Source organism: Achromobacter sp. FW305-C-13 (assembly GCF_058783475.1).
Window position 1 is genome coordinate 1,713,755 of the sequence record NZ_JBYSYN010000001.1, and the last position, 112,323, is coordinate 1,826,077.

Sequence of the window (112,323 nt, forward strand, 5' to 3'; positions counted from 1 at the left end):
ATTGCATCCGGCTGCGACTTCCGACGCATGGAGGCTTCCTTCCTTGGGATCTTGACCGGAATGGCGAAGAGGCCAAGTACCCCGTCAGCGGCCAATGGGTGTTCAACAACAGTTCCTCAATTGTCCGGGCAGCCTTGGCGGGCTGCGGATTGGCCTACGTTCCGGAGGATATGGTGTTGGAGGACATCGCCGCGGGGCGGCTGATTCGTGTCCTGCGCAACTGGTGCAGCCCTTATCCGGGGTACCACCTGTACTATCCCAGCCGACGCCAATCCTCCGGCGCTTTGGCCGTCATTGTCGAAGCCTTGCGACATCGCGCATAGCGGTTGGCGGCTTCGCCCTCATTTATGAGTTCACCTCAGTAGTGAATGCGGAATCAGGGGCTTAATCGAAGCGTCCGCATCCCGTAGCATTTCAGCTCCCAGAAAGGAAAGGCAAACTCAAGCCCTCATCCGGCGTTTTGCCTTTCGCCGACACCATGCCGCCACCCCTGGCTGATATGCATGCCGGCCAATCCGAGCAACGGGATGGAGCTGTCACCGATGATTCAAAAAAAGCCTGCTTACAAGCCTGCGATCAGCAGGTTGGGTGTTGTGATGGCACTGACTTCCGGGCTAACGCTCGCACACGGTCATGCCACAGCAAAAACTGAGGCAACGCAAGCGATGCCCGCACAAGCCGCCTCGGATACCTTGTCTGCGAAACAGCAGGCCGTGCCCCTGATCGCCGCCTTCATGGCCGCAAGCGATATGCCCCAATTGAACACGGCCTTGAACCAAGGGCTTGACGCCGGCATGACCATCAGCGAGGCTAAGGAAATCCTGGTGCAGCTGTATGCATACGTCGGCTTTCCTAAAAGCCTTAACGCGCTTGGCGAACTCCTGAAGGTGGTCGAGGCACGCAAGCAACGCGGGATTCAAGACGCACCGGGACGTGAACCTGGCCGCGCCATTCCCACCGGGGACGAACTCATAGCGGTAGGCAAGGCCAATCAGACCCGCATCTCAGGCGCACCGGTCACCGGCCCCGTCATGGACTTTGCCCCCATCATCAATCAATTCCTGCAAGCCCATTTGTTCGGCGACATCTTCGAACGCGACAACCTCGACTGGCAGAGCCGCGAATTGGCCACTGTCGGGGCGCTGGCGGCTACGCCCGGCGTGGAAGCGCAGTTGCGTTCGCACATGCGGGCCAGCATGCGAGTAGGCTTGACGGCAGCGCAGTTGCGCCAGTTGACCCAGATTCTGGCTGAGCGCGGCGACAAACTGGCCGCGGAGCGTGCGGATGCGGCCTTGACTCAGGCCCTTGCCGCGACCTCGGGGCGCTGAACATGAACCTCACCAAGACCCTGCTCGCATGCATCGCACTGAGCTCGATGACGGCTTGCACAGCCCTTCCCGACAGTCCACGCAATGCCAGCGGTCCGCTTGTCATCCAGGAACAAGGCAGCTTCGCTGTCGGCGGACGCGTCGTGCAGAAGCCCGGGCTGTACGACAACAACAAGCCAACCGCCCAAGGGCAGACATTCCACGGCGACCACCTCTACGCCTTCTATCAGGTCCCGCAGAACGCCAGACCGCTGCCGCTGGTCATGCTGCATGGTGCTTACCAATCGGCGCGTAGCTGGGAAACGACGTCAGACGGCCGCGAAGGTTTTCAGACCCTCTTTCTGCGTCGTGGCTTTCCGGTTTATCTCGTCGATCAGCCTCGCCGCGGTCGCGCCGGCAATAGCACCGTGGCAACCACGATCGAGCCCACCCCCTTCGATCAACTGTTCTTCGATCAATTCCGGCTCGGCAAATGGCCAAGGTACTTCGACAACGTGCAGTTCGACCGCAAGCCTGAAACGCTGGATCAGTTCTTCCGTTCGGTCACGCCCAATACCGGTCCTTTCGATGCCGGGGTGATTTCGGACGCCATGGCCGCGCTGTTCGAAAAGACGGGGCCCAGCATCCTGATATCGCATTCTCAGGCAGGCGGGCCTGGGTGGTTGACCGCGATCAAAAGCAAGAACGTCAAGGGAATCGTCGCCTTGGAACCCGGTAGCGGGTTCATCTTCCCTGAAGGAGAGCTTCCCCCCGCGATGCCAAGCGCGGCAGGGACGCTTACGCCCGAGGCCGTGCCGCTGGCAGACTTCGAGAAGCTCACGCGCATCCCGATCATCATCTATTACGGCGACAACTTTCCGACCGAGCCGACCACGGAGCGCGGACAGGACAACTGGCGGGTGCGCCTGGCCATGGCCCGCCTTTGGGTCGCCGCCATCAACAAACATGGTGGCCACGCGCAGCTCGTGCACCTGCCGGAAGTCGGCATTCGGGGCAACACACATTTTCTGATGTCCGACCTGAACAACATCCAGATCGCCGATCTGGTGTCACGGTTTCTTGCCGCGAAAGGCCTGGATTGACAAGCGCGCAACTGCAGGCTGATGCATCGCCTAGGCATTGGGAAATCGGCCCAGCTATCGCAACACCAGCCGCCGCCATCAACAACAGTGGGAATTGAGATGAAAGATCCATTTATCAGCAGAACCCGACGCGATTTTCTCGGCGCATCCGCGTTCGCTGTCACCAGTGCAATCATAGGAGTTCCAATAATGAGCGCCACCGCCGCCGCAGCCGACTACAAGAAGAATCCCTTTACGCTGGTCTACGCCGGCGCCCTCTCGAAGAATGAACCGGGCAAGGTCAATATTCATCCGGTCAAGTACAAGCTCAACGACCTGGATATCGTTGCCAACGTCTACACCCCGTCGAACTACGATGCGCAGAGGAAATATCCCGCAATCGTAGTGGCCCATCCCAATGGCGGCGTGAAGGAGCAGGTCGCTGGCCTGTATGCCCAGCACCTGGCCGAACTTGGCTACATTACGATCGCGATGGATGCCGCCTATCAGGGCGGCAGTGGCGGCGAGCCCCGCAGCACGGACAAGCCGCAATTCCGCATAGAGGACATCCACGGCGCAGCGGACTTCATCACTCAGTACCCGGGTGTTGATGCCACGCGCCTGGGGTTACTCGGCATCTGCGGCGGAGGCGGCTACTCGTTGTCCGCGGCAAAGTCCGACAAGCGTTTCAAGTCGATCGCAACCCTCAGCATGTTCAACTCCGGCCGGGTTCGTCGGAATGGCTTCGCCGATTCTCAACTGAACACAATCCAACAGCGCCTGAAGCAAGCGTCCGAAGCACGCGCCCAGGAAAAGGCAGGAGGAAAGATCCCGTACTCCGGCGACGCCGACATGACAGATGCACAGATTGCCGCGCTGCCCTTCGAAATGTACCGGCAGGGCTACGAGTACTACTGGAGGACGCACCCCCACCCCGGCTCGACCTTCAAGTACACAACCAGCAGCCTGTTGGATCTGATGCGCTGGGATGCAACCGAACAGATCGAATTGATAGACCAGCCTTTGCTCATGATCGCCGGCAGCAAAGCGGACAGCCTGTATATGACCGAAGACGCCTTCCCGAAGGCCACGGGAACCAACGACAAGCAACTGTTCCTGATCGAAGGCGCGACCCACATCGAGACCTACTGGATTCCCAAGTATGTGGATGCCGCGCTCGGTCAACTCAAGCCGTTCTACGCTCGAACCCTGTGATCTGCAAGGGTAATTGGTGCTAGTCGCAATGGGCTGATTTATCCACTTGCAAGCGATCCGGAGAGATTTCTTCTCGCGTCGAATCGGAGACTCGTTCGCAGTTGCCGCAATCACTTTCACGGCGTAGCAGTCATTCGTAGACAGACAACGAACGGCCGCTCCGGGTCGGGAGCGGCTTGTCGTCATAGACGGCTCCCGGCAAGAAGCGGACGCTGGGCGCGTGCGGTCCATTAGGGTTATTTGAAGGAACTGGACCGCAGGGAGACTTAACGGGTTGCGTCATTTTCGGATCGGTCCGGTGCCTCACTGCTGAGAGGTTAGGCTTTACTCCTTCGGCTTGGCCGCACCCTGGCCGCTATGCCCCCCCCCGCGCCAACGGATAGGTTGCGTACCTGCAAAAGGACGCCGGCCGCGCTGGCGAAATTTGAGGGATCAACGTCTTTTACGCAGAACACCAGTAGGGTGAAACTTCGACATTGCCTATGCGAAGGCTGGCGTCTACGTCAAAAAGAGAGCGATGTATGCATGATCTTTCAGGAAAGCGGGCGATCGTCACCGGCGGGGCGCGGGGGATCGGCGCGGCGATTGCGCGGGAGCTATCTGCTCGCGGCGCGGACGTCGTGATCACCTACAAGAGTGCCGTCGCGAAAGCTGTGGCCTATCTTGCGGGCCCAGACGGACGCCACATCACAGGCACCGGCCTGGTCGTTGACGGCGGAATCAACGCCTGACGCGTTCAATCTTCATCGCTCATTCCAGGATAGTGCAGATGACACCCTGCCAGTCTCAGCAAATAGCGCAGCCCACATTGCTGCTAACCGGCGCGAGCCGTGGTATTGGGCATGCGACAGTGAAATTGTTTCACCATAGAGGGTGGCGTGTCTTGACGGTATCGCGGGCGAGCTTTTCGAGTGAATGCGCGTGGGTGGGCGGCGTGGACGACCACATTACCGCCGATCTGGCGAACCCGAGCTCGTATGAGCTGATCGCGGCTGAAGTTCGCCGGCGCCTGGGCGGCGCGAAACTGGCTGCGATTATCAACAATGCCGCGATTTCACCGAAACTGGCGAACGGCGGGCGCAAGGGCGTCAGCATGACGGCATATGAAGAGTGGCTTTCGCTTTTCAACGTCAATCTTTTCTCCGCAGCGATGATCGTCCGTCTACTCCTGCCGGAACTCCGCATAGCGCAAGGCGCGATCGTCAACGTGACGTCGATAGCGGGTTCTCGCGTTCATCCCTTCGCAGGAGCGGCTTATGCCTGCGCTAAGGCGGCCCTCGCAGCGCTCACGCGCGAACAGGCTTTCGAGTTCGGTCCGATGGGAATCCGGGCCAATGCGATCGCGCCCGGCGAGATCGACACCTCCATCTTGTCTCCAGGCACCGAGGCCATGGTTCAGGCGAACGTGCCGATGGGCCGGCTGGGCGATCCAACAGAAATCGCAGGAGTGATGTTCTTCCTTTGTTCGAACGGAGCCTCGTATGTGAATGGCGCGGAAATCGACGTGAACGGAGGCCAGCACGTTTAATCGCCTGGATGACCGGGGCCTTCCGCGGCAACAATCGCTGGGCACCTACTGGGCATGCCAGTCCGGACGGCCGCCGGATTAAAGGATTAGCTCCACTCCCGGGTGGGAACCATAGTCAGGCAAGCGGAGACGCTTCCCGGGATGCCATGCGCCGGATGCTCTGCGGCGGATGGCCAAGCACGCGAATGAATGCCCGGCGCATTCTTTCGGGATCGGTGAAACCAATTTTGTGGGCGATGATTTCGATAGGCTCCGCGCCACGCTCGACGCGCTGCCTGGCCACCTCGACTCTCAGGCGCTCGACGGCCTTGGCCGGTGTCTCCCCCGTTTCGGCAAGAAAGGCGCGGCCGAACTGCCGGGGGCTCAGGCAGGCCACGGAAGCCAGGAGCTCAGTCGACAATGATTCGTGCAAGTGTTCACGTATATAAGTCAGCACATTACGAATTCTGTCCGACTCGGGCTCCATATCGGCGATGGCCGAAAATTGGGATTGCCCGCCGGGCCGGCGATGGTAGACGACCAGCATCTGGGCGACCGCGTGAGACAAGTCGGCGCCATGATCCTCTTCGATCATTGCCAACGCCATGTCGATGCCAGTCGTGACGCCGGCTGACGTCCAGATGCCACCTTCTCGGGTGAAGATCCGATCGCCATCCACTTTCACCCGGGGGTACTCCCGTTGCAGACGGGCGGCGTATTTCCAGTGTGTCGTCGCGCACCGGCCGTCCAAGAGGCCGCTCGCAGCCAGAATGAAGGCCCCTGTGCATACGCTTGCGATGCGGCGAGCGCCCTTGGCGACGACGTGGTTCAAGTAGTCGCAGGTTTCCGGCAATGCGTCGTCGGGGTAGGCGCCAAGGCCGGCTCCCGCCACGATCACTGTGTCGTAGGCGGAAAATCCGGCCTTCCACGTGGTGACTTCCAGGCCCGCCGAACTTTGAACGGGTCCTCCAGCTAGCGATATGACCTGGCATCTGTAAGCATCGTCGCCCAGGAGCCTGCTGGCCACCTCGAACGCCGCCAGCGGCCCGGTCACGTCCTGGATCTGGAAGTCGCGGAATACAAGGAAAGCGACGTCCCGCGAAGCGGGACTCGCGCTTGATGATGTTGGATTCATAACACTCTTGCACAACGCTCGGAAGCAGGCTCCACCGCATCCTGGCTACCGGTCGGTGCGTGGACCAGATCTGATGGTACACAGCCAGCATGGTGGCGGGTAAGACATATATACCTCAAAAACCGCCACGCCGGCACGACAAGGCACAGTCTGCCAGACCTAAGCGCGCCATGGCTCTAAAGGAGGGAACTTAGTCCTTTTGCCATTGGCTCTCCGGCCGGAGAATCTGCACTCGTTGAAAGCCTGGGATAACCCGGATTCACATCGCTCGACGCGACTCCCTCACGCGCCGGGCGGATTGTCTCGGGCCAACGAAAGCGTCTGTGCCAACGGATAGGCCGTGGAAGCGTGGCCGACATACGCATGGCGCATTCGAGTCCTCTTACATAGCGATATCCAACATGAAGCATAGAGAGTTCAACCCTGCGTGGAGTGCAGCCGCATGACCCGTCCACGCCTTCCCTCCCGCACGGGAGCAAAACCGACCTTCCTGCGCGTGGCTCTGCTTGCCGCGGGGCTCACCACCGCAACGGCATGCGCCTTGTTTCTACTGCCCGGCAAGAAGTCGTTGTCGGCCGGTACCTTCGAGCCTCCCACGGTATCCGTCGCATTGCCGGTGCAGCGCACCGTTATCGAATGGGACGACTATGTCGGCCGTTTCGAAGCGAGCCGCCGCGTGGAAGTCCTTCCCAGGGTGTCGGGTCAAATCGTAGGGGTGCATTTCAAGGACGGCGAAATCGTCCAGCAGGGCCAATTGCTTTTCTCCATCGACCCGCGCCCCTACCAGGCCGCCTACGCCGAGGCGCAAGCCGGCCTCGCGAGCGCGACCAGCGAGCTCACGCTGGCACGCGCCGACCTCGCGCGAGCGCATCGACTGGCGGGCGACAGCGCGATTTCAAAGAGCGACATCGATCAGTTGCAGGCGCGTGTGCGGACGGGAACGGCAAACGTCGCCGGCGCTCAAGCCCGCGTCGCGCTGAAGTCACTTGAGCTGGAATTCACCCAGGTGCGCTCGCCCATTACGGGCAGAGTCTCTGACCGACGCGTCGACCCGGGCAACCTGGTCATGAGCGGAGAGGCCGGTAGCGGCACCCGCCTGACCACCATCAACGCGCTGGATCCGATCTATTTCACATTCGACGCGTCGGAAGCCCTGTACCTCAAAGCTATGCGCGCACAGGAACCAAGCGCAGCCCAAACCCAGGTCGAGATACGTCTTCAGGATGAGCCTGACTACGCCTGGCGCGGCAGGCTCGACTTCACGGATAACGGGATCGACCCCCGGTCGGGGACCATACGGATGCGTGCCGTGATCGAGAATCCGAGATTGTTCCTGACACCGGGATTGTTCGGAAACATGAGGCTAGCAAGCGGATCCGGCACGCCTGCCTTGCTGATCCCCGATTCCGCGGTCCAGATGGACCAGACGCGCAAGACGGTTCTTACCGTTTCCGCCGAAGGCACCGTGCTCGTCAGGGCCATCGAACTCGGCCCGCTCATTGATGGGCTCAGGATCGTACGTGGCGGCCTGACCGCCGACGACCGAGTGATCGTCGCCGGGCAACAACACGCCATTCCAGGCGCAAAAGTACAAACGAAGCCGGAATCGGCGGCCTCCCAAAGCGGGATGGGGAACTCGACCCCTCTCATTTCCGGCAGCAAGCCCGCGTCCGCGTCGTAACGATGCGCTGGCGGCTGTCCTAAAGGAAAAATCTCATGCGCCTGTCGCGCTTCTTCATTACGCGCCCGATATTCGCCGCGGTGCTGGCGATCGTCATCACGATTGTGGGTGCGATCTCCTATTTTGCACTTCCCGTTGCGCAGTATCCGGACATCATCCCTCCCACCGTGGTCGTTTCCGCGACCTACCCTGGCGCGTCGGCGGAAACCGTCGCGGAAACCGTTGCCGCTCCTATCGAGCAGGAAATCAATGGCGTAGAGAACATGCTCTACCAGTCCAGCCAGTCCACGGCGGACGGGAAGGTGTCCATATCGATTACGTTCAAGGTCGGGACCGATCTCGACGCGGCCCAGATGCTCGTTCAGAACCGGGTGGCAGCGGCCGTGCCTCGCCTGCCGCAAGAGGTTCAGCGCCTGGGCGTCACCACCCGCAAGACTTCGCCCAGTGCCCTGATGGCGATCAACCTGGTTTCTCCAGATGGCTCGCGGGATCAAACCTATCTTTCAAACTATGCCCTGACGCAGTTGCGCGACAAGCTGAGCCGTATCGACGGAGTCGGCGAGGCTCGAATTTTCGGCAGCCGTGAAGTGGCCATGCGCGTCTGGATTGACCCCCGGCGCGCCGCCGCGCGTGAGCTGACGGCCGGCGAGATCGTCGCCGCCATCCGTGCCCAAAATGTGCAGGTTGCCTCGGGAGCCCTAGGCCAACCGCCCTCCCCGAGTGCCGACGCCTTCCAGCTAAACGTTCGGACACAGGGCCGGTTGAGCGAGCCGGAGCAGTTCGCCGACATCGTCATCCGCACGGATCCCGCTGGCCGGCAGACTCGCGTTCGCGACGTCGCCCGCGTGGAGCTGGGTGCCGACGACTACGGAACCAATGCCTATTTGTCAGGCAAGCCATCCATCATGATCGGCATATTTCAACGGCCCGGGACCAACGCGCTTGAAACCGGCATCACTCTCGAACGCGAGATGCAGGCAGCGGCCAAGGCGTTTCCGCCAGGGCTTGAATACCGGATTATGTGGAACTCAACGCGTTTCATCGCGCAGTCTACCGAAGCCGTCCGGGATACGCTTTTCGAAGCCGCGGCACTCGTTGTGCTCGTCATCTTCATCTTCCTGCAGAACTGGCGCGCCGCCATCATCCCCGTCGTGGCGATTCCCATCTCGCTGGTCGGCACCTTCGCCTTGCTGGCGATGTTTGGCTACAGTCTGAACAGCCTGTCGCTGTTCGGGCTGGTCCTCGCCATCGGCATAGTGGTGGACGATGCCATCGTCGTGGTTGAAAACGTGGAAAGAAACCTCGCTCAGGGCCTGAACCCGCTAGAAGCGGCTCGCCTCTCGATGGACGAGGTTTCGGCGGCGCTGGTGGCCATAGTGCTGGTGCTTTGCGCGGTGTTCATTCCCACGTTCTTTCTGACCGGCCTTTCTGGGGCGTTCTACAAGCAGTTTGCGCTCACCATTTCTGGCGCCACCGTCATTTCGCTCGTCTTGTCGCTAACGCTCTCGCCGGCCTTGGCCACGGTACTTCTGCGGGCGCACACGAAGGAGAAAAGTCGGCATCAGATCATTCGGCGTATGCAGTTTGCCGGCGACTGGTTCAACGAACGATTCGACCGGTTCAGCGCTAGCTACGGCCGATTGACGCAATGGCTCGTGGTGCGCCCGAAGCGTGTCTTGATCAGCTACTGCGGACTTGTGCTCGCGACCATAGGCATTTTCTGGATAACGCCCACCGGCTTCGTGCCCTCACAAGACCAGAGCTATCTAATATCGATCACTCAACTTCCACCGGGAGCCTCGCTGGCGCGGACCGATGCCGTCGTGCAAGAGGTGTCCAAGCGCTTGTTGAAGATCGATGGGGTCCGAGGCACGATCATGCTGCCCGGCTACGACGCCGCGTCGAACACGAATTCCCCGAACACCGCCACCGCCTTCATCCCGCTCAAGCCATTTGAACAGCGGTCCCGCCCCGCCAGCGACATCCTCGATGAAGCACGCAAGGCCGTCTCGGACATCGATCAAGCACGGGTTCTCATCATTCCTCCTCCGCTGATCGACGGCATCGGTTCGGCGGGCGGCTACCGGATGATGGTGCAGGATCGCGGCGGCCACGGCTACAAACCGCTGGGGACGATTTCCGATCAACTCATGGCCAAGGCGAACGGCACCGAAGGTTTATCGCAGGTCTATTCATTCTTCAACACATCAACCCCCCGCATCTTCGCCGACATCGACCGGCGCAAAGCCGAGGTGCTGGGCGTCCCGCCAGATCGGGTCTTCGAAGCGCTGCAGGTCTATCTCGGCTCGGCCTATGTGAACGACTTCAACCTACTAGGGCGCACGTTCCGGGTGGTTGCCCAGGCCGAGCAAGGCCAGCGCAACAGCGAATCCGACATTGCCAATCTTAAGACGCGTTCCGATAGCGGCGCCATGGTGCCCATCGGCTCGGTCGCCACGTTCAAGAGCGAAACGGGGCCGTTTAGGGTCGTGCGCTACAACCTGTTCCCCGCGGTCGAGGTCGACGGAGACACGGCGCCGGGCTCTTCCACGGGCCAGTCGCTAGCCACGATGGAAAAGCTCGCCGACCAGATGTTGCCCCCGGGATACGGCTACGAATGGACGGGCATCGCGTTCCAGCAGAAGATCGCGGGCAACACGGCCGGCCTCGTCTTCGCGCTGGCTGTGGTGTTCGTGTTCCTGGTGCTGGCGGCGCAATACGAAAGCCTCACTTTGCCCCTGGCCATCATCCTCATCGTCCCCATGTGCCTCTTCGCGGCCATGGTCGGCGTGAATCTTCGCGGAATGGACAACAACGTCCTGACGCAGATCGGGCTCGTGGTGCTGATCGCCCTTGCCGCGAAGAACGCGATCCTGGTGGTCGAGTTCGCGAAACAGGCGGAAGAGGAACACGGCTTGATGCCGGCCGCCGCGGCGGTGCGCGCCGCGCAGACCCGCCTGCGCCCAATCCTGATGACGAGTTTCGCCTTCATTCTTGGCGCTGTGCCGATGCTCCTAGCCTCGGGCGCAGGCGCCGAGTTGAGGCAGGCCTTGGGCACCTCCGTTTTCTTCGGCATGGTCGGCGTCACCGTCTTCGGCCTGCTCTATACCCCGACGTTCTACGTCGTTTGCCGCAAGCTCGGAGATCGGCTGTCCCGGCAGACCGGCGCCCGTTCGCTGGAATCGCGGCACGAACAATCAGGAAGCATCAAGTGATTCGATTGCACACCCTATCGATGCTGGTTGCGCCGCTGCTCTTGAGCGCGTGCGCGGTCGGCCCGGACTATGAGACACCGCCGTTCCCGGCTTCCGCGGCGGGGCCGTTCCTGACCCAAAGCGATGCGACCGCGCCCGACGCCACGTCCGTTTCCGCCGACTGGTGGAAGCTCTACCACGACCCGGTGCTGGACAGGCTGGTACAAGATGCGCTCGCCTCGAATACCGACCTGCGCGTGGCGATCGCTCGGCTCGCCCGCGCGCGCGCCCAACTTCGCCAAACGTCCGCCGATCGGCTGCCCAGCACTGAGATCGCCGCAGGCGTGAACCGCCAGCGGCAATCCGCCATCCAGGCCTCGCCCGGCGTCGATCGCGAGAATACCGTTGTCGATGCGGGCCTGTCCGTCGCGTACGAGGTAGACCTTTTCGGCCGCGTACAGCGGAACATCGAAGCCTCGCGGGGCGACTACCAAGCGGCACAGGCCGAGCTGGACGCCGTGCGGGTATCGACCGTAGCGGCGACGACCCGCGCGTATCTGGGAGCCGCCAGCGCCGCGCACCGTCTGGCCGTGGCGCGGCAGATCGTCGAGTTGCTGGACCGCTCGGTCGGCGTGACGAGCAGCAGGGAGGACGCCGGACTGACAACTTCGCTCGACACCGCGCGTATCGCGGCGCTTCGGGAGCAGCGGCGATCCGACATTCCCAGGATCGTTGCCGAGCGCCAGGCCGAGCTGTTCCGGCTCTCCCTGCTCACCGGCCGAGCGCCCAAGGACCTCCCCTCTGAGGCCAGCGCCCTCGCGGCACCGCCCACGATCCTGCAGCCCATCCCTATCGGCGACGGGATGGCCCTCCTCACCCGGCGTCCGGACGTGCGCGCTGCGGAACGACGGCTCGCGGCGGAAACGGCCAGGATAGGCGTGGTGACGGCGGATCTGTATCCGCGCGTCTCCATCGGCGCGTCGGTCGGCTCTACCGGGTTACGCCTAGACGACTTCTTCGGAAGTGGCCCGCTACGCTGGCTGGCTGGATCGCTCCTCTCCTGGTCGTTTCCGAATCAGGAAGCGATCCGCGCCCGCATCGACGGCGCGACCGCCGACGCCCAGGCCGCGCTGGCGGCGTTTGATGGGACGATATTACAGGCCTTGAGCGAAACGGAAACTGCGCTCTCGAACTACGCCCAAAGCCTGGACCGGCGCTGGTCGTTGGCCGCGGCCAGGGACCAAGCGGAGAACGTGGCGCGCATCGTTCGGGCACAAGCGCGGGAGGGACGCGCCGACAGTCTGGCTCTGCTCGACGCCGAGCGCACCTATGCTGACGCGCAGGCACAGCTTGCCGAAAGCGAAGCGCGGGTCGTGAATGCTCAAGTGGACCTGTTCAAGGCGCTCGGCGGTGGCTGGGAGTCGGCCCGCGCTGACCGCGTGGTTGCCAAGTAGTTCCCCGTCTTCTGGATGGGCTCAAGGCGGATTATCCGTGGATGGAGGGCGTGGCGCATGAAGGCAGATATCCCGACGGCGATTCTTGGCCCGGCCCGCTCGTCATCCAACGCGCTCCGCGCGAACATACAGCTGAACGACATTGCCATGTTTATCGAAGTTGCGAGGCGGGGCAATTTCAGCCTGTCCGCCGCGGCGCTGGGAGTTCCTCCGTCGACGCTCTCCCGCCGAGTGAGCGGATTGGAACGCGATCTGGGAGTGCAGTTGCTCAGGCGCAGCACTCGGAAAATCGGCCTGACCGAGGCCGGCGCGCTCTACTTCGAGCGTTGCCGGGACCTCATCGATGAAGCTCGTGTTGCGCATGAGCAGCTGCATACAAGCATCGCCTGCGCCAGCGGGCAACTGAGCGTGTCGCTACCCGCCTCACTGGCACAGGCACTCGTACCTAAAGTGATCGACGCTTTCCACCGCCGGTATCCCGATATCCATTGTCATTTCGAGTTGGGCAATCAGCACGTCGACCCGATCAGCAGCACCTGCGACGTCGCGTTGCGCTTCGGCCATCAACCGAGCTCCAGCCTGATTGCCCACGTAATCAGCGCGATGACGCCGCACCTTTACGCATCCGTTGACTATCTTGATAGGCATCGCGCGCCCCGGTCACCGGCCGACTTGGCCAGGCACCAATGCCTTGCCGGCGCGCGCAGGGGCGAGTTCGAATGGGTGTTGCGCTCCGGGGCGAGAGTGTATCGAGTGCGGGTATCGGGCAAAGTCGCGGCTAACGATTCCAGCATGATCCGATCATTGGTCCGCGCAGGAATCGGCATTGGGCCCCTCATGAAGTTCGAGGCAGCAAAGGCCGGCGGCGACGACAAGATTTCCCAGGTTCTGCGGCAATGGTCTTTGCTGCCTGTGCCGCTCGTCGCCTTGCTCCCTAGCCGGAAGGTGCCGGCGCGAGTCAAGGCGTTCCTGGATTTCATTCATCCTTATCTGCAGGATTGCTGATGTCTTCAATTGGCATCTATAGCCATTGCCACGCTGATCAGCACGACTGCAGCGATGGAAGTCGCGAACACCCGCCGCGCCCAGCGCACATCGTCCCCGGCCGTAAACCCGTCCACGGCAATTTTCAGCCAGTACAGTCCGCTTAATAGAACTATAGAGATATAGAGATTTCCCACGTATCCAAGCGCCGCCAGGGAAAGCGCGGCCACAAGAAATGCGGCAATGTACAAAACGATGCGCTTCTTCGCTTGATGCCGCCCCTTCACCAGGGGCAGTATGGGGATACACGCCGCTTCATAGTCCTTCCATCTAAACATGGCGATGGCGTACGAATGAGGCATTTGCCATATTCCGAAGATCACGAAGAGCGCGACAGCGGCCGTGTCGATGGTTCCGCGTACCGAACAATAGCCCACGACAGGCGGGATCGCGCCCGATATGCTGCCGACCAACGTGGCGTGGACCGATCTGCGTTTCAGGAAAAGCGAGTACAGGCCTACATAGACAATGTATCCGATGAGCATCAGGACCAGCGGCTCAATTCGACGCGTGGCGGCATACAAAAGCCAGAACCCGACGAAACCCAGAATACAGGCAAAGGTCAGAGCCGACCTTATCGAAATGCTGCCGGCGGCCATCGGGCGCGTACAGGTGCGTTCCATGAGCCGGTCGATGTCACGGTCAATCACGTTGTTGGCGGCGCATCCGGATCCGATTACGAGCGCGACTCCAGACATCACCAGTGCAATATGAATGGCATCTACGACGCCTCGCGATGCGAGCAGGTAGCCCCCGACGAGAGATACCAGGTTACCGGCCACGATGCCTGGCTTGACCAATTCGAAATAAGTGCGATGCATAAAATTTTGTCGGGTCGAACAGACCGCAGACAAGGAACAGCGGAACAGGCTTGGATGACAGGAAGAACCGTGATCACGCGATCGGTGGGCCAAAGCCTGGGCCTGTCGGATCAACCGGAAGTCACTGCGATACGGTCGAATGTGGCGGAGGGGTCCCTGAATTACGGAACGCTTCGTTGCAACTGAAGCTTTATACCTTCTGGACGAGAGAGCACGAAAGTGAAATGCCGGACAAAGATCCCGCAGATACCGACGCCACGAATGACCGATGACGACGGCCGTCTTGGGACGATTTTGTTGCTACCTCGCTGTTCGGCATCATCGCTCCGAGACAGGCTTAGCCCGGCCCGGCCACAGCAGCCCCCCGGGCCGGCCCACGAGCCCACCACCATGTCATCAGACCGGCAGCCAGCACCACCGGCAACATGGCCGCGTTCAGCGCTTCCCACCCGAAGGCGTCCAGCGCCGGTCCGGCCGCCAGCGTGGCGAGCGCGGTAGCGGCATAACGCAGTATCTCGGCCGCGCCTTGCGCGCGGGCGCGTTCCGAGGGACGGTAGGACTGCGCCAGCAGCGTGGTTCCGCCGACGAACATGAAATTCCATCCCACGCCCAGGCAGAACAGCGCCGCATAGAACGCGGGCAACGACGCCGAGGCCATCGCGATCAGCGAGCAGGCGACGTTCAGCAGCATGCCGGCGCCCAGCACCCGCGGCAGGCCGAGGCGCTGGATCAGCGCGCCCGCAAAGAAAGCCGGCGCGTACATGCCGACCAAGTGCCATTGCATGATGTTGGCGCCGTCACCGATGCTGTGGCTGCACGCCACCGCAGCCAGCGGCGCGGCAGTCATGATGAACATCATCGAGACCGATCCGACTACGTTGTTGGCGAGCGCGGCCACGAACACGGGCTGGCGCGCTACCTCGCGCAGCGGTCGCGCCGGCAGACCGGCCTGGGCCAGGCCGCCCGTAGCCGGCACTTCGGCGTCGCGATAGCCGCCCCAGAGCAGTGCGGCGGACAGCAGTGCCAGCAAGGTCACCATTAGATAGGCGCCGGCGAAGGTCACTGGTGCGAACAGATCACGGCTCCAGGTGGCCAGCGCGGGGCCGACAACCGCGGCGATGACACCGCCGGCCATTACCACCGAGATCGCGCGGCTTTTGGCTGCGGGTTCGACGGCGTCGGCCGCCGCTAGGCGGTAGTACTGGGCAAAGGCCTGGAACACGCCGACCAGTGCGGTGCCGACACAGAACACCCAGAAATCGGCGTGGAACACGGCCCAAACCGATAGGCCGCCGCCCGCCGCGCCGGCCAGGGCGCCCAGCGCGAAGCCATTTCGCCGGCCGATGCGCTGCATCAGCAACGAAGCGAACCAGGTGACCACAGCGCCCGCTACCGTTATCAATGCAAATGGCAGCGTCGACAACGTTCTGTTGGGCGCGAGCATATGGCCGGTCAATGCCGTCAGCGTCAAGTCGATGGAAATGGCGGCGACGAATAGGCCCTGGCAGATAGCCAAGATACGGGCGTTGCGACGGCCTTTAGTGTGGGAGGCTGATAGGGGCATAGCGCGATCGGTGGGAATGAACGGAATGGGGAGGCCGGTTCGGCAAGCGCGGCCTGGTGGGGTTGACGGGTTCGACAGGCCCGACTTTACCGAAGCACACACCAGCGCAAATGACGTAATTCCCTTAAAAACAGCCGTGCCAAACAGCGTCATATGTCCAGCGCCTCTAAGTCGGAGTCACTGAACTGTGTCGTTGATGCGTCGCTATCGGGCTTGAAGTCCAGCCAATCGAAGAACCACAACTTGCGCGAAGCCGCCGTCAAGCTTTCGCTTTGAACTTCCGCTTTGGGTCGGGTGCGGTCTGTCGTCAAGAACAGCTCCCGGCCAGGAACGGTCGCAGGAGATGGGGTCTGTATGGTGTGTAAAGCGCACTCAAGAGCTATTCGTGCCAGAGGCATCCAAGAGCGACGCGTCGCCCGCAATGCGTTGAAATGCGGTGTGATGGGAAGGTCTGGGCAGCGTCCATGCTCCCGTGCTAATGTGAGCCCCAGTGCACGGGAAAAGCGCCCGTTGCACCGTAAGCGTTCACGTCAACCAACGCACCTGGGACCGCCTTCGCCGCGGACCGGTGCGGCTGCGTGCTCGCGTGGGCCAAGCCTCTCGGCGTGGGCGTTTCCTTCTCGGAACCGTTATTCATGGCTCACGATTCTGCCCCCGCAGCCCCTGCTGCGCCTTTGGCCGCTGACGCGAACAAACGGCGAAATACCTGCACCGCTCTATTGGTCGCCACGGCGTTCTTCATGGAAAACCTGGACGGCACGGTGATCACGACCGCCCTGCCGGCGATGGCACGAGATTTTGGCGTCAATCCCACGGACCTCAGCCTGGGCGTCAGCGCCTATCTGTTGACACTGGGCGTGTTCATTCCCATCAGCGGTTGGATGGCCGATCGGTTCGGCAGTCGCCGCGTTTTTTCTTCGGCATTGATCCTATTCACCCTTGCTTCTCTGGCTTGCGCACTGGTCAGCAACCTTTGGGGCTTTGTGGCGCTGCGGGTCCTGCAAGGGATCGGAGGGGCGATGATGGTGCCCGTGGGGCGCCTGGTGCTACTCAAGAACACACCCAAGAGCGACTTGATGCGCGTGATGTCCATGCTGATCTGGCCGGGCCTGTTTGCACCGGTGCTGGGCCCTCCGTTGGGGGGCTTCATCACGGAATACGCGTCGTGGCAGTGGATCTTCTATCTCAATATTCCGATCGGCATCGCGGCGCTGACGGCGGCATGGGTCTTGATCCCCGCCGAAGACGGTAATGAACGGCGCCCTTTCGACTGGACGGGGTTCTTCTGGATAGGCGGCGGGCTGACCAGCCTGCTGTGGGCCCTGGAACTATTCGGCCGGCCCGTTCTGCCATGGGGGCAGATCTACCCTTGCCTGGCCATGGGGCTAGCCTTTCTCTACAAGGGGATCAGGCACCTGAATTGCCATCCCCATCCTATGCTGTCACTGGCGCCCATCAAAAAGCACACCTATGCCGTCAATATCTGGGGCGGATCGTTGTTCCGCATGTCGGTCGGCGCGGTGCCGTTCATGCTGCCTCTGATGTTTCAAGTGGGGTATGGCATGGATGCGTTCCGTGCTGGGCAACTGGTGCTGGTGGTGTTCGCGGGCAACCTGACGATGAAGCTGTTCACCACGCCGGTGATGAAGCGGTTTGGCTTTCGTCGGATTCTGTTGTGCAACGGCGTATTCAACAGTCTGGCCCTGGCCGCATGCGCGTGCATCGGACCGGAAATGGGTTTTGTGCCCACTGCGATCATTCTTTTTATCGGCGGCCTGTCGCGGTCGATGCAGTTCACCGCTTTGAATACCTTGGCGTTTGCCGATATGCCCAAGGAAGACCTCAGCGCGGCGAGTTCGCTGTTCTCGACCATGTCGCAGTTGGCGCTCGGTATGGGCATTGCGCTGGGAGCCATTGCCATTCGCCTGGGCGACTGGGCCGTGCCGCTGCTTGGCCTGCGGGAGGCCGCGGGGGCCGCTTATCGATTGGCGTTCCTGTTCGTGGCGCTGGTGTCTCTGCTGGGCATGCTGGATCTGCTCGGCTTGAAACACGACGCGGGGAGCGCGTTAAATGCGCCTGAAGAAAAGAAGGAGGCTTAGGGAATTGTCCTTGCCGCGGCTTGCGCCGTGGTAAGGACGGATCGCTTCGCACGAATACCGGGCTACCACGAAGCCACCAAGTGGGCGCTGGCCGTGAAGATTTCGGGCGCGTGCATCGACTGAACCCGGCCCGGCGTCAGCGCAGCACCAGCGCGCGGACGTCGGCCAGTATGCGGGCCGCGATGGCCTCCTCGCCCACGCCCGGGCCAGGCTGACCGCGCCCACGATGGCCGTGAAAATGGCGGTGGCGCGGTCGGTTGCCTGCGCCCCGCCGCCCAGCGCGGCGGCAAACGTGGTCGATCGCAAGCTTGTATACAATCGCGCCCCCGGGAAACCACCACGCTTTATCGGGGTATTCCCCTATGCGGAACGAGAATCGTCTAGTCTCTGGCCAGCCTGCCCTTATTCCAAGCTGCAGCGACACTCCACGCCGACCCGGTCGGCATTTGATCCACTTTTGCCCGATTGCCTGATCCCGGCGCATGTTTCCAGACGCCCGGGCGGCCTTTCGCGTGCTTGACCGCCACGGAGGTGCCCACCCCTGTCTACCTGTAAGTCCCCATAAGAAAAAAATAATGCTTTGAACCAAAAGGTCTCTAACCCATGAGAAAGTTCCTCAAAATCGTGGGCAGCCTGGCTGCATTGCTGGTCATTGCGGCGGCGCTGTTTCTTTATTGGCCGTTGCACCAGCGGTCAGTCCCGGCAGCCGAGAACGACAAGCCGGTCGACGCCGTGCTCGTCGGCGGCGGCATCATGAGCGTGACGCTGGCCACCTATCTGCAGGAATTGCAGCCGGACTGGCACGTCGAGCTCTTCGAACGTCTGGACGGCGTGGCACTGGAAAGCTCCAATGGCTGGAACAATGCGGGTACCGGCCACTCGGGCTTTGCCGAACTGAACTACACCCCCGAAATGCCCGATGGCTCGGTCGACATCAAACGCGCCATCAACATTGCCGAGCAGTTCGAGATCTCGCGCCAGTTCTGGGCGCATCAGGTCAAGGCCGGCCGCCTGGGCCAGCCCTCAGACTTCATCAATCCCACGGGCCACATGAGTTTCGTGTGGGGCGATGACCGCATCGAATACCTGCGCAAGCGCCGCGACGCGCTGGTCAAGAGCCCGCTGTTCTACGGCATGCAATATTCCACCGACACCGCCCAGATCAAGCAATGGGCGCCGCTGTTGATGGAAGGCCGCGACCCCAATCAGAAGGTTGCCGCTACCTACATGCCGCTGGGCACCGACGTGAACTTCGGCGTCATCACCAATCAGCTCACCCAGGGCCTGCAGCGCAACCCCAACTTCAAGCTGCGGCTGCAGCATGAAGTCACCGCCCTGCGCCAGAACGACGACAAGACCTGGAACGTCACCGTCAAGGACCTGAAGACCAACCAGGAACGCACCACCAAGGCGCGCTTCGTCTTCATCGGCGCCGGCGGCGCATCGCTGAAGGTGCTGCAGATGTCGGGCATTCCCGAATCGAAGAACTACGCCGGCTTCCCGGTGGGCGGCCAGTTCCTGGCCTTTGACGCGTCGTCCATCGCCGGACGCCACGACGTCAAGGCTTACGGCATGGCCGACACGGATTCCCCGCCGATGTCGGTGCCCCACCTGGACGCGCGCAAGCTCGACGGCAAGCCGGTGGTGCTGTTCGGACCGTTCGCGCTGGCCACGACCAAGTTCCTGAAGGAAGGCTCGGCGTTCGACCTGTTCTCGTCGGTGAACCACAACAACGTCACCAGCATGGTCGACGTCGGGCTGGAAAACCTGGACCTGGTGAAGTACCTGGTCAACCAGGCCCGCCTGACCGACGAAGACCGCCACGCCCAGCTGCAGAAGTACTTCCCGCAAGCCAAACGTGAAGACTGGCGCCTGGTGACGGCCGGCGAACGCGTGCAGGTCATCAAGCGCGATCCGGAAAAGGGCCCGATCCTGCAGTTCGGCACCGAAGTGGTGACCGACAAGGACAACACCATCGCCGCGCTGCTGGGAGCTTCGCCGGGCGCATCGACCTCGCCCCCTATCATGCTGAACCTGTTGGCCAAAGCCTTCCCGCAGCAGATGGAAGCCGGCTGGAAGGAGCGCCTGAAGGAGATCATCCCGTCGTATGGCCAGAAGCTCAATGACAGCCCCGCGCTGACCAACCAGATTCGCGCCATGACCAGCCAGACGCTGCACCTGCCGTACGTGGAAGTGCCGGTGACGGACAACGCCACGGCCAATACGGGCGTGCCGGCGGTGAACCCACCCGCTGCGCCCAACCCGGCCGCAGCGCAACCGGCCCGCAACGCCAACACCGAGATGCAGGCCCTGTAAGCCAACGGGCACTGCCATCACGAAAAGCCTCGGGGGGAAGCCGGCATGCGTCGGCTTCCCCCCGATTTCTTTGCGGCGGCGGCGCCAGTCAGGTGTCGTTCGGCTTGAACCCCAAGGCCTTCATGGCGGGCACCTCGCCCAATTCATCGTCCCAGGCCAACCGCGCCGAAGGCGCGCAATCGCGCGGACTTCTACAATCGAACTTAGACGCAGGCTTTGAAAGCTACCCGCCAGCCCTTGCGGCGATGCCATAATCCCCTCCGCGGCGCAACGATTCTGGACGAATCGCTCGCCCGCCGTTGAGTAAACCTCTAATAGCTAGCATAGGAAACATCGACTTTGTCGCGCGCCCTTCGATATCTCTCGTCGCCGGCCTTGCGTTGGGCATTGCCGACGCTGGTCCTTCTGGCCGCCGCCGGGTGCGGGTCTAATTTCGCCGCCAGTCCGGCCAAGGCTGACACCGCATCCAACGCGCACACGCCGCTGCGCAAGCTGAACCCCGCTCCGACGCAGGCCTATGAGATACGGCTCACACTTGCTAATGCGTCCGATCTCTCAAGCGCAGCCGACGGCAAATCGCCGTTTACGGTAGTAGAAGGCACTGTGCAGTTCGACGCCAGCAACGGCGCCCGCTGTGGAAAATCCAACGCCCTGTCCGGCCACGTGCCGACATTGTCCAGCCACGAACCGTTCCGACTTTCCCGTATATCCGCCACCGAGTACGTGGGCACCGTGTATGCCGACATGTTGCTCGATGAGGACTATTACGGGCGCGGGGTATGCCATTGGGCATTGACAGAGACCCGCGTCGCTTTGCGAGCGCGGGCCGACAGCGCCGATACGCGATTCGTAGCCGGGCTGCCTGCGAAAGAAGTGCTCGCGGGCGCTACACAGGCGCGCTATTTCTGGAAAGGGTATTACCCTCGATTCGAGAACGGGCAACATTCTGATTATGGAAGGAGCCAGTTGGATGCCGTTCCGGCCGATAAGGTGAACGAGTTTTTCACCGTGACACTGAAGGCCAGGAAGATCGGTGACGACGTGCAAGGCAAGTAAATAACAGGCCGGAGAATGCTGGAGCCGCCCCCGAGTGGCCCGGCGAACGGCAGCGGCAGCGGCAGCGGAATGAACGTCTGCATTACGCCCCTGACAATCGGCGACTGGCCGACCTGGACGCCGGCCGCCTCGTCACGTTGCGGATCGAACACTTCCAGGCGCGCACGGCACCGCCGTGAGCGTTGCGGCCCTGTCGCCGCGGTGCTATAAAGCCGTGTCGGAAAAGGCAGACTTGGTCTGGTAAGCCCAAGTCCTTTCGGTAACGAAAGCTCTGGTCTTTGGCCTCGTGCATGAGATCCCCACGACGAACATCGGGCGCTATCCCAGCGTCCAGTCGTTCGTCGGCGCGGGTGTCTGCTTGAGAAACGCTCCGGTCGAACCTCGACACAGGAGTCTTTCATGCACGATCTTCCCTCCCCCATCCATGACGCCATCATCGTCGGCGCCGGCCCCGTTGGCCTGCTGCTTGCTTGCGAACTACGCCTGTCGAAGCTGTCTGTCCTGGTGCTGGAACAGGCCCACGATCCCCACTCTGCGTTGAAACGCCTGCCGTTCGGCCTGCGCGGCCTGTCGGTGCCCACCCTTGAAGCCCTGCACCGCCGCGGCTTGCTGGACGCGCTGACCGCGGCGCAACACGCGAATCAGGGCGCCAACAAGATTGCGGCCGCCGCCCATTGGACCCGCCAGCCACGCCAGCCGGCCGGCCATTTCGCGGGCATCCAGTTCTTTCACGACGACATCGACACGTCGACGTGGCCGTACCGCCTGCCCAGCCCGGCCGGCACGGGCAGGGCCGTCGACATGGAGACGCTTGAATCCGTCCTAGCGCAGCGCGCCGGCGACCTGGGCGCCGAGATTCGGCGTAGTGTCCATGTCGATGGCTTCCTTGCCAGGGATAACGACGTGACGGTTCAGTCAGGCCCGGAAACCTTTCGCGGCCGCTGGCTCGTGGGCTGCGATGGCGGGCGCAGCGCCGTGCGCAAGTCAGGCGGCATCGCATTCACCGGCACCGAGCCCGAATTCACGGGCTATTCCGCAGAGGTAGAACTGGACGACCCGAGCGCGCTGCGTGCCGGCCGCCACTACACGCCTAACGGCATGTACACCTTTGCGCCGCCCGGCACCCTTGCCATGGTCGACTTCGATGGCGCCGCCTGCCATCGCGCCCAGCCCATCACCTTGGCGCACGTGCAGGCAGTGCTGCGCCGCGTCACGGGAACGGCCGCCACGCTTACCGCGCTGCGACTGGCTGCCACCTGGACGGACCGGGCCTATCAAGCGGCCGCGTATCGCAAAGGGCGGGTGCTGCTGGCCGGCGACGCCGCCCACATCCACTCCCCTTTGGGCGGCCAGGGGCTCAATCTTGGACTGGGCGACGCGATGAACCTGGGTTGGAAACTGGCGTCCACGATCCGCGGCGACGCGCCTGCCGGCCTGCTGGATACCTATCACACGGAACGGCACCCGGTGGGCGCACGCATTCTGGACTGGTCGCGCGCGCAAGTCGCGCTGATGCGCCCTACCCCAAGCACGCGCGCCCTCGAAGCCATCGTCCGGGACCTGGTCGGCACCCGCGACGGCGCGACGTATTTCGCCGAACGTGTCTGGGGCGTATCCCAGCGCTACGACTTGGGCAGCCGCCATCCGCTGGTCGGCCGCAGCATGCCCGATTTCGAACTGGCCGACGGCACAAGAGCGGGCACCCTGCTGCGCCAGGGCAAAGGCCTCTTCCTGAACTTCGCGCCTGACGCCTCGGCGGATGCGTCTTGGGATGTGCTGACCCGCAGGTGGCGCGAGCAAGTCAATTATGTCGCGGGTGACGCCCGTGAACGGCTGGGTTTGCGGGCAGTGTTGGTGCGGCCTGACGGCATCGTCGCGTGGGCCACCGATTCCCACCCGGACGAAACGGGGGCAGCGCAAGCGCTATCGCGTTGGTTCGGCGGCGCGTAGGAAGCTCGGTCTTATGCCACGCGTTCCAGCAAGCGCGGAACGGAAGACGCCAGCAAGGCAAGCCCGGACGCGGTCAGCAAACCCAACACGATCTGCCGGAAGCGCGCCTCGCTGATGCCGATGTACAGCTTGGCGCCCAGCAGCGTGGGCACCAGCATGGCTGGCGCCACGATGGCGAACATCGGCAGCATGTCGCGCGTCACGATGCCTGTTGCCAGGTACGTGCCCATCGTCACCGCCAACATCGACAGGTTGAAGTTCTGGATGATGGCGCGTTGCTTGTCCTTTTCGAAGCCGCGCAGCGTGCACCAGAGCGTGGGCAATGTGCCGGAAAAGCCACCGATGCCGCCCAGCACGCCGCCGGCGAAGCCCGCGGTTCCGTCAGCCAGACGACCGCCAGCCGTGATCTTCGGCATGTTCTTGGCCAGCAGCATGGCCGGGCACCAGACGATCAACAAGGCGCCCAGCAGCGCCTTGAACCAATCCATGTCCAGCGTCGGCAACACCGCCACGCCGATCGGAATGCCGGCCAGTCCGCCCAGCACGAACGGCAGCAGCTGCTTGAAATCGAACCCGCGTCGAACCGTGATGGCCGCCAGCACTTGTCCCACCAGCGCACCGAACACCGCCAGCGTGGCCGCCAAACGCGGCTCCAGCGCCCAGGCCCAGAACGACATCGCCACTAACCCGAAGGCAAAACCCGACAAACCCTGCACGAAACCCGCGACCACCGCGCCCAGCGCCACCACCAGATACACCGATTCCATCGTCATCCTCTTATGTTCTATTTTTAGCCCCGCCCAGGGTTTGGGGCGGACGGTATGCATTGTGGTTCATAGCCATAAGAGAAAAATTCCCTTTCTTGATGGCCAAATAAGGGTTTGCTTATGGTGCGCCCGGGCCCGCGTCGCCAGAACCCGGACGCGGGGTGATAACGTTCACCGCAAGCACCTGAAAACTCCGCCACATCCGCAATCAGCAAGACACACCATGACAGCAGCCCCGATCGCATTGCCCAGCGCCCTCGCGGCCTCCCTCCACCCGCTTCAGCTCCATGACGCGGTGGCGTGGTCGGCATATCTGAACCGCCCCGGCGTCATAGAACACACAAGCTGGGGCGATATCAGTCCGGCCGCGATCGCAGCCCTCATCGGCAGCTACGCCGAAAACCGCGACGCGCTCCGCTGGGCCATCGTGGACACAAGCGGCCGCCTGTTGGGCACGGTGGGTTTGAACGAAATAGCTCGCGCGCATGGACGCGCTGAACTAGCCTATGACCTTGACCCGCTTCACCAAGGCCGTGGCTTGGCGACGCACGCTGCGCTTGCCGTCATGAATTGGGCGCACGATGCCCTGGGCCTGCAACGCATCCAGGCCACCGTCCTGGATAGCAATGCATCCTCCATTGCCGTCCTGGAGCGCATCGGCATGCAGCGCGAAGGAATCCTGCGGCAGTACCGCAAGGTGCGCGGCCAGGCGCGCGACTACTGGATGTACGCGGCGGTTCGGACGGGCCAAGGAACAGCCGTTCCCCGCCCGTCGCCGCATCAGAGCACTTGAATATCCCTTGGCCGCAAGGTCGGTCACGCCACTGGAGTTCCGTATGGCACTGAAGCACGCGAATCCGCTGGAAGTCATCGACCTGTTTCATCGTCCCAGCCTGGAGCCCGCCCCGCCGGTCAGCGTCAGTCTGCTGCGCACGGCAGAATTGCAGATTATCCGGCTCGTGCTGCCCGCAGGGCACCGGATGCCCTCGCATCAAGTCCAGGGTGTGGTGACCCTCCAGTGCCTTCAGGGACGGGTCGACATCGATGCCTCAGAGGGCCGATGCACGCTGACAGAAGGTCAACTGGTGACGCTTCCCGGAGATGAACCCCACAGCCTGTATGCCGACGTTCCGGCCATTGTGCTCCTGACCTTGATACACCCGCTTCCCGGAAAATGGCGTCCCCGAGACGAATAGGGCCGCCACGCCGTGCCTTGGCGCACGGCGGTACTCAGGCTTGCCCTACTTGTCCAAGCCCGCCATCAGCACATATTTGACCTCGACGTATTCTTCGATCCCGTAATAGCTGCCCTCGCGGCCGTAGCCTGAGTGCTTGATGCCGCCAAACGGAATCGATGCGGTGCCGACGGAGCCGGAGTTCAGGATCACCATACCGGCCTCGATGTTCCTGGATAACCGGAAGGACCGCGCCAGATCACGCGTGAAGACGTACGCCACCAATCCATATTCGGAATGGTTCGCGCGCGTGACGACCTCGTCTTCGGTGTGGAACCGATACACGGCAAACACCGGCCCGAAGATCTCGGTGTGCGCCATGCGCATGTCGTCGGTCAGGCCGGCCAGTACCGTGGGCTCGTAGAACAGCCCGCCCTTCGCATGGGGTTTACCACCCAGCACCACCTGCGCGCCGGCGCTTTTGGCGTCATCGACCAATTCGGCCACCTTGTCGATGCCCGTCTGGTTGATCAGCGGCCCCACTACGAACGCTTCCTGCATGCCTTGGTCCACCCGGATCCGGGCGACTTTCTCGGCTACCGCCGCCACAAAGCGGTCGTGGATCGCATCCTGCACGTAGATGCGGTTGGGCGAAATGCACACTTGGCCCGAATTGCGCAGCTTCGCGGAAACCAGGCTTGTGGCCGCATCGTCGATGCTGGCGTCGTCGAAGACGATAAAGGGCGCATTGCCGCCCAGTTCCAACGTCATCTTCTTCAGGTCGTTGCCGCAGGCGGCAGCCAGCATTTTGCCGACAGCCGTGGAACCGGTGAACGAGATCTTGCGGATGCGCGAGTCGCCGGTAAACAGTTCCCCGATCTCTTTCGGATTGCCGGTGACCATCTCGAACACGCCTTCCGGGATGCCGGCCTTGCGGGCGTACTCAAGCATCTTGTACGCGGTCAAGGGGGTCAGTTCGGACGGCTTGATGATCATGGTGCACCCCGCCGCCAACGCGGTGGCGATCTTGCGGGCGATCATCATGAACGGGAAGTTCCACGGCGTGATGGCTGCGGTGGGGCCGGCGGGCTCCTTGAACACGAGGATTTCGGCGCCGGCGGCGTGCGACGGAATGGTGTCGCCATAGACGCGCTTGGCTTCTTCGGCATACCACTCGATGAAACCCAGTCCGTAATCGATTTCGCCCAAGGCTTCGGACAGGCATTTGCCGTTTTCCTTGACCATGATCTCGGCGAACACGCGCTTGTCCGCGCGGATCAGTTCAAACCAGCGGCGCAGCAGGTCACCGCGCTCCTTGGCGAGTTTTCGGGACCACTGCGGGAAGGCGCTGCAGGTCCGATCGATGGCGGACTGGATGTCGGCTGCGCCCAGTTCGGGCGCTTCGCCGACGATCGAGCCGTCGGCGGGATTGAATACGTTGATCATGATCGTGTTCCTGTCGGGTTGAGGAATGCCTGAGGCACGGATGTAATGCTAGAATTTCCCACACGATCGTTCGATGGCCTATGGTCTTTGTTTATTGCCTAAAACTATTGGACTGGATATTTTTGGCACTTCCATGGCAAGCTGTTAACCCACCGCCCGATCCTGTCCCGAACCATGCCCGGTAACCCCCAACCCGACGACTTGCTGGCCCCCGTGCGCCAGCGGATGGCCCGCCTGCTAGACGTGCTGGCGCCCACCGAGGGCTACAACCTGACGGTCCTGGAAGACGTGCGGCTACTGCGTTCCAACCGCCCGCTGAAGTCCGTTCCCGTGCTATACGACCCCGGCATCGTGATCGTGTGCCAGGGCAAGAAGCGAGGCTTTTTCGGTGGCCAGACCTACCTGTACGACGCGCATCAATGCCTGGTCGTCTCGGTGCCGGTGCCCTTCACGATGGAGACGGACGCCAGCGAAGCCGAACCCTTGCTAGCCCTCTACATGCATCTGGACTTCAAGCTGGCGGCCGACCTGATGTTGCAGATCGACCAGTTGGGCGGTTTTGTGGCGGCCGAGCCGAAAGGCATGCTGTCCAGCCCCATGGATCCGCCGCTGACGGATTCCGTGCTGCGTCTGCTGCAAGCGCTGGGCGACCCCATGGAGGCGCAGGTCCTGGGGCCCGCGCTTGTGCGCGAAATCTACTTCCGCATCCTGACCGGTGCGCAGGGGCCGGCCATGCGGGCGGCACTAGCCATGCAGGGCCAGTTCGGCAAAGTCGTCCGGGCATTGCGCAGGATCCACGCCGCTTTCAAGGACGACCTGACCGTAGACCAACTGGCGCGGGAAGCGGGCATGAGCGTGCCAGCGTTCCACGTGCATTTCAAGGCGGTGACCAGCACCTCGCCAATGCAGTACCTGAAATCCACGCGCCTGCACCACGCGCGGCTGCTGATGGTGCGCAATTCGATCACGGCGGCCGCGGCCAGCGCCGCAGTCGGCTATGAAAGCCCGTCGCAGTTCAGTCGGGAGTTCAAGCGCCTGTTCGGACGCAGCCCGGTCGAAGAGGTGAACCGGATGCGGGCGGATTTTGCCGTGCCGCCGGCCTTTGCCGCGTCGGCTTACGTCTCGTCCCATTGAAGGGGCAAGGGAATCCAGGGCGCGATAGGCTACAGTGCGAAGGGTCGAGCGACATTTCGCGCTCCCAGGCAGCACCCTGCCCGCTGAATGATTGCATCGGCCTGATGGGCCATCGCAACCGTCGAGGTCAGCCGCAGCGCCGCGCGCACACGAATCCAGGAGAAGTACAGCAGTGAACGACACCCGCACAACGGATACTGATACATCGGAAGACCGCAAGGAACAAGAGCCCCGGCTTTGGCGTGATGACGGCTGGACCGCCCGGATCATCAAGAACGAGGACGACGACGGCTGGGCCGTTGAAATGACCCTGGACGGCCAGGCCGAGCCGGCCCTGGTAGGCCCGTGGACCATGGGCCGCGACAAGAAGAACCCCAAACCACTCGACTCCCCCGCCTTCTTCACCCTGGTCAAGACGGCCAACGAAGTCCTGCGCCGTCACGAACAGCAATTGCATGCGACGCTGCACAAGAGCGTGAAGATCGACGCCGCCGCCGGCCGCCTGACCGTCAAGCTGGACATCGTTCCCGACGAAGACGAACCCTACGCCGTGCTGAGCGCCTACGACGAACTGGGCGAACAACTGGCCCAGGTCAACGTTGCGCCGACGTACAAGCTGAACGTGCAACGCGCATCAGAGTGGGTCAGCAACGGCTTTCCCAAGCACGGCTGACCCCGCCCGCGGTCATTGCGCCAGCGGCCCCACCGCAATCGCGATTTTTCCTTGAACGCCGTGGTTGGGGCTTTCAAGCCGGGCATGCGCCAGCGGAATATCGGCAAGCGAATAAACAGCGCCTACGTGTGGCCGCAGCTGACCGCGCGTGACCAAGGCGCTCAGCTCATCAAGCTTGCCGCGGTGCTGTCTGGTGAACACGAAGTGGTAGCTCGCGTTCTTGCCCCAGGCCTGAACCAGGTTTTGGGGCTGCGCAATATCCACGATCGTGACCACGCGGCCAAGTTGCGCAAGCGCGTCGGGGCTGCGCGACAACGTGTTGCCGCCGATGGTGTCGAACACGACATCGACGCCGCGCCCGCCCGTTTCCCGCATGATGGCGTCGACGTAGTCTTCCTTTTCATAGTCGATCACCACATCGGCGCCCATACGCCGGGCGAACTCGAAGCTTGTTTCACGCACGGTCGTGAACACCCGCGCACCGATCGCTTTTGCCAGCTGGATCGCCACGTGCCCCACGCCCCCTGCTCCGCCGTGCACCAAAATGCTCTCGCCCACCCTGAGCCCCGCACGCACGGTCAGCGCTTCCCATGCCGTCCCGCCCACCAAGGTCAGGCTTGCCGCCTCAAGATGGCTTAGCGACGCCGGCTTCTTTCCGACGATGCTTTCCGCGGCAACGTGGTATTCGGCATAACTTCCCGGCCCGTCAAATATTTGCGGGGTGTACCAGACTTCGTCCCCGGGCGAGAACGCCGTCACACCTGGCCCGACGGCTTCGACAACGCCTGATACGTCGTGGCCGGTGATGGCCGGCAACGGCACCAGGTCGGGATAGTCGCCACGCCGAACCTGGTAATCCAGGGGATTGATCGAGGTCGCCTGCACTCGAACCAGGACCTGCCCCGTGTGCGGCACGGGCGTGGGCAGGTCGCGAAGTTCGAAAGCGTCCGGGCCGCCAAAAGAGTTGAGTGTTATCGCTTTCATTGCAATCCTTCGTTTCGGTAAAAAGGGATATCGAGAATTTTCGATATCATGGAGTAAAAAATTACAGCTCTTTCCCGATCACCTGGGCCAGAGCACGGATGGTTGCTTCGTTTCGCTTGTAGTAGGTCCACTGCCCGATGCGCCTGGCTTCGACCAGGCCAGCACGTTGCAGCGTCGCAAGATAATCAGACACGGTGGATTGCGACAGCCCAACGCCTTCTTGAATACTGCTGACGCAGACGCCGACCGTATGCACGTCACCTTCATCCTGCGGAGGAAAGTTCTTGGCCGGATCCTTCAGCCCTTTCACGATGTCCAGGCGGGTGCGGTTCGAGAGCGCTTTGAATATTTCGAGCAAATCCATAACCGGATTGTATCGGTATTTCCCGATATGTCAATACGATAGTCAAAGCAGGCGCAACTCATCGGCTTTTGGCAATCACCCCACTCATGTACTGATTCAGATCACGGAAATCCTGAACCGTCCAGGTGTGCGACGCCAGCTTCACGCCGTTCTCCCGCAAGGTGCGGGGAATCAGGTCTCCATTGGGCCGAAGGATTACCGAGGAAACAATGACGCCCGGATAATCATGGAGACGCTTCTTGAAAGCGGCGGTGGTCAGATCAGGGGTGGGAGGATTGCTTTTCTTGGCCAACGGCCCGGTCCCCTTGATATCCGCGCCATGGCACATGGCGCATCTTTGGGTAAAGAGATTCTTTCCATTGACATTTTGCGCGAAGGACACTGATGCTTGAGTCAGCAGCACAGCCCCTAGCGAAGCAATGCAGAATGCGCGTACTTTCATTTGGCCTTGTTGTATAAACCTGAGCACTATCAAGAGCAAACTCCGGGGTGTACATTCCGGAGTGCCTGGCACGGCCGGCGAGCCGTGGCTCATTATCGGCCGCCGCGCGGGCCGCATTATCGCAGACGGCAGGAGCGTACACGAACAAAATAGGCATACCCCGCCTATTGCCGTCCTATGCGCTGACTTCGCGATGGCCTCCCTATCAACATGACACCGCCGGCCAGCACAAACTGCCTGCTGGCGGCGAGCAGACTCCGCATGCAACGACATTTTTCAAGTGCCCTGTTCTTTGCCCTCATTGCCAGCGTCGGTGTTTTTAGTCCTCCGACGCACGCCCAGCCTCCATCGACGCCAAAGGTGCAAGCCGGCGAGGGGCGCCCATACGAAGTCGCGGACAGCGAGGTCTGGGACGTGCCCGATCCGGTGTCGGGGCGCGGCTACCAGGTCTTCGTTGCCCTGCCGCCGTCCTATGCAAAGCAGCCGCAGCGGCGCTACCCGGTGCTGTATGTGACCGACGCCGATTACGCTTTTCCGATCATCCGGCAATTGGGACGCCGCCTGAACGTCGAAGGGCCCAAGATAGAGGAATTCATCCTGGTCGGCTTGTCTTATGGCAAGGGTGAAGATGGCGGGCCGAGCCGCCAACGTGACTACACGCCGACGCCCAATGGCCCAAGCTCGGCCCCCGCCAACGCCGTCCATGGCCAGTCGCGCGCCTATCAAGCGTATCTGCGCGATCAGGTCAAACCATTTATCGCGGCTCGCTATCGGGCCGACACTGCCCGCGCAATCTTTTTGGGGCACTCTTACGGCGCCCTGCTTGGAACCCAGATCCTTTTCACCGAGCCCGGCCTGTTCAGCGGCTATATCCTGGGCAGCCCGTCTCTCTGGTATGACAAGCGGTATGCTTTCACGCTCGAAGCGCAATACGCCAAGCAGAATCAGGACCTCGCGGCAAATGTCTATCTGTATGTCGGCGCCTTTGAGGCCCTGCGCAAAGGGGATCGCCGCTACAACCAGACGGTGGACATGGTCGCCGACAACCGGGCGCTGGAAACGGCCTTGCAGGGCCGCAAGTACCCGGGCTTGAAACTGAAATCAGCGGTCCTGAACGACGAAGACCATCTCAGCGTCGCCCCGCGTGGATTCACGCAGGGCCTGAAATATCTGTTGCCTGTCCGCTGAAACCAATGCGGTCCCCACGCGGCCATCAGCGCTGGGGACCGGCTTCCCGCATGAATGTTTCCTACCGGACAGCAGTGTTTCTGATACATTGACGCCCAAAATCAATACAAGCGCGGCCATTTTGCGGCCCCGCTCGCGCCGGGCATGACGGCGGCGCGCAGATGGTCTTTCCAGGGCATGCCGCGCTGAAGGGCTCAACTCTCAACAGTAGAACTTTGGGGTAACGGTCAAAATGAGAAAATTGGCACTGCTTGTTGTCTTGCCATCGCTGCTTGTGGGATGCACTTCTGGGCAGATGAACATGCTGATGGGCACGCGCAATAAAACCTACAACGACGTCAACTCAATTTGGGTCGGCAGCTCGGAAGAACAACTGATCTCGAAGTGGGGTCCCCCAAAAAAGAGCTATACGCTTGAAAACGGTGCAAAAATCGTTTCATACGAAGAAATCTGGGGCCCTATGTCCGCGTATCACGTATGCATCGAAAAGTTCATGATCGACAAAGGCGTAGTGACCAAGTGGGGGATTTCGGATTGCCCATCGCGCATTTCGGGCACCCTGCCGAAAGACAGCCCTATTCCGCAACCCACCATGTAGGAAAAAGCGTCCTTGCGCGACACGCGCAAGGATTAGCCTGGTTACGTCGGGCCTGCAAATAGATTCACACCCCTGCCCACCCTTGGGCTGTTTGCTGCGCCCGCCGCGCCTGTTTGTCCGCATACATAAGCCGGTCAGCTTCCTTGAGCGCGGCTTGTAGCGAACTAACAGCGGGATCCACGCTGACAATGCCAAAGCTCGCGCCTCGATAGTCGAAACTGCACTCATCTGAGGTATAGGTACCGATCAGGGGCAGCGCCAGCCGGCTGCGCATCTCGTCGACGACCCTTTGCGGATCGTCGGACGCGGACTGGGTCACGAGTCCAACCACAACGAACTCATCGCCACCCCATCGACCCAGCATGTCGCTCGCCCGCAGAGCGGCCGACATCCGCCGGCCAACCTCGATCAAAAATCTGTCGCCGGCCTCATGCCCATAGGTGTCGTTGATGGGTTTGAATCCATCCAGATCGATAAAGGCCACCAGCACCCATTGCTGCGTGCGCTTTGCCAGAGCGAACAACCGCTCCAACTCGGCCAATACTGCGCGTCGATTCGGCAGGCCGGTCAGCGCGTCATAGTTGGCCGCATACCGTTCATCCTGTCGGCGCATCACGATTTGGCGGGCTACATGGCCAGATAGCAGGATCACGATCAAGCCAAACACCGCAACCAGCCCCGCCATCCAGACATGCTGTCTGCGCATGGGAGCAAGCTGCTCCAAACTCGCCAACGTGAGCAACTGATATTGGGTACCCGACAACGGCTGTTGCCGCAGCAGATAGGGCCTGCCATCGATGAGCCACTGGTCGGCATTGTCTGCCCCGTCTGCCGCGCGCATATCCATGGGCTCGCCAGGCTCTTCTTCGCCGTCCGGCGGAAGAACCATGCCTGGCGGCAGAAGCGCCGCGACGTTGCGCAGCATGAACGGCTCAGAGGAGGCCGTGATCACGCGCCCCTGGCGGTTCACGATCAGCGCAACATGGCGCCCTGTCAGATAAAGCGCCACCTCTGGCGCGTCAAACTTAACCGTGACTGAGCCCAACGGCACGTCGTTCGAGTCTTCGATACGACTGGCCACGAAATAGGATGGCGATTTATTCAGACGAGCAATACCGAACGAATGGCCATTGCCGGTGCGCAACGCATCAATGAGGTAGGGCCGGCCCGAGTAGATCATGCCCACAATACTGTCCGGCTCGGCCCAATTGCTGGCCGTCACCGTATCGTCCGACATATTGTTCATGTAAATGCGTGCATAACGCAGATCACTGGCCAGAGCGTTCATGACGTCGCCCACCCTGCGCACCAAGGGGTCGCGCGCAAACTGCGCAGCGCGCTCTTGCCGTGTCAGTTCGGCAGCGCCCGGCGGATCTATGCGATAACGAATTGCGAGTTCAATCACCAGACTCTGCCGCGCCACCATATTGGCCACGCTCACCATCTCGGTAAACAAGCGGTCCATCACGCGCACGGTCGTTTTAGACTCGTATTCGGCGCTGGCCGCCAGTCTAGCCAGCTGCGCAGTCACGATCCTCTGTGAAACCCACCACCCCAGGCCAGCCACCAGCATTAACCAGGCGACGGCCAACGCCAGTGTGACTCGGCGTACGGTAGGCCGCATCTGTTGTTCACCGCTGCCTTGCTGCAGCAACACGTCGTTCCCCTCACGAAACAGGCGCCCAATATCCTCCAGGCCTAAATAACCTTCAACTAGCCGCGATACCCGGCAACACAATATAGCGAGAAACTCTCCCCGGCTATTTTGTTGACAATCCTTGACGGTGAAATTGCGGCGATACGCACCCAACGCGGCCCGTATGGGGAGGACAGGGTAAACACTTATAAAGATGTGCCCCCCAAGTGCCGTATTCACCGAGTGGTTTGCATCTACTGACAGAGGAACGGTCGTGTCCAATAAGAATAGCAATCGGCCGGGATGGTCAAAATGGATAGTCCTGGCCGCATCCGCGGCCAACTTCGCGCACCCGGCGTACGCGCAATCAGTCGTCGGTACCGGCGAGGTATTGCCCGGCCCGGTCCAGACGCCGGATTGGGCTGTCGGAGGCGACCTGATTGTTGGCGATGCCCTCACCGGGACGTTGACCATCACCGATGGCGGTTCCGTAACCAATGACGGGGCGTACATTGGAAACCTGAATGGCGCCGTGGGAGCGCTGACGGTGTCGGGCCGCGGCACCGGTGGCACAGCGTCCACATGGACCAGCCTCGGCTCCGTGTTCGTCGGGGGGGATGCTGGCAGCAGCGGCACACTGACGATCCTGGATGCAGGCATGGCCCAAAGCGACTCGGGCACCATCGGCAGCAGTAACGGCAGCGTCGGGAGCGTTCTCGTTTCCGGGCCGGGGTCAACGTGGAATCTCTCGGCGGGCAGAGCATTCATGATCGGCGAAAGCGGCCGGGGCACGCTGCGGATCGACGACGGCGGCGCCGTGCACAGCGGCCAGGGCATTATCGGCTGGCTCGCCGGCAGCGATGGCAGCGCTATCGTGTCGGGCCGAACAACAATCTGGGATCCCTTCAACAACATCTACGTAGGCTTCGAGGGGCTTGGCGACCTGCGCGTCCTGGAAGGCGCCACCGTGCGCACCGTCGGATCATCCGCGCCGGGCGCCGCCGCAACAATTTACATCGGCAACCACGCGGGCGGCGTGGGCACGGTGACCGTTTCGAGCACAACGGCCGATATCTCGACGCTTGCCGCGAGCGACCGAATCGAAATCGGCTCGGCCGGCACGGGAACATTGACTATCGACAAGGGCGGGCTCGCGGTCGCCGCTAGCGATACGTGGCTGACCATCGCCAGCACCGCCACCGGTACGCTGAACCTCATCGGCGACGCCAGCGGCCGCGGCGTGCTGGAGACCGGCTCGGTCATCAAGGGCGACGGCAACGCCACCTTCAACCTGGATGGGGGCGTCCTGCGCGCCAACCGTGACGAGGCTGACTTCTTAAATGGCTTCTCGACGCAGGCGATTGGAAGCGAAGGTGCTTGGTTCGATACCAACGACTACGAGGTGGGCGTGACGACCGCATTCTCGGGAACCTCCAACCTCAACAAGCTGGGCGCCGGCAGGCTGACATTGTCGGGCAACAGCGCCGCCTTTACGGGTACTACCGCTATTCAGGCTGGCACGCTCCAGGTCGATGGCGTTCTCGGCGGTCCGGTGAACGTCCTGGCGGGAGCACGTCTGACTGGAACGGGACGCGTCGGCACAACGGTCAACCGGGGCACCATCGCCCCAGGGCCGCGCAATGGCTTTGGCATCCTGACGGTCGCCGGGGACTACACCGCGCAGGGCGGGAAGCTAGAGATCCGCAGCCAGCTTGGCGCCGATAACTCGCCAACCGATAAGTTGGTCGTCACGGGCGACACCGCGGGCACGACACCGGTCAGCGTGAAGAACATGGGAGGCGCGGGCGCGCAGACCCAGCGAGGCATTCAGATCGTGCAGGTCAACGGTATCTCGGCAGGCCAGTTCAACCTGGCCAATGGCGACTACGTCATTCAGGGGCGCCCTGCCCTGGTGGCCGGTGCTTACGGCTACGTCCTGCAGCAGGACTTGGCAGACGGCGGCTGGTATTTGCGATCGTCCCTAACCGATCCGGGCACACCGCCAACCGATCCAGGCACGCCCCCAATCGGCCCCGGCACACCTCCGACCGGTGGCGTATCTCCGGGCGTCGAACCGCCCTTGCTGTATCAGCCAGGTGTGCCGGTCTATGAAGCCTACGCCAACACGCTCCTAAACTTGAGCCGGCTACCCACCTTGCGCCAGCGGGTAGGCAATCGCCTCTATGATTCGGCGGATGTCGGTCGCAACGGCGTATGGAGCCGGATGGAGGGCACGACAAGCAGACTCGAACCTTCCATGTCCACAACGGGCGCACGCCAGGACGTCGACAGCTGGAAGGCGCAGTTTGGTGTTGACCGTATCCTGGCGGGTCAAGAACAAGGGTCCCGCTTAGTGGGCGGCATAGCCTTTCAGTACGGCAAGGCCGACACGCACGTGTTTTCGGCGTATGGCAACGGCACGATCGACACTACCGCCTATGGCCTGACACCGACGCTGACCTGGTACGGCAAGAATGGGCTCTATATCGACACCCAGGCCCAAGCAACCTGGTTCGAGAGCGACCTGAATTCCCGGCTGGCTGGCAAGTTGAAGGGCGGCAGCCGAGCTAACAGCTACGGGCTGGGTATCGAAGCGGGCAAGGCGTTCGAGTTGAGCGAGCGACTGGCGCTGATCCCGCAGGCGCAGTTGACCTACGCATCCACCCGCTTTAACAGCTTCAACGACAAATTCGGCGCGCATGTTGAAAGCGACAAGGGGGACAGCCTGCTGGCCCGCGTCGGTATCGCGCTGGACTACAAAAGCAATTGGCAAACGGGTGGCGTGAATCGGGAATCCAGCGTCTATGGCGTCGTCAACGTGAAACATGAATTCCTGGACGGAACCCGAGTGCGCGTGGCCGACGTGCCGGCGGCCAGTCGCATGGCGCGAACCTGGGGCAGCGTGGGCGCGGGAGCAAACTACGGTTGGGCGGAGCGTTATGCGATCTACGGCCAGGTCGACGCCGACGTGGATTTCTCCGGCAGCTATATCGTCACGGCGACGGCGGGTTTCAGAATGACGTTTTAAAGCTGGAGCTGATGGCAGATAGCGCCTTTACTCAGAGGCGCTATTTGCAATGAAGTACGTGCCAAAGCATGCTGGCTGTGAGTTGCCCACGGCCGGTGTCCGCCGTGGCAAAAACCGCTGTACCCCTGCTATGCTTGGCTCACTGGCCGCCCCGCCGCAGCGCCGGGCCATGGCGACAGCCTAACCGCACCCCAGGAGCATCGACATGAAGCTATCCAAACGCGCGTTATTGGCAGGGCTGGCGCTATCCGCGCTGTCGGCAGTGGCCCCCGCGGCCATGGCGCATCACGGGTGGTCGTGGGCGGAATCCGAACAGATGACCTTGCAAGGCACGGTTGAGGAGGTTCAGCTCGCGCCGCCTCATCCCACGTTGAGGGTGCGAGCCAACGACGGTGTCTGGGTGGTCGAACTCGGCAATCCCGCCCAGACGAAGGAAGCCGGATTCGTCGAGGGGTCGGCCAAGCCGGGCGACCCCGTCACCGCTATCGGCAACCGCGACCAGGACGCCGGCAACAAGCGCATGAAGGCCGTCCAGGTCACGGTGGGCGGCAAGACCTACGACATCTATCCCAGCCGCATCAAGAAACCCTGAGCCCCACGGCCTTCAGCCATGCCCGAACTGCTTCGGTTGGCGCTGGAACAGCTTACGGCCCTGCCGCCGGCGCTGTGGCTGCGACGGTCCGCAACGCTCTACCTTTTGGTCAACGCCGCTCATATCGGCGCCATCGGCTTGTTGATCGGTTCGATCGTTCCGCTGGACTTGCGCCTGCTCGGCGTCCTCAAGCCCACCCTCTTGGCGCTCCTGGCGCCCGTGCTGTCCCGGACAGCCTCGCTCGGCCTTGCTCTGGCCGTGCTGACCGGCGCCACGCTGTTCACCGTGCGGCCGCAGGAATATCTGCAGAATCCGGCATTCGTGGTGAAGATGGGCCTGCTGGGCGCGGGCGCGATCAACGCCTGGCTCGTGCGCCGGGGTGGAGCATGGGGGCAGGTTTTACAGGGAGGCCGCCCATCCAGCGCGCTGCGCTGCCAGGCCGCCGTCTCGCTGCTGCTATGGACTGGCTGCCTGGTCGCGGGCAGATGGATCGGGTTCCTGTAGCCTGCTGTTCGCTTGAATCGGCCGGGTCAGGGGCTGGCGGCGCACTTGCTACGCCCAGTCCGCTTTGGGTCGAACGCAGACAACTGTCATCTCGGAAGAAGAGGTATTGGCCGCAGAGGCCGCACCGTTTGGCGGGGTAAAGGAATCCGGTTACGGCCGCGAAGGCTCCCGGCATGGCCTGCAGGAGTACACGCACATCAAGTATCTCTGCCAAGGCGGCCTGGGGTGACGGGGTTCAAGCCAGCGACCCAATGCAGGGGGTGATGCGTGCACGCTCTCGTCCATGACCAACCCAGATGGGGCAAGCGCCCCAACCTCGGGGCGCTTGCCTGGCATTCAAACAGACTGACTTATTCAATGGGATTCGAGAGCGTCGCGACCCCGGTAATTTCCACTTCCACTCGGTCTCCACGGCGCATGAAAACCGGAGGGTCCCGCTTGACCCCGACACCGCCCGGGGTGCCGGTGACGATGACGTCACCGGGCTCCAGGGTCGTGAACGTCGAAATATAGCGAAGCAGGCGCGGAATGCCGAATATCATTTGCTCGGTGGTTGCCTGCTGCATGACCTCACCATTGAGCCGGGTGATCAACGTCAATTCCTGCCCGTCGGCAATTTCGTCTCGCGTCGTCAGATAAGGACCGAACCCGCCCGTCTTATCGAAATTCTTGCCGGCGGTGAACTGACTGGTGTGACGCTGCCAGTCCCGAATGGAGCCGTCGTTGTAGGGCGCGTAGCCGGCGATATGATTCCACGCGTCGTCTTGCGCGATGCGGCGCCCTCCTTTGCCGATGACAATCGCGATCTCGCCTTCGTAATCGAATTCGATCGATTCCGACGGACAAATCAGCGCTTGCCCATGGCCTGCCTGGGAGGTGGCGGTACGCAGGAACAGCGTAGGCTCGCTGGTCGGTTCACGCTTTGACTCGATGCGATGCTCTTCATAGTTCAGGCCGACACAGATGATTTTCCCGGGGTCGGGGATGACCGGCAGCAAGTTAAGCTCAGTGAGCTTCAGATGCCCTGCCCGCTCAGCGGCCTGGCGCGCAATCTCGTTCAGTGCATCGGCCTTCAGTACCGCCTTCAACGTGGGAAACGTTCCCTTGGTGAGCGCCACGCCGTCCAAGACGTGGTCTCCCTTCAGGATTCCCCAGCTTGTTCCTGATGCATTCTCGTAGCTGACTAGCTTCATGTCGTCCTTCCTCTTGGTGTGTCAATCAATCTTCACGTTGCGTTCTTTCACGAGCGACGCCCATTTGTCCCGCTCCGCGACGATGAGGTCGCGCAGTTCGGCCGGAGAGCTGCTTACGACCACTGCGCCGCGCTCCTTCACCACCGACGAGACTTCGGGCGACGCTACAGCCTTGACCAATTGATCGTGGAGTTTCTCGGTTGCGGCGGCCGGCAGGCCCTTGGGGCCGACGAAGGCGAACCAGATGTTGTCCTCAAAGCCTGGCAGCGTGTCGGCAAGCGGCGGGATATCGGGAAGCGCCGGCGAGCGGCTCGTGCTGGTGACGCCGATCGCCCGCAGCTTGCCCGCCTGTATGTAAGGCAGCGCCACCGGCAGGTTTTCGAACGCCATCTGGATCTGCCCGGCGATCAAATCCTGCATCGCAGGCGCGCTGCCCTTATAGGGAACATGAGTGAGTTCCAGCCCCGTGTCGCGCTGCAGCAGCTCGCCGTTCAAGTGCCCGCTGGAGCCCGTGCCCATGGACCCATAAGAAATCTTCGCCTGGTTGGCTTTCAGGTAGGCCAGGAAATCCGGCAGGTTCCGTGCCGGCACCGACGGATTGACGACCAGGACGTTCGGCAGAGACAGGGCCAGCGTCAAGGGAGAAATATCCTTGGCCGTGTCGACTTTCATGTCCTTGTAGATTGACGGATTGACCGTGAGGACGCTGGCCGGCACCAGCCCTATCGTGGCCCCGTCCGGGCTGGCGCGAGAGATTGCCTGCAGCCCGATCATGCCATTGGCGCCGGGGCGGTTTTCGACGATGACCGTGCGCCCGCCTTCTTTGGTCATCGCCTGGGCGGTCAGCCGGGCCACCGTGTCTCCCATCCCGCCTGGCGCGTACGGCACGATGATCGTCAGGGGGGGCTCGGCCGCATGGGCAAAAGCCAGCGTACAGGCGCACAGCACCGCGCCCGCGATCCGTTTCAGTGTGGTCGTCATTCCCTTGTCTCCTAGGCCTGCTGTTCTTTGTGCATTGTTTTTCAGGGGCTAGGCAGCCTGTTGCACAGTCTGCCGGTACAACTCCGTCTGCGAGATGGCCAAGCTCCTTTCCCAGGGCCACCGGATGCTTTCCTTCGCGGGCGTCAGGTCCACCGGTGCGCCGCCCAGGTACACCGCGCGGATGCGGGATTTGTCCTGCAAAACCTTGATATCGGCGCAGGGATCTCCGTCGATCAGCAAGATGTCGGCGAGCTTTCCCGCTTCCAGGGTGCCGACGTTCTCCGGGTCGACGGCGATGGCGGCGTTGCGGGTGGCGCACGTGATCGCCTGCAGATTGGACATGCCCAGCATCGTGACGAATAGCTCCGGTTCGCGTGCGTGCCACTCGCCGTATGGCGTGACGGCAAAGCCCGTGTCTGTGCCGCACATCATCGTCACGCCCTGTTCGTGAGCATATGAAAGGATTTTCTGGGCGTTGTCGACGTAGGCTTTGAAGCGGTCGATGCGCGCTTGCGTGCAACCGGCCAAGTGCCCCCAGTCGGCGATGTTTGCCATGAATGTCAGCGCGGGGCAGCAGGGTATGCCGCTGGCGGCCAGCTTGTCGGCTTCTTGCCGATTCATGCAGTCGGCATGCATGATCCAGTCCATGCCGGCCTCGATGCAGTCAACCACTGACTGTCCGCTGCGGGCGTGAGCCGTGACCCGCCGCCCAAGGCGGTGGGCTTCTTCCACGATCACGCGCAACTCTTCCGCGCGGAACGACGGCACCGACGCGATACTGCCACCGGCGGGCGTGAGGATGGGGTTCTCTCCGCTGGCTGCCACTTTGATGAAGTCGACGCCGTTCTTGACCTGTTCCCGCACCACGTTGACCATCTCTTCCCGGGTTCGCGCCATGACGCCGACGCCGGAGTCCGGCGCGCCGATCCACGACGGAAAGTAGTCGGTCAGGGCCACGTTGTTGCTCAGATAGCGCCCCGCCGCGGAAATTCGGGGCCCGGGAAACAAGCCCGCCTTGATGGCGTCCCGCACGGCGACGGCCACATACCAGCTGCCACCTGGATCGCTGAACGAGGTAACGCCCGCCTGCAGGACCGAGCGCGCGTGATAGACCCCGCGGATGGCGCGGTATTCCGCAGAGCCGTACAAGTCCTGTTCCTCGATCGCGCGGGCGACGCCGTAGCTGATATGGCAATGTGCATCGATGAGGCCGGGCATGACGGTCAGGCCTGAAGCATCAACGATGTCCGCCGCGCCCGCTGGAAGCGGCTCTTCGTCCCGCGACCGGGCCACGATGCGCGTAATTCGGTTGTTGTCGATTTCAAGCCAGGCCAAGGGCGTCGGGACCGCCCCCGTACCGTCGATCAGCGTTCCGTTGGTGATGTAGTGCGGCATGAGTGCTTACCTCCACGTGACGCCAGCGGATTGGTATTGCCCCGTCTTGCCTTCAAGGAACCCGATCAGGATCGCGTTGAAGTCATCGGGCCGCTCGTAGTAGGCCGTATGCGCCGCGCGGGCCAGCAGCGCCAGTCGGCTGCGCGGCAGCAAATCGCGCGCGGCGATACCGATGGCAGGAGGCACCACCTTGTCCTCTTCTCCCCAGATCAGTAACACGGGCCAGTCGTGCGCATTGAGCTTTGCGCCCACCACGTCCTGGTCCAGGTCTTGCGCGATGTAATCCCCCAGCGTGGCAAAGGATTCGGCTGCGCCCGGCGAGTTGTTGACCCGGAACTCCTCTTCCAGCATGGCAGGCGTGACCAGCACCGAGTCGAAGATGACGCGCTGCATTTTGGTGGCGATCCCGTCGCGGGTCTGGTTATTGGCCCCCGCCCGGATCCGCCCGCGGGCTTCGTCGCCGATGGGCACGAGTCCCATGCTCCCCACCAGCACGATCCCATCGACCTTGTCCGGATGCGCACAGGCGAACGCCGACACCGCATGCCCCCCGAGCGACGTGCCGACAATGACCGCACGCTGCACGTCGATAGCCTGCAGCACGTCATGCAAGAACGCTGCATAGGCGGGAACGGAACAGGCGACGCCCTGCCCCTTCGCCGCAAAGCCATGGCCGGGCAGGTCGACGGCGAATGCGTGATAGCCGGCTTGGGCCAGGGCATCCAGGTTACGGACCCAGCGGTCGGCGCGTCCCCCGGTTCCATGGACAAACAACACGACTGGACCGGAAGTCCCGGATTCGAGTACCCGTGTGCGGGTGGTGCCGGCATTGATGGGATAACTGATCATGGCAAGTTGTCTCCTTGATATTTAATTCACTGAATGAATTGACTATTCACAAATAGAACGCAAGAGCGGGCACAAATCTGGCTCGACCTATCCCGCCGGAGGAGCCGGCGGTTGGGGCCGACAGTGAAGCCGGACTTTGACAAATAGGTATCCTGAAGTAGAATAATTCACTAAATGAATTATCAATTCATAAAATACTACTGATCCGAATACGGCGGCGATATAAGGGATTTCACCATGACTACAAACTCTCAACCGCTTGTGGTTGGTTTATTGCGCGGGTTGTCGGTGTTGCGATGCTTCGACCACGGAAGGGAAATCCTGGGCAGCAGCGAAATCGCACGTATCACCGGCTTGCCACAACCCACCGTATGGCGTCTTTGCAAGACGCTCGAGCATGCCGGTTATCTCGTCACGACCGACGGTGGCACGCGGTTCCGGCCTGGCCTGTCGATCCTGACGCTGGGCTATGCCGCGCTGGACTCCCTGGAAATCGCGGAACTGGCACGACCCTTCCTTAGCGAAATTGCCGCCCGCTTCAATGGTGCCGCAAGCTTGTCCACGCGTGAAGGTGTCTCGATGTTGTATGTGGAACGATGTGAAGCCAAGGGCACCGTGCTGCACATCAATTTGCGGGTTGGATCAGAGGTTCCCATCATTCGGACGGGCACGGGATGGGGCTATCTGGCCGGACGCAAACCCGCCGAAAGGCAGGCCATCCTGGCTCAATGCAAAAGCGCGGATCCTGAGGCCTACCAACGATTCAGTGATCCCATGCAGGCAGCGCTTGAACAGTACCCAGCCGTAGGCTATGTCGAGAACGTCGGTGTGTTTTTCCCCGGCCTGACCACCGTGGCCGTGCCGCTCGTTTCCGAAACGGTTCAAACCGACTACGTGCTTAATTGCACGTCGCCGGCGGACGCCCTGAGTACCCCTGCCCTACGTGCCAAAGCGGGGGAAGCATTGAAGATGCTTGCGGAACGTCTTCGCCCCGCCATCCTGCGCAGGAACTGACGCTACGCGGCGCATTGCTGGCCTGCTGCTGCACACACACGGACCAAGCCCCTTTTACCGGCACTGCGCCTCTTCCAAATGCCGCGCCGTGGTGGCCGCTTCACCCGCGTTGCAACGTTGCTGCGAAGGCCTGCAATGGCGTATTGAAGCGCGCGTCAAATGCCGTCTTCACGTCGACCTTTTTCGGGATATAGCCCGACTCGGCAAATACGTCGGCGATGCATTGCAGCTCTTCGAAGACGGGCCCCGCGATCAACGAGGGCTCGCCGCCGCCGGGCGTACGGCGCGCGACCAGTCGGGAGACTTCGGCGTCCAGCCCTGCGCCGACCTGCGCCGCGGCCCATTGATCCGGATGCGCCTTGACCCAGGCATGCGAGCGCAGATCGCGCTTGATGAATTCCAGGATGGAGGCCTCGCGTGCCGGATCATCCAGGCTGTCCCGATTGGCATAGTGGAAGTTGTAGGCCGGGCGCGCGGGCACCGCCAATTGGCGCCCGCCGTGGCGGATTTCGGCGACGGCGGCGCTAGGATCCCAGATTGCCCACGCGTCTACCGATCCGTTGATAAAGGCGGACATGCCATCCGGCGGCGACAGGTAGACGGGCTTGATGTCTTCCCATTTCAGGCCGCTTTCTTCCAGCATGTAGCGCAGCTTGTATTCAAAGCCCGCGCCCTTCACCAGTGATACCCGCTTGCCCTTCAGGCCCGCGACGTTCTGGATATCCGATCCCTTCGGCACCACGATTTCATGGAACAGGATATTGGCGTAGGCGCTGCAGGCCACGGCTTTGCGCGGACGCGTAGCCAGGGCGATGACGTTGCCATCGCCGCCCGCCGTCATGTCGATCGCGCCTGAGGCCAGGGCCTCCAGCGCGGCCGGCGACGTGGGAAAACGCGACCATTCGATCTCGAAAGGCAGGTCCTGCAACTGGCCGGCCAGCTTCATGCGGAGGTCCGCGGCCAGCGCGCTGGGCACGCCGAAGCGCAGCTTGGCGTATTTGACGGCGGGCCGAGGTTGAGCGAACGCCCGCGGGGCGATCGCGCCCAACGCCAGCGCAGCGGAAGTCTTGAACAAATTACGTCGATTCATCATGACAGAAAGGCAGCCAGGGCCGGTTAACACTAAAGAAATCCTCGCGCGGACCTAGGCCGCGGCAGAGAGTGTGGGAACGCCCAATGCCGCCAGCAACTGCTGCTTGAGCGGCAACATGCGCGCATCGTCGCGCTGGCGCGGGCGCGGCGTCGAAACCGTGTGGTCCTGCACGATGGCACCGTCCTGCAGCACCAAGACGCGATCGGCCAGCATCACGGCCTCGTCCACATCGTGCGTGACGAGCAACACGGCGGGACGGTGGTCTTCGAACAGCTTTTGCACCAGCACATGCATGCGGGCGCGGGTCAGGGCATCCAGCGCGGCGAACGGCTCATCCAACAACAGCAACTGGGGCGATCGCACCAGCGCGCGCGCCAGGGCCACGCGTTGCGCCTCGCCGCCAGACAGCGTCAATGGCCAGGCGTCCAGGCGATGGGCCAACCCGACCTCCTGCAGCGCACGCTCGGCCAGCGCACCCGAATCCGCCGCGCGCAGGGCGAAAGTGACGTTGTCACGAGCACGCATCCAGGGGATCAGGCGGGGTTCCTGGAACACCACCGTGCGTACGTCGGGCACCTCGGCCCGGCCACTATCGGCGCTGTCCAGCCCGGCCAGGATGCGCAGCAAGGTGGACTTGCCCGAGCCGCTATGACCCAGCAGGGCAACGAACTGGCCGGCCGGAATCTCAAGGTCTAGCGCGTCCAACACCGGTTTGCCGCCGAATGACTTGCTCAACTGTGTGATGCGCACCGGACGAGCGCCCGGCTTGTCGCGTGCGTCTGCCATCAGTGCCTCACAAACGACGGACGCCAGGCGAAAACGCGCCGGTCCAGATAGCGGATCAACATATCGGTGCTCAGGCCCAAAAGCGCATAAACGATGAGGCCGACGAAGATGACGTCGGTTTGCATGAATTCGCGGGCATCCATGATCAGGTATCCGATACCGCTGGTGGCGTTGATCTGCTCGCCCACGACCAGGCTCAGCCAAGCCGTGCCCACCGCCAGGCGCAGGCCGACCAGGGCCGACGGCAGCGCGCCGGGCAGGATGATGTGGCGGATCATCTCGCGCCGTGTCGCGCCCAGTGTCCGGGCCGCTTCCACGATCTTGGCGTCGACGTGCCGGATGCCCGAAAACAAATTGATGTAGATGGCGAACGTGACGCCCAGCGCAACCAGCGCGATCTTGGGCGTTTCACCAATGCCGAACCACAGGATGAACAGCGGCACGATGGCCAGGTGCGGCAAGGTACGCAGCATCTGCACCGTGGCGTCGACGATGTCCTCACCCTGGGTGCTAAGCCCGGCCATCAGCGCCAGCGAGCCGCCAACCGCGATACCAATCAGGAGGCCCGACGCGGCACGCGCCAGCGAGACCACCAGATGATGCGGCAGTTCGCCGCTGGCCGTCAGCCTCCAGAACGTGTGCGCAATCGCCAGCGGCGACGGCAAGACCTCGGGCGATATCAACCCGGCCCAGGCCAGGCCCTGCCAGACCAGTACCAGCAACAAGGGGGTTGCCGCCTTGCGCCAGCGCGACGATGCAAATGCCCGGCTCATGCGCGTCCCGCCGCGTGGCGGGAACGCGGATGCGGCACTCCCAGGTTTTCGCGGAACGTCTTGCCCTCGTAGGCCGTGCGATACAGGCCGCGGCGCTGCAATTCAGGCACCACCAGTTCCACGAAATCGTCCAGCGCGTCGGGCAGGTACGGCGGGATGATGTTGAAGCCATCCGCCCCCTCGTTCTTGAACCATTGCTCCATCTCGTCCACGATCGTTTGCGGCGTGCCGATCAATGTGTGGTGGCCGCGCGCGCCGGCTGCCTTCAGGTACAGCTGGCGGATGGTCAAATTGCCCTCGCGCGCCGTTTGCAGCAGCAGCGCCTGCCGGCTCTGCCCGGCATTGGAGTTGCCCAGGTCAGGCACGGGACCATCCAGCGGATAACCGGACAAATCCAGGCCACCCAGCAATTCACGCAACAGGGCCAGCCCCACGGACGGATGGATGCGATCCTGCAGCAGGTCGAACTTGGCTTGCGCCGCTTCTTGCGTGGCGCCGACGAAAGGGACGATGCCGGGCAAGACCTTCACATGGTCCGGGTCGCGCCCCTGGCCGGCCACGGCATCCTTGATGCCGCGATAGAACGCCTGCGCCGCACCCAGGCTGCGCTGCGCGGTGAAGATGACGTCGGCATGGCGCGCGCCCAGCCGCTGCCCGGTGTCGGATGACCCGGCTTGCAGGCGCACCGGATAGCCTTGAGGCGGGCGCGGCACATTCAGCGGGCCGCTGACGCGAAAGAGTTCGCCCTCGTGGCCCAGCGTATGCAGCCGGGTCGGATCGAAGTACACCCCGCTGTCGCGGTCATACAAGAAGGCGTCGTCGTCCCAGCTGTCCCACAGGCCTTCGACAATTTCGACGGCCTCATGCGCCCGGGCATACCGCTGCGCATGCGCCACATGCTCGTCGCGGCTGAAGTTGCCGGCTTCGGCCTGATTGGCCGAGGTGATGATGTTCCACCCCGCGCGGCCCTTGCTCAGGTGGTCCAGCGACGCGAACTTGCGCGCCAGATGAAAGGGTTCGTTGTATGTGGTCGTGGCGCTGGCAACCAGGCCGACGTTTCGGGTAAGCGCCGCCAACGCGGACAGCAACGTGACCGGTTCCAGGTGGCTGACCAATGCAATGCGGCTCATGGCCTCGCGGTCTTGCCCGTACATGATGGCAGAGCTGTCGGCCAGGAAAAGAAAGTCGAACAAGCCGCGCTCGGCGCTGCGCGCCAATCGCGCGTAATAGTCGATATCCGTGGCGTCGGCCAGCGGTGCGTTCGGATGCAGCCACGCCGCAATATGGAATCCGGTGGCGTTGATGAGGGCGCCGAGCTTGAGTTGTCTGGACATGGAAAACGCCGTGCTTGATAGCGGTACGAGTCTTGAGGTCTGGGCATGATACGTATACCTATGCGCATTCTTTAAATTGATTCGAGCAATTAGCAAACGCCAAAAAAGCCATGTTCTTTCAAGCCCTTTGTGCTTCAGAATGACGCCTCATCCAAACAATGCAACCACGTATTCCTATTTGAAAAGGCGTCCTCATGACCGCACTCGTTACGCCCCTGCCCTCCGACATCCTGCGCTCGATCGACGCCAATGCGGCCGATGGCTTCCAGGCGTTGCGCGTCGCCGTGCGCGACGCTGGCCCCATCGACGAAGCCACGCGTGAGCTTGTTCTGATCGCCGCCTTCGCCACCGCTGGCAACGAAATCGCCGTGCGCGCACACACCGAACGCGCACTGGGCCTGGGCGTGACGGAAGACGCCTTGCGCCACGCCGTGCTGCTGACGCTGGGCGCCACCACCACGCTGATCCAGACCGTCAATGGCCTGAAGTGGATTCAGGAAGCTGCGCAGGCCGTCCAGGGCCAGCAGCATGGCTGACGCGCTGACGGTGGTATCCGCGGACGGCACTGCGCTGCACGTCGAAGTCCATGGCGACGCCGGCCCTGCGCTGCTGCTGGTGCACGGGTCCACGGCCACGGCCGCACGTTGGCGGCCCGTGTTGGCCGCACTGTCGGCACGGCACCGGGTGTATGCGCTGAACCGCCGTGGCCGTGCCGGCAGCGGCGACGGCCCGCAATATGCGATTGATCAGGAAGTGCAGGACGTGCAGGCGGTCATCGCCGCCCTGCCCGGCGAACGGCTGGTCCTGGTGGGCCATTCCTATGGCGCCATCTGCGCACTCGAGGCCGCCCTGCGCGAACCCCGGGTGCAGGCGTTGTCGCTGTACGAACCCCCGCTGCGCGACGCTGCCTCGGACGAAGACATAACCGCGATTGCCCAGGCCCGAGACGCCTTGGCCGCTGGACGCCTCGAAGACGCCCTGCTGCTGTTCTATCGGCAGGTGCTGAAGCTGCCCGAAGTCGCCATCGACGGTCTGCGTGCCCAAGCCAACTGGACGCAACGCGTGCAGATCGCCCACACGGTGGTGCGCGAAATCGCAGCGGTGCAACACTACCGCGCTCCTTGGCCGGCGCTCAGCCGCTTGAACATTCCCGTCCAGCTGTTCGTGGGCGAACTCAGCCTGCCACGCTTTGCCCAAGCGACGCGCCAATTGGCCGACGCGCTGCCCGATGTGCAGACCGAGGTACTGACAGGCCAGGCGCACAACGGCATTGATGGCGACCCCGCCGCCTATGCCAATGCTTTGCTGGCCTTCATCGACACCCCGCAAGACGGCGCGCGCAAACCCGACCTGACCGACCCGCGTTTCGCGGCGCTGTATGACCGGCCCGGATTCCTGATCCGGCGCCTGCACCAGGTATGCAATGAGATGTTCGGCAGCGCATGTCGCAGCCTCGACCTGACCCCCAACCAATACAGCGTGCTTTTCCTGCTTGATCGTTGCGAGGTGCTGGACATCGCCGGTATCGGCCGGCTGGCTGACCTGGATCGCACCACCACGGCCCTGGTGGTCAAGATCCTGGCGGAACGGCGCTTGATTGAAAAGCGCCGCAGCAAAATCGATCAGCGCAAATACGACGTCAAGCTGACCGTGGCCGGACGGCGGCATCTGGAAGAAGCCGCCGCGCTCTCGCAAGCCTCGGTGGAACAACTGCTGGATGCCTACACCGAGCAAGAGCGCGAGTCCCTGATGATGCTGCTGCGCAAGGGGGTACGACACTTCAGCAGAATGCTTTGACGGGTCTCGATCGAGAATATCCCCAAGCCGTTCAAAGCCGCAGTGGCGGTGCCCGGACTACAGGCAATCCAGCTTCAACCGTGATGCCAGAAAATCGACGAAAGCACGCACCTTGGCGGGTGGGAGCCTGTTCTCTTGCCAGAGCGCATGGATCGGCACCGGTTTGGGCTCGAAATCCTCAAGTATGGTTTCCACCTGTCCCGTGTCCAACAGGTGCCTGATCTGCCACATCGGCGAATAGCCGATGCCGAGTCCGGCGCTTGCTGCGGAATAGATCGCCGCCATCGTATTCGTGCGGAATGGCCCGCGGACCCCGACGTTGCGCGGCTTTCCGGCAATCTGAAAGGCCCACTGCCCTGGCCGCTGGTCAACCGTCCTGACGATACAGGCATGCTGGCGCAATTCCGAAGGGTGCGCGGGACGGCCGTGCGCTTCGAAATACGAGGGCGCGCCAAATACGACTCTGCGCAACGCCCCTAGCCGTTTGCCTTGCAAGCCGGAATCGGGCAGGTCCGCGATACGCACAACCAGGTCGAGGCCAGCACCCGAAAGATCGACAAAAGAATCCGTCAATTGCAGGTCGACCTCGACCTGCGGATACGCCCGCATGTATTCCGCGATGATCGGAACCAGGAAGTCGGGGCCGAACAGTATCGGCGCCCCCACGCGCAACGTGCCGGAGGGCGCCTTCCGGCGATCAGCCACTTCCAGCCTGGCCTCCCCTATTTCCTCTAACGCCGGCTTCACCCGGCGAAAGAAAGTCTCGCCCGCTTCGCTCAACGCCGAATGCCGCGTCGTGCGGTGGACGAGCTGAACGCCGACGTCCTCTTCCAGCGTCGCCAGGGATCGGCTGACGGCCTGCAACGTGCGATTCAGGCGGCGAGCCGCCTTCGTGAGGCTTCCCACTTCGGCAATATGGATGAATGCTTCAAGGTCTTCGAGGCGGCTCATTTTTCTCTCGGATATCGTGATTCTCTTTCAATACTGGAGCGTATTGTTCCACCAAACTTGAGAAAATACACTGGCTTCACTCATTCATCGATATCGAGGAGAAGCCCAGTGGAAAGCAATCAACCCGTCGTTCTGGTCGTAGGAGCCACCGGCAAATTCGCACGTATGGTCGTTCCTGAATTGGCGCGGCGCAACGTTGCGGTCCGCGCGCTCGTCCGCGACGAGGCACGCGCGGCTGTCGCGCGCTCGATGGGCGCAACAGAGATCGCCATCGGAGACCTGCGCGATGCTGGCAGCCTTGCCAGCGCGGTCCGGGGCGTCGTTGGCATTTTCCATATTGGCCCCGCCTTTGCTTCCGACGAAGCGGCAATGGGTATCGCCCTGGTCGAAGCCGCGCAGCAAAGCACGGTACGAAAGTTCGTATTCTCGTCGGTGATTCAGCCGACAAACACGCGTCTGGCAAATCACGCCAGCAAGATACCGGTAGAGGACGCGCTTTACTCGTCCGGGCTGGAATATACGATCCTGCATCCCGCCAACTTCATGCAGAACATTGGGTTGGCCTGGCCGTCGATCCGCGACCATTCCTGCTTCGGAGAACCCTTTCCCAAGGACACTCGGATCGCTCGTGTGGACTACCGGGATGTGGCGGAGATAGCCGCCATCGCCTTGACCGAGGACAGGCTGGCGTTCGCCACGTTGGAGCTATGCGCCGGCATGTACAGCCGCATGGACATCGTGGCGGCCCTGTCCGAAGCGCTGGGGTATCCGGTCGCCGCGCTGCAGCCCGGTTTCAGCGAATGGGCAGCGAATGCGCGTCTTCCTTATAGCGAGGACCAACTGCTTCTGCTGTCAAAGGTCCTCGACCACTATCAAGCCTATGGACTGGGCGGAAATAGCCTTGCGCTGCGGGCTGCGCTTGGACGGGAACCGCGTTCGCTAAATGTATATATCAACGACCTGATCGCCGATAAAAAACCGGCCATTGGGAATAAGGAGCATTGATATGCGTACAAATCCGCCCAGATCAATCCTGCGGAAACTCCCGCAGGGCTATACCCGCTTCTTGATGCCGCTGTTTCTTTCAGTTTTCATGTCGGCCATCGTTTCGGCGGTGGCCACCGCCACGAGCGTCGGTTTTGGCCCCGGCTTCATCACCAATTGGCCCAACGCCTGGGCCGCCTCCTGGATCGTGGCGTTTCCCAGCCTCTTGCTTTTACTGCCGCTCGTGCGCCGGATTGTCGCTTGGATGGTTGTCCAGCCGTAACCACGTTAAGTGCTCTGTGGCGCATGGCCAGGGCTTTCCCATACTACGAGGGCGCAGGCGCTCAGAAAACTTCCTTACTCGACGGCTCCAGGCTAAAGTGGCCCGTTGCCATGGATCGAGTAAGGATCGGTATGCCCAACGTAAGCCCGGATTTGAACGACAACGCGTTGTACAGAACCTTGCTGGAGTCAACCAAGGCGATTCCTTGGAAGATCGATTGGGCGACGATGAAATTCGCCTATATCGGCCCTCAGATCGAGACGCTGCTGGGTTGGAGCGCTGAAAGTTGGGCAAACGTGGAAGACTGGGCCATGCGCATGCATCCCGAAGATCGCGAATACGTGGTGAATTTCTGCGTCACTCAATCCCAGGCCGGCGTAGACCACGAGGCGGACTACCGAGCGCTGACCAAGGACAATGGCTACGTGTGGATTCGCGACGTTGTGCACGTCGTGCGCAACGATAAGGGCGAAACCGAAGCGCTGATCGGCTTCATGTTTGACATCACCGAACGCAAGAAAACAGAAGAAAACCTGCTGAGCCTGCAAAAGGAGTTGGAAGTCCTGTCCTTCAAGGATGGCTTGACGAACATTGCCAACCGGCGCCGATTCGACAGCAGCTTCGAATTGGAATGGGAGCGGGCGCGCAGCGAGCGCCAGCCGCTGTCCGTGTTGCTGCTCGACGTGGATTTTTTCAAACAATACAACGACTTATATGGCCACACGCAGGGTGACAAATGCCTGGTGGATATCGCCCAGACGCTGAGTCTGGCTCTGGATGGCCCTCGAGATCTTGTTGCGCGCTACGGTGGCGAAGAGTTTGTCGTGTTGCTGCCCGACGCCGATGCCGGGGTCGCGTTGAAGGTCGCTGAACGTTGTCAACGACTTCTTCAGAAGAAGAATATCCTGCATGCGCTGTCGCCGCATGGCAGGCAGGTCACTGTCAGCATAGGAGCGGGCACGGTGGTGCCAGAGGGAGAAGCGGAGCGCGCTGGCTTCATCAAAACCGTGGATCAACAGCTATATACGGCCAAGAACAACGGGCGGCACCGCATTGAGCATGTGCAGTGTGAGGCCTAGGCGGGTCAGCCTTCGAATTAACCAATGCCTGCAGCCTGAATGGACACGGCCCCTAACGGACACCGTCCAGCTCTGCGTGCACCTGAGCCGCAGTCGTGACTTGCCGGAAATGATGCTTCCACAAATCGGTGCCAAGCCGCCCTGTCCTATCCAATGACGAGCCGACCGTCAGGTCTGTCAGCAAGGTGGGCGTGAGCCCGGCATCGAACAATGCAAAGCCCGCAGCAAGCACGCAGGTTTCCGTTTGAATGCCGCATACCAACACCCGGTCGACCTGAAGGCGCTTGATGTAGTCGATGGTTTCGGGCGTCTGCGCATAGCCATGCTTGACGAAAACCCTCTCCGCATCCACCAGGCTCTGGTCTTCGATCGCCGGGTACCAACCCAGTTGCCGTTCAAAGGGAGTGACCTGCTCGTCATGCAGCTCGATCGACGCGATCGTCGGCACCCTCGCGGCAAGCGCGCGAATACCGTCTACCAGCCACTGCGGAGGGTTGAAGGTGGATTGGACGTCGACGACAAGTAATAACTGTCGCATGGGGGCTCCCTGCCTGATACCAAGGGGCACTATACCGCTCGAAGACGACAAGATCAGTGGGCAACGAAACGGTGTGCCAGCCGGGCCGCCGGCAGTGACGCCCCCGGCATCGCACACGACATCAAAGCCGGTACGTCTAGTTCGCCTTTTCCCCCGCGACAACCTCTGCGGCAAGATCAAACAGCGATTTCGCGCCCAAGTGGTACAGCAAGGCATGCTCCCCCGCGCGCAGGGAATCCGCCACCAGTTGGTTCGCCGCCCGTTCGACGGGGCACGCCGGATTGTCGTCAGCGGGCCCGATGGCGAAGACGGTGCCAGGGGCAATGGCTTCGTGGACATCCCGCGCGGTGATGGTCTCCAGCCCCCTGGCCAATACCCATCCGCCGTTGCGCCCGCCGGTCGACGTCACCATGCCGGCGCTGCGCAGTGCCGCCATGGTTCGGCGCACCACAACCTCGTTCGTATGCAGCATCTGGGCCAGCGTCCCAGACGTTGTCGTGCCGCCGCGCAAATGCATGTGGATCAAGACATGCAGCAATCGGGCAAGGCGAGTGTCATTGGCCATGGATTTGAATTACCGTAACTTTAACTGTTACGGTATTATAGCTGCACCGGATACTTCCCTGTGAGCTTCCCAGATGATCGACCTTGAAACGCGCGATGTCACCGTCAACGGCATCACGCTCCATGTCGCCACCCAGGGCGAAGGCCCTCTCGTCCTGCTGTGCCATGGTTTTCCCGAGACCTCCTATGCCTGGCGCCATCAACTCCCTGCCCTGGCCCAGGCCGGGTTCCGCGCGGTAGCCCCGGATTTGCGCGGTTACGGCGCCAGCGACAGTCCGGCGGATGTGGCGGCGTTCACGACGCTGGATGTCATCGGCGACCTGATCGCGCTTATTGACAACGAGGGGGCCGATAGCGCCGTAATCGTTGGAGGCGATTGGGGCGCCAATATTGCGTGGCAGGCGGCCCAACTGCGGCCGGACCGTTTTCGGGCCGTCGTCGCCCTGGGCGTTCCGATGATGCGCAGAGCGCCGATCGCGCCCAGCCGCCTGTTCCCGAAAACCGAGTCCGCCGCGTTCTACACGCACTACTTCAACGAGCCGGGCATCGCCGAACAGGAATTCGAGCGCGACGTCGGCGCGACATTGCGCGCCCTCTACTTCGCGGCTTCAGGCGACGCCGGACCGCGTGACGACCCCGGCACACCCAATCCTTTTGGCATGGTGGCCAACGGGCAAGGCCTGCTGGATGCGCTGCCCGCTCCCCGGACGTTGCCGGCCTGGCTCACACCGTCGGATCTGGATGTCTTTGTCCGAAGTTTCACAACCAGCGGCTTTCGTGGCGGACTCAACTATTACCGGAATCTGGACCGCAATTGGGCGCTGCAAGCGGCTCTGGACGGAAAGCAAGTAGAAGTGCCCGCCCTTTTTCTGGTCGGGGAACGGGACACCGGCCTGGCGATTCCCGGCATGGATCAGATCATCAAAGCCATGCCCGCCCTGGTTCCGCAATTGCGCGCCGCTGAAGTCATTCCCGGAGCGGGGCATTGGCTGCAACAAGAGGCGCCCGAGGCCGTCAACCGCGCGCTCGTCGATTTCCTGAAGAGCCTGCAACATGGGACAGCCGCTGGCGCGTGAACGGTAGACTTGACGTCCCGCCAGGCTACTATGCCGCGCTTGTGCCGGAGCCCCCCGGCAACAATCGGCGCTGCATTCAGGAGAAAAAGACCAATGGGAATGGAATACAAGATCAAGTTCACCGTTCCGACCAACTACGATCCCTCGCTGTTTGCCAAGAAACTGCCAAGCCCGATCGACCTGCCTTCAAGGGCGGAAATCTACAGTTATTCGCTTGAGCAGGACGGGTTCTACTTCGTGGACCACCTCGTTGACCGGCCGATTGCCTCAATGGCGCTTCGGATAGTCATTGATGAAGCGCTGAGCCACGCTGGGCATATTGAAGTCTTCGAACCCGGAGAACCCCCGCGCCAGTTGTTCGCCGAAGACCGTCTCGACGCCTGGTTCGACGGTTCCACCATATGTGTCGTTGCAACGGGCACGCACGGCGACCCGCTGGATTTGGGCGACGCCGAGGTCCGGGCGCTTATCGCCAAGCTTCAGCATTGCCTCGCGCAATCCCAAGCCGCAGATCAATAGAACGTTCGTCGTGCAGTCGCGACTTGCCCCGCAGCAGGCCTGCGGGCAGTTGGCGGCATGCCACTTGCTGCTGGACAGCGCGGCGCGTGAGGTCCCAGTGCGCCGCGGGTCACCTCCAAGGGACCAACAACCAGGAGCAACCATGGCGACACTAAAAGATCTGAACGTGGCGATTCTTGCAACCGACGGCTTCGAACAGGTGGAGTTGACCGGGCCGCGCCACAGCCTTCAGGCGGAAGGCGCGCGCACCGTGCTGATTTCCGCGCGTACCGATCCCATTTTGGGGATGCACCACGACAAGCCGGGCGATCGCTTCCCGGTGGATCTGACGTTTCTGCAAGCGGCGACAGAGCCGGGCGTGTTCGACGCGCTGCTGCTGCCGGGCGGCGTGGTCAATGCGGACGAGATCCGCATGCAACCCAAGGCGCAGGAGTTCGTGCGGGCGATGTTCGATGCGGGCAAGCCCGTGGCCGTCATCTGCCACGGCGCGTGGCTACTGATCTCAGCCGGCGTGGTGAAGGGGCGAAAGATGACTAGCTGGCCGTCACTGCAGGACGACCTGCGCAACGCCGGGGCGGAATGGGTCGACGAGGAGGTCGTCGTTGACGGCAGGCTGGTCTCCAGTCGAAAACCGGACGATATTCCGGCCTTCAATCGGGCATTCATCGAAGTTCTGCAGGCAGCGCGTCGCTGACGCCTGCCCAGAGCCGGGCGGCGGGACCGGCCCCGTATACGAACGGCGCTACAATCCTCGGCGGTTTTTGCCCTTGGGCCTCCGCTCAGGAGAGACACCGCAGCCCGCGTCGCGCCTGCCCTGCCTCCCTCTGATTCTTCATGGCAGTAATCCGGCCAGGCCGGATGCATTCCGCTTTTCGCGATCGAGGATTTCATGTCTCGGCAGTTGTTGGCCCTTGTCCTGGGGCCGCTTCTTGGCTTGTTCGTTGTCTGCATCGGCAACGCTTTCATTTCTTCCCTGACCACCCTTCGACTGGACGCCGCCGGCGAGTCCGCCACCGTCATTGGCTGGATTTCGTCGTCGTATTTCATCGGCCTGACGCTGGGCGCGATCTTCAACGACCGGCTGATCGTGCGCATCGGCCATATCCGCGCCTACAGCAGTTTTGCGTCGCTGATCGCGGTGACGGTGCTGCTGCAGGGCCTGATCTTCGGTGCCGGGCCGTGGTTCGTGTTGCGGCTGATCAACGGCTGGGCAAGCGTCGGCGTCTTCCTGGTGGTGGAAAGCTGGCTGTTGCTGGCCGGCGATCCGAAAATGCGCGGGCGCCTGCTGGCGTTCTACATGATCTCTCTGTACGGCTCCGGCATGCTGGGCCAGGTCCAGCTTGGCGCCCTCACCCAGCTGGGCGATATGGCGCCCTTCATGGTGGCGGGGCTGCTGGCCTCGCTGTCGGTCATGCCGATGGTGATCATTCCGCGCATCTCGCCCCTGGTGGAACGCGTCGAACCATTGATGCCGCAGCATCTGATCCGCATGACGCCCACCGGAGTCATGGGCTGCTTCGGCTCGGGGGTGGCCATTGCGGCGGTCTACACCTTGCTGCCGCTGTACCTGCAGCGCATCGGCCTGGACGTGGCCGAAGTGGGCAAGATGATGGGCGCCGTGATCCTGGGCGCCATGGTGCTGCAGTATCCCGTTGGCCGCTGGTCCGACCTGCGCGACCGCCAGGTCGTGCTGATTGCGCTGGCGGTGTTCTGCACGGTGTTGAGTCTGTTGATCCTGCTGCTGCCCGCCGGCTCGCCGCTGCTGATCGTCTTGCTGTTCCTGTTGGGCGGCGGCGTATTCGCCATCTATCCCGTGGCAGTCAGCCACGCCGCGGACCGTGCGCCCGCGGATGCCCTAGTGCGCATGATCCAGGGCTTGCTGCTGATCAATTCGCTGGGGTCGGCGCTCAGCCCGCTGGCGATTTCGCAGGTGATGGCGAAGTACGGCGCAGCCGGGCTGTTCTGGTGTTTCGCCGTGCTGAACGTGAGCCTGATGGCCTTCTTCATGTGGCGCCGCCGCGAACGCCCTGCCCCGTCACCCGTCGCGCCCTTTGCCGCGGCCGCCCAGATGTCGCCGGCTGGCGTCGAGCTGCGCGTCACCGAGGATCTGGTCCAGGGCGCCCTGGACCATGAGATGACCGAAGACCTGACCAATGTGGTTCCTGGCATGGATGCGGCCGAACCCGTGCTGTCGGCCGCACAGGAAACGCCGCCCGTATCGGGCGGCGGCTGACCCGTCCATCCGGCGGGGACGCCGATCCCCGCCGTGGCCTTACGCGATTTCTGGCGGATCCAGATAGATCGGCTGGGCGGACGCCAGGCTGCCCTTCACTTGGCGCGTGAAATCATCGACCAGCACTTCTTCCTGGCCGGCTTCGATTCCCGCCAGGGCCGCCTCGGCCACCACGGCGGGGCCGGTCTTTTTCATGTCGAAGCCATGCGTCATGTCGGTATCCATGAAACTGACATGTAGCCCCAACACGGCGGTTTGCTGGCTGCGCAGTTCAATGCGCAGCGCGTTCGTAAAGCTCCATGCCGCGGACTTCGATGCCGAATACGCGGCAAGCATCGGCCGCGCAAACCAGGTGGCATCGGACAGCACATTGATGATCGCGCCGCCGCCATGGCGGGCCAGCACCGGGGCGAAGGCCTGGCTGACCCGGATCGTTCCGTAATAGTTGGTGTCGAAGATCTCGCGGCTAAGGTCCACCATCGACGCGTCCAGCACGCTGCTGTTCAGGCGGGCGATGCCGGCGTTGTTCACCAGCAGCGTCGTGTCGCCACATTGCGCTGCCGCTTGCGCGATCGATGCCGGGTCGGTCACATCCAGCTTGACCTGAACGATGCCCGGTGTCTGGCTCTTGCCCGGCGCCCTGACGCCGGCATACACCTTTCGGGCGCCACGTTTGAGTGCCGCCTGCGCAAACGCCAGGCCCAGACCGCGGTTCGCACCGGTGACGAATACCACCGAATCCTTGATGTCCATGCTCAGGCCCCCTGATAGCGCGTGGCGGCGGTCTGCTTGGACAGGTTCGGGATGAGCTTCTGGCGCGCCGCCTCGTAGGCATCCCAATCCGCCACGTCCGGCAGCGCAGGAATGGTGACCAGTTCGCCTTGGTCGAAGCCGGCCAAGGCCGCATCCACCATGTCTTCGGCCCGCATCACGATGCCGGCGGGCAGATGCTCCAGGGGCACGCCCGCGGTCTCCCAGAATTCGGTGGCGGTGGCGCCCGGGGCAACGGCCTGGATGCGGATGTTCTTGTCCGCCAATTCATGCTTGAGTGATTGGCTGAACGCCAGCACGAATGCCTTGCTGCCCCCGTACACGCCGTTGAGCACTTCGGGGTTGATCGCGACGATGGACGCGATGTTGATGACCGCGCCACCGCCGCGCGCCACCATGCCGGGCACCGCGGCATACGTCAGCCGCGTCAACGCCGTCACGTTCAGGTGGATCATGTCGGTCATCTTGCCGACGTCTGCCGTCAACAGCGGGGCGCTGGCGCCCAGCCCCGCGTTGTTTACCAGCAGGGTGATGCTGGCGTCGGTTCGCAGTACCTCTTCTACCCGCGCCAGGTCCGCCCAGTCGCTCAGGTCGGCAGCGACGACTTCGATGCTGCGGCCAGTCTCATCGGCCAGACGGCTTGCCAATGTATCCAGGCGCTGCCGGTTGCGCGCCACCAGGATCAGGTTGTAGCCACGATGGGCAAGACGCTGCGCATAAACGGCGCCGATGCCGGAAGACGCGCCCGTGACCAACGCGGTGCCGGGGGAAGATTGGAGGGACATGGTTTGCTCCTTGGGACTCTTGAAACGCCGGAAGTGGCGTCGATGCAGGAAGAATAGGGAATTCCTGATTTGTCCTAAAGGTCATATATGCCACTTTTTAGGACAGCGCTATGATGGCGGGAGTCCATTTGCGCGGAGACCGCCATGCAACGCATCGGTTTTGTCGTATTCCCCGATTTCCAGGTAATGGGCTTTGCCGCCCTGACCGCCTTCGAGATCGCCAACGTGATTTCGGGCCAAGCCTATTACCGCATTCAACTGCTGTCCGAGCACGGCGGCCCCATCCGGGCGTCGGCCGGCTTTACCGTCGATACGACCGCCATTGGCAGGAAGTCCTTCGACACCGTGGTCATCGGCGCCGGCATGGAGCCCTATCCGACCTCAGCGGGCATCCTGGATTTCGTGCGCCGCTCCGTGCGCACGGCCCGCCGTGTGGCCGCGCCCTGCATCGGCGCCTTCACGCTGGCTGAGGCCGGCGTGCTGGATGGCCGCCGGGCCACCACGCACTGGGCCTTTGCGCGCGAGCTGCAATCCCGCTTTCCCCAGCTGAAGGTCGAAGAAGATCGCATCTTCATCATCGACGGCCCCGTGTGGACGTCGGCCGGGATGAGCGCCGGCATTGATCTGGCGCTGGCGATGGTGGAGAAAGACCTGGGTCCGGAGATCGCGCGCGACACGGCGCGCAAGCTGGTCGTTTATCACCGCCGCGCAGGCGGCCAGTCACAGTTTTCCGCTTTGCTGGAGCTGGAACCGAAATCAGACCGCATTCAAAAGGCGCTGGACTTCGCCAAGCAGAATCTGCGCCGCGACCTGACCGTGGAAGACATGGCCCGCGCAGCCAGTCTCAGTGCCCGCCAGTTCAGCCGCGCCTTCCGCGCCGAGACCGGGCAGTCTCCCGCCAAAGCCGTCGAGAACCTGCGTGTGGAAGCGGCCCGGGTATTGATGGAGCAAGGCCGCCTGTCGATGGATACGATCGCCGACGAAACCGGGTTTGCGGATCGCGAACGCATGCGCCGCGCCTTTCTGCGTTCGTTCGGCCAGCCGCCTCAAGCCATGCGACGCCAGGCGCGGATGACGGGCTGATTAACCGCAGATGTAACAGGGTAGAAATACCTGCAATATCGTGAAGCCTGGACAATAAACAGGCCTCGTATACTCGCCTCCGCACCGAATATCTTGCCGGCCTTCAACGTCAGTTAATGGCGGCCTGCGCCAGAAGATCGATCGTTCTATACAGAAATAAACAATCAAAACGCTTTTATAGAAATTCGACAGGACGTTTCCTAATCCATGAGAACCCTTCTGAAGGTCAGCCCGAATATGCGCCAACGGTGCGTCCGCACCGCCATGGCCGGTCTGCTTGCCTCCACCTTCGCGGTATTCGCCGCGCCTGCACTGGCCGCCGACGACAGCGCGCCCGTCATACCGCGATCCACGGCTGCCGCCGTGACGCCTCCCGACGCGGCCACGGTGATGTATTTCATCTACCAGATCGACGGCAAGGGCGAGACGACGTATGAAGTGGCGAACGGCAGCGTGGCCACCTACTGGTTTGGCCATGCCTTCGAATCCGAAGGCAAGCACTACTACACCGGGTTTGTTTGGGAAACGGCGGAACGTTACGGCAAGCCGGGCGAAGACCAGGTCGGCCCCGAAACGCAGGTCAATCTTGCGGAATCCACCTTCGTGCTGAACGATCCCGCCTCGGAACGCCCCTGGAAATTCCGCGGCTTGGAGCACACCATTGGCGAATTCGGCGCGTATGAAAGAGCGCCTGACGTCGACACCCGGCGCAAGCCGATCGAGCACCGCACGCCCGCAGGCAAGCTGTTGCTGGCCGTGCCGGACACCAGCTTCGAAAACGGCATCACGAGCGACGGCTATTCCCTTCTGGTATTCGATCCGGAACGGTTGAAGCAAGACTCCGACAACAAGGTCTGGACTTACGTGGGCAACGTCCTGACAGGCGAAGACAACAGCGCCGCCTGCGCGGACGGCGAAGTCATGCCGTGTACCAGCAGCACCGGCGAATTGGTGTTCTCCGCGGACGGCACCAACGACATGCCGCGCGTGACTGTCAAACCCAGTGGAACCACCATCTCGGGGCCGAACAAGACCCGCCAGTTGGGCGCCGCCGACGTCACGAATTACGCGTACGACACCAAGACCAAACAGTACGTCAGCCGCTGACACGCAGCCGTAACACACAGCCGCTACGCACGTAGCGGCCTCACTGCCCCCACGCCATGAACCAGCTCCTGCTTGCCTTGATCGTGCTGCTTGCGGCGGCAAGCGTCGTCTATCGATACGTACGCCGTCGCCCTCAGGACACAGGCCGCGCCATTGCCCGGGACGTGCTTGCCGGCGTCGCGGTCTATGGGCTGATCGGCCCGCTGATCGGCTTGCTGGTCGTGACGTTCACGATTTCGCTGCCGGCCACCCTGTTCAGCCTGGACGGCGTGCGTACGGCCTATCTGTTCGGCGCGATGCCCGCCGTGCTGTGCGGCGTGACGGCCGGCGCTTTCAAAGCGGCGCGCACGTCGTGGCACACGCCGGCATGGATATGCGTCGCCGGCGCGTTGTACGGGTTTCTTTTCATCCTGTCGGTCTTCGGCGCGCATCGCCTGGGATACGTCATCGACGCCGCGAAGGCGGGCGCCCTGCCCGGTCTGGCTGCGGCAATCGTGTGCACGCTACTGTTCTACGGCAGGCCGCCGCAGGTGATCGGACCTGCCGCGCAAGGACAATGACAATCCGCTGAAACCCTGCTGGGACAGCGCTTTCACGCCATCCGCTTAAAGGTGTTATTAAGCCTGCATGACTACAATTTCCGAATCGCATTCCCGATTCACCCGTCATGCCGTTGCAGCAGTTTTCATCGATACATCCCGACCGCGGCGGCATCCGTATTGCACCGCCCGATCCGCGCCAGGCCCCCTTGGCGTTGCAAGCCATCCAGCGCTTTCTGTCGGAATTGGGGCTTGGCGATACGGCAAACTGTTCAGGCGTAGCCGGCGCCGCGTCGGGCGCGCAAGCGTGGCTTAACGCCGCCTTCGCCGCGGCCTGCATGCCGGACCACGACACGACGGGCGTCGCGCAGGCATTGAACCTGTGCACGCATGCAAACGACATCGACCTGGACCGCGAGATCGTGTTGGCGATGCTGGCCAGCCCGGTGGCGTTTTCGTTTCCCACCATCGCGGAACTGGAATCGGCGGTACGCATCCGCCGCTATATCGTTCAGGCTGCCCGCAAGACCGCATTGGCCTTCGATACCGAACACGCCGAACGGCCGTCCGACTACTGGACTTATGACGAGGCGCGCGGTTTTACCGTGTTGCCGGGAAAGTCGCTGATAGAAGGCCTGCGCAAGGCCACGCAGCCCGAGGCCTCGGGCCAGTTGTATGCCTTCTCTTGCTACCGGGCCACGGAGTACGTGACGGTGCTTGGCATTGCGCAGGAACTGCAGCAGGCCAATCCCGAACTGGGCCGTCGCCTGCAACGCCAATGGGAAACCCGGGCCGTCATGTCCGGCCGCTTTCACGAAGCCTTCCTGCACGAATACGGTTCGCTTGCGGATCCCCTGCCCCATCGCTTTTACGTGCCGGGCGACCGGCTGTGGTTCCGCAACCCAGATGCCGCCTCGTCGGATGTCGAGGGATACGAGGGGTCATGGGTGTTCTATCTGGGCAATGGCGAGTTCAATAATTTTTGGGAACGCGGCAAGCCGTTCACGCTAACGACCAAATGCGTGGAGATCTTCCATTGGCGTCACGGATTGAGCACGGACGCGGCGGGCAAGCCCTGCATCGACGAGGGCATCGTCAAGGAACGCGTAAGGCAGACCCTGGCCGATCCCGAAGCCACGGCAGACGTCCTGGCGCGCATGACGCGGATCCGCGATCCGCAAGGCGTCTATGAACAAGGCGGCTGCATCGACGCGACGCGCGAACGGGTACGCTGGGTGCGCCCGGGCCATGCCGATATCGCTCTGCCCGAGTACCCGACGCCGCTGCCGTTGTGGTCCATCGCGGCCTGATCCCACCCGGCCCCTTCAGGCACCGGGGCAATAGGCGACCCATCCCTTGAACGTGAAGCCGGCGTAGAACAGCTCTACGGATTCGAAGCCGGCTTCGTGCAGCAACGCAACGTCTTCTTCCGGTGTCAACAGGGGGAGCCGGGTGCTGATGGCTTCACTGGCGTTCCTGGCGTTGGCCGCCGGAATGCCCGAGGCCGCCCCGAATGCCGCATACCGATCCAGCCAGCGCTTTTTCTCGCGCGCCGTCTGCGGAAAGCTATGGTGCGCCACCACCAGCGGCGCCCCCGGTTTCAAGCGGCGGCGCAATTCCTTGAGCGTGTGCAGCCGTTCGTCCGCGGCCAGGAAATGCAGCGTCAACAGGCACGTCGCGGCATCGAACGGGCCCGCGGGCGCCGCATCGACATATCCCTCAAGCAGCTCGACACGCCCGGCCTGCGGTCCCAGCGTCGCCTGCGCCAGCGCCAGCATCTGCGCGGAAGGATCCACGCCGACAAAACGCCATCCCGCATGGGCGTCAGCGAATACCTTCAGCTCCAGGCCGCCTCCGGCGCCCAGCACCAGGACGCGGCCATCATCCGGGACGGCTTCTGCCAGCAGCAGCGCCGCCATCTGCTGAAGCGCAAGAAAGCCCGGGACCTGCTTGACGGGGCCTTCGGCGTAACGGGCGACCGCCTGGGGATCGGAGAATGAGGTCATCGACGCGGCTATCCAGAAGCGAAACCGTCGATGCTATCGCATGCGGATGGATGGCAGGATGAATTCGAATTTCAGGCGGCGGGTGGCAAGCATCACCGCCGCCAGCACGGCGATGCCGGAAAGAATGCCCGACAGCCGTAGCAGCGCGGGCATCGGATCGTTTGCCCACTGGTGGTCCTGCACGAACACCATGATGAACGCGATGGTGAACTGGCGGCCGACATAGCTGGCGCCCTGCGGGCCGGACTGCACATGGCATCCCGTCCAGACGCCCAACGACAGCACCAGCATGGACAGTACGGCCTGCCCCTGCGTCACCGGCAGCAACGCCACCCCCAGGGCGCCGGCCAACAGGCAGCCGATCACGCGTTGCACCATTTTTTCGATAATGGGCTGGCGCGTCCCATCCACCAGTTTGCCGGCCGGCAGCATCAGCACGGCAATCGCCGTCACCAGTGATTGCGCGAAGCCAGGCATATCCAAAAAGTACGTGGCCGCAGCCAGCAAGAAAATGGCCAGGGCGGCCTGCATGCCCAGCACCAGCCGGTTGCGCCGCAACGATTCGGCCGACGGTGCCGGGATTGCCGCGGGCGGCGTCGCGCCCTCGCCCCCGCCGAATGCCGTTGCCGATGCGGCGGGCGGACGGATCCTCCGATACCAGCGCGGCCCGAAATGGAACACGCTGGCCACCACCACGCACGCCAGCGTGCCGATCACGACTTCGGCCGCCCGCAAGGCGGCGAACACGGCCGTCGATTCCAGGGAATTCAGTACGTGCGCTTCGTAGGTCACCATCAGCGCCGTCACCCCGCCCAGCATCCAGGCGTAAGGCGCCTTGGACCCGTTGGCGTGGTACGCCGCCACGCCGCCGATCACGCCGAGCGCCGGCACGAACAGCCAGGGGCGATCGCCGATCAACGGACCCGCGATGGCGCCCAGCGCCGCACCCATCAAAGTGCCGATCACGCGATGCGCGGCGCGCTCCACCGATCCTGCGAAACTGGTCTGCATCACGGCAAAGCCGCTGATGGCGGCCCACCAGGTATAGGAAAGATGCAAGGCGTTCGCCAAGGCGACGGCAAGCGCGACCGACAGCACCGCTTCGGCACTGAAAATCGCGCGGTCCCGTGACGGCTTCCAGGCGGCCAGTTCACGCATCAACGCGGTAACGGCCGCCCGGCAGGTGCGTAGCAGCGTGCTGGCCAGGTTCATCGTATTCATCCTAGCGCCCGGCCATCCCGCCGGGCAAGCGCGGCGTCAATCGGCCAACCCGACTACGTTCGCAGGCTACTTCGCCAACCCAGCCGCCAACGCCAACGCGTGCTGCAGGAACGCAGACTGGTCATCCTTGCGGTAGCTGGCGATGACTGGCGACACGAAGGCGTCGCCTTCTATCCGCACGTGGGCCACATCCTGTCGTTGCAAGCGCTGCACCGAAGCCGGCACCACCGACACACCCAGGCCCGCCGCCACCAGCCCAATCGCGGTCTGCAATTCGTTTGCCTCCTGCACGACCTGCAACGCGTAGCCCGCGGCGCGGAAGAGCCCCAGCACATGGTCCGCGAAGTTCGGCCGTGGCCGCGCGGGGTACAGCACGAACGGCTCTTGCGCCAAGCGCTCCACCGATACGCTGCCCATCGCCGCCAACGGATGATGCAGCGGCACGGCGGCCATCAGCGGTTCGGTCATCAACACCCGGCGTTCGATCGCCGGATCATCCAGCAGGATCCGGCCGATGCCCAGATCAATGCGCCCTGCTTTCAACGCCTCCAGTTGCGGCAGCGTCGTCATCTCCGTCAGGCCCACTTCCACTTGGGGATCGGCGCTGCGCAGTTGGCGGATCAGTTCCGGCACGAAGCCATACAGGGTCGACGGCACAAAGCCGATGCCGAACCAGCGCCGCTGCGTTTGGCCCAGGCGTCGCGTGCCTTCCAGCACTTCCTCCAGGCGGGCGGTCAACAGCCGCGATTGCTCCAGCAGAAAGCGGCCGGCTTCGGTCAGCCGCAAGGCACGGGTGGTGCGTTCGAACAGTTGCACGCCCAATTCTTCCTCGAACTGGCGGATCTGACGGCTGAGTGGCGGCTGGGCGATGTGCAGCCGCGCGGCGGCACGCGTGAAGCTGCCCTCTTCCGCCACGGCCTGGAAGTAGCGCAGGTGTCTGAGCTGCATGGCTATTTAGACGATATAGGTATGAATCGGAACCCATATAGTCTTGGACTCAAGGCGAAAGCGCAAGCCATACTGGGACCATCGCTTAATTTCTGGCAATAAAAGTATGAATCCGGCAAGCATTCTCTCGGTTGAAGCCATTCTGGTGGATCTGCCCACCATCCGCGCCCATCAACTGGCCATGGCGGTCATGCAGCGGCAAACGCTCGTGATCGTGCGCCTGACGTGCAGCGACGGTATCGAAGGCATCGGCGAAGCCACTACCATTGGCGGCCTGTCTTACGGCGAAGAAAGCCCCGAGGGCATCAAGCTGGCCATCGATACCTATCTGGCCCCGGCTTTGGCCGGCCTGGACGCCACCAACATCCACGCGGCCATGCAGCGCCTGGAAAAAGTGGCCCGCGGCAACCGCTTCGCCAAGTCCGCGCTGGAAACCGCGCTGTTGGACGCCCAGGGCAAGCGGCTGAACGTGCCGGTGTCGACTTTATTGGGCGGCGCCGTGCGCACCCGCATGTCGGTGCTGTGGACCCTGGCCAGCGGCGACACCGCCCGCGACATCGAGGAAGCCGAATCGCTGCTGCAAAGCCGCCGCCACAACACGTTCAAGCTGAAAGTGGGCCGCCGCGCCGTGTCGGAAGACGTGGCGCACGTGTCGCGCATCAAGCAGGCGCTGGGCGACCGCGCCCGCGTGACGGTGGACGTGAACCAGGCCTGGAATGAGGCCGATGCCGCCGGCGCCATCGCGCGTCTGGAAGCGGCCGGGGTGGACCTGATCGAACAGCCCATTCCGCGTGCCAACCTGGCGGGCATGGCCCGCCTGGCCGCCCGCTTCGTCGTGCCGATCATGGCGGACGAAGCCGTGAATGGCCCCGAAGACGCGCTGGACATCGCGCGCCACGGCGCGGCCGACGTGCTGGCGCTGAAGATCGCCAAGTCGGGGGGCCTGTATGAGATGCTGCGCACCGCCGCGGTGGGCGATGCCGCCGGCATGTCGCTGTATGGCGGCACGATGCTGGAAGGCTCGGTGGGGTCGATCGCGTCGGCGCACGGCTTTGCCTGCCTGCCGCGCCTGTCCTGGGGCACCGAGCTATTCGGCCCGCTGCTGCTGAAGGACGACATCGTCGCCAACCCGCCGCGCTATGCCGATTTTGAACTGGAACTACCCGCCGGCCCCGGCCTGGGGCTGACGCTGGACGAAGACAAACTGAATTTCTACCGGCGGGACCGCTGACGGCCCGCAGGAACGCAAACCACGACACCCGGCCGCGCCCGCCTTGAAGGGCGCACCCACAATAATTCAAGCATCACGGAGACAACCATGCGCATGCGCCATGTATTCAAACCCTTTGCCCGCGCCATGCTGGCCCTGTCGCTCTTGGGCGGCGCATCCGCCGCGCTGGCCGACAGCTACCCTGACCGCCCGGTCAAATGGGTCGTGCCCTTCCCGCCCGGAGGCGCCATGGATAGCATCGCCCGCACGCTGGGCGAATCCATGGGCAAGCAGCTGAACACGTCCTTCATCGTCGAGAACCGCGCTGGCGCGGGTGGCAACATCGGCGCGGCCACCGTCGCACGCTCCAAACCCGACGGCTACACGATCCTGATCGTGGCCAACGGCATGGCCGTCAACCCCGCGCTGTACGCCGACCTGAACTACGACCCCATCAAGGACTTCACGCCGATCTCGCTGCTGGCCGTTGTGCCCAATGTGCTCGTCACCAATCCGGCCCGCACCGGCGCGACCAGCGTGCAAGACGTGATCGCCAAGGCAAAAGCACAGCCCAACCACTACACCTACGCCTCGGCCGGCGTGGGTACGTCGATCCACCTGGCGGGCGAACTCTTCGTATCAATGACGGGCGTCGACATGCTGCACGTGCCCTACAAGGGCAGCGGCCCGGCCGTGGCCGACCTGCTGGGCGGCCAGGTGGACTACATGTTCGACAGCATCACGTCGGCCAAGCCGCATGTGGCCAGCGGCAAGCTGCGCGCGTTGGCCGTCACCACGACCAAGCGCTCCGCCGCCCTGCCTGACGTGCCCACCCTGCAGGAAGCCGGCGTGCCGGGCTATGAGTTGATGCCCTGGTTCGCGGCGTTCGCCCCCGCCGGCACGCCGCCGGAAGTGGTTGCCAAGCTGAACGAAGCCATGCGCAATGCGCTGGCTGAACCGAAGGTGAAGGCAACGCTGGATTCGATCGGCGCCGAGTCGATCGGAAACAGCCCGGACGCGCTGCGCGACCATCTGGCCAAAGAAACCCAACAGTGGAAGACCTTGGTCAAGGAACGCAACATCAAGATCAACTGAGGCACCGGGGCGGGCAAGTCCACCCCGACTCCTCAGGCCGGCGCAAGCGTTGCCGACGCATCCAGCAGATGATCGACAATGGCCAGTATCTGTTCGGCCGCTTGCCCGATGTGCCGCTCCAGCGCGGCCTCGGCCTTGTCCGCCTGGCCTTGGCGGCTTAGCGCGATCAATTCCTTGTGCTCGTCGTGGGCCTGCTGGCGGATGGGCGCATTGACGATCTGGAAGCGGAAGTAGCGTTCGGATTTCTCGTGCAGCGCGCGGACCATGCCTAGCGCCGCCGGCCGTTGCGCGGAACGGTACAGCAGTTCGTGCAGCTGCCAGTTCAGGCGCCCCCACTGCTCGGGCGCCGCTGAATCCATCTGGGTCACCACTTGCTCGGCGCGGTCCAGATCGCTGTCGTCATGCTGATGCACGGCCAGGCGGAACAACCAGGGCTCCAGCCGCATGCGGATATCGAAAAATTCCTGGACTTCCGTGCGCGACAGCATCGATACATAGGCCCCGCGGTGCGGAATCATGTCGATCAGCCCTTCGGCGCTGAGCTGGCGGATGGCCTCGCGCACCGGCAGCCGGCTCACGCCCAGCTCTTCCGCGAACAGCTCCTGGCGCAGCGCCGAACCGGGCGGGATGAGGCCGGAGAGGATGCGGTCGCGCAATTCATCCACGACCAGATCGACGGCGGTCTTGCGGACAAGCCGGCCGGCGGGTGCAGCCTGGGGACGGGGCGAAGAAACGGAAAGCGGCGAATTCTGAGACACGTAAAACCTGCCTGGTTGGGCCGCTCGACAGACGCCAAGCGGCATGGAAATACCGGCACCGGCCCCGCTGTGCCCAGGAAAACCCCGAGAGACAGCCGGTACCCGCAGCCCTTTTAATATGAGTATATTGGATCCATGATCCAGTTGGTACCGCCCGTCCTCGAGGGTGGCGGTTCGAGGCCAGTCGCCTCGTTTTTTTGGCCTTTTATTTTTGGATCCAATATCCAATAACCAATATCCGCCTGAGCACCCACAGGTGGCCACGTATCAGGAGCCGCAGCATGAGCATTCAATGGAAAGGCGTTTTTCCCGCCGTCACCACCAAACTGAACCCCGATTTCTCGTTGGATCTGGACGCGTTGCGCCAAGGCCTGGAGCGGCTGATCGCCAATGGCGTGGGTGGGGTCGTGATGATGGGCATGGTGGGTGAGAACGCCCAGTTGTCGCCGGACGAGAAACTGACGGTCTTGCGTACGGCCGTGGAAACCGTGCGCGGACGCGTGCCGGTCATCTCGGGCGTGGCCGAAACCGGCACGGCGCGTGCCGCGGCGTTCGCCCAGGAAGCCGCGAAGATCGGCGTGAATGGCTTGATGGTGTTCCCCGGCCTGACCTACAAGTCGGACAACCGCGAAACGGTCGCCTTCTACCGCACGGTGGCAGAGGCCACTCCCCTACCCATCCTGCTGTACAACAACCCGCGCGGCTACGGCGTCGACCTGACGCCGGACGTGGTGGCCGAATTGCTGGAAGCGCCGACCATCGTCGCCATCAAGGAAGAGTCCTACGACACGACCCGCGTAACCGATCTGATCACCCGTTTCGGCGATCGCCTGGCGGTAGTGTGCGGAGTGGACGACCTGATTCTGGAAAGCGCTGCGCTGGGCGTGACCGCCTGGGTGTCGGGCATGGCCAACGCCGTTCCCAAGGCCTCGGTCGATTTGCTGCGCCTAGCGGCCGAGGGCGATTTTGTGCGCGCCCGCAAGCTGTACGCGGCGCTCACCCCGCTGTTCCACCTGGATACGGTGGTCAAGCTGGTGCAGCACATCAAGCTGGCCGAGCACCTGATTACCGGTAGCGCCGAAACCGTCAAGCCGCCGCGCCTGGACCTGGCCGGCGCCGAACGCGAACGCACCATCGCCATCACCAAACAGACGCTTGCGGACCTGTCCGCCCTGGGTTACTGATCACTGATTCCGGAACCGCCACCATGCGACTCATCCGCCTGCCCGCGCTGATCGTCAGCGCCCTGATTACCCAGTCCGCCGCCCACGCCGCGGACTATCCCACCCGCTCCATGGAACTGGTGGTCGCCTACCAGCCTGGCGGCGGCAGCGACAACACCGCCCGCGCCATCGCCGAAGCGGTGCGCCCCCCGCTGCTGGCGCAGCCCACGGTGGTGATCAACAAGCCCGGCGCAAGCGGCTCCATCGGCTGGGCGTACGTGGCCAACGCGCAGCCCGACGGCTACAAGCTGGTCCTGATGACCCCGGAAATGCTGGTGGTTCCGCTGATGGGCATCGGCAAAACGACGGTCAACGACTTCCAGCCGATCGCGCGCTTCACCGACGACCCGTCTTCGGTGACGGTGCGCGCCGATGCTCCGTGGAAGACGGTGGAAGAGTTCCTGGAATACGCGAAGAAGAATCCGGAACGGGTGGCGGTGTCCAACGCCGGCATCGGCACCGTGCCGCACATGGCGGCCGCCGCGCTGGGCGAACAGACCGGCGTGAAGTTCGTGCACGTGCCCTATCAAGGGTCGGCGCCCGCCATCATGGGCCTGCTGTCGGGCGACGTGCAGGCCACCACGGTCGCCTACGCCGAATTGCAGCAGCACGTCGACACCGGCAAGCTGCGCACGCTTGCCGTGATGGCGCCGCAGCGGCTGGAAAACCTGCCCGCCGTGCCCACCATGAAGGAACGCGGCGCCGACCTGCAATTCAGCGTATGGCGCGGCATTGGCCTGCCCAAGTCCGCCCCGGCGGACGCGGTGGCAAAATGGCGCGCCGCCGCCAGCCAGGTGGCGCAATCCAAGGAGTTCCAGACGCTGATGCGCAAGCAGAACCTGACGCCGTCCTATGCCGACCAGCCGCAGTTCGCGGCCGACGTGGCGCGCCAGGAGCAGGCCTTCAATACGCTGGTGCCCAAGCTGAACCTGAAACCGTAAGTCCAGCCGGGCCCCAAGCGCGTCACTCCACCGTTGCGCCGGACGTCTTCACGACTTCGGCCCAACGGGGGATCTCGGTGGCCATCAAGGCGCGCAACTCGTCCGGCGTGCTGCCCACGAGTTCCATGCCCATGGTCTTGCCCAGCTTCTCCTGCACGTCGGGTTCCTTCAGGATGACCGCGATTTCCTGCGCCAGCTTGTCCAGGATCGGCTTGGGCGTGCTCTTGGGCGCGTAGACGGCCTGCCAGGACGCCATCTGGAAGCCCGGCACGCCGGCCTCCTGCATGGTCGGAACCTCGGGCGCCAGCGAAATACGGTCTTTGGTGGTGACGGCCAACAGCTTGAGCTTGCCCGTCTGCAGCAGCGGCAAGGCGGCCGTCATCTGATCGAACATGAACGTCACGGCGCCAGACGACACGTCCACCATCGCTGGCGGCGTGCCCTTGTACGGCACGTGCGTCAGCGGCACGCCGATCATGCTGGAAAAGAGTTCACCCGCCAGGTGCGTCGAGGTGCCCGCGCCCGAGGACGCAAACGTGCGCTTGTTCGGGTCGCGCTTGAGCAAGGCGATCAGGTCGGCAACCGAGTTCACGCCCAGATTGGGATCCACCAGCAGCACGTTGGGCAGATAGGCGATCAGCGACACCGGCTCAAAGTCCTTCACCGGGTCGTATTTCAGGTTCTTGTACAGGCTGGCATTGATGGCGTGCGTGCTGATGGTGCCGCCGAACAGCGTGTAGCCGTCGGGCGGCGCCTTGGCCACATAGGTCGCGCCGATGCCGCCGGCCGCGCCAGGCTTGTTTTCGACGATGACGTTCTGGTGCAGGCGGTCGCCCAGCTTCTGGGCCAGCACGCGCCCCACCACGTCGGTCGAACCGCCGACCGTGAACGGCACCACGTAGGAAATCGGCTTCTGGGCGGGCCAGTCGGCGGCGCTGGCCGACATGGCCAGCGTGCTTAGGACGGCGCCAGCCAGCAGCGCGCCCAACGCGCTGCGTCGTTGAGGTTTCATGTTGTCTCCTGCCTTGATTTATAGGTATGGTTCGCCGGCCGGGCGGCCGGCGGCAAGGCTCAGCGGCCCTGTTCTTTGCGCCAGGCGGCGAATTTGTCTTTGGTGCCCGGGTCGGTGGGCGGATACAGGCCCAGGATCGACGCCCCTTCTCGCACCTGGCTGGTCACAAAGTCTTCGAACGCGGTCATCTCCACGGCCTCGATCGAGATCTCGTCGGCCAGGTGCGCGGGGATCACCACGACGCCCTCGCGGTCGCCCACCACGATATCGCCGGGCCACACGGCCACGTCGCCGCAGCCGATGGGCGCGTTGATGTCCAGCGCCTGGTGCAGCGTCAGGTTGGTGGGCGCCGAGGGCCGCTGGTGATAAGCGGCAAAACCCAGTTCGGCGATTTCAGGCGAATCGCGAAAACCGCCATCGGTGACCACACCCGCCACGCCGCGCTTCATCAGGCGCGTGACCAGGATGGAACCCGCGGACGCGGCACGCGCGTCCTTGCGGCTGTCCATGACCAGCACTGCGCCTTCCGGGCAGGTCTCGACGGCAACGCGCTGCGGGTGCGAGCGGTCTTCGAACACCTTAATGGTGTTCAGATCTTCACGCGCGGGGATGTAGCGCAGGGTGAACGCCGGGCCAACCATATTGGGCAGATTGGCGTTCAGCGGGCGCACGTCCTGGATGAACTGGTTGCGCAAACCGCGCTTGAACAGGGCCGTGCACAGCGTGGCCGTGCTGATGCCGGCCAGACGGGCGCGGGTTTCGGGATTCATTTGGGACACGATGACTCCGGGGTCGATAGGCGATGAATAAGGGGGGCACGCGGCGGGCGCAGCCCGCCTGGCGTCTTCAGAAGATTTCGGGTTCCGGCACGGGCGCGCCGAATTCGGTTTCCAGGAAGTCGAAATCGCAACCGTCGTTGGCTTGCAGGATGTGCTTGGAATACATCCAGCCGTAGCCGCGTTCATAGCGCTTGGGCGGCGGCGTCCAGGCGGCGCGGCGCGCGGCCAGCTCTTCGTCGCTGATATTCAGGTGAATGCTGCGGGCGGGCACGTCCACCGTGATCGTGTCGCCCGTCTTGACCAGCGCCAGCGGGCCGCCGATGTAGGCTTCAGGCGCCGCATGCAGGATGCAGGCGCCGTAGCTGGTGCCGCTCATGCGCGCGTCGGACAGGCGCAGCATGTCGCGCACGCCCTGCTTCACCAGCTTGGTCGGGATCGGCAGCATGCCCCACTCCGGCATGCCGGGGCCGCCTTGCGGGCCGGCGTTGCGCAGGATCATGATGTGCTCGGGCGTGACGTCCAGGTTCTCGTCATCCACCGCGGCCTTCATGCTGGGATAGTCGTCAAACACCAGCGCCGGGCCGGTGTGCTGCAGGAACTGCGGCGCGCAGGCGCTGGGCTTGATCACGCAGCCGTCGGGCGCGATATTGCCGCGCAGCACGGCCAGGGCGCCTTCGTCGTAGATGGCCGTGTCCAGCTTGCGGATCACGTCGTCGTTGTAGACCTCGGCGCCGGCGATGTTCTCGCCCAGCGATTTACCCGTGACGGTCATGGCTGACAGGTCCAGGTGGTCGTGCAGGCGCGACATGAGCGCGGGCAAACCGCCCGCGTAATAGAAGTCTTCCATCAGGTAGGTGTCGCCGCTGGGCCGGATGTTGGCGATGACCGGCACCTTGCGGCTGGCGGCGTCGAAGTCGTCCAGGCTGACGGCGTGGCCCGCGCGGCGCGACATGGCGACCAGGTGCACGATGGCGTTGGTGGAACAGCCCATCGCCATGGCGACGTTGATGGCGTTCTTGAACGACGCCAGGCTCAGGATGCGTTTGGGCGTCAGGTCGTCCCACACCATGTCGACCACACGGCGGCCGCACTCGGCGGACATGCGCATGTGGTTGACGTCCGCCGCCGGAATTGACGAGGCGCCCGGCAGGGTCATGCCGATGGCTTCGGCGATGGCCGTCATGGTGCTGGCCGTGCCCATCGTCATGCAGGTGCCGTAGCTGCGGGCGATGCCCCCTTCCACTTCGGTCCATTGCTCTTGCGTGATCTTGCCCGCGCGGCGCTCGTCCCACAGCTTCCAGGCATCCGAGCCCGAGCCCAGGATCTTGCCCTTCCAGTTGCCGCGCAGCATCGGGCCCGCCGGCACGTACACGCACGGCAGCCCGGCGCTGATGGCGCCCATGAGCAGCCCCGGCGTCGTCTTGTCGCACCCGCCCATCAATACGGCGCCGTCGACCGGGTGGCTGCGCAGCAGCTCTTCGGTTTCCATGGCCAGGAAGTTGCGGTACAGCATGGTCGTCGGCTTGACGAAGGATTCCGACACCGAAATCGCCGGCAATTCCACCGGAAAGCCGCCCGCCTGGAACACGCCGCGCTTGACGTCTTCGACGCGCTGCTTGAAATGGCTGTGACAGGGGTTCAGGTCCGACCACGTGTTGATGATGGCGATGATGGGCCGACCGACCCAGTCATCCGGCGCATAGCCCATCTGCATCATGCGGGAACGGTGGCCGAACGAACGCAGGTCATCCTTGGCCATCCAGGCGGCGCTGCGCAGACTTTCGTAGGTACGTTTCATAGGGGAATGGGAGTGAGGCGTGGTGGGTATGGGATCATTTAAACACTAATACATTAGTGCGTCAGCTAGGTAAAAACCCGCTACACTGCGGGCTTCGACCACCGTACTCCCGACACGCCTTCGGATGCAAAGCCAAAAGCTCAGACTGGACCGGTCGCGCCACGCCGCACCCCAGGTCTTTGAACACTTACGCGAACAAATCGTGTCGCTGGAACTCGCCCCGGGCACCGCGTTATCGCGCATCACGCTGGCGGAAACCTACGGACTGAGCCAGACGCCCATCCGCGACGCCCTCATGCGCCTGGCCGAAGAAGCGCTGGTCGAGATCTATCCGCAGCACACCACCGTCGTCAGCCGCATCGATATCCCCGCCGCCCGGCAGGCCCATTTCCTGCGCCAATCCCTGGAACTGGAGATCGTGCACCTGTTGGCGCAACGGCCCGACCCGGTGCTGCACAAGCGCCTGCAAGCCAGCATCGACCTGCAACGCGTCAGCCATGCCAATGGCGAATACCAGCAGTTCATCGACGCCGACCAGGCCTTCCATCGCGACATGCATGCGGCCGCCGGCGTGACCAGCCTTTGGGAACTGGAGCAACGCTACAGCGGCCACCTGGACCGCTTGCGCCGACTGCATCTGCCCGAGGCCGGCAAGGCCGAACGCATCATGGACGACCACCAGCGCCTGCTGGATGCCATCGTGGCGCAGGAGCCTGGGCGGGCGCAGCACGTGCTGCGGGAACACCTGTCCGGCACGCTCAGCCAGGTCGCAGAGATCTGCAAGCGCTATCCGGAATACGTGCTGGCGGAGTGATGCGTCGCGGCGCGGGTTACCGCGTGCCGTCGTCGGCCGATTTCTTGAATGCCGCGGTCAGCGCTTCGGACGTGTACGCCACCAGGATGGACGCCCCCTGCTCCTTCATTTCCCTGCCGAGCTCATCCCACACGCGCGTCAGCTTGGGCACGACCGAAGACGACTTCCCCTCGCGCCGCAACGAATTCAATTCGTCCGCGCTAAAGAATTTTGAATATGAGGCGGCAAGCGTCTCGTTCCACCTGGGCTGATATTTGGGCAGCGCCCCCGCCAGTTCCGTTTCGACGTAACGGTCGGCCTTGCTTTGCCCCAGTTTCGATACCATCCCGCGATACGTGACGGTACTGGAGATGGTTTTCCGGGCCATCATCGGCAGGTTTCTGCCGACCTGCTGTTCCTCGACAAACCTCAGGGCCGCCGCGTAGGCTGATTCGTCTGCAGCGGAGGCTGGCGTTGACCAAAACAGGCTGGACGCGAGCGTCAAAAAGGTGGCCGCCGTTACCCGGCGAAGCGGGCGAGAAAACGTGTCGTCAATCTTAGCGAACAAGCATTCCATTGCATCACCCGAGGTAATGTGAAGAGAGTTGTCTATTGCCTTGAATTCCAACGAGAAAAACGTCCTGCCACCTCAATCCAGCGGATACCGCCGGATCACCGTCTTCCCATCCCGCTCCGCCAGCGACAGTAAGGCTTCGCCCGACGCGTCCATGCCCAACAAGCCCGTTTCCACGTCCTGCGGAACCTGGAACGGACGCCAGGTCTTGCCCTGGTCTCGCGTCGTGAAATAGGTTTTGGTGTATTCGTTGAATGAAAACAAATGGTCCGCGTAGGTCTTGATCACCCAGGCCTTGTGGCCGAACCAGGCATCGCCGATCCAGCTGGGTTTGCCCTGCACCGTGGGCGACGCCGAACGCTCGTTCCAGACGCGTTCGGCCTGATCCAGTTCGTAGATGGCGTTGCCCGAGGTCTCGAACACGGCTTCCCCTCGGGTATAGCGCGCATCGGGTGCCGGCGCGGGGACCGGTGGCACGTGCGGCGTGATGCGGAAGGCGGGTGAGGCGCCGTCCTGGAACTCCACTTCGAACCGCCGGGTTTCCAGCACTTCATTCTTTTCCGACGCATTCAGGCTGATTCGCGTGCGCCAGCTCCAGCCCACGGCGCGTCTCTCGTCCAGGGGGTACAGCGACCAGTCATAGGCCAATTGGCCGCCGTCCATGCCGGCTTTTTCCTGGAAGGCGCGGTCGAAGGCTTGCGCGTCGGGCCAGACCTGCTCGTCCAGCAAGGTGGCCGACCAGCGCCTGGCGCCGTCTTCGCTGACCAAGAGGCGTTGGCCGGCGTCGTGCCGCTCCAGGGCGATGACGCGATCCTGGGTCAGGAATACGGTGAACTGCAGCGGTGGCCCCAGCGTCACGTCCGGGTCGTAAGTCCAGGTCTTGCCCAAGTCATCAGAACGCAGCGTTTCCCACGCGGCTGGGGGCTCGCCCCCGGTCGGTGCGGCGGCGCTGCGCGGCGTGCCCGTGATCAGGTACAGCGTACGGCCTTGGGGCGAACCGATCAGGCTGACGCCCGTGTCGCCGCTGATCGAACCCAGCAGTTCAAACACGCCCGTGCCCTGCCCGCCATAGATCAGATTGCGCGTGTCGGCCAGCTGCCACGGATTCTGAGGGCGCGTGTTCAGGGCAGGCACCAGCGTGTCCAGCAGCGGCGCCTTTTCCAGTGCGGCCATCTCTTTGCCCGAGACCAGCCGTTGGCCGATCAGCAATTGGCGTTCGCCGAACCGTTGCAGGGACACCCGGGACGACAAAGCAAATGGCGGGCCGTTGAGTTCGCCGATCACCTCGCTGCGCGCAAGCGGCTGGCCCAGGGGCACCAGTTGATAGATGCCATAGCCGATGATCCCCGCGACCGCGATCGCGGCGCCGCTGGCAAGCAGTCTAAGGTTCATGGCTGCAAAGCATCCTGATGCGTGGGCGCCCGCCATCTGGCCGGCGACTTTTAGGAAATTGACGAAACTATAGCGTGTCGCACATCGTTCTCTATACTGGCGTGACATACTCTCACGCCGCACCCGGCTGCACACGGAAACCCGACATGATCGCAAGGCACGCACGCTTCGCCCTGGCCCTGGCTATGCTGGGGACGGCCGGTTGGATGCAAACGGCAACTGCCGCGCCGCCCGACGTCTGCCAGGCCGTGACCGTGCGTGAAGGGGACCCGATTCCGCCCGATGCCTGCGCCGTCAATATCGTGCCTCGGAACCTGGACGTGTCGAACATCATCTTCGGCGACGGCCCGGCATGGACGCCACTGGATCCGCAGGCGATGCCCGGCGTCTTCTACGACACGGCGTCGATTGCGCCGATGACCGACCGGCCGGTCGTAATGGCGGTGACGGTCGCGTGGTTCTATGCGCAGCCGCGCGTGTCGGAGACGACCGGCCAGTCGTATGGTTCGGTGTCGCAGCCCGTTCTGCTGAACTGCAGCGCCAACACCTATACCGTCACGGAAACCCGGCATTACGCCGGCAGCAATGCCACGGGCGCGCTGGTGGAATCGATTCCGGTGGCGGGCATCCACAACGCGCCGGTGGCGCGCGACCCCGTCCAGCGCAAACTGCGCGCGATGGTCTGCCCGCCCCCGGGCAAGACCGTGCGCAAGTAGGCTTGACGCCCTATCCGCGCCAATAGCGGTACAGCGCCCGCGCCGCCGCATCCAGCAGGAAGCCCAGCACCCCGATCATCAGCACCATGGCCATCAGCTCGGAATAGGCCAGCCGATCACGCGTGTCCAGGATGAAATATCCCATTCCCGCAGACACGCCCAGCATTTCGCAAGGCACCAGCACGATCCAAAGGATGCCGATGGCCAGGCGCACCCCGGTCAGGATATGGCCCAGCACGCCGGGCAGGATCACGCTGCGCAAGGTCTCCCAGCGCGTGGCGGCCACGCTTTGGGCCAGTTGCAGCCAACGGGGATCCAGCTGCTGCACGCCAGCCGCGGTGTTCAGCACGATGGGCCAGACCGCCGCGAAGGTCAGCAGGAAATAGACGGGGTCGTCGCCCACGCCGAACACCATCACCGCAATCGGCATCCAGGAAAGCGGCGAGATCATGCGCAGGAACTGCATGGCGGGCGACACCGCGGCCTCCAGCCGCCGCCAACTGCCGATTGCCAGCCCGAGCGGCACGCCGATCAATAGCGCAAAGCCCAGCCCCACGGCGATGCGCCGCAGGCTGACCAGGATATGCATGGGCAAGTCCGATGCGGTCAGCAGTTCGCCCAGGCTGACGAACGTGGCGCCGGGCGAAAAGCGCCGCGCCATGCCGCCTGCGGGCGAGAAGACGTCGGTGCCTAGCCACCACAGCGCCAGCAAGGCCGCCAAGCCGGCCAGCCCCAGCGCGCACCGCCCGCCCAGGCACAGGCCGGCGTTACCGGCACGACTGGCCGGTTTGGCGGATGATCCGGCCGGAGCAACGGCGGCGTGCCCTTGCGAGCCAGCGACGGACTCGCGAGCCGTCACGCCTGCACCATTTCGGTCCGCGTATAGGCGTCCGGGAAGCCGAAGCGGTTCAACCCGCCCACGGATTCGATCGCGCGTTTGACGTAACGGTCGTCAACCAGCTCACGCGCGGCGCGTGCCGGGTCCAGGTCGGCCAGGAAACCCCGATCGGCCTCGATCAGCGTGTCGCGCAGGCGGCGCACCAGTTCCTCGGTATAGCTGGGGAACGGATAGGGTTGGAAGTCGATGCGCCGTTCGTCCCAGTCAGCGTGGCGGATGGCGCCAGTGCCCAGGTACCCCTCGCGGTCGGACGCGGGCGGCGCCAGCACCTTGGTCAGCGCCGGCAGGCCGTGCGGCGTATAGCGGTTAATGCCTTCCTTGGACAGCAGCTGGGCGGTTTCGGCGCGGTTGTCGCGTATCCACAGTTGCGCCTGCACGATGGCGTCCACCACCTTTTGCGACCACTCCGGGCGTTGCTCCAGGTCGCGCTCGTGCATGAAGACCACGCAGCACGCATGATTGCGCCAGACGTCGCCGGTAAAACGCAGCACCTTGCCCACGCCCAGGGTCTCAGCGACCGCGTTGAAGGGTTCGGCCACGATGTAACCGGCGATGCGGTTCTGCGCCAGCGCGGGCGGCATGTCGGCCGGCGCCATGACGATCAGGTTGACTTCGTTTGCGCCGACCGACCCGTCTTTCCGCGCCACGGGCGTCAGGCCGTTCTCGCGCAGCAGATACTGCAGCATGACGTTGTGGATGGAATACCAGAACGGAATGGCGACCGTCTTGCCGCCCAGTTCCTTGACGTTGTTGATGGCGGGCGCCACCGTCAGGCCCGATCCGCCCACGTGGTTCCAGGCCACGACCTTGGCCGGGACCTTGCTGCCGAAGCGCGCCCAGACCGTCATCGGCGACAGCAGGTGCACCACATTCACCTGGCCCGAGATGAAGGCCTCGATCACCTGCGCCCAGCTGCGCAGCAGCGTGGGCTTTTCCGCCTTGACGCCGGCCTTGTCGAACAGGCCGTTGTTATGCGCCACCAGCAGCGGCGCGGCGTCGGTGATGGGCAAATAGCCGATGCGCACTGGCGCGTCGGGCTCGCTTTGTGCACGGGCGTTGAACGCCGACAGCAATGAGGTTGCGCCGCCTGCCGTCAGCAGGGCCGAGAGTTTCAACCAGTCGCGACGCGACATGTGTTCCAGGCACATCAATGAGCTCCTAGCAAGGGGTCAAACGTCAGTTCAAACGTGCACGGCATCGCCGCGCACGGCCCGCAGCGCAGCACGCAAGCGGGTCAGGATTTCCAGGCGCAGCGCGCCCATTTCGGGCAACAGGTCGGCGCGCGGGTGCGGCAGATCGACCTGCCATACGCCCAGGATGCGGCCAGGCACGCCGCCCAGCAGCACGATCCGGTCGGCAAGCACCAGCGCTTCGTCGATATCGTGCGTGATCAGGACGGCGGCGGTCTGGAAGTCGGCCACCACCTTGCGCAGCAGCGCCTGCATCTCGCTGCGCGTCACTTCGTCCAGCGCGCCGAAGGGTTCGTCCAGCAGCAGCACCGACGGCTGGCGAGCCAGGCATCGCGCCAACGCGGTGCGCTGCGCCATGCCGCCGGACAACTGCGCCGGGCGCAGGTGCCGCGCGTGCGACAGGCCAACTTCGTCGATGGCTTGGTCCACCCGCGTCCGGCGCTGGCTATCCGTCAGCGCGGGTTGATGCTTGAAATCCAGGCCGAAGGCCACATTGCGTTCCAGAGACAGCCAAGGCAACAGGCTGGGGTCCTGGAACGCCACGGCCACGCGGGGATGCACGCCCGTCAAGGGCGAGCCTTCCATCAACAGCGACCCAGCGGTCGCGGCCTGCAGCCCGGCCAGCACGCGCAGCAGGCTGGACTTGCCCGCCCCGCTGGCGCCCAGCACGGCCACCACTTCGCCGCGTGCCAGATCCAGGTCCACGTCATGAAACACCGGAGCCGCCGCGCCGGGATAGCGCAACGCCAGGCCGCGCGCCTGCAATACCGGCGGCGCGCCGCCCGTCATGCGGCGGCCTCGGCAGCGAGTTTGGCCTGACGTTTGGCCAGCTCGGTCTTCAACTGGACCAGACTCGGCGTGACGATCGGCAGGAACGCGGCTTCGCGCCAGCGCCGGGCGAAACCGGCACCGGCAGGCTTCAGATAGGCCGCGCCGCCGCTGGCCTGCAATTCCAGCTGCACCGCTTCATGGGCCGCTTCCGCCAGCGCGATGCGGATTTCGAACAAGGCCCAGGGTTCGGCCACGAAGCGTTCGCTGCGCACGCCGGCGATCAAGCTGGCGCTAAGCGCTTCGACCTGCGCGTGCAGGGCTTGCAGCGGCTCGCCCAGGATGCCGCGCGATGCCTGGCCTTGGCCAGTTTGCGTGGCGGCCTGCAGGGCGCGGCGCGCCAGTCCGATGGACAGGCCGCATTGCAGCCCGGCGAACGCCGGCCGGGCGCGCGGCAAATACTGCCGGGCATCCGGATGGATCAACCATTCCGGGCCGATACGCACGCCCTGCACTGCCAGCGCCGCCGTGTTGCTGGATTGCAGGGCCAACAAGGACAGGTCGGGGCTGCGGGCGAGGCCGGCGATGTCGTGCGGCAGCGCCACCACGGCAGGCGTGCCATCCGGCGCGGTGACGGCGGCGGCCACTAAAAAGCCTTGCGGGCGCAAGTTGGTCACCCACGGCATGCGGCCATCCAGCACCCATTGGCCATTGGCTTGCCGGGCGCTGATCTGCAGGGACTCGATGCCCGACAGGAATTTCATGGCGTTGGACAGCGCGGTGGCGCCGGCGTGTTCGCCGGCCAGCAGCGGCCTCATCCAGGCGTTGGCCAAGGCCGTATTCGGGCTGCGCAGCAGGTATTCGATGAAGACGCGCTGGCTCCAGGCTACGAAGGCGCTGGCGACCGACCGCTCGGCCACCTGGGAAACGGCCTCGATCGCATCGCCGATGTCGGTGCCCGGCAAACCGCCCTGATCCGCCGGCACGCCGATTCGGAAGAGGCCCGCGTCGGCCAGCCGGGGCAGCACCGTGGCGGCGTCCAGGCTGCCGTCGTCCAGAGCATCGGCATGCTGGTCCAGCCATGCCGCCAAGTCCAGGGGCAAGCTCCAGCCCGAGGTGGAGACTGCGCTAAGCGGTTGCCCCGCCATCACGCGCCGCTCCAGGCGTAGTCACGCAATTGGTCATTCAGCGGCGTCTGGGCCAGGTTGTTGCCGAAGTTGCAGATGGTGGCCAGCCCGACGCCCACAATCACTTCCAGCGCGTTGCCGTCCGTGAAGCCGGCTTCGCGCAGGGCCTGCAGGGCCTCGTCAGTGACACGGCCGCGCGTCTGGATCACGGCTTCGGTGAAGGCCGCCAAGGCCTGCAGGCGTTCATCGGGCACCACGCCCTGGGCGCGCAGCGCGTCCACGACTTCGGGCGACAACCGCGCCTTGTTGCGGGCCAGCGCCGTATGGCCGGCCACGCAGAACGTGCAGCCATGGCGGGTGCCCGCCACCAGTTGAACCACTTCGCGTTCCTGCAAGGTGAGGCCGGCGCGCGCATTGATCTGCGACAGCGTCTGGTAGGCCTCCAGCGCGACGGGTGCGTTGGCCAGCACCCCCAGCAGATTGGACAGGTATCCCGAAGCCTGTTCCGCGGCGGCCAGCGCGGCGCGCGTGGGTTCGGGAGCGCTTTGCGCGGTGTGGACGGGCAGACGGGCCATGAAGATCTCCTGGTGTATCGGGGAAAAGCATATTGTGCGGGTGCCCGGCGGCAAGCGACAATGCACGAAGATCGCAACTTGATGCTAGATCTTATCGACTTTCAGCTATGCGCTTATAACCGGATTCGATCTTCCATCATCCCCCCAAACTGCGACGGCATTCCGACCGGATCAGTTTGACGCCCCTACCCGGCCCTCTACTTTGCCTTTCACACCCGACCATACCGACCAAGCCGCCGTCGACGCCCTGTTGCTGTCCAGCCTGGAAGTCCAATCCAGCTTGTATCACCTGGGGCAATACTGCGGCAATTGGTCCGCCAGCACCAGCGGGCGGGCGCGCGCCAGTTTCCATCTGATCCTGCACGGCCGCTGCCGGGTGGACCTGGGCGACGGGCAAGATGCGCTGACGCTGGCTGCGGGCGACGGCATCTTCTTCCTGCGCGACATCCCGCATGCCTTGACGCCGCTGAATCCGCCCGCCTCCGCCAGTGCCTTGTGCGCGGCCATGGAGCCGCTGCTGCCGCGCCAGGCCGACAGCACGGGACTGGCCTGCGGGTTTTTCCAGTTCCGCCCCGGGTTGGCCGACCTGCTGGCCGATACGCTGCCCGACTACCTGGTGCTGCGCGCCGACGACGAACGCTTCCGCACGGCGCGCAGTGTTTTCGAATTGATCCTGGGGGAAACGGCGCGCGAACCGGGTGCGTCGCCCGTAGTGCTTGAACGGCTGACGGACCTGCTGATCTTCTTCATGCTGCGCCATCTGGCCATCCACGACCGGCAGGCCTATGGCTTGTTCGTGCTGGCGCGGGACCCGGCGATGGCGGGCCTGCTTCAGGCCATCCTGGAGGATCCTGCCGCCGCGTGGAGCATGCAGGACATGGCGGACCGCCTGCATATGTCCAAGGCGACGTTCCATCGGCGCTTCACCCTGCAAAGCGGCACGACACCCGCGCAGCTGCTGCAACGATTGCGCATGCGCGTTGCGCGCCGCCACCTGAGCCAGGGCATGGGCATCCAGGACGCGGCCGAACGCGTGGGGTATCAATCCCAAGCCGCGTTCAGCCGCGTGTTCCAGCGTACGGAGGGGGTCGCGCCTTCGGCGTGGCGCAAGCGCGGCCCCGCCGTGGGCTAGAACCCGCCGGCGCTTTAGCCCAGCTTTAGCCCAGCTTTAGCCCAAGCCCAGCAGCAGTTCCGCCAGCACGCCGGGATGCGTGATGTGCGCCTCGTGCGGGGCGGCGATGTCCACCCACTTCCAACCCTGCTGCGACTTCACCAGCTTGCGCGATTCTTCCAGCACCGCCAGTTCAGGCTGCGTGCAATGGATATAGGTGCGCGGACGCCCGTTGCCGATGGGATTCTTCAACGTCAGCGGCGTGGTGTAGCTGGCCAGCGGATGCGCGGTCAGGCGGCGTTTGACCCATTCGTAGTCCGCGCTGCCCGGGGTGAATCCCCAAGCCGCGGGAATCGGATCCGGGATCGGCACGGCCAGGCCGCCGGTGGCCTTCGAGGCTGCGGCGATGCGCGCGTCGGCATCCGCCTTCGGGTAGACCGAAAACGCATTCTGGCCGCTTTGCAGCACGATGGCGTCGAAGTACACCAGGTGCGCCAGGCGCTCGGGAATGCGGTCGGCCACGCCGGTGATGGGAATGCCACCGAAGCTGTGGCCCACCAGGATCACCTCATTCAACTCTTCCGTTTCGATGACCTGAACCAGATCTTCGACGAAGGTATCGATGGTGATGCCCTTGTTCAGCAGGTGGGCGCGGTCGCCCATGCCGGTATAGCTGGGCGCGTAGACGCGATGGCCGGCCGCCTGCAGGCGATCCGCTACCGGGCGCCAGCACCAGCCGCCGTGCCAGGAACCATGCGCCAGCACATAGGTCTTGGCCTTCTTGGCCGGCGCGGCGGCAAGCGCCGCCGACCCCGCCGCCAGGGCGGGCAGCCCGGCGGCCAGTTTCAACAGGGTTCTGCGGGGAATCATCGTCATTGCATTACACCTGCGCCAGCGCCTGTTCCAGGTCGGCGATCAGGTCATCGATGTGTTCGATGCCGATAGACAGGCGGACGGTCTCTTCGCGCACGCCGGCCTTTTGCAGCTCTTCGGGATTCAGCTGGCGGTGCGTGGTGGAGGCGGGGTGCGTGGCCAGCGACTTGGAGTCACCGATGTTGACCAGACGCGTGAACAGCTGCAAGGCATCCTGGAAGCGCGCACCGGCATCGCGGCCGCCCTTCACGCCAAACGTGAACAGGCCCGGAACCTTGCCGCCCAGATACTTCTTCGCCAGCGCGTGGTCGGGGTGATCCGGCAGGCCGGCGTAGTTCACCCATTCCACCTTCGGATGCTCGCGCAGGAAGTTGGCGACCTTGACGGCGTTCTCGACGATGCGGTCCACGCGCAGCGCCAGCGTTTCAATGCCTTGCAAGATCTGGAACGAGTTGAACGGCGAGATCGCCGCGCCCGTGTTGCGCAGCGGCACGACACGCGCACGGCCGATGTAGGCAGCGGCGCCGAAGGCTTCGGTGTAGACCACGCCGTGGTAGCTGACGTCGGGTTCGTTCAGGCGCTTGAAGCGCGCCTTGTGTTCGGCCCACGGGAACTTGCCGGAGTCGATGATGGCGCCGCCCAGGCTGGTGCCGTGGCCGCCCAGGTATTTGGTCAACGACTGCACCACGATGTCCGCGCCGTGCTCGATCGGGCGCAGCAGGTACGGCGACGGTACGGTGTTGTCCACGATCAGCGGCAGGCCGTGGCGGTGGGCCACGTCGGCCAGCGCGGCGATGTCGGTGATGTTGCCCAGCGGGTTGCCGACCGATTCCGCGAAGATGGCCTTGGTGCGGTCATCGATCTGCGCTTCAAAAGCGGCCAGATCGCTGGGGTTGGCAAAGCGCGTGGTGATGCCGTACTGGGGCAGCGTGTGTGCGAACAGGTTGTAGGTGCCGCCGTACAGCGTGCTGGACGAGACGATGTTGTCGCCCGCTTCGGCAATCGTCAGGATGGCGTAGGTGACCGCGGCCTGGCCCGAGGCCAGCGCCAGCGCGGCAATGCCGCCTTCCAGCGCCGCCACGCGCTGCTCCAGCACGTCGGTCGTGGGGTTCATGATGCGGGTATAGATGTTGCCCGGCACCTTCAGATCGAACAGGTCGGCGCCATGCTGCGTATCGTCGAACGCGTAGGCAACCGTCTGATAGATGGGCACGGCAACGGCGCGCGTCGTCGGATCGGGGCGGTAGCCGCCATGCACGGCAACGGTTTCCAGGCGCCAATTGGGCTTCTTCGGTTCAGTCATGTGTCTCTCCAGGAGATGCGTTATTGATGATTCAGATCAGACGGCAAGCGCGCGCACGGCGCGCAAGATGCGTTCAACGTCTGCATGATTGTTATAGGCGCCGACGGACAAGCGCACGTAACCATACTCCACTACGCTGGCCACCACGCCCGCTTGGCTCAAATGGGCCAAGGCGGCGGCGGGATCGGCCACGCGCAATGCCGTGGTGGTGCTGCGCAGCGCGGCGTTGGGCGGCGACACCACGTGCGCGCCCAATGCGCGCAAGCCCTCGCTGAGCGCTTGCGACAGTTCCAGGACCCAGGGTTCGATGCGCTCGGGTTGCGCGCCTTCGATCAGGTCCAAAGCGCCGGCCCAGCCGGCGATGCCGGGATAGTTGAGGTTGCCGGTTTCCAGCCGCCGGGCATCGCCTGCATCGGACACGCTCACCTGCCATTGCAGGCCGGTCTTGTCCAGCGTGGTCACGCCCGACGGGCCGATGTACAGCGGATCCAGCGCGTCCAGCAGCTTGGGCGACACATGCAGCAGCCCCACACCCAGCGGGCCCAGCAAGCCCTTGTGCGCACCGCAAGCGAAGGCGTCCACACGCCATTCATCGACGCGGGCGCGCAACAGGCCCGCGCCCTGGATGCCGTCGACCACCAGCCATATGCCGCGTTCCGCGCAGCGGCGGCCCAGTTCGGCGATGTCGGTGCGCAAACCCGTGCCGTACTGCACCCAAGACACCGCGATCAGGCGGGTGCGGGCGTCCACGTGCTGCCACAGATCATCGACCGTGTAGCGGTGCGATTGGGCTTGCGCCACCCGCACCTGCACGCCGCGGCGGCGCAGGTTCAGCCAGGGCAAGGCGTTGGTGGGATGTTCCTGGTCGTCCACGATCAGGTTGTCGCCGTCCTGCCAGGCCAGGCCTTGCGCAACGGTGTTCAAGCCTTCGGTAGTGTTCTTGGTGAAGGCCAGCCGGCGCGCCTCTCCGCCGATCAGGCGGGCCAGGCGCACACGCAGCGCATCGGCGTCGCGCAGCCATTGCGGCTTGTCGCTGCGGGCGTGCGTGATGCCATCGAAGAAGGCCGCGACGGCGTCCGCCACCTTGGGCGACAGCGGGCTGGTGTAGGCGATGTTGGCGTAGGCCTTGTCACGCGTGATGGGAAACAACTGCCTGAATTCGTCCTGCCAGCTCATGCGCGACCTTCCGTGTGAATGCAACTTGGTATGCCGGAATTCTAGGTATATGACGCGAATCTGGATAAGGCTAAGTTCTTATATTCATATGACCATATAGTCGCTCGAAAAACGCCGTCGGCCCCATAGAATTCATGCCTTTCTTGCATACACACAATACGGGAACGGCATGCGATTGACTCAACTCTTCAAGGCGGCGGGCGTCGCCGCGGCGCTGACGATTGCCGGCGCGGCGCACGCCGGCACGGTGGACACCATCAAGAAGCGCGGCGAACTGGTGTGCGGCGTCAGCCAGGGTTCGGCGGGGCTTTCCATTGCCGACAAGCAAGGCCGCTGGACGGGCCTGGACGCGGACCTGTGCCGTGCGCTGGCCGCCGCCGTGTTGGGTGACCCCGAGAAAACGCGCTTCGTCCCGCTGAGTTCGCAGCAGCGCTTTCCGGCGCTGCAGTCGGGCGAGATCGACGTGCTGAACCGCAACACGACCATCACGTCCAGCCGCGACGCGGGCCTGGGCATCGTGTCCGCCGGCATCGTCTTCTATGACGGCCAGGGTTTCCTGGTGCCGCGCAGGCTGGGCGTGAAAAGCGCCACCGAACTGGATGGCGCGCAGGTCTGCGTGCAGCCTGGCACGGTCAACGAACAGAACCTGGTCGACTACTTCAAGAAGCACAAGCTCACGTACCGCCCGGTGGTGATCGAGAACCTGGTGGAACTGGAGCAGGCTTTCTATGCGGGCCGTTGCGACGTCTATCTGTCGGACGCCTCGACGTTGGCTGCCAGCCGCGCCGCGCGGGCCGGCAAGCCCGACGATTTCGTGATCTTGCCCGAGCGCATCAACAAATCGCCGCTGGGTCCGTTCGTGCGGCAGGATGACGCCAACTGGGCCGCCATCGTGCGCTGGACCGTCAATGCGCTGGTCGCCGCCGAAGAACTGGGTATCACAGCGAAGAATGCCGACAGCCAGACGCAAAGCACCGACGCGCAAGTACGCCGCCTGCTGGGCGTGGAGCCGGGCATCGGCAAGAGCTTCGGCCTGGACGAAAGCTGGGCGAAGAACGCCATCAAGGCCGTGGGCAACTACGGCGAAGTGTGGGACCGCAACCTGGGCGCGGCCACACCGCTGAAGCTGGACCGCGGCCTGAACGCGCAGTGGAACCAGGGCGGCCTGCTGTATTCGCCGCCGTTCCAGTGAGTGTGATCCCCTGAACGCGGCAGGCGGGCCTTTGGCCCGCCTTTTGCATTGGCACCGGCCATCATGACTGCAACGACCCTTCCCTTCCCCCCTCCCGGCCCGCTGCGCCGCTGGCTGCCGTCGGTAGCCTGGATCCTGGCGCTGGGCGCCATAGCCGCCGTGCTGCTGCTGCACATTGAGTCCGTACAGACGGCGCGCGGCATCCAGGGCGGATTCGGCTTCCTGTTCCAATCCGCGGGCTTTCGCATTTCGGAAAGCCTGCTCGCCGTCTCGCCCGACGATCCTTACTGGATGTCCATCGCGGCCGGCCTGGTCAATACGCTGACCGTAGCGGCCGTGGCCATTCCGCTTGCGACCGCGTTGGGCATCGCGCTGGGCCTCATGCGCCTGTCGTCCCATGCCTTGGCCGCGCGCTGCGCCGCCGCCATCATCGCGCCGCTGCGCAACACGCCGGTGCTGCTGCAACTGTTCGTCTGGTACGGCTTGCTGCTGCGGCTGCCGGACATGCGGCAAGCGTGGTCGCCGCTGCCTTCCGTGCTGCTGTCCAACCGTGGGTTGGCGCTGCCCGCCGTGCAGGGCTGGCTGCCGTACGCCGCCGTCCTGCTGCTTGCCGTGGCGCTGGGCTGGCGTGCCAGGCGCCGCTGGGGCAACGGCGCCGCACTCGCCGCATTGGCCGTCGCCGCCTTGGCCTGGGCCTTTCTGCCCGCCATGCAGGTAGACCTGCCGGTCAAACGCGGCTTGGGCCTGCAGGGCGGCTGGCAGCCCAGCATCGAATTCGCGGCGCTGCTGATCGGTTTGGTCGTCTTTCATGCGGCCTACATCGCCGACATCGTGCGCGCGTCGGTCCGCGCGGTGCCCGTCGGGCTGGTCGAGGCCGGCCAGGCAATGGGCCTCGCGCCTTGGGGCGTGCTGCGGCTGGTGATCGCCCCCTACGCCACGCGCGTCGCTCTGCCCCCCTACGCAAACCAGTGCCTGGCTCTGGTGAAGAACAGCACGCTGGCGATCGCGATCGGCTACCAGGAACTGATGGCCGTCATCAACACCGCCATCACCCAGACCGGCCTGGCGCTGGAAGGCATTGCATTGGCCGTGGCGGTCTATCTGACGCTGGCGCTAGTGCTGGGCGGGGGCCTGTCGGCGTGGAACGCGCGCAATACCCGGCACGGCCCCGGCGACACGCATGGCGCGCGACTGAGCGACCGCCCCTTGTGGCGCGCAACGGGAAGCAACCCGCATCCGTGGCGCGGCAAAGTCCTGTCGACGGTGTTGGCCGTGCTGCTGGCCGCGGCGGCCTGGACAATGCTGGACTGGGCCGTGTTACGGGCCGTCTGGCTGGGCGACCCTGCGGCCTGCGCCAACGCTGCCGGCGCCTGCTGGGCCGCCGTGGGGGAAAACCTGCCGCTGCTCTTCTTCGGCACCATGTCGCCCGCCGACCGCTACCCGGCCTTCATCGCCTGCGCGGCGCTACTGGGTGGAATCGGCTTGACGCTGGGCGCGCGCCGCCTGCCCGCCCGCGCGCGCGCCGCAGCGCTGGCCATCCTGTTGCTGATCGTCATCAGCGCCCTGACCGGTTGGCCGTGGGGCGGCGTCCTGATCGGCCCGCAGCGCTGGGGCGGCTTGCTGGTGACGTTGATCCTGGCCATCGCCGCCTTGGCCGCCGCCGTGCCGCTGGCCTTTGCGCTGGCCCTGCTACGCCGCTCCGGCAGTCGCGCAGGTTCGCTCGCTGCCGCCGGCCTGATTGAAGCCGTGCGCGGCGTTCCGCTGGTGACGCAACTGCTGTTCGCATCCTTTGTGCTGCCCATGCTGCTGGGCGGCGGGGTCTCGAAGTTCAGCATGGCGCTGGCCGCACTGACACTGCACACGGCTTGCCTGCTGGCCGAAGTGCTGCGCGGCGCGTTGCAAGCCATCCCGCCTGGCCAGATGATGGCGGCGCGGGCGCTGGGCATGCGCCCCGCCACGGCCTATGCCTCGGTCATCTGGCCGCAGGCCCGCCGCATTGCCGCGCCGGCCGCGCTGGGCGTCTTCGTGGGCGCCGTCAAAGATACATCCCTGGTCAGCATCATCGGCGTGTTCGATGTGCTGGGCGCGGCCAAGGCGGTGGTGGCCGGAACCGAATGGCGGCCCTACCACGTCGAAGTCTATCTGGCGGTGGCGCTGCTGTATTTCGCGGCCAGCCTGGCGTTGTCGAAGGTTGCGCGGCGGATGGAGGCCCGCGCCGCCTAGAATGCGTGCCGACTCAGCCCTTGTTCAACGCCGCGGCGGCCTTGATCAATGCCTTGAACGCCTTTTCATCGATGTTATCGCCTTCATGGATGTCGATGGCGCGGCGCGTGTTGCCCTCCAGGCTGGCGTTGAACAGCCCCGCCGGATCGGCCAGCGCCGCCCCCTTGGCGAAGGTCAGCTTCACCGCCGCCTTGTAGGTTTCGCCCGTGCAGAGGATGCCGCCATGCTCCCATACCGGCACCCCGCGCCATTTCCAGGTTTCGGCCACGTCCGGGACGGCCTGCTTGATCCACTTTCTGACCTGGGCCAGCGCGTCGCCGCGCCAGTCGTCCAATTCGCGGATCCTGGCGTCGATCTTCTCGGAAGCGGTAGCGTCCTGCTCCGCGCCGGCTGCCTTGCTGGTCTTTGTTGCCATGCCTGTCGCCCTCGTCGCTGGAATGGAATCAGCCCGCCCGCGAACCGAGCGGCGTGCGGTTCAGAAATCGGTCGAAGGCGCTGAGATACGCCGCCTCCGCCGCGGTCAGCTTGCGCTGCTTGTGCCAGGTCAGGAACACGTCCATCTCGGCCACGGATTCGGCGGGCGGCAGCCGCCGCAGTTCACCGTTGACCACATCCTGGCGGATCAGGTGTTCCGGCAGGAAGCTCAGCCCGATGCCGGCCACCACCATGCGCCGAACCTCTTCGATGTTGGACGAGGTGCCGACGATCCGGCCGGTGAAACCCTGCTGGTCCCGGAAGATGGTCAGCGGCGACAACGTGTCGCCGATCTGGTCGCTGGCGAAGCACACGAAGTTCTGATCCATCAGGTCTTCGATGCTGACCCGCTGCTTGGAGAACAGCGGATGATGGCGACCGCAGACGACGGCGTAGTGGTGGCGCAGGAACAGGCGCCGTTCCAGCCCCTCGACGGGTTTGCGGCACAGGCAGATGCCCAGTGCGGGCACGCGTTTGGTCAGCGCGTCCAGGATGGCCGCGCTGGGCAGCACGTCCATATGGAATTCGATCTTCGGGTAGCGCCGATGAAACTGCGCCAGGAAGTCGTCGTAGGCCGGGCTTTGCACCTTGCTCATCACCAGCAAGCGCAACGTGCCCGCGATTTCGGCCTTGTCCTGGATAGCGGCATTTTCGATGCGCGCCATGGTGCCGTACATGTCCCGGGCGATCGCGTAGACCTCGTCGCCCAGGCCGGTCAGCCGGAATTCGCCATTGCGGCGATGCAGCAACATGCCGCCCACCGCGTCTTCCAGCCGTTTGAGCGCCTGGCTGACCGCGGGTTGGCTCAGATGCAGCGCCTGCGCGGCGCGGCCGACCCCGCGTTCCTGCACCACGAACATGAAGGTGCGCAGCAGGTTCCAGTCCATGCGCTCGGGCGCAAGCGGCAATGAGGTGGGATTTCGGGCGGGCGGCTGGGGCATGGCGTCGCGTACGGGGTCCGGGAAAAGACAGGATCGAACCCACGCAAGCGACGCCGCGTCCCAGTGCTCAGACGCCGGCCAGCCCCGCAAAAAACCGCGACGCGTTGGATTCCAACCCTTCGATATAGTAGCCGCCTTCCTGCACGATCAGGGTCGGAAGCCGCAGGCTGCCCACCTCGCGGCCCAGGCGCTCGAAGCCGTCTTCCGTGACGCTGACCATGGCTTGGGGGTCTTTCTCGAAGATATCGAAACCCAGCGACAGCACCAGCGCGTCAGGCTGGAACAGTTCGATCGCGCGGCGCGCCTGCGCCAGGCGTTCGAAGAACACCGATTCTGGCGACCCGTGCGGCATCGGCAGGTTGACGTTGTAGCCATACCCCTCGCCCGCCCCGCGTTCGTCCTCGAAGCCCGCGACCACGGGATAGAAGTTCTCGGGATCGCCGTGGATCGACACGTACAGCACATCGCTGCGTTCGTAGAAGATCTCCTGGATGCCCTGGCCGTGGTGCATGTCGGTATCCAGGATGGCCACGCGCTGATACTTCGAGCGCAAGCGCTGGGCGGCGATGGCGGCATTGTTCAAATAGCAGAACCCGCCAGCCGCGTCACGACGCGCATGGTGGCCGGGCGGCCGGCAGATCGCGTAGGCGTGGCGGTCGCCCGCCAGCACGGCCTCGGCCCCGGCGACGGCGCACTGCGCCGACCAATAGGCCGACTGCCAGGTTTGCGGACCTACCGGGCAACTGCCATCGGCCAGGTAGCGGCCGGCCTTGGCCAGCACGCCGCGCAGCGCGTTGGGTTCGCGCACGAACACGTTGGAGACGACTTCGCCGCCCCAGTCGCCCGGCAGCTTCATCCAGTCCTCATGGGCGCTTTGCAGGAACTGCAGATAGTCCAGGGAATGCACGGCCGACAACGCGCCTGCCCCATGGTCGGCCGGCGCCTGCACGTCAAACCCCAGCTTGCGCGCCGCCTGCACCAGGCCGTCCAGACGCGCCGGCACTTCCTGGGGCGTGCGCATCTTGCCGCGCGAAAAATACGTCTGTGGATGGTGCAGCTTCTGGTCGTCGTGAAAAAATGCCTTCATGCTTGCTGATCCTTCAGTTGGAATTGCTCGGTGCGCTGGCCCACATTGCCCAGCAGCAGGACGGAAACCAGGGAAAGCAAAGAAATCGCCGAAAACAGCAACGCCAGCGGCCACCACTGGCCTTTGAAGTTCTCGGCCAGCACGGTGCCCAGCAAGGGCGTCAAACCACCGAAGATCGCGCCCGACAGCTGATAAGCCATCGAGATGCCGGTGTAGCGGATGCTCGTCGGAAAGCTGTCGCTGACGTAGCCCGCGATCACCGCGTAATACGCGCCCATGAAGAGTACCGCCACCCCGACGCCCAGCGTAATACTGGTAAGCGAGCCCTGGTCGACCAGGTTGAACATGGCGTAAGGCGTGAACATCGACACGAATGCCATCGCGCCCAGGAAGCGCAGGTTGCCAACGCGACTGGCGATGTAGGCGGCCAGCGGCGTGATGAAAAACTGCATGATCGACACAACCAGCAGGCAATCCAGGATCACCGCCCGGTTCAGCCCGACGTACTGCGTCGTGTAGGCGATCATGAACGTGTTGGTGAAGTAGAAGCCGGCAATGCCCAGCACGTTGGCGCCGACGGCCAGCGCCAGCAGACGGGGTGCACCGCGCAACACCTGCGCAAGCGGCGCCTGGGCGGGCTTGGCCGGTTTGTTGGATGGCGCGGACTTGGCGCGGTCGGCCTGCGCCTGCTTTTCAGCCAGGAAGTCCGGCGATTCGTTGACACTTAACCGGATCACGAAACCCACGACCAGCAGCACCGCCGAAAACAGGAACGGCACGCGCCATCCCCAGCTGAGGAACGCCGCGTCGTCCAGGCCCGTCACCAGCTTGAACATCAGCATCGACAGGATCAGCCCGGCGGGGCTGCCCAATTGCGCGAAGGACGCGAAGAAGGTGCGCTTGCTCTTGTCCGGCGAATGCTCACCGGCCATCAGGACCGCCCCGCCCCATTCGCCCCCAACGGCAATCCCCTGCACGATCCGCAGCAGGATCAGCAGCACGGGCGCCCAGAAGCCAATGGACGCATAGGTGGGCAACAGGCCGATCAGCACCGTGACCGTGCCCATCATGACCAGCGTGATCACCAGGGATTTCTTGCGGCCGATCTTGTCGCCGATGTGGCCGAAGATCGCGCCGCCCAACGGCCGGGCGAAGAAGCCCACCGCGAATGTTCCCAAGGCGGCCAGGGTTCCGTAGAAGCCCGTGGCCGACGGGAAAAAGAGTTTGCCGAACACCAGCGCGGCGGCGGTGGCATAGATGTAGAAGTCGTACCACTCGATCATGGTGCCGACGAAAGCGGCGGTGGACGCGCGCACCGGCTGGTGCCCCGTCGCAGGTTTTCCCCTCATGTTTATCTCTCTTAAGGTAGGTTGAGGTCTATCAGCCCGCTGTTATAGTCCTGGCCCAACCATAAGAAAAATTCTTATTTCTTATCCGCCGAATTACTTCGGCTAATGAGTAAAAACCCTTATCACGTATTTTCGCGCCGCCGTCTTGCTGCTAGCCCGCGGCCCCGCTCATCCGCTGCAACCACGCCGGCCGCGGTGCCGCGTCCAGCCAGTTCTTCACGATCAGCCCCAGCTCGGTATCGCCCGATATTCGCAGCCGGCGCTGGAAGAACAAGGTGTCGGCGTCGGTCTCAGCCCGAATCAGACGGAACAGGTCAGCCAGCTTCGCGCCCAGTTCCAATTCACATGGTGCACGGCTCCACGCAGGCCGGAACGCGCTGTCGCGCACCGTAAAGGCACTGCGCAGGCCCAGGTCTTCGATGGTGATGGCGAAACTGCGGCCGTCGAGTTCCGGCGGCGGCGAGAGCCATTTGAGCCGTCTTGCCAATTCCAATCCCGCCACGAAGTGCAGGGATACCACCGGCGTGGGCACACGCCGGCCCAACTGCGCGAATAGGGCCGGCGGGTTCAGGTTCCAGATCGCGCTCATGCCGTGGCCTCCAGCAATTCGATGCCGGAACGGCCGTGGTAATAGCCGTTGCACCGTCCGATACCCGCAGGTGGCGCGACGGTGGCGGGCGTGCCGCCGCGACGCGTCGCGTCCAGCGCGGCCACGGCGTCCAGCGTGCCCGCCGACTGCGGGCTGACACGCAGCACGTCGACGCCCATGCGGGCCAGTTCAGGCGCCTGCGCCAGCAAATCCAGGCAGGCGGCGGACTGCACCTGGATGCCGTTGATGCCCAGGAATTCACGCGACTCGCGCGTGCGCATGTCCAAGCCATCTGGGTGTTCGATGCAGCGGAACCCGCAATCGTCCTTCTTCAGCCGAAAATGCCGCGCGGTGAAGCAGCGTGCGGAAAAGGCCAGTGCCATGCGGCCCCACACCATCACTTCGGCCGCCATGTCTGCCGGCCGCTCTTCCAATAGCCGTGCGAGCGTGCCGCCGTCCATTTCCAGCGGCGCCACGAAGCGCACCGCGCCCCGGCTTGCCAGCCATTGCAGCGTGCCGCCGTGATAGGCGTTCACGTGCGGGCCCGCCACGAAAGCACGGCCTGCCAGGTGCCGCACGGCGCCCAGTTCGCCCGCTTCGACCATGAAGTCATCCTGGTCGCAAAGCTTCTTCAGCGCGTGGGCCTCTGCCCCGGTTTCGATCAGGGTGCGGCCGGACAGCACCACGGTCTTGCCTGCGGCGCGAAGGTCGCGCGCCAGGCCCAACCAATCGTCCGCCCGCAATTCGTGGCGTCGGCTACAGACGGTTTCGCCGATATAGAGGATGTCGGCCGCGCTGTCGGCCAGGTCGGCGTAGAAGTCCAGCGTACGCTGGCGTGGCCAGTAATACAGCAACGGGCCGACGGATATCTGGAATGCGTTCGATTTCATTTCCATGGACGTTCAAATGCGCCTTGGGTGACTTGGGATCCTTCCGCGTGGCGCGCCAGCAAGGCGTTCCATTCGGGTCGCGGCGAGAAGCGTGCAGCGTCGGCATGCACGCTGTCCAGCGCCGCACGCAAGGTCGACACCACTTGCGTGACATAGGCCGGGCTGCGCTGGCGGCCTTCGATCTTGATGGCGGACACGCCCATTTCGGCCAGGCGCGGCAACAGGCCGATGGCGTTCAGGCTGGTGGGTTCTTCCAGCGCATGGTCGGCCTGCCCGTCGATTTCGAAGCGGCCTTTGCACAAGGTGGGATAGGCGGCGGGTTCGCCGGGTTCGTAGCGGTCGATCAAAATGCCGGACAGGCGCGCGTCCATGCGGCCGTTTTCTTCCACCCAGCGCACTGCGTGCGCGGGCGAACAGACGCCCTTGTTGTTGGGCGAATCGCCGGTGGCGTACGACGACAGCAGGCACCGGCCTTCGGCCATGACGCACAGGCTGCCAAAGCCGAAGACTTCGACTTCCACACTGACGTTGGCACAGATGCGCGCGACTTCGGCCAGGGTCAGAACGCGTGGCAGCACCACGCGGCGGATGCCGAATTGTTCTTTCATCAATTCAATGGCGTCGGCATGCGTGGCGGAACCCTGCACGGACAGATGCAGGCGCAAATCGGGATAGCGGTCGCTGGCGTAGGCCAGCAGCCCGGGGTCGGCCATGATGACCGCATCCGCGCCCAGCCCGTGCGCGGCGTCTACCGCGTCGCGCCATTCCTGCGCGCGGCCCGCCTGCACGAACGTGTTGATGGCGAACAGCACCTGACGCCCCTTGCGATGCGCCAGTTCGACGCCTGCGCGGATGTCGTTTTCGGTGAAGTTGAGCCCGGCGAAATTGCGGGCGTTGGTCGCATTCTTGAGCCCGAGATAGACGGTGTCGGCGCCCGCCTCGATGGCGGCTTTCAAGGCGGCGAGGCTGCCGGCCGGGGCCACGAGCTCGATGGGAGAGGTTCGAGTTTGCATGCCGGCCAGTCTATGGTCCGGCGGGCATCCCGGCCTTGTCGCAGATCAAACCGGGGTGCGGCCGAAAGCGTGATAGCGCGGCGCTATTCCTCGGAATGCAGCCCGTGTTCCACGGCGTACACGGCGACCTGCACCCGACTGGTCAGGTTCAGCTTTTTCAGCACGTTCTGAACGTGGATCTTGACGGTGCTTTCGCTCACATCGAGCTCGCGCGCAATGACCTTGTTGCTGGCGCCGCGCGCCAGGCATTGGACGATTTGCGTTTCGCGCGCCGTCAGCCGGTGGCGTTCGGCGCTGCCAGAAGCCTGGGCCGCCTGCGAGGCCGCCCCGCGGAACTGATCCACCAGCTTGGCCGTCATGCTTTCGGCGATGACCGACTCACCCGCCGCGGCGCGGCGGATGGCAGAGGTCAGGACCTCGGCATCGATGTTCTTCACCAGATAGCCGCGGGCGCCGTCGCGCAGCGCCTGGCCCAGTTCGTCGGCCTCTTCCGAGACCGTCAGGATGATGACCGCACAGGACGGCAGGTCCTGCGTCAGTAGTTGCAGCGTTTCCAGGCCGGACAGGCCGGGAAGGTTCAGGTCCAGCAGGATGACGTCGGGCTTGAGTTCCTTGGCGCGCTTGATGCCTTCCACGCCGTCGCCGGCTTCGGCCACCACTTCGAAATCGGGCTGGCGTTGCAGCAGCAGGCGCACGCCCGAGCGGAAAAGCGTGTGGTCATCGACAAGCAGGATACGGATAGGCATGTTCAGAACGTGTCAGGCGGCCTGGCGTTCGCTGCCAGGCAAGGTCAGCGCCACGCGCGTGCCGGCGCCGGGCTGGGATTCCAGTTTTATCACGGCGCGCATCCGCGCGGCGCGCTCCTGCATGATGTGCAGGCCCACGTGGGACTCGCCGCGCGCAGCCACTTCGGCGGGGTCGTAGCCCTGCCCGTCATCCTGGATCAACAGCGAGAAGTCGCGTTCGTTGTTGACTGACACCTGCACCTGGCTGGCCTCGGAATGCTTGCGCACATTGGACAGTGCCTCTTGCAGGATGAACAGTACTTGCAGTTGCTGCTCGGGCGGCAACGGACCGCCCTCGTCCCCGCCGAAGCGCAGCTCGGTCTGGATGCCGGTCTGTCGGCGGAAGCGCTCCACGGTGGATTCAATGGCGGCTTGCAGATCGCCCTGCCCCAGCTTGCTGCGGAAATTGGTCAGCAATTCGCGCACGTCCTGGTAGCTTTCGTCCACGCCCGTGCGCAACAGCGGCAGGATCTCGGTGATCTCTTCCTGGTCGCCGCGCTTGACTGCCGCGTCCAGCATCTGCAGTTGCAAGTTCAGGAAGTTCAGGCCTTGCGCCAGGCTGTCGTGCAGGCCCTGGGCGACCAGCCCGCGCTCCTGCACCACCGCCAGTTGGCGGGCCTGCGCGCTAAGCCGCCGGTTATCCAGCGCCACGCCCAGGTGCTGCCCCAGGGTTTCCAGCAACTGGGAGTCCGACGGCGCCAGACGGCGTTGCTGGCGGAAATGCAGCGAATACGATCCCAGCACTTCGTCGCGGGTCACGATGCGGAACACCGCCACGCTGGCAAAGCCCTCGCGTTGGCAGTTCAGATCCAGTTCGGGCGGCGAATGACGGAAATCCTGGATGACGATGACGCCTGCCTGGCGCGTGGCGACGCCGCAGTAGCAGTCGTCCACCTTCATGCAGTGCTCGGATTCCACGAGCTCGTTCGACAGCCCCACCGACACCACTAGGTTCAGCTTTTCATTGGTGGGGTCCAGCGCGCGGATGCTGCCGCCTTCGGCGTCGAACTGCAACATGACGCGGCGCAGGAAGCCGTCGCACATGGCTTCGATCTCGTTGGGCTGGTTCAGGAAGGCCGCCATGTCGTACAGCGCGCCGATATCCCGGTTCTGCGCGGCCAACTGCGCCGTCTTGTGCTCGACGCGCTGTTCCAGCCCGGTATACAGGTCTTGCAGCTCGTCCGCCATGCGGTTGTAGCCACGGGCCAACAGGCCGAATTCGTCCTGGCTTTCCACCGGCAACCGCGTGCTGAATTCGCGTTCGGCCATGCGCTGCAAGCCGTCACGCAACCGCAGCACCGGCGCGATGATCCATAGGTAAAGCAGATAGATCATGGCCAGCGTGCCGGCGCTGGCCATGGCCGCCAGAATGCCTTGCGACAGGCGCAGCGACGTGGTCTTGCCGGCGTTGTCCTGTTCGATCATCCGTACCAGCGTGTCGGCGCGCGACACGAATTCCGGCAGGGTCTGCAGATAGGCGGCCGCATCGGGCTGCGCAATGGCGCGCAAGGCGGCAGGTCGCATCACGTCTTGCCAGTAACTGGCCACATCGTGCCATTGCGCACGGATCGCTTCGTCACTGGGGATGAACAGCGGACGGGCGGGGTTGCCTCTTGCCAGCCGCGCAATGGTCTCGTCCAGCACCGCGATCTGTTCCTGGGTGCGGACTTCTCGGCCGGCTTGCGGGCGCATCAGCTCCACTGCCACGCGGTTGGCGCGCATGCGCAGGCTGCCCGTGTCGTTGATGGCGGCGCCCGCCCCTTCCAGTTGCCACGACAGCCACAGCGTCCAGCTGATCATGGACAGCACCACCACCAGCGCCACCAGCGAACTGGCGATGATGCGCGTAGACAGGCGATGCCGGGGGGAAGGCAGGCCGTCAAGTCCGGAAATGGGTGAAGAAGACGTCATGAAGATCGGTGCGGGCGGCGCGGTACGGTTAATAGTGTAGTCGCCTTCAACCAAGGCCCAGCGCGCCACACAGGAAGTCCGCCACGTGCGCCGGGTCGTTCAGCGGCAGGCAGGGCAAGGCGGTGTCCAGCGGCGCGTCGGTCACGATCGCCAGGAAACTGCCGTCTTCAGCGTGCAGCGGCGGCTTGCCCAGCGCGGGGCGATAGACCTCGATGCGCGGGATTGCCGCCTGCTTGAATCCTTCCACCAGCACCAGGTCAGCCGGTGACAGGCGTGCGAGTTGGTCCGCCAGCGATGGTTCCGGCGCATCCCGCAGTTCGTGCACGATGGCATACCGGTACGGCGAGGCCACCATCACCTCCTGGGCGCCCGCCAGCCGGAAGCGCGCGCTGTCCTTGCCCGGGGGCTCCATCTGGAAGTCGTGATGGCTGTGCTTGATGACGTTGACGCGCAGCCCCCGCGCCGCCAGCAAAGGCAGCATCGCTTCGATCAAGGTGGTCTTGCCGCTGCCGGACCGGCCGGCGATACCGAAAACTGGGCTCATGCATGCTCCGTAAACAAGGGACAGACTATAGGTAAAAACGCGTCCGCCCGCGGCGAGTATGCCAGCAATGCCCCGGCCACCAGGTCGAAATACCAGCCATGCAGCGTCAGGTCGCCCGCCTGGACGGCGCGGCGCACGAAGGGCAATTCCTCCAGGTTGCGCAGCGAGATCAGGATGGACGCCTGCTCGCAGGCGCGGCGGCGTTCGGCGTCAGTGGCGTGAGGCATCTGGCGCAGCACCCGATGGCGGGCCGGCTCGGCGATATCCATCCAGCGCTCCAGATAGTCGGTTTCGCCATCGCTACGCGTGCGGCGCTCCATCAGCGCGCGGATGCCTCCGCAGTGCGCGTGCCCCAGGACGATGACGCGGCTGACCCGCAGTTGCTCCACCGCGAACTGTATGGCGGCCAGCACGCCTTGCAAGCCGCGGTCGGCGCTGGTGGGCGGCACCAGGTTGGCCACATTGCGCACGGCGAAGATGTCGCCGGGGTCGCAGCCCAGCATCATGGCCGGGTCCACGCGGGAATCGCAGCAGCCGATCAGCAAGGTGCTGGGGTGCTGGCCGTCACGCAGGTTGCGGTACAGCGCGGGCGCCTCTTCGTAATATTGCTGTTGAAAGCGCTGGAAGCCGTCGATGAAGCGTTCGATGTCTCCCATCTCAGCCCCCTGTCTGCGCCATGAACCGGACGATGCGCTCGGGGCGCGTGACGAAATCATGGCGTTCCGGCTTGGCGGCAATGCCCGCCAGGATCGCGCGCACCAGTTCGGCGTCGCTGGCTCCGCCGCGCAGGAGGCGGCCCAGCGGCACCTGGGCTTCCTGCCCCAGGCACAGGTACAACGTGCCGTCCACGCCTAGCCGCACCCGGTTGCAGGTCGCGCAGAAGTGCCGCGACATGGGCGTAATCACGCCCAGCACCGGCGCGCCCTCACCCGCCGTCCAGTACCGCGCCGGGCCCGTTCCCGAACCCGCCAACGCCGGCACCAGACCCGCCTCGCCGGCCAGGCGCGCGCCCATGGCATTCAAATCCGTGTGGGTGAAGCCGCGGCCGCACTCCCCCATCGGCATGGGTTCGATCAGGCGCAGGACAAAGCCCTGCCCCATGGCGTAGTCCAGCAGGCGGCGCACATCGGCCTCGGGCGTGGCGGCATGCACCACGCTGTTCAGCTTGATGGGCGAAAAGCCTGCCTGGCGGGCGGCCGCCAGCCCCGCCAGCACGGAATCCAGGCAATCGCGCCCGGTGATCTGGCTGAAGGCGGCGGCGTCCAGCGTGTCCAGGCTGATGTTCAGCCGCGTCACGCCCGCGGCGCGCAGGTCTTCGGCATGACGAACCAGTTGCGTGCCATTGGTAGACACCGACAGGTCGGTGAGGCCCGGCATGGCCGCGATGTCGCGGGCCAGGTCCGCCACCCCGCGGCGCAACAGCGGCTCGCCGCCCGTCAGCCGGACCTTGCTGACGCCCAGGCGCACGAACAGGCCCACCAGCCTGGCCATTTCGTCATGGCGCAGCCAGTTGGCCGGGGTTTCGAAGCCCTTGAAATCCTTGGGCAGGCAGTAGCTGCAACGCAGGTCGCAGCGGTCCGTGACCGAGACGCGCAGGTAGTCGATCCGGCGTCCAAAGCCGTCTGTCAGGGGTCCCGCAGCAGGCTCGTCCATCATGCGGCGCTCCCGCCATAGACGCGTTCGGGCTCGCCGCCCGCTTCCAGGTCGATGCCCTGGACGTCGGCGCGTTCGACCAGCAGCTTGGTGTATTGCCGCCAGGCGGTGTCGCGGCTCATGGACGTAAGCGCCATGGCGATCTGCTGCGCCACGTGTTCATAAGGCAGCAGCCGGCCTTCGATGCGGCGCGTCACCCGCACGATGTGCAGGCCATGGCGGGTCTGCAGCAGTTGCGGCAGCAGGCCGCCCGAAGGCAACGCGAAGACGGCGCGCTCGAACTCCGGCACCGTGTCGCCACGGCCCAACTGGCCCAGGTTGCCGCCCACCGTCGCCGACGGGCAGTTGGATTGCTCGCGCGCCACCTCGGCAAAGCGCGAGGGGTCGGCCAGCAGCTCCTGCAGCACCACGTTGGCATGGGCGCGCAGCATGTCCAGGTTCACGGTGGGTGTCACCTGGAACAGGATGTGGTCGGCCTCGACCAACTCTCCCACCATGAAGCGCTGCGGGTGCATCTGGTAGAAGCGGCGACAGGCGGCCTCGTCGGCCTCCGGCGCGGGCGCCTGCGCGGCGAGCAAGGCGCTGATGGCGCCCTCCTCGTCCTCGGCATCCAGGCCCAGACGGGCCGCTTCGTCCAGCAGCACCCGGCGCAAGACCAGCGCGGTGACCGCGTGGCGCATAGGGTTGCCGGCTTCCGCGTGCAGCGGCAGTTCGCGTTCCAGATCCGCGTCGTTCAGTTCGACGCCATTGACGATGACAGGCATGTTCGGCTCCTGGTGCGTGGGTTCAGCGCGGGCGGACCAGCTGCCAGGCGCGGCCCAGATAGCCCAGCGAGGCAAAGCCGCTCCAGACGTGGACGAGACGCGTGAACGGGAAGATCACGAACAAGGTCAGGCCCATGAACAGGTGCGCCTTGAACAGCAGCGGCACGTCGGCGATATGGCTGGCCGCGTCGCCCTGGAAGGTGACGATGTGCTGCGCCCACGTCATCAGGCGCACCATCATTTCACCGTCCATGTGACCCGCGGACAGCACGATGGTCGACAGGCCCAGCAGCAAGGTGACAAGGATCCACAACAGCAGCAGCTTGTCGCCGGGACGCGTCGTGCGGGCGATGCGCGGATCGGTCAGGCGGCGGTGGATCAGGATCAAGAGGCCGATCAGGCAGATTCCGCCCATGACGCCGCCGGCCACCATCGCCACAGTCTGCTTCAACGTGTGCGAAACGCCCAGCGTGTCCCACACCACCACCGGCGTCAGCAGCCCGGCAAGATGCCCGAAGAACAGGCCCAGGATGCCGATGTGGAACAGGATGTTGCCCAGCCGCAGTTGGCCGCGGTGCAGCAACTGCGAGCTGTCCGTCTTCCACGTGTATTGTTCGCGCTCGAAACGCGCCAGGCTGCCCAACAGGAAGACCGTCAGCGCGATGTAGGGGTAGATGCCGAAAAGAAACTGATTCAGGGAATTCATGATGCGTCTTCCTGAGCATTAATGAGCGGCCGGCGCCCGGGGGTAGAAGCGCACGGTTTGCGCGCCATCGCCCGAGAACGGCCGCAACAGCGGCTCTACGCCGTCCTGGCTGACGCCGTAGGTCTCCATGGCTTCGTCCATGTCGCGCACGGGCGCTTCGGTCTGTTCCCGCGGAATCACCCGGGACTCGGCGCGCAGCACCGCGAAGATGCCAGCGTAGGGGCTGCCGCCCTTGGCCAGCCGCGCGCCGATGGCCGCCAGCACGTGAATAGCTTCGTCCAGCAGGTCCTGCGCCTGGGCCGGATCGATCACGCCCAGGAATTCCAGGAACAGCGGCACGTGGTCCGGCAGTTCGGACACGACCGGCTCGAACCCCTGGCCGCGGTAGGTCTCCAGCAGGTCGACCATGGCCTGGCCGCGGTCGCGGCTTTCGCCGTGCACGTGTTCGAACAGGTGCAGCGAGTGCGAACGGTTGCGGTCGAACGTCGCCACGTAGTTCTCCTGCACGGCGATCAGGTCATTGGTGGCCAGGTAACCCACCAGGGGCTGCAGGGCTTCCTCGGCGTCGGGGAAGTCAGCCAGCATCGACTCCACGTCGCCCAAGGCATCCAGCAGTTCAGGCTCGGGGTAGCTGAGCAAGGCGGAAAGCAAGCGGTACAAATTCATGGTTTTCTCCTTTCCTAGCGGGCCAGCGCGGCCTTCTTGCGCGATTTCGGCATTTCGATGAAGATCTCGCTGCCTTGGGGCTTGCGACCGAACAAGGTGCCTTCGGACACGCCGCCCGAGCAGCCGTTGCCGAAGGTGAATCCGCAACTGCCCTTCTCGTTGAAGCTGTCTTCCACCACTTCCTTATGGCTGCTGGGCACGACGAAACGGTCTTCGTAGTCGGCAATGGCCATGATCTTGTACATGTCCTGCACGGTTTCCTCGGTCAGGCCGACCTGTTCCAACAGCGCCGTGTCGCGTTCGCCGTGCACGGTCTCAGACCGCTTATAGGCGCGCATGGCCAGCATGCGCTCCAGGGCCTGCAGCACGGGGGCTTCCTTGCCCGCCGTCAGCAGGTTGGCCAGGTAGCGCACCGGGATGCGCAGGCTGGACACGTCCGGGATCATGGCGCTCTTGCCCACGGTGCGCTGCGGCATCTGGCCGGCTTCGGCTGCCGTCTGGATGGGCGACAGCGGCGGGATGTACCAGACCATCGGCAAGGTGCGGTATTCAGGGTGCAGCGGGAAGGCCACGCGCCATTGCACCGCCATCTTGTAGACGGGCGACTGGCGCGCAGACTCCAGCCACGATTCCGGAATGCCCTGCTCGCGGGCGGCGGCGATCACTTCCGGCGAATGCGGGTCCAGGAACAGGTCCAGCTGCGATTCGTACAGGTCCTGCTCGTTGGCGGTGGCCGCGGCGCGTTCGATCTGGTCGGCGTCATACAGCATGACGCCCAGGTAGCGGATGCGGCCGACGCAGGTTTCCGAGCAGACGGTGGGCTGGCCGGCTTCGATACGCGGATAGCAGAACGTGCACTTTTCCGCCTTGCCGCTGCTCCAGTTGTAGTAGATCTTCTTGTACGGGCAGCCCGAGATGCACATGCGCCAGCCGCGGCACTTGTCCTGGTCCACCAGCACGATGCCGTCGTCTTCACGCTTGTAGATGGAACCGGACGGGCAGCTGGCGACACAGGCCGGGTTCAGGCAGTGTTCGCACAGGCGGGGCAAGTACATCATGAAGGTGTTCTCGAACGTCGAGTACATCTCTTTCTGCACGCCCTCGAACAAGGCGTCGCGGCTGCGCGAGCTGAATTCCCCGCCCAGGTCGTCTTCCCAGTTCGGGCCCCATTGGATCTTGTCCATCTTCTTGCCGGTCAGCACCGAAATGGGCCGCGCGGTGGGCGGCGTCTGCAGCAAGGGCGCGTTCTGCAGATGCTCGTAGTCGAAGGTAAAGGGCTCGTAGTAGTCGTCAATGGCCGGCAGGTTCGGGTTGGCGAACAGGTTGGCCAGGATGCGCAGCTTGCCGCCCTGGCGCGGTTCCAGCTTGCCGGCGGCCGTGCGCTTCCAGCCGCCCTTCCACTTGTCCTGGTTTTCCCATTCCTTGGGATAGCCGATGCCGGGCTTGGTTTCCACGTTGTTGAACCAGGCATATTCGACACCGTCGCGGCTGGTCCAGACGTTCTTGCAGGTGACCGAGCAAGTGTGGCAGCCGATGCACTTGTCCAGGTTCAGCACCATGCCGATTTGGGCGCGTATCCTCATGATTGCTTCTCTTCTTGTTGCGTTGCCTGCGTGGCGGGGTCTTCAACGAGCGGGCCTTCCAGCCAGTCCACTTTCTTCATCTTGCGCAACACCACGAACTCGTCGCGGTTGGCGCCGACCGTGCCGTAGTAATTGAAACCGTAGGCCTGCTGGGCGTAGCCGCCGATCATGTGCGTGGGCTTGAGCACCGTGCGCGTGACTGAGTTATGGATGCCGCCGCGCTTGCCGCTGGTTTCCGCCCCCGGCACGTTCACGATCTTTTCCTGGGCGTGGTACATCAGGCACATGCCCACCGGCACGCGCTGGCTGACGACCACCCGCGCGGTCAAGGTGCCGTTGACGTTGAAGACTTCGACCCAGTCGTTGTCCACCAGCCCGGCCTGCTTGGCCTCGGCTTCCGACACCCACACGTGGGGGCCGCCGCGGCTGAGCGTCAGCATGCGCAGATTGTCCGAATACGTGCTGTGGATGCCCCATTTCTGGTGCGGCGTCAACCAGTTCAGGACCAGTTCCTTTTCGCCGTTCGGGTAGCGGCCCAGCATGGGCGCCACCGTCTTGGTGTCGATGGCCGGCTTGTAGACGCACGAGCCTTCGCCGAAATCCAGCATCCAGCGGTGGTCCTGGTAGAACTGCTGGCGGCCGGTCAGCGTGCGCCATGGGATCAGTTCGTGCACGTTCGTATAGCCGGCGTTGTAGCTGACCTCTTCGCTTTCCAGGCCCGACCAGGTCGGCGCCGAAATGATCTTGCGCGGCTGCGCCTGGACGTCGCGGAAGCGGATCTTGTCGTGCTCGCGGCCGATGGCCAGATGGGTGTGGTCGCGTCCGGTGATCTTGCCCAGCGCTTCCCAGGCCTTGACCGACACGTGGCCATTGGTCTCGGGTGCGAAGGTCAGGATCATTTCGGCCGCGTCGATGGCGGTATCCAGGCGCGGACGGCCCTGGCTGACACCAGCGTCGGAGACGCTTTCATTGATGCCGGCCAGCTCGCGCACTTCGTGCTCGGTATTCCAGTTGATGCCCTTGCCGCCGTTGCCCAGCTTGTCCAGCAAGGGGCCAACCGACGTGAACTTGCGGTAGATGTCGTTGTAGTCGCGTTCCACGACAGTCATCGACGGCGCGGTCTTGCCCGGCACCAGATCGCACTCGCCCAGCTTCCAGTCGCGGGGCTCGAAGGCCTGGCCCAATTCCCCCGGGGTGTCGTGCATCAGGGGCGTCATCACCAGGTCGCGGCGCTTGCCCAGGTAGGGGCCGCCGATCTCGCTGAACTTCTTGGCCAGCAGCTTGTAGATCTCCCAGTCGGTCTTGCTCTCCCACAGGGGTTGCACCGCTTCGCTCAAGGGGTGGATGAAGGGGTGCATGTCGGACGTGTTCAGGTCGTCCTTTTCGTACCAGGTGGCCGTCGGCAGCACGATGTCGCCGTACAGGCAGGTCGTGCTCATGCGGAAGTCCAGCACGGTCAGCAAGTCCAGCTTGCCTTCGGCCGCATCGTCCTGGAAGGTCACTTCCGTGGGCTTGATCGCGTCGCCTTCGTCGCCGAACACCGCGTTTTGCGCGCCCAGCAGGTACTTCAGGAAGTACTCGTGGCCCTTGCCGCTGGAGCCCAGGATGTTGGAACGCCAGACGAACATGTTGCGCGGGAAGTTGGCCGGATCGTCCGGGTCTTCGCACGACATGCGCAGCGCACCGGACTTCAGCTGTTCAACCGCATGCGCGATGGGGTCGCGGCCTTCGGCCTCGGCCTGGGCCACCACGTCCAGCGGGTTGGTGCGCAGTTGCGGGGCCGACGGCAGCCATCCCATGCGCTCGGCGCGGGCGTTCAGGTCGATCATGCTGAGTTCGCCGTACTTGGCGCGGTCGGCGGTCGGGCCCAGAATTTCCTGCACGTTCAGCTTTTCGTGGCGCCACTGGCTGGTGTGCGCATAGAAGAAGGACGTGCCGTTCATCTGGCGCGGCGGGCGCGCCCAGTCGGAACCGAACGCCAGCGGGGCCCAGCCGAACTGCGGGCGCAGCTTTTCCTGGCCCACGTAATGCGCCCAGCCGCCGCCGCTCTTACCCACGCAGCCGCACATCATCAGCATGTTGATGATGCCGCGGTAGATCATGTCCATGTGGTACCAATGGTTCAGGCCGGCGCCCACGATCACCATCGACTTGCCTTCGGTGTCGTGCGCGTTTTGCGCGAATTCGCGCGCCACCTGGATCAGTTGCGCGCGCGGCACGCCGGTGTGCTTTTCCTGCCAGGCCGGCGTGTAGGGCACGTCGTCGTCGAACGAGGCCGCGACGTTGCCGCCGCCGAGTCCTCGGTCCAGGCCATAGTTGGCCATCTGCAGGTCGTACACCGTGGCGACCAGCGCGTCGGTGCCGTCGGCCAGGCGGATGCGGCGGGCCGGCACATTGCGCACCAGCAATTCGTCGTGTTCGCTGCCGAAGTACGGAAAGCCCACGCCGACGACATCGCTGCCGGCGTCCAACAGGCTCAACGTCGGTTCAATATCGCGGCCATTGCCGCCGTCCTTGGATTCCAGGTTCCAGCGGCCGACCTTTTCGCCGCCGTTGACCGCGCCCTCGCCCCAGCGAAAGCCGATGCTGCCGTTCGGCGCCACCAGGTCGCCGCTCTTGGCGTCCAGCACCAGCGCCTTCCAATCGGGGTTGTTCTGTTCGCCCAGCGCGCCGTCCAGGTGCGAGGCGCGCAGGAAGTGGTCGGGGGCATAGAAGCCGTCGCGGGGTTTCAGCAGCACCAGCATCGGCATGTCGGTATAGCGCCGCACATAGTCCTGGAAGTAGGGCGACGGGTTCGCCGACAGGTGGAATTCCTTCAGGATCACGTGGCCCATGGCCATCGCCAGCGCGGCGTCGGTGCCCTGCTTGGGCGCCAGCCAGATGTCGCCGAACTTGACCATTTCACCAAAGTCGCTGGAGACGGCCACCGTCTTGGTGCCCTTGTAGCGGACCTCGGTGTAGAAGTGGGCGTCGGGCGTGCGGGTCTGGGGCACGTTCGAGCCCCACACCATCAGGTAGGTCGAGTTGTACCAGTCGGCCGATTCCGGCACGTCGGTCTGTTCGCCCCAGATCTGCGGGCTGGCCGGCGGCAGGTCGCAATACCAGTCATAGAAGCTCAGGCACACGCCGCCCAGCAGGCTCAGGTAGCGCGCGCCGGCGGCGTAGCTGACCATGGACATGGCCGGAATCGGCGAAAAGCCGATCACGCGGTCGGGGCCGTACTTCTTGATGGTCAGCGCGTTGGCGGCGGCGATGATCTCGGTGGCCGTATCCCAGTCGGCGCGCACGAAGCCGCCCAGGCCGCGGATCGACTTGTAGCGCTTGGCGCGCACGGGGTCCTGGCTGATCCATTCCCACGCGGCGATCGGGTCCATGGTCTTGCGCGCTTCGCGCCACATTTCCATCAGGCGGCCCCGGATCATCGGGTACTTCACCCGCTGCGCCGAATACACGTACCAGCTGTAGGACGCGCCCCGGGGACAGCCGCGAGGCTCGTGGTTGGGCAGGTCGGGACGCGTGCGGGGATAGTCCGTCTGCTGCGTTTCCCAGGTGATCAGGCCATTCTTGACGTAGACCTTCCACGAGCACGAGCCCGTGCAGTTCACCCCGTGGGTCGAACGCACGACCTTGTCGTGCTGCCAGCGGGAGCGGTATGCGTTTTCCCACTTGCGGTCTTCGTTGACCGTTTCGCCGTGGCCGTCCGCAAACGTGGACTTCACCCGCGACATGAACTTCAACCGGTCCAGAAAATGACTCATTGTGTTTCTCCAAGAACGCCGGCCTGGCCGGCGCGTACTGCGATCGTTGCCGTTGAATCCACTTTAGGCGCCGCTCTGTCCCCCGCCTATTCGCCAGTGGCACAGGCGGCGCACGGCAGAGTGACTAGTCACCCAGTCAGCAAGGCACCGGGGCATTGCGGCGGGCGTAGAACCACCAGGTGATCACCATGCAGGTGGCGTAGAAGCCGATGAAGCAATACAGCGCGGCCTGCACGCTGCCCGTCATTTCCAGCGACGTGCCGAAGCTGCGGGGAATGAAAAAGCCACCGTAGGCCCCGATGGCGCCGGAAAACCCCAGCACGGCCGCCGATTCCTTGGCCGCTTCGCTCATGGCCTGCTTCTGGCCGGCGGCGCCCTTGCCTTTGGCCGCCTGCGTGCGTTCGCGCAGGAAGATCACGGGGATCATGCGGAAGGTGGACCCGTTGCCCAGGCCGGTCAGCGCGAACAGCACGATGAACATGGCCAGGAAGCCGTTGAAGTCGCCCCCCTGCCCGCCCACGGGCAGGAACATCACCACGCCCAGCACCGCGGCGATCATGCCGGCGAAGGTGAACAGCGTGACGCGCGCGCCGCCCAGCTTGTCGGACACCCAACCGCCCACCGGACGCGTGAGCGACCCCACGAGCGGCCCCAGGAAGGCATAGGCCATGGGGTCGACCTGCGGGAACAGGGTCTTGGTCAGCATGGCGAAGCCCGCCGAGAAACCGATGAAGGAGCCGAAGGTGCCCACATACAGCCAGCACATCAGCCAGTTGTGCTTGCGCTTGAAGATCACGGCCTGATCGGCAAACGACGCGCGGGCGTCGGCGATGTCATTCATGCCGAACCACGCGGCAATAGCCGCAATGGCGATGGGGATCACCCAGATGAAGCCCGCATTCTGCAGCCACAGGTTCTGCTGCGCGCCATTGACGGTGATTGCCTGCGGGGCGCCGCCGGCCACGCCGAAGACACCCACCGAGATCACGACGGGCACCACGAACTGCACGAGCGACACGCCCAGGTTGCCGATACCCGCATTCAGGCCCGTGGCCAGACCCTTCTTTTCCTTGGGGAAAAAGAAGCTGATGTTGGCCATGCTGGAACTGAAGTTGCCGCCGCCCAGGCCGCACAAGAGCGCCAGGATCAGCAAGGTGGGAAACGAGGTGGTCGGGTCGCGCAGCGCGAACCCCATACCCAGCGCCGGGATCAGCAGCGAGGCCGTGGAAATGGCGGTCCACTTGCGGCCGCCGAAGACCGGGACCAGAAAGGAATAGAAGATGCGCAACGTGGCGCCCGACAGCGCCGGCAGCGCGGTCAGCCAGAACAGCTGGTTCTTCGACAGCATGAAGCCCGCGCGATCCAGGTTGACCACCACCACGCTCCACAGCATCCAGATGCTGAACGCCAGCATCAGGGCGGGGATGGAGATCCAGAGGTTGCGGTTGGCGACGCGCGCGCCGGTCTGCTTCCAGAAGCCGGGATTATCGGGCTCCCAACGCGACAGGACTTGAGTGGACATGATGAAGGCTCTTTGTAGGGGTGGGAGGGATCAGGCGGATTGCTTGGCGACGGCCGCCGACGCGCTGGCCGCGCCTTCGGGCCGGAAACTGAAGTGCATGAAGATCAGCGACACGCAGACCGTGCCGTACAGCAGCATGAAAGCGCTGGAGCGCACGCCGGTCAGGTCGAGCAGCACGCCGAACAGGATGGGCAGCACGAAGCCCCCCAAGCCGCCGGCCAGGCCGACGATGCCGGACACGGCGCCGATGTTTTCGCCGAACTCGTCCGAGATGAACTTGAAGACCGAGGCCTTGCCGATCGCCATGGCGATGCCGACGATGAACAGCAGCACGGTGAACGACACTGGTCCCAGCGCGATGCCGAAGCTGCGCGGACCATTGGCGGTCATGACGGTGAATTCGGTTTGCGGATAGCTCAGCAGGAAGAACGCCACCCAGCACACCCACATCACCCACCAGGTGGTCTTGTAGGCGCCGTGGCGGTCCGAGATCCAGCCGCCCAGAGCGCGCAGCACCCCGCCCGGCAACGAGAAGCACGCTGCCAGCAAGGCGGCCAACTTCATGTCGAAGCCGTATTCGCCGATGTAGTACTTGGTCATCCACAGCGCCAGCGCCACATAGCCGCCGAACACCACCGAGTAGTACTGGCAGTAGCGCCAGACGCGCGGATCCTTCAACATGGCGAACTGCGCCGACAGGGACGCGCCGCGCGTGACACGGTGCGCCGGGTCGGAGGCCGAGAACATCCAGAACAGCAAGGCTGTGACTAGAAGCGCCACCGCGTACACCTGCGGCACGATGACCCAGGCGCCGCCGGCGGCGGCGATCAGCGCCGGCGCCACGAACTTGGTGATGGCCGACCCCGAATTGCCCGCGCCAAACACGCCCATCGCCAGGCCCTGCTTGTTGCGCGGAAACCAGCGCGCCACATACGGCGTGCCGACCGAGAACGAGCCGCCCGTCAGGCCGACGAACAGCGCCAGCACCAGAAACTGCCAATACTCGGTGGCATAGGACAGCAGCCAGATCGGCACCACCGCCAGCAGCATCAGGATGAAGAACACCGGCCGGCCGCCATAGCGGTCGGTCCAGATGCCCAGCGGCACCCGTACCAGCGAGCCGGTCAGTACCGGCATGGCGGCCAACAGGCCGAATTGGGTTTCGGACAGGCCCAGTTGCGCCTTGATGGGGATGCCCAGCACCGCAAAGATCATCCAGACCGCGAAACAGATGGTGAAGGCAAACGTGCTCGAAATCAGGACCCGCATCGGCCTGCCGGATGGGGAAGTTGCTGCTGTCATGGTTACTCTCGCTTGGCTCACGGATACAGGGAATTCAGGGCTCTAGCCTAGGGACCGCATGCCCGTGCCGCCATTCGCCGGCTGACCATCCGGCCCCGCCAATGTGCCTAGTCACTGTCGGGTTCCCGGGCAGGTTTGCGCCAGATCAAACAATCGCGCTGGCGGGCGGGCAGGCGCAGGATTAATATGCATTTCAAATAC

Annotated in this window: 104 protein-coding genes and 1 pseudogene (1 of these 105 running past the window's edge); 47 read left to right on the top strand and 58 right to left on the bottom strand. The window is 63.9% G+C overall.

Going from position 1 to position 112,323, the window contains the following annotated elements; translation table 11 throughout:
- The 6 genes from AC3WMU_RS07645 to AC3WMU_RS07670 form a co-directional block, all read left to right on the top strand.
- Window positions 1-323, top strand: the final stretch of a protein-coding gene (locus AC3WMU_RS07645; RefSeq protein ID WP_006223137.1) for a LysR family transcriptional regulator. 571 nt of this gene lie to the left of the window's left edge; 323 of the gene's 894 nt are visible here — the last part of the coding sequence; the start codon falls outside the window, past its left edge; its stop codon occupies window positions 321-323.
- Between the two features lie 180 nt (window positions 324-503).
- The gene (locus AC3WMU_RS07650) at window positions 504-1,328 is read left to right on the top strand and encodes a carboxymuconolactone decarboxylase family protein (protein ID WP_234704750.1); all 825 of its coding nucleotides are present in this window, start codon (window positions 504-506) and stop codon (window positions 1,326-1,328) included.
- A 2-nt stretch (window positions 1,329-1,330) separates the two neighbouring features.
- Entirely contained in the window at window positions 1,331-2,410 is a 1,080-nt protein-coding gene (locus AC3WMU_RS07655; protein WP_006223139.1) for an alpha/beta hydrolase, read from the top strand.
- A gap of 189 nt (window positions 2,411-2,599) precedes the next feature.
- On the top strand, window positions 2,600-3,604 hold the full coding sequence (locus AC3WMU_RS07660) for an alpha/beta hydrolase (RefSeq protein WP_492282126.1): 1,005 nt from the start codon (window positions 2,600-2,602) through the stop codon (window positions 3,602-3,604).
- Window positions 3,605-4,125: 521 nt separating this feature from the next.
- The gene (locus AC3WMU_RS07665) at window positions 4,126-4,335 is read left to right on the top strand and encodes an SDR family NAD(P)-dependent oxidoreductase (RefSeq protein ID WP_006223141.1); all 210 of its coding nucleotides are present in this window, start codon (window positions 4,126-4,128) and stop codon (window positions 4,333-4,335) included.
- Window positions 4,336-4,373: 38 nt separating this feature from the next.
- The gene (locus tag AC3WMU_RS07670) at window positions 4,374-5,132 is read left to right on the top strand and encodes an SDR family NAD(P)-dependent oxidoreductase (RefSeq protein ID WP_492282127.1); all 759 of its coding nucleotides are present in this window, start codon (window positions 4,374-4,376) and stop codon (window positions 5,130-5,132) included.
- 115 nt (window positions 5,133-5,247) lie between these two features.
- On the opposite strand, the gene AC3WMU_RS07675 is transcribed toward AC3WMU_RS07670, so the two are convergent.
- Window positions 5,248-6,246: a GlxA family transcriptional regulator gene (locus tag AC3WMU_RS07675; protein ID WP_424625882.1), complete on the bottom strand. Its 999-nt coding sequence runs from the start codon at window positions 6,244-6,246 to the stop codon at window positions 5,248-5,250.
- Between the two features lie 442 nt (window positions 6,247-6,688).
- Here AC3WMU_RS07675 and AC3WMU_RS07680 point away from each other — a divergent pair, with 442 nt between their 5' ends.
- The 4 genes from AC3WMU_RS07680 to AC3WMU_RS07695 are packed head-to-tail and all read left to right on the top strand — an operon-like array spanning window position 6,689 to window position 13,580.
- Window positions 6,689-7,927 carry an efflux RND transporter periplasmic adaptor subunit gene (locus AC3WMU_RS07680; protein ID WP_492282128.1) on the top strand — a complete coding sequence of 413 codons (1,239 nt, stop codon included), beginning with the start codon at window positions 6,689-6,691 and terminating at the stop codon, window positions 7,925-7,927.
- Window positions 7,928-7,962: 35 nt separating this feature from the next.
- On the top strand, window positions 7,963-11,142 hold the full coding sequence (locus tag AC3WMU_RS07685) for an efflux RND transporter permease subunit (RefSeq protein ID WP_492282129.1): 3,180 nt from the start codon (window positions 7,963-7,965) through the stop codon (window positions 11,140-11,142).
- A complete protein-coding gene (locus AC3WMU_RS07690) occupies window positions 11,139-12,575 on the top strand; it encodes an efflux transporter outer membrane subunit (RefSeq protein WP_427939115.1) in 1,437 nt (478 codons plus the stop codon). Before AC3WMU_RS07685 ends, AC3WMU_RS07690 begins: the two co-directional genes overlap by 4 nt.
- A 57-nt stretch (window positions 12,576-12,632) precedes the next feature.
- Window positions 12,633-13,580, top strand: coding sequence for a LysR family transcriptional regulator (locus AC3WMU_RS07695; protein WP_492282130.1), 948 nt, complete (start codon window positions 12,633-12,635; stop codon window positions 13,578-13,580).
- Window positions 13,581-13,585: 5 nt separating this feature from the next.
- On the opposite strand, the gene cyoE is transcribed toward AC3WMU_RS07695, so the two are convergent.
- Both cyoE and AC3WMU_RS07705 read right to left on the bottom strand, forming a co-directional pair.
- Window positions 13,586-14,440, bottom strand: a complete 855-nt coding sequence (gene cyoE / locus AC3WMU_RS07700; RefSeq protein WP_424625885.1) for a heme o synthase — start codon at window positions 14,438-14,440, stop codon at window positions 13,586-13,588.
- A 337-nt stretch (window positions 14,441-14,777) separates the two neighbouring features.
- Window positions 14,778-16,004: an MFS transporter gene (locus AC3WMU_RS07705; protein WP_035212545.1), complete on the bottom strand. Its 1,227-nt coding sequence runs from the start codon at window positions 16,002-16,004 to the stop codon at window positions 14,778-14,780.
- Window positions 16,005-16,639: 635 nt separating this feature from the next.
- On the opposite strand from AC3WMU_RS07705, the gene AC3WMU_RS07710 reads away from it, so the two are divergent.
- From AC3WMU_RS07710 to AC3WMU_RS07725, 4 genes are all read left to right on the top strand, one after another.
- Window positions 16,640-18,103 (top strand): MFS transporter, encoded by a 1,464-nt coding sequence (locus tag AC3WMU_RS07710; protein ID WP_341767843.1) that lies wholly within the window; start codon window positions 16,640-16,642, stop codon window positions 18,101-18,103.
- Between the two features lie 603 nt (window positions 18,104-18,706).
- Window positions 18,707-20,419: a malate dehydrogenase (quinone) gene (mqo, locus tag AC3WMU_RS07715; protein ID WP_492282131.1), complete on the top strand. Its 1,713-nt coding sequence runs from the start codon at window positions 18,707-18,709 to the stop codon at window positions 20,417-20,419.
- Window positions 20,420-20,758: 339 nt separating this feature from the next.
- Window positions 20,759-21,475, top strand: a complete 717-nt coding sequence (locus AC3WMU_RS07720) for a hypothetical protein (RefSeq protein ID WP_492282132.1) — start codon at window positions 20,759-20,761, stop codon at window positions 21,473-21,475.
- Between the two features lie 399 nt (window positions 21,476-21,874).
- Window positions 21,875-23,425 (top strand): FAD-dependent monooxygenase, encoded by a 1,551-nt coding sequence (locus tag AC3WMU_RS07725; RefSeq protein ID WP_492282133.1) that lies wholly within the window; start codon window positions 21,875-21,877, stop codon window positions 23,423-23,425.
- Window positions 23,426-23,436: 11 nt separating this feature from the next.
- Here the strand turns inward: AC3WMU_RS07725 and AC3WMU_RS07730 are convergent, their stop codons facing one another.
- Complete coding sequence (locus AC3WMU_RS07730; protein ID WP_280027698.1) at window positions 23,437-24,192, bottom strand: sulfite exporter TauE/SafE family protein; 756 nt, start codon at window positions 24,190-24,192, stop codon at window positions 23,437-23,439.
- Window positions 24,193-24,415: 223 nt separating this feature from the next.
- Between AC3WMU_RS07730 and AC3WMU_RS07735 the strand changes: the two genes are divergently transcribed.
- Window positions 24,416-24,985, top strand: a complete 570-nt coding sequence (locus AC3WMU_RS07735; RefSeq protein ID WP_424625889.1) for a GNAT family N-acetyltransferase — start codon at window positions 24,416-24,418, stop codon at window positions 24,983-24,985.
- A 43-nt stretch (window positions 24,986-25,028) separates the two neighbouring features.
- On the top strand, window positions 25,029-25,388 hold the full coding sequence (locus AC3WMU_RS07740; RefSeq protein ID WP_006223156.1) for an AraC family ligand binding domain-containing protein: 360 nt from the start codon (window positions 25,029-25,031) through the stop codon (window positions 25,386-25,388).
- Window positions 25,389-25,433: 45 nt separating this feature from the next.
- Here AC3WMU_RS07740 and AC3WMU_RS07745 read toward each other — a convergent pair whose 3' ends face one another.
- Window positions 25,434-26,813, bottom strand: a complete 1,380-nt coding sequence (locus AC3WMU_RS07745) for an NAD-dependent succinate-semialdehyde dehydrogenase (protein ID WP_424625891.1) — start codon at window positions 26,811-26,813, stop codon at window positions 25,434-25,436.
- A 174-nt stretch (window positions 26,814-26,987) separates the two neighbouring features.
- Between AC3WMU_RS07745 and AC3WMU_RS07750 the strand changes: the two genes are divergently transcribed.
- Together AC3WMU_RS07750 and AC3WMU_RS07755 are read left to right on the top strand one after the other, a co-directional pair.
- A complete protein-coding gene (locus AC3WMU_RS07750; RefSeq protein ID WP_424625892.1) occupies window positions 26,988-27,947 on the top strand; it encodes an AraC family transcriptional regulator in 960 nt (319 codons plus the stop codon).
- Window positions 27,948-28,119: 172 nt separating this feature from the next.
- Window positions 28,120-28,620 carry a hypothetical protein gene (locus AC3WMU_RS07755; RefSeq protein WP_088588146.1) on the top strand — a complete coding sequence of 167 codons (501 nt, stop codon included), beginning with the start codon at window positions 28,120-28,122 and terminating at the stop codon, window positions 28,618-28,620.
- 12 nt (window positions 28,621-28,632) lie between these two features.
- On the opposite strand, the gene AC3WMU_RS07760 is transcribed toward AC3WMU_RS07755, so the two are convergent.
- The 3 genes from AC3WMU_RS07760 to AC3WMU_RS07770 all read right to left on the bottom strand — a co-directional run bounded on the left by AC3WMU_RS07760 (window position 28,633) and on the right by AC3WMU_RS07770 (window position 30,410).
- Window positions 28,633-29,604: a zinc-dependent alcohol dehydrogenase family protein gene (locus AC3WMU_RS07760; RefSeq protein WP_088588147.1), complete on the bottom strand. Its 972-nt coding sequence runs from the start codon at window positions 29,602-29,604 to the stop codon at window positions 28,633-28,635.
- A gap of 61 nt (window positions 29,605-29,665) precedes the next feature.
- Window positions 29,666-29,968 carry an ArsR/SmtB family transcription factor gene (locus tag AC3WMU_RS07765; protein ID WP_088588148.1) on the bottom strand — a complete coding sequence of 101 codons (303 nt, stop codon included), beginning with the start codon at window positions 29,966-29,968 and terminating at the stop codon, window positions 29,666-29,668.
- A 58-nt stretch (window positions 29,969-30,026) separates the two neighbouring features.
- Window positions 30,027-30,410, bottom strand: coding sequence for a c-type cytochrome (locus tag AC3WMU_RS07770; protein WP_035212647.1), 384 nt, complete (start codon window positions 30,408-30,410; stop codon window positions 30,027-30,029).
- A 261-nt stretch (window positions 30,411-30,671) separates the two neighbouring features.
- On the opposite strand from AC3WMU_RS07770, the gene AC3WMU_RS07775 reads away from it, so the two are divergent.
- Together AC3WMU_RS07775 and AC3WMU_RS07780 are read left to right on the top strand one after the other, a co-directional pair.
- Window positions 30,672-31,598, top strand: a complete 927-nt coding sequence (locus AC3WMU_RS07775) for an alpha/beta hydrolase (protein ID WP_492282134.1) — start codon at window positions 30,672-30,674, stop codon at window positions 31,596-31,598.
- Window positions 31,599-31,839: 241 nt separating this feature from the next.
- Complete coding sequence (locus AC3WMU_RS07780) at window positions 31,840-32,196, top strand: hypothetical protein (protein WP_234704752.1); 357 nt, start codon at window positions 31,840-31,842, stop codon at window positions 32,194-32,196.
- Between the two features lie 64 nt (window positions 32,197-32,260).
- Here AC3WMU_RS07780 and AC3WMU_RS07785 read toward each other — a convergent pair whose 3' ends face one another.
- The gene (locus AC3WMU_RS07785) at window positions 32,261-33,820 is read right to left on the bottom strand and encodes a sensor domain-containing diguanylate cyclase (RefSeq protein WP_492282361.1); all 1,560 of its coding nucleotides are present in this window, start codon (window positions 33,818-33,820) and stop codon (window positions 32,261-32,263) included.
- Window positions 33,821-34,106: 286 nt separating this feature from the next.
- On the opposite strand from AC3WMU_RS07785, the gene AC3WMU_RS07790 reads away from it, so the two are divergent.
- From AC3WMU_RS07790 to AC3WMU_RS07805, 4 genes and pseudogenes are all read left to right on the top strand, one after another.
- Window positions 34,107-36,860, top strand: a complete 2,754-nt coding sequence (locus AC3WMU_RS07790; protein WP_492282135.1) for an autotransporter family protein — start codon at window positions 34,107-34,109, stop codon at window positions 36,858-36,860.
- 205 nt (window positions 36,861-37,065) lie between these two features.
- Complete coding sequence (locus tag AC3WMU_RS07795; RefSeq protein WP_006223167.1) at window positions 37,066-37,452, top strand: DUF6152 family protein; 387 nt, start codon at window positions 37,066-37,068, stop codon at window positions 37,450-37,452.
- Window positions 37,453-37,470: 18 nt separating this feature from the next.
- Window positions 37,471-37,956 (top strand): DUF6644 family protein, encoded by a 486-nt coding sequence (locus AC3WMU_RS07800; RefSeq protein ID WP_006223168.1) that lies wholly within the window; start codon window positions 37,471-37,473, stop codon window positions 37,954-37,956.
- A 28-nt stretch (window positions 37,957-37,984) separates the two neighbouring features.
- Window positions 37,985-38,185, top strand: a pseudogene (locus AC3WMU_RS07805) (aldehyde dehydrogenase family protein); the annotation flags it as partial.
- Window positions 38,186-38,306: 121 nt separating this feature from the next.
- Here the strand turns inward: AC3WMU_RS07805 and AC3WMU_RS07810 are convergent.
- The 4 genes from AC3WMU_RS07810 to AC3WMU_RS07825 are packed head-to-tail and all read right to left on the bottom strand — an operon-like array spanning window position 38,307 to window position 42,374.
- Entirely contained in the window at window positions 38,307-39,149 is an 843-nt protein-coding gene (locus AC3WMU_RS07810) for a fumarylacetoacetate hydrolase family protein (protein WP_035212550.1), read from the bottom strand.
- A 21-nt stretch (window positions 39,150-39,170) separates the two neighbouring features.
- Window positions 39,171-40,130 (bottom strand): Bug family tripartite tricarboxylate transporter substrate binding protein, encoded by a 960-nt coding sequence (locus tag AC3WMU_RS07815; protein ID WP_424625898.1) that lies wholly within the window; start codon window positions 40,128-40,130, stop codon window positions 39,171-39,173.
- Window positions 40,131-40,178: 48 nt separating this feature from the next.
- A complete protein-coding gene (locus AC3WMU_RS07820; protein WP_492282136.1) occupies window positions 40,179-41,525 on the bottom strand; it encodes a metal-dependent hydrolase family protein in 1,347 nt (448 codons plus the stop codon).
- A gap of 6 nt (window positions 41,526-41,531) precedes the next feature.
- Window positions 41,532-42,374 (bottom strand): alpha/beta fold hydrolase, encoded by an 843-nt coding sequence (locus tag AC3WMU_RS07825; RefSeq protein WP_454676835.1) that lies wholly within the window; start codon window positions 42,372-42,374, stop codon window positions 41,532-41,534.
- A gap of 237 nt (window positions 42,375-42,611) precedes the next feature.
- Between AC3WMU_RS07825 and AC3WMU_RS07830 the strand changes: the two genes are divergently transcribed.
- Window positions 42,612-43,388, top strand: coding sequence for an IclR family transcriptional regulator (locus AC3WMU_RS07830; protein ID WP_492282137.1), 777 nt, complete (start codon window positions 42,612-42,614; stop codon window positions 43,386-43,388).
- A 100-nt stretch (window positions 43,389-43,488) separates the two neighbouring features.
- Here AC3WMU_RS07830 and AC3WMU_RS07835 read toward each other — a convergent pair whose 3' ends face one another.
- The 4 genes from AC3WMU_RS07835 to AC3WMU_RS07850 form a co-directional block, all read right to left on the bottom strand.
- A complete protein-coding gene (locus AC3WMU_RS07835) occupies window positions 43,489-44,463 on the bottom strand; it encodes an ABC transporter substrate-binding protein (RefSeq protein WP_492282138.1) in 975 nt (324 codons plus the stop codon).
- A gap of 69 nt (window positions 44,464-44,532) precedes the next feature.
- On the bottom strand, window positions 44,533-45,267 hold the full coding sequence (locus tag AC3WMU_RS07840; protein WP_492282139.1) for an ABC transporter ATP-binding protein: 735 nt from the start codon (window positions 45,265-45,267) through the stop codon (window positions 44,533-44,535).
- Window positions 45,267-46,040 carry an ABC transporter permease gene (locus AC3WMU_RS07845; protein ID WP_280027547.1) on the bottom strand — a complete coding sequence of 258 codons (774 nt, stop codon included), beginning with the start codon at window positions 46,038-46,040 and terminating at the stop codon, window positions 45,267-45,269. Before AC3WMU_RS07845 ends, AC3WMU_RS07840 begins: the two co-directional genes overlap by 1 nt.
- Window positions 46,037-47,374 (bottom strand): LLM class flavin-dependent oxidoreductase, encoded by a 1,338-nt coding sequence (locus AC3WMU_RS07850; RefSeq protein WP_492282140.1) that lies wholly within the window; start codon window positions 47,372-47,374, stop codon window positions 46,037-46,039. Before AC3WMU_RS07850 ends, AC3WMU_RS07845 begins: the two co-directional genes overlap by 4 nt.
- A gap of 194 nt (window positions 47,375-47,568) precedes the next feature.
- On the opposite strand from AC3WMU_RS07850, the gene AC3WMU_RS07855 reads away from it, so the two are divergent.
- Together AC3WMU_RS07855 and AC3WMU_RS07860 are read left to right on the top strand one after the other, a co-directional pair.
- Window positions 47,569-47,910 carry a carboxymuconolactone decarboxylase family protein gene (locus tag AC3WMU_RS07855; RefSeq protein WP_492282141.1) on the top strand — a complete coding sequence of 114 codons (342 nt, stop codon included), beginning with the start codon at window positions 47,569-47,571 and terminating at the stop codon, window positions 47,908-47,910.
- Complete coding sequence (locus AC3WMU_RS07860; RefSeq protein WP_492282142.1) at window positions 47,903-49,171, top strand: alpha/beta fold hydrolase; 1,269 nt, start codon at window positions 47,903-47,905, stop codon at window positions 49,169-49,171. The genes AC3WMU_RS07855 and AC3WMU_RS07860 overlap by 8 nt, the downstream gene beginning before the upstream one ends.
- Window positions 49,172-49,228: 57 nt before the next feature.
- On the opposite strand, the gene AC3WMU_RS07865 is transcribed toward AC3WMU_RS07860, so the two are convergent.
- Window positions 49,229-50,122: a LysR family transcriptional regulator gene (locus tag AC3WMU_RS07865; protein ID WP_006223180.1), complete on the bottom strand. Its 894-nt coding sequence runs from the start codon at window positions 50,120-50,122 to the stop codon at window positions 49,229-49,231.
- 108 nt (window positions 50,123-50,230) lie between these two features.
- Here AC3WMU_RS07865 and AC3WMU_RS07870 point away from each other — a divergent pair, with 108 nt between their 5' ends.
- The 3 genes from AC3WMU_RS07870 (at window position 50,231) to AC3WMU_RS07880 (ending at window position 52,468) form a co-directional block, all read left to right on the top strand.
- On the top strand, window positions 50,231-51,127 hold the full coding sequence (locus AC3WMU_RS07870; RefSeq protein WP_006223181.1) for an NmrA/HSCARG family protein: 897 nt from the start codon (window positions 50,231-50,233) through the stop codon (window positions 51,125-51,127).
- Window position 51,128: 1 nt separating this feature from the next.
- Window positions 51,129-51,389, top strand: coding sequence for a DUF2798 domain-containing protein (locus AC3WMU_RS07875; RefSeq protein WP_006223183.1), 261 nt, complete (start codon window positions 51,129-51,131; stop codon window positions 51,387-51,389).
- 131 nt (window positions 51,390-51,520) lie between these two features.
- Complete coding sequence (locus AC3WMU_RS07880; RefSeq protein ID WP_006223184.1) at window positions 51,521-52,468, top strand: sensor domain-containing diguanylate cyclase; 948 nt, start codon at window positions 51,521-51,523, stop codon at window positions 52,466-52,468.
- Window positions 52,469-52,520: 52 nt separating this feature from the next.
- On the opposite strand, the gene AC3WMU_RS07885 is transcribed toward AC3WMU_RS07880, so the two are convergent.
- Window positions 52,521-53,006, bottom strand: a complete 486-nt coding sequence (locus AC3WMU_RS07885; RefSeq protein WP_006223185.1) for an isochorismatase family protein — start codon at window positions 53,004-53,006, stop codon at window positions 52,521-52,523.
- 136 nt (window positions 53,007-53,142) lie between these two features.
- Window positions 53,143-53,571 (bottom strand): RrF2 family transcriptional regulator, encoded by a 429-nt coding sequence (locus tag AC3WMU_RS07890; protein WP_006223187.1) that lies wholly within the window; start codon window positions 53,569-53,571, stop codon window positions 53,143-53,145.
- 73 nt (window positions 53,572-53,644) lie between these two features.
- Here AC3WMU_RS07890 and AC3WMU_RS07895 point away from each other — a divergent pair, with 73 nt between their 5' ends.
- From AC3WMU_RS07895 to AC3WMU_RS07910, 4 genes are all read left to right on the top strand, one after another.
- Window positions 53,645-54,646 carry an alpha/beta fold hydrolase gene (locus tag AC3WMU_RS07895; RefSeq protein ID WP_006223188.1) on the top strand — a complete coding sequence of 334 codons (1,002 nt, stop codon included), beginning with the start codon at window positions 53,645-53,647 and terminating at the stop codon, window positions 54,644-54,646.
- Window positions 54,647-54,745: 99 nt separating this feature from the next.
- Window positions 54,746-55,165, top strand: coding sequence for a hypothetical protein (locus tag AC3WMU_RS07900; RefSeq protein ID WP_234704753.1), 420 nt, complete (start codon window positions 54,746-54,748; stop codon window positions 55,163-55,165).
- A gap of 142 nt (window positions 55,166-55,307) precedes the next feature.
- Window positions 55,308-55,859 (top strand): type 1 glutamine amidotransferase domain-containing protein, encoded by a 552-nt coding sequence (locus AC3WMU_RS07905; protein WP_006223191.1) that lies wholly within the window; start codon window positions 55,308-55,310, stop codon window positions 55,857-55,859.
- Window positions 55,860-56,054: 195 nt separating this feature from the next.
- A complete protein-coding gene (locus AC3WMU_RS07910) occupies window positions 56,055-57,398 on the top strand; it encodes an MFS transporter (protein ID WP_035212552.1) in 1,344 nt (447 codons plus the stop codon).
- A gap of 39 nt (window positions 57,399-57,437) precedes the next feature.
- Here the strand turns inward: AC3WMU_RS07910 and AC3WMU_RS07915 are convergent, their stop codons facing one another.
- Together AC3WMU_RS07915 and AC3WMU_RS07920 are read right to left on the bottom strand one after the other, a co-directional pair.
- A complete protein-coding gene (locus tag AC3WMU_RS07915; protein ID WP_006223193.1) occupies window positions 57,438-58,151 on the bottom strand; it encodes an SDR family oxidoreductase in 714 nt (237 codons plus the stop codon).
- A 2-nt stretch (window positions 58,152-58,153) separates the two neighbouring features.
- The gene (locus AC3WMU_RS07920; protein WP_006223194.1) at window positions 58,154-58,954 is read right to left on the bottom strand and encodes an SDR family NAD(P)-dependent oxidoreductase; all 801 of its coding nucleotides are present in this window, start codon (window positions 58,952-58,954) and stop codon (window positions 58,154-58,156) included.
- A gap of 144 nt (window positions 58,955-59,098) precedes the next feature.
- On the opposite strand from AC3WMU_RS07920, the gene AC3WMU_RS07925 reads away from it, so the two are divergent.
- The 4 genes from AC3WMU_RS07925 (at window position 59,099) to AC3WMU_RS07940 (ending at window position 62,993) form a co-directional block, all read left to right on the top strand.
- The gene (locus tag AC3WMU_RS07925) at window positions 59,099-60,037 is read left to right on the top strand and encodes a GlxA family transcriptional regulator (protein ID WP_492282143.1); all 939 of its coding nucleotides are present in this window, start codon (window positions 59,099-59,101) and stop codon (window positions 60,035-60,037) included.
- 207 nt (window positions 60,038-60,244) lie between these two features.
- Entirely contained in the window at window positions 60,245-61,144 is a 900-nt protein-coding gene (locus AC3WMU_RS07930; RefSeq protein ID WP_202803388.1) for a hypothetical protein, read from the top strand.
- 56 nt (window positions 61,145-61,200) lie between these two features.
- Window positions 61,201-61,704 (top strand): spermidine synthase family protein, encoded by a 504-nt coding sequence (locus AC3WMU_RS07935; protein ID WP_006223198.1) that lies wholly within the window; start codon window positions 61,201-61,203, stop codon window positions 61,702-61,704.
- A 107-nt stretch (window positions 61,705-61,811) separates the two neighbouring features.
- Window positions 61,812-62,993, top strand: coding sequence for a TGL-type protein-glutamine gamma-glutamyltransferase (locus AC3WMU_RS07940; RefSeq protein ID WP_006223199.1), 1,182 nt, complete (start codon window positions 61,812-61,814; stop codon window positions 62,991-62,993).
- Between the two features lie 15 nt (window positions 62,994-63,008).
- Here the strand turns inward: AC3WMU_RS07940 and AC3WMU_RS07945 are convergent, their stop codons facing one another.
- The 3 genes from AC3WMU_RS07945 to AC3WMU_RS07955 all read right to left on the bottom strand — a co-directional run bounded on the left by AC3WMU_RS07945 (window position 63,009) and on the right by AC3WMU_RS07955 (window position 65,858).
- Window positions 63,009-63,689, bottom strand: a complete 681-nt coding sequence (locus tag AC3WMU_RS07945) for a class I SAM-dependent methyltransferase (RefSeq protein ID WP_006223200.1) — start codon at window positions 63,687-63,689, stop codon at window positions 63,009-63,011.
- Between the two features lie 33 nt (window positions 63,690-63,722).
- Window positions 63,723-64,910: an FUSC family protein gene (locus tag AC3WMU_RS07950; RefSeq protein WP_234704754.1), complete on the bottom strand. Its 1,188-nt coding sequence runs from the start codon at window positions 64,908-64,910 to the stop codon at window positions 63,723-63,725.
- 66 nt (window positions 64,911-64,976) lie between these two features.
- Window positions 64,977-65,858 (bottom strand): LysR family transcriptional regulator, encoded by an 882-nt coding sequence (locus AC3WMU_RS07955; protein WP_492282144.1) that lies wholly within the window; start codon window positions 65,856-65,858, stop codon window positions 64,977-64,979.
- 106 nt (window positions 65,859-65,964) lie between these two features.
- On the opposite strand from AC3WMU_RS07955, the gene AC3WMU_RS07960 reads away from it, so the two are divergent.
- Window positions 65,965-67,089, top strand: a complete 1,125-nt coding sequence (locus AC3WMU_RS07960) for a muconate/chloromuconate family cycloisomerase (RefSeq protein ID WP_492282145.1) — start codon at window positions 65,965-65,967, stop codon at window positions 67,087-67,089.
- An 87-nt stretch (window positions 67,090-67,176) separates the two neighbouring features.
- Window positions 67,177-68,163, top strand: a complete 987-nt coding sequence (locus tag AC3WMU_RS07965) for a Bug family tripartite tricarboxylate transporter substrate binding protein (RefSeq protein ID WP_492282146.1) — start codon at window positions 67,177-67,179, stop codon at window positions 68,161-68,163.
- 32 nt (window positions 68,164-68,195) lie between these two features.
- On the opposite strand, the gene AC3WMU_RS07970 is transcribed toward AC3WMU_RS07965, so the two are convergent.
- Window positions 68,196-68,921, bottom strand: coding sequence for a GntR family transcriptional regulator (locus AC3WMU_RS07970; RefSeq protein WP_006223205.1), 726 nt, complete (start codon window positions 68,919-68,921; stop codon window positions 68,196-68,198).
- 281 nt (window positions 68,922-69,202) lie between these two features.
- Here AC3WMU_RS07970 and AC3WMU_RS07975 point away from each other — a divergent pair, with 281 nt between their 5' ends.
- Both AC3WMU_RS07975 and AC3WMU_RS07980 read left to right on the top strand, forming a co-directional pair.
- A complete protein-coding gene (locus tag AC3WMU_RS07975; RefSeq protein ID WP_280027519.1) occupies window positions 69,203-70,105 on the top strand; it encodes a dihydrodipicolinate synthase family protein in 903 nt (300 codons plus the stop codon).
- A 23-nt stretch (window positions 70,106-70,128) separates the two neighbouring features.
- A complete protein-coding gene (locus tag AC3WMU_RS07980; protein WP_280027517.1) occupies window positions 70,129-71,085 on the top strand; it encodes a tripartite tricarboxylate transporter substrate binding protein in 957 nt (318 codons plus the stop codon).
- A 22-nt stretch (window positions 71,086-71,107) separates the two neighbouring features.
- Here AC3WMU_RS07980 and AC3WMU_RS07985 read toward each other — a convergent pair whose 3' ends face one another.
- The 3 genes from AC3WMU_RS07985 to araD all read right to left on the bottom strand — a co-directional run bounded on the left by AC3WMU_RS07985 (window position 71,108) and on the right by araD (window position 74,674).
- On the bottom strand, window positions 71,108-72,097 hold the full coding sequence (locus tag AC3WMU_RS07985; RefSeq protein WP_492282147.1) for a Bug family tripartite tricarboxylate transporter substrate binding protein: 990 nt from the start codon (window positions 72,095-72,097) through the stop codon (window positions 71,108-71,110).
- Window positions 72,098-72,156: 59 nt separating this feature from the next.
- Window positions 72,157-72,867, bottom strand: a complete 711-nt coding sequence (locus AC3WMU_RS07990; RefSeq protein ID WP_006223210.1) for a ribonuclease activity regulator RraA — start codon at window positions 72,865-72,867, stop codon at window positions 72,157-72,159.
- Between the two features lie 76 nt (window positions 72,868-72,943).
- The gene (gene araD / locus AC3WMU_RS07995) at window positions 72,944-74,674 is read right to left on the bottom strand and encodes an L-arabinonate dehydratase (RefSeq protein ID WP_006223211.1); all 1,731 of its coding nucleotides are present in this window, start codon (window positions 74,672-74,674) and stop codon (window positions 72,944-72,946) included.
- Window positions 74,675-74,798: 124 nt separating this feature from the next.
- Between araD and AC3WMU_RS08000 the strand changes: the two genes are divergently transcribed.
- Complete coding sequence (locus AC3WMU_RS08000; RefSeq protein ID WP_424625925.1) at window positions 74,799-75,488, top strand: GntR family transcriptional regulator; 690 nt, start codon at window positions 74,799-74,801, stop codon at window positions 75,486-75,488.
- Window positions 75,489-75,504: 16 nt separating this feature from the next.
- On the opposite strand, the gene AC3WMU_RS08005 is transcribed toward AC3WMU_RS08000, so the two are convergent.
- Together AC3WMU_RS08005 and AC3WMU_RS08010 are read right to left on the bottom strand one after the other, a co-directional pair.
- Complete coding sequence (locus AC3WMU_RS08005) at window positions 75,505-76,035, bottom strand: hypothetical protein (protein ID WP_492282148.1); 531 nt, start codon at window positions 76,033-76,035, stop codon at window positions 75,505-75,507.
- Between the two features lie 81 nt (window positions 76,036-76,116).
- Window positions 76,117-77,433, bottom strand: a complete 1,317-nt coding sequence (locus tag AC3WMU_RS08010) for a hypothetical protein (protein ID WP_488703244.1) — start codon at window positions 77,431-77,433, stop codon at window positions 76,117-76,119.
- Window positions 77,434-77,579: 146 nt separating this feature from the next.
- On the opposite strand from AC3WMU_RS08010, the gene AC3WMU_RS08015 reads away from it, so the two are divergent.
- The gene (locus tag AC3WMU_RS08015; protein WP_006223215.1) at window positions 77,580-78,149 is read left to right on the top strand and encodes a surface-adhesin E family protein; all 570 of its coding nucleotides are present in this window, start codon (window positions 77,580-77,582) and stop codon (window positions 78,147-78,149) included.
- Between the two features lie 10 nt (window positions 78,150-78,159).
- On the opposite strand, the gene AC3WMU_RS08020 is transcribed toward AC3WMU_RS08015, so the two are convergent.
- From AC3WMU_RS08020 to AC3WMU_RS08040, 5 genes are read right to left on the bottom strand one after another with little or no spacing between them, the layout of a single operon-like run.
- Window positions 78,160-79,008, bottom strand: coding sequence for an ABC transporter permease (locus tag AC3WMU_RS08020; RefSeq protein WP_492282149.1), 849 nt, complete (start codon window positions 79,006-79,008; stop codon window positions 78,160-78,162).
- Complete coding sequence (locus tag AC3WMU_RS08025) at window positions 79,005-80,195, bottom strand: ABC transporter substrate-binding protein (RefSeq protein WP_088588193.1); 1,191 nt, start codon at window positions 80,193-80,195, stop codon at window positions 79,005-79,007. Before AC3WMU_RS08025 ends, AC3WMU_RS08020 begins: the two co-directional genes overlap by 4 nt.
- 33 nt (window positions 80,196-80,228) lie before the next feature.
- Window positions 80,229-81,026 (bottom strand): ABC transporter ATP-binding protein, encoded by a 798-nt coding sequence (locus tag AC3WMU_RS08030; protein ID WP_492282150.1) that lies wholly within the window; start codon window positions 81,024-81,026, stop codon window positions 80,229-80,231.
- Window positions 81,023-82,153, bottom strand: a complete 1,131-nt coding sequence (locus tag AC3WMU_RS08035; protein WP_492282362.1) for an acyl-CoA dehydrogenase family protein — start codon at window positions 82,151-82,153, stop codon at window positions 81,023-81,025. Before AC3WMU_RS08035 ends, AC3WMU_RS08030 begins: the two co-directional genes overlap by 4 nt.
- Entirely contained in the window at window positions 82,153-82,707 is a 555-nt protein-coding gene (locus AC3WMU_RS08040; RefSeq protein ID WP_492282151.1) for a carboxymuconolactone decarboxylase family protein, read from the bottom strand. Before AC3WMU_RS08040 ends, AC3WMU_RS08035 begins: the two co-directional genes overlap by 1 nt.
- A gap of 202 nt (window positions 82,708-82,909) precedes the next feature.
- Between AC3WMU_RS08040 and AC3WMU_RS08045 the strand changes: the two genes are divergently transcribed.
- Window positions 82,910-83,839 carry a cupin domain-containing protein gene (locus tag AC3WMU_RS08045; RefSeq protein ID WP_492282152.1) on the top strand — a complete coding sequence of 310 codons (930 nt, stop codon included), beginning with the start codon at window positions 82,910-82,912 and terminating at the stop codon, window positions 83,837-83,839.
- A gap of 36 nt (window positions 83,840-83,875) precedes the next feature.
- Here the strand turns inward: AC3WMU_RS08045 and AC3WMU_RS08050 are convergent, their stop codons facing one another.
- Genes AC3WMU_RS08050 through AC3WMU_RS08060 form a run of 3 tightly spaced genes read right to left on the bottom strand, consistent with a single transcriptional unit; the run spans window position 83,876 to window position 87,170 of the window.
- The gene (locus AC3WMU_RS08050) at window positions 83,876-84,694 is read right to left on the bottom strand and encodes an alpha/beta fold hydrolase (RefSeq protein ID WP_234818250.1); all 819 of its coding nucleotides are present in this window, start codon (window positions 84,692-84,694) and stop codon (window positions 83,876-83,878) included.
- A 4-nt stretch (window positions 84,695-84,698) separates the two neighbouring features.
- Window positions 84,699-85,994: an O-acetylhomoserine aminocarboxypropyltransferase/cysteine synthase family protein gene (locus AC3WMU_RS08055; RefSeq protein WP_006223226.1), complete on the bottom strand. Its 1,296-nt coding sequence runs from the start codon at window positions 85,992-85,994 to the stop codon at window positions 84,699-84,701.
- 36 nt (window positions 85,995-86,030) lie between these two features.
- Complete coding sequence (locus tag AC3WMU_RS08060; protein WP_424625933.1) at window positions 86,031-87,170, bottom strand: aminotransferase class V-fold PLP-dependent enzyme; 1,140 nt, start codon at window positions 87,168-87,170, stop codon at window positions 86,031-86,033.
- Between the two features lie 169 nt (window positions 87,171-87,339).
- On the opposite strand from AC3WMU_RS08060, the gene AC3WMU_RS08065 reads away from it, so the two are divergent.
- Window positions 87,340-88,362 carry an amino acid ABC transporter substrate-binding protein gene (locus AC3WMU_RS08065; RefSeq protein ID WP_492282153.1) on the top strand — a complete coding sequence of 341 codons (1,023 nt, stop codon included), beginning with the start codon at window positions 87,340-87,342 and terminating at the stop codon, window positions 88,360-88,362.
- Between the two features lie 63 nt (window positions 88,363-88,425).
- Complete coding sequence (locus AC3WMU_RS08070) at window positions 88,426-90,585, top strand: ABC transporter permease subunit (RefSeq protein WP_492282154.1); 2,160 nt, start codon at window positions 88,426-88,428, stop codon at window positions 90,583-90,585.
- Window positions 90,586-90,598: 13 nt separating this feature from the next.
- On the opposite strand, the gene AC3WMU_RS08075 is transcribed toward AC3WMU_RS08070, so the two are convergent.
- The 19 genes from AC3WMU_RS08075 to AC3WMU_RS08165 form a co-directional block, all read right to left on the bottom strand.
- Window positions 90,599-91,000, bottom strand: a complete 402-nt coding sequence (locus AC3WMU_RS08075) for a DUF1801 domain-containing protein (RefSeq protein WP_280027502.1) — start codon at window positions 90,998-91,000, stop codon at window positions 90,599-90,601.
- Window positions 91,001-91,028: 28 nt separating this feature from the next.
- The gene (locus AC3WMU_RS08080) at window positions 91,029-92,000 is read right to left on the bottom strand and encodes a LysR family transcriptional regulator (protein WP_088588201.1); all 972 of its coding nucleotides are present in this window, start codon (window positions 91,998-92,000) and stop codon (window positions 91,029-91,031) included.
- A gap of 67 nt (window positions 92,001-92,067) precedes the next feature.
- A complete protein-coding gene (locus AC3WMU_RS08085; protein WP_315130684.1) occupies window positions 92,068-93,087 on the bottom strand; it encodes a histone deacetylase family protein in 1,020 nt (339 codons plus the stop codon).
- Window positions 93,084-94,436: an MFS transporter gene (locus AC3WMU_RS08090; RefSeq protein WP_492282155.1), complete on the bottom strand. Its 1,353-nt coding sequence runs from the start codon at window positions 94,434-94,436 to the stop codon at window positions 93,084-93,086. The genes AC3WMU_RS08085 and AC3WMU_RS08090 overlap by 4 nt, the downstream gene beginning before the upstream one ends.
- 151 nt (window positions 94,437-94,587) lie before the next feature.
- Window positions 94,588-95,025 carry a ubiquinone anaerobic biosynthesis accessory factor UbiT gene (gene ubiT / locus AC3WMU_RS08095; RefSeq protein WP_492282156.1) on the bottom strand — a complete coding sequence of 146 codons (438 nt, stop codon included), beginning with the start codon at window positions 95,023-95,025 and terminating at the stop codon, window positions 94,588-94,590.
- Window positions 95,022-95,915, bottom strand: a complete 894-nt coding sequence (locus AC3WMU_RS08100; protein WP_492282363.1) for a U32 family peptidase — start codon at window positions 95,913-95,915, stop codon at window positions 95,022-95,024. Before AC3WMU_RS08100 ends, ubiT begins: the two co-directional genes overlap by 4 nt.
- Window positions 95,912-96,928 carry a ubiquinone anaerobic biosynthesis protein UbiU gene (gene ubiU / locus AC3WMU_RS08105; RefSeq protein ID WP_006223236.1) on the bottom strand — a complete coding sequence of 339 codons (1,017 nt, stop codon included), beginning with the start codon at window positions 96,926-96,928 and terminating at the stop codon, window positions 95,912-95,914. Before ubiU ends, AC3WMU_RS08100 begins: the two co-directional genes overlap by 4 nt.
- An 83-nt stretch (window positions 96,929-97,011) precedes the next feature.
- Window positions 97,012-97,674: a response regulator gene (locus AC3WMU_RS08110; RefSeq protein WP_280027499.1), complete on the bottom strand. Its 663-nt coding sequence runs from the start codon at window positions 97,672-97,674 to the stop codon at window positions 97,012-97,014.
- A gap of 12 nt (window positions 97,675-97,686) precedes the next feature.
- Window positions 97,687-99,624, bottom strand: a complete 1,938-nt coding sequence (locus tag AC3WMU_RS08115) for a type IV pili methyl-accepting chemotaxis transducer N-terminal domain-containing protein (RefSeq protein WP_035212666.1) — start codon at window positions 99,622-99,624, stop codon at window positions 97,687-97,689.
- 46 nt (window positions 99,625-99,670) lie between these two features.
- The gene (gene mobB / locus AC3WMU_RS08120; protein WP_006223239.1) at window positions 99,671-100,168 is read right to left on the bottom strand and encodes a molybdopterin-guanine dinucleotide biosynthesis protein B; all 498 of its coding nucleotides are present in this window, start codon (window positions 100,166-100,168) and stop codon (window positions 99,671-99,673) included.
- Window positions 100,165-100,824, bottom strand: a complete 660-nt coding sequence (locus tag AC3WMU_RS08125; RefSeq protein ID WP_006223240.1) for a carbonic anhydrase — start codon at window positions 100,822-100,824, stop codon at window positions 100,165-100,167. Before AC3WMU_RS08125 ends, mobB begins: the two co-directional genes overlap by 4 nt.
- Before the next feature lies 1 nt (window position 100,825).
- Complete coding sequence (moaA, locus tag AC3WMU_RS08130; protein WP_492282157.1) at window positions 100,826-101,824, bottom strand: GTP 3',8-cyclase MoaA; 999 nt, start codon at window positions 101,822-101,824, stop codon at window positions 100,826-100,828.
- Window positions 101,821-102,585 carry a peptidylprolyl isomerase gene (locus AC3WMU_RS08135; RefSeq protein WP_006223242.1) on the bottom strand — a complete coding sequence of 255 codons (765 nt, stop codon included), beginning with the start codon at window positions 102,583-102,585 and terminating at the stop codon, window positions 101,821-101,823. The genes moaA and AC3WMU_RS08135 overlap by 4 nt, the downstream gene beginning before the upstream one ends.
- Window positions 102,586-102,607: 22 nt before the next feature.
- On the bottom strand, window positions 102,608-103,291 hold the full coding sequence (gene narI, locus AC3WMU_RS08140) for a respiratory nitrate reductase subunit gamma (RefSeq protein ID WP_006223243.1): 684 nt from the start codon (window positions 103,289-103,291) through the stop codon (window positions 102,608-102,610).
- An 18-nt stretch (window positions 103,292-103,309) separates the two neighbouring features.
- On the bottom strand, window positions 103,310-103,957 hold the full coding sequence (gene narJ / locus AC3WMU_RS08145; RefSeq protein ID WP_006223244.1) for a nitrate reductase molybdenum cofactor assembly chaperone: 648 nt from the start codon (window positions 103,955-103,957) through the stop codon (window positions 103,310-103,312).
- 14 nt (window positions 103,958-103,971) lie between these two features.
- Window positions 103,972-105,540 (bottom strand): nitrate reductase subunit beta, encoded by a 1,569-nt coding sequence (gene narH / locus AC3WMU_RS08150; RefSeq protein ID WP_006223245.1) that lies wholly within the window; start codon window positions 105,538-105,540, stop codon window positions 103,972-103,974.
- On the bottom strand, window positions 105,537-109,298 hold the full coding sequence (locus tag AC3WMU_RS08155; protein WP_492282158.1) for a nitrate reductase subunit alpha: 3,762 nt from the start codon (window positions 109,296-109,298) through the stop codon (window positions 105,537-105,539). The genes narH and AC3WMU_RS08155 overlap by 4 nt, the downstream gene beginning before the upstream one ends.
- A 136-nt stretch (window positions 109,299-109,434) precedes the next feature.
- Window positions 109,435-110,820 (bottom strand): NarK family nitrate/nitrite MFS transporter, encoded by a 1,386-nt coding sequence (locus AC3WMU_RS08160; RefSeq protein WP_424625941.1) that lies wholly within the window; start codon window positions 110,818-110,820, stop codon window positions 109,435-109,437.
- Window positions 110,821-110,850: 30 nt separating this feature from the next.
- Window positions 110,851-112,122, bottom strand: a complete 1,272-nt coding sequence (locus AC3WMU_RS08165; RefSeq protein ID WP_424625942.1) for an MFS transporter — start codon at window positions 112,120-112,122, stop codon at window positions 110,851-110,853.
- Between the last annotated feature and the right edge of the window lie 201 nt (window positions 112,123-112,323).

Bases quoted from the DNA above. Each gene is read 5' to 3' on its own strand.
- AC3WMU_RS07650 (WP_234704750.1), top strand. From the start codon at position 504: ATGCCGGCCAATCCGAGCAACGGGATGGAGCTGTCACCGATGATTCAA.
- AC3WMU_RS07655 (WP_006223139.1), top strand. From the start codon at position 1,331: ATGAACCTCACCAAGACCCTGCTCGCATGCATCGCACTGAGCTCGATG.
- AC3WMU_RS07660 (WP_492282126.1), top strand. From the start codon at position 2,600: ATGAGCGCCACCGCCGCCGCAGCCGACTACAAGAAGAATCCCTTTACG.
- AC3WMU_RS07665 (WP_006223141.1), top strand. From the start codon at position 4,126: ATGCATGATCTTTCAGGAAAGCGGGCGATCGTCACCGGCGGGGCGCGG.
- AC3WMU_RS07670 (WP_492282127.1), top strand. From the start codon at position 4,374: ATGACACCCTGCCAGTCTCAGCAAATAGCGCAGCCCACATTGCTGCTA.
- AC3WMU_RS07675 (WP_424625882.1), bottom strand. From the start codon at position 6,246: ATGAATCCAACATCATCAAGCGCGAGTCCCGCTTCGCGGGACGTCGCT.
- AC3WMU_RS07680 (WP_492282128.1), top strand. From the start codon at position 6,689: ATGACCCGTCCACGCCTTCCCTCCCGCACGGGAGCAAAACCGACCTTC.
- AC3WMU_RS07685 (WP_492282129.1), top strand. From the start codon at position 7,963: ATGCGCCTGTCGCGCTTCTTCATTACGCGCCCGATATTCGCCGCGGTG.
- AC3WMU_RS07695 (WP_492282130.1), top strand. From the start codon at position 12,633: ATGAAGGCAGATATCCCGACGGCGATTCTTGGCCCGGCCCGCTCGTCA.
- cyoE (WP_424625885.1), bottom strand. From the start codon at position 14,440: ATGCATCGCACTTATTTCGAATTGGTCAAGCCAGGCATCGTGGCCGGT.
- AC3WMU_RS07705 (WP_035212545.1), bottom strand. From the start codon at position 16,004: ATGCCCCTATCAGCCTCCCACACTAAAGGCCGTCGCAACGCCCGTATC.
- AC3WMU_RS07710 (WP_341767843.1), top strand. From the start codon at position 16,640: ATGGCTCACGATTCTGCCCCCGCAGCCCCTGCTGCGCCTTTGGCCGCT.
- mqo (WP_492282131.1), top strand. From the start codon at position 18,707: ATGAGAAAGTTCCTCAAAATCGTGGGCAGCCTGGCTGCATTGCTGGTC.
- AC3WMU_RS07725 (WP_492282133.1), top strand. From the start codon at position 21,875: ATGCACGATCTTCCCTCCCCCATCCATGACGCCATCATCGTCGGCGCC.
- AC3WMU_RS07730 (WP_280027698.1), bottom strand. From the start codon at position 24,192: ATGGAATCGGTGTATCTGGTGGTGGCGCTGGGCGCGGTGGTCGCGGGT.
- AC3WMU_RS07735 (WP_424625889.1), top strand. From the start codon at position 24,416: ATGACAGCAGCCCCGATCGCATTGCCCAGCGCCCTCGCGGCCTCCCTC.
- AC3WMU_RS07740 (WP_006223156.1), top strand. From the start codon at position 25,029: ATGGCACTGAAGCACGCGAATCCGCTGGAAGTCATCGACCTGTTTCAT.
- AC3WMU_RS07745 (WP_424625891.1), bottom strand. From the start codon at position 26,813: ATGATCAACGTATTCAATCCCGCCGACGGCTCGATCGTCGGCGAAGCG.
- AC3WMU_RS07750 (WP_424625892.1), top strand. From the start codon at position 26,988: ATGCCCGGTAACCCCCAACCCGACGACTTGCTGGCCCCCGTGCGCCAG.
- AC3WMU_RS07760 (WP_088588147.1), bottom strand. From the start codon at position 29,604: ATGAAAGCGATAACACTCAACTCTTTTGGCGGCCCGGACGCTTTCGAA.
- AC3WMU_RS07765 (WP_088588148.1), bottom strand. From the start codon at position 29,968: ATGGATTTGCTCGAAATATTCAAAGCGCTCTCGAACCGCACCCGCCTG.
- AC3WMU_RS07770 (WP_035212647.1), bottom strand. From the start codon at position 30,410: ATGAAAGTACGCGCATTCTGCATTGCTTCGCTAGGGGCTGTGCTGCTG.
- AC3WMU_RS07775 (WP_492282134.1), top strand. From the start codon at position 30,672: ATGCAACGACATTTTTCAAGTGCCCTGTTCTTTGCCCTCATTGCCAGC.
- AC3WMU_RS07785 (WP_492282361.1), bottom strand. From the start codon at position 33,820: ATGCGGCCTACCGTACGCCGAGTCACACTGGCGTTGGCCGTCGCCTGG.
- AC3WMU_RS07795 (WP_006223167.1), top strand. From the start codon at position 37,066: ATGAAGCTATCCAAACGCGCGTTATTGGCAGGGCTGGCGCTATCCGCG.
- AC3WMU_RS07800 (WP_006223168.1), top strand. From the start codon at position 37,471: ATGCCCGAACTGCTTCGGTTGGCGCTGGAACAGCTTACGGCCCTGCCG.
- AC3WMU_RS07810 (WP_035212550.1), bottom strand. From the start codon at position 39,149: ATGAAGCTAGTCAGCTACGAGAATGCATCAGGAACAAGCTGGGGAATC.
- AC3WMU_RS07815 (WP_424625898.1), bottom strand. From the start codon at position 40,130: ATGACGACCACACTGAAACGGATCGCGGGCGCGGTGCTGTGCGCCTGT.
- AC3WMU_RS07820 (WP_492282136.1), bottom strand. From the start codon at position 41,525: ATGCCGCACTACATCACCAACGGAACGCTGATCGACGGTACGGGGGCG.
- AC3WMU_RS07825 (WP_454676835.1), bottom strand. From the start codon at position 42,374: ATGATCAGTTATCCCATCAATGCCGGCACCACCCGCACACGGGTACTC.
- AC3WMU_RS07830 (WP_492282137.1), top strand. From the start codon at position 42,612: ATGACTACAAACTCTCAACCGCTTGTGGTTGGTTTATTGCGCGGGTTG.
- AC3WMU_RS07840 (WP_492282139.1), bottom strand. From the start codon at position 45,267: ATGGCAGACGCACGCGACAAGCCGGGCGCTCGTCCGGTGCGCATCACA.
- AC3WMU_RS07845 (WP_280027547.1), bottom strand. From the start codon at position 46,040: ATGAGCCGGGCATTTGCATCGTCGCGCTGGCGCAAGGCGGCAACCCCC.
- AC3WMU_RS07850 (WP_492282140.1), bottom strand. From the start codon at position 47,374: ATGTCCAGACAACTCAAGCTCGGCGCCCTCATCAACGCCACCGGATTC.
- AC3WMU_RS07855 (WP_492282141.1), top strand. From the start codon at position 47,569: ATGACCGCACTCGTTACGCCCCTGCCCTCCGACATCCTGCGCTCGATC.
- AC3WMU_RS07860 (WP_492282142.1), top strand. From the start codon at position 47,903: ATGGCTGACGCGCTGACGGTGGTATCCGCGGACGGCACTGCGCTGCAC.
- AC3WMU_RS07865 (WP_006223180.1), bottom strand. From the start codon at position 50,122: ATGAGCCGCCTCGAAGACCTTGAAGCATTCATCCATATTGCCGAAGTG.
- AC3WMU_RS07875 (WP_006223183.1), top strand. From the start codon at position 51,129: ATGCGTACAAATCCGCCCAGATCAATCCTGCGGAAACTCCCGCAGGGC.
- AC3WMU_RS07880 (WP_006223184.1), top strand. From the start codon at position 51,521: ATGCCCAACGTAAGCCCGGATTTGAACGACAACGCGTTGTACAGAACC.
- AC3WMU_RS07885 (WP_006223185.1), bottom strand. From the start codon at position 53,006: ATGCGACAGTTATTACTTGTCGTCGACGTCCAATCCACCTTCAACCCT.
- AC3WMU_RS07890 (WP_006223187.1), bottom strand. From the start codon at position 53,571: ATGGCCAATGACACTCGCCTTGCCCGATTGCTGCATGTCTTGATCCAC.
- AC3WMU_RS07895 (WP_006223188.1), top strand. From the start codon at position 53,645: ATGATCGACCTTGAAACGCGCGATGTCACCGTCAACGGCATCACGCTC.
- AC3WMU_RS07900 (WP_234704753.1), top strand. From the start codon at position 54,746: ATGGAATACAAGATCAAGTTCACCGTTCCGACCAACTACGATCCCTCG.
- AC3WMU_RS07905 (WP_006223191.1), top strand. From the start codon at position 55,308: ATGGCGACACTAAAAGATCTGAACGTGGCGATTCTTGCAACCGACGGC.
- AC3WMU_RS07910 (WP_035212552.1), top strand. From the start codon at position 56,055: ATGTCTCGGCAGTTGTTGGCCCTTGTCCTGGGGCCGCTTCTTGGCTTG.
- AC3WMU_RS07915 (WP_006223193.1), bottom strand. From the start codon at position 58,151: ATGGACATCAAGGATTCGGTGGTATTCGTCACCGGTGCGAACCGCGGT.
- AC3WMU_RS07920 (WP_006223194.1), bottom strand. From the start codon at position 58,954: ATGTCCCTCCAATCTTCCCCCGGCACCGCGTTGGTCACGGGCGCGTCT.
- AC3WMU_RS07925 (WP_492282143.1), top strand. From the start codon at position 59,099: ATGCAACGCATCGGTTTTGTCGTATTCCCCGATTTCCAGGTAATGGGC.
- AC3WMU_RS07930 (WP_202803388.1), top strand. From the start codon at position 60,245: ATGAGAACCCTTCTGAAGGTCAGCCCGAATATGCGCCAACGGTGCGTC.
- AC3WMU_RS07935 (WP_006223198.1), top strand. From the start codon at position 61,201: ATGAACCAGCTCCTGCTTGCCTTGATCGTGCTGCTTGCGGCGGCAAGC.
- AC3WMU_RS07940 (WP_006223199.1), top strand. From the start codon at position 61,812: ATGCCGTTGCAGCAGTTTTCATCGATACATCCCGACCGCGGCGGCATC.
- AC3WMU_RS07945 (WP_006223200.1), bottom strand. From the start codon at position 63,689: ATGACCTCATTCTCCGATCCCCAGGCGGTCGCCCGTTACGCCGAAGGC.
- AC3WMU_RS07950 (WP_234704754.1), bottom strand. From the start codon at position 64,910: ATGAATACGATGAACCTGGCCAGCACGCTGCTACGCACCTGCCGGGCG.
- AC3WMU_RS07955 (WP_492282144.1), bottom strand. From the start codon at position 65,858: ATGCAGCTCAGACACCTGCGCTACTTCCAGGCCGTGGCGGAAGAGGGC.
- AC3WMU_RS07960 (WP_492282145.1), top strand. From the start codon at position 65,965: ATGAATCCGGCAAGCATTCTCTCGGTTGAAGCCATTCTGGTGGATCTG.
- AC3WMU_RS07965 (WP_492282146.1), top strand. From the start codon at position 67,177: ATGCGCATGCGCCATGTATTCAAACCCTTTGCCCGCGCCATGCTGGCC.
- AC3WMU_RS07975 (WP_280027519.1), top strand. From the start codon at position 69,203: ATGAGCATTCAATGGAAAGGCGTTTTTCCCGCCGTCACCACCAAACTG.
- AC3WMU_RS07980 (WP_280027517.1), top strand. From the start codon at position 70,129: ATGCGACTCATCCGCCTGCCCGCGCTGATCGTCAGCGCCCTGATTACC.
- AC3WMU_RS07985 (WP_492282147.1), bottom strand. From the start codon at position 72,097: ATGAAACCTCAACGACGCAGCGCGTTGGGCGCGCTGCTGGCTGGCGCC.
- AC3WMU_RS07990 (WP_006223210.1), bottom strand. From the start codon at position 72,867: ATGAATCCCGAAACCCGCGCCCGTCTGGCCGGCATCAGCACGGCCACG.
- araD (WP_006223211.1), bottom strand. From the start codon at position 74,674: ATGAAACGTACCTACGAAAGTCTGCGCAGCGCCGCCTGGATGGCCAAG.
- AC3WMU_RS08000 (WP_424625925.1), top strand. From the start codon at position 74,799: ATGCAAAGCCAAAAGCTCAGACTGGACCGGTCGCGCCACGCCGCACCC.
- AC3WMU_RS08010 (WP_488703244.1), bottom strand. From the start codon at position 77,433: ATGAACCTTAGACTGCTTGCCAGCGGCGCCGCGATCGCGGTCGCGGGG.
- AC3WMU_RS08015 (WP_006223215.1), top strand. From the start codon at position 77,580: ATGATCGCAAGGCACGCACGCTTCGCCCTGGCCCTGGCTATGCTGGGG.
- AC3WMU_RS08025 (WP_088588193.1), bottom strand. From the start codon at position 80,195: ATGTGCCTGGAACACATGTCGCGTCGCGACTGGTTGAAACTCTCGGCC.
- AC3WMU_RS08030 (WP_492282150.1), bottom strand. From the start codon at position 81,026: ATGACGGGCGGCGCGCCGCCGGTATTGCAGGCGCGCGGCCTGGCGTTG.
- AC3WMU_RS08035 (WP_492282362.1), bottom strand. From the start codon at position 82,153: ATGGCGGGGCAACCGCTTAGCGCAGTCTCCACCTCGGGCTGGAGCTTG.
- AC3WMU_RS08040 (WP_492282151.1), bottom strand. From the start codon at position 82,707: ATGGCCCGTCTGCCCGTCCACACCGCGCAAAGCGCTCCCGAACCCACG.
- AC3WMU_RS08050 (WP_234818250.1), bottom strand. From the start codon at position 84,694: ATGACGATGATTCCCCGCAGAACCCTGTTGAAACTGGCCGCCGGGCTG.
- AC3WMU_RS08055 (WP_006223226.1), bottom strand. From the start codon at position 85,994: ATGACTGAACCGAAGAAGCCCAATTGGCGCCTGGAAACCGTTGCCGTG.
- AC3WMU_RS08060 (WP_424625933.1), bottom strand. From the start codon at position 87,170: ATGAGCTGGCAGGACGAATTCAGGCAGTTGTTTCCCATCACGCGTGAC.
- AC3WMU_RS08065 (WP_492282153.1), top strand. From the start codon at position 87,340: ATGCGATTGACTCAACTCTTCAAGGCGGCGGGCGTCGCCGCGGCGCTG.
- AC3WMU_RS08070 (WP_492282154.1), top strand. From the start codon at position 88,426: ATGACTGCAACGACCCTTCCCTTCCCCCCTCCCGGCCCGCTGCGCCGC.
- AC3WMU_RS08075 (WP_280027502.1), bottom strand. From the start codon at position 91,000: ATGGCAACAAAGACCAGCAAGGCAGCCGGCGCGGAGCAGGACGCTACC.
- AC3WMU_RS08080 (WP_088588201.1), bottom strand. From the start codon at position 92,000: ATGCCCCAGCCGCCCGCCCGAAATCCCACCTCATTGCCGCTTGCGCCC.
- AC3WMU_RS08085 (WP_315130684.1), bottom strand. From the start codon at position 93,087: ATGAAGGCATTTTTTCACGACGACCAGAAGCTGCACCATCCACAGACG.
- AC3WMU_RS08090 (WP_492282155.1), bottom strand. From the start codon at position 94,436: ATGAGGGGAAAACCTGCGACGGGGCACCAGCCGGTGCGCGCGTCCACC.
- ubiT (WP_492282156.1), bottom strand. From the start codon at position 95,025: ATGAGCGCGATCTGGAACCTGAACCCGCCGGCCCTATTCGCGCAGTTG.
- AC3WMU_RS08100 (WP_492282363.1), bottom strand. From the start codon at position 95,915: ATGAAATCGAACGCATTCCAGATATCCGTCGGCCCGTTGCTGTATTAC.
- ubiU (WP_006223236.1), bottom strand. From the start codon at position 96,928: ATGCAAACTCGAACCTCTCCCATCGAGCTCGTGGCCCCGGCCGGCAGC.
- AC3WMU_RS08110 (WP_280027499.1), bottom strand. From the start codon at position 97,674: ATGCCTATCCGTATCCTGCTTGTCGATGACCACACGCTTTTCCGCTCG.
- AC3WMU_RS08115 (WP_035212666.1), bottom strand. From the start codon at position 99,624: ATGACGTCTTCTTCACCCATTTCCGGACTTGACGGCCTGCCTTCCCCC.
- mobB (WP_006223239.1), bottom strand. From the start codon at position 100,168: ATGAGCCCAGTTTTCGGTATCGCCGGCCGGTCCGGCAGCGGCAAGACC.
- AC3WMU_RS08125 (WP_006223240.1), bottom strand. From the start codon at position 100,824: ATGGGAGACATCGAACGCTTCATCGACGGCTTCCAGCGCTTTCAACAG.
- moaA (WP_492282157.1), bottom strand. From the start codon at position 101,824: ATGATGGACGAGCCTGCTGCGGGACCCCTGACAGACGGCTTTGGACGC.
- AC3WMU_RS08135 (WP_006223242.1), bottom strand. From the start codon at position 102,585: ATGCCTGTCATCGTCAATGGCGTCGAACTGAACGACGCGGATCTGGAA.
- narI (WP_006223243.1), bottom strand. From the start codon at position 103,291: ATGAATTCCCTGAATCAGTTTCTTTTCGGCATCTACCCCTACATCGCG.
- narJ (WP_006223244.1), bottom strand. From the start codon at position 103,957: ATGAATTTGTACCGCTTGCTTTCCGCCTTGCTCAGCTACCCCGAGCCT.
- narH (WP_006223245.1), bottom strand. From the start codon at position 105,540: ATGAGGATACGCGCCCAAATCGGCATGGTGCTGAACCTGGACAAGTGC.
- AC3WMU_RS08155 (WP_492282158.1), bottom strand. From the start codon at position 109,298: ATGAGTCATTTTCTGGACCGGTTGAAGTTCATGTCGCGGGTGAAGTCC.
- AC3WMU_RS08160 (WP_424625941.1), bottom strand. From the start codon at position 110,820: ATGTCCACTCAAGTCCTGTCGCGTTGGGAGCCCGATAATCCCGGCTTC.
- AC3WMU_RS08165 (WP_424625942.1), bottom strand. From the start codon at position 112,122: ATGACAGCAGCAACTTCCCCATCCGGCAGGCCGATGCGGGTCCTGATT.